This is a genomic window from Leclercia pneumoniae (assembly GCF_017348915.1).
In the GTDB taxonomy this organism is placed as follows: Bacteria; Pseudomonadota; Gammaproteobacteria; order Enterobacterales; family Enterobacteriaceae; genus Enterobacter; species Enterobacter pneumoniae.
Genome location: NZ_CP071383.1, coordinates 4,011,672 through 4,127,014 on the forward strand (window position 1 = coordinate 4,011,672; position 115,343 = coordinate 4,127,014).

The window sequence follows — 115,343 nt, forward strand, 5'->3', positions numbered from 1 at the left end:
CCTTATCAGCCACCCTGCCGGCGCAGATATTCGGCGCGCTCTCCTTACTCCACTTCACTATCCACGCTTTTTCTAATCAGGTTAATCGTATGTTTAAGAAGAAAAAATCCGAAGAGATCGAACAGCCCGTTATCTCCCGTCCCGCCCCCGTTGAAGTTCGTGAAAAAGAGCCGACCGCGACGGAGAAACAGGCCACAACGGTTATCGCCAGCGACGTCTGCTTTGAGGGAAATATCGTGGCCGGCGGCCACGTCTATATTCACGGCACGCTGAAAGGCAATGTTGATGCCAAAGAGAACCTGATCAAGGTGATGCGTGGCGGTGTGATTGAAGGGAATATTAGCTGCCGTGAGCTGATCATTGACGGCAGCGTGAATGGCCAGTGCACCTGCGACATCGTAGATATTTGCGAGAATGGCCATGTCACCGGCACCCTCACCTACCGCACGCTGGCGGTGAAAAAAGGCGGTACTTTCTCTGGGCAGGCGGAAGTGATGCCCCTGAAGATTGAGAAGACCAACGTGGTGGGATTGACGCCAGAGGTGGCTGAAAACGCGGTCGAGGCAAAATCGCAGGCAAAAAAAAGCCAGCACGCGGCTGGCTAAAATAATACTGGAAGCAATGTGAGCAATGTCGTGCTTTCAGGTTCCCGTAGTGGTCTTCCTGAATGCAGAGCAATAATAATCATTCTCATTCGCACTTGTCCAATACTTTTTGCAAAAAAGGTGGGTTGACTCAAATTTTAAAGTCACTGATGTTAAAGAGGACATTAACCTACAGAGGATGAAGGAATGAGTGAGATAGTGATACGCCACATTGAAGCCAGCGATGCCGCCGCATTACGCGAGATCATGACGCATCCGGAGGTGTATCAAGATACGCTACAACTTCCTCACCCCTCTCTGGAGATGTGGCAAGAACGCGTGGCCGCCAGGCCGGGCAGGCGCCATCTCGTCGCCTGTCTGGAAGAGCGCGTGGTGGGGCATATGGCACTGGATGTAATGGAAAATCCACGCCGTAGTCATGTTGCAACCTTCGGCATCAGCGTCGCCGCGGATATGCAGGGACGGGGTGTGGGTCGCCGCCTGATGAGCGAGATGGTTAACCTGTGTGATAACTGGTTACGCATTGAACGTATTGAACTGACGGTGTTTGCCGATAATCCCGCCGCCGTCGCGCTCTATAAAAGTTTCGGTTTTGAAATCGAAGGGACCGGCAAGAAATTTGCCCTGCGCAACGGGGAGTATGTGGATGCGTATTATATGGCGCGGATGAAGTAAGCCTCCCCCCTCACCCCGGCCCTCTCCCCAAAGGGGCGAGGGGGAAAAGACCGCACCGGGCAAATACTCTCCCCATAGGTGCAGACCGCACCGGGCAATCCCCTCTCCCTTAGGGAGAGGGTTAGGGTGAGGGGAAAACATCAATACCCGGCCGTCAAATCATCCACCGAACGCGGATCCGATGCCCCATACAGCTCACCGTCCGGCCCGACCATGATGCTCTGAGTACTACCCATCGCCTCTTTCACCACCACTTTCTGCCCGCGCTGCTCCAGCAGTTTCAGGGTATCCGGGCTAAAGCCCTTCTCCACGCGCAGCTCGTCCGGTAGCCACTGGTGATGGAAACGCGGGGCGTTGGTCGCTTCGGCAACGTTCATCCCGAAATCGATACTGTTAACCACCATCTGCAGCACGGTGGTAATAATGCGGCTGCCGCCAGGGCTGCCGGTCACCAGCCAGGTCTTACCGTCTTTTACCACGATCGTCGGTGACATAGAGGAGAGCGGGCGTTTCTTCGGCCCCACCGCATTCGCATCACCGCCCACCAGACCATAGACGTTCGGCACGCCCGGTTTGGCCGAGAAGTCATCCATCTCGTTATTCAGCAGAATACCGCTGTTGCCCGCTACGATCCCGGTGCCGAAGGTGGTATTGAGCGTGTAGGTCACCGCCACCGCATTGCCCTCTTTATCCACCACCGAGAAGTGGGTGGTCTGGTTACTCTCATAAGGGGCGAGCTTGCCGGGGCGGATCTGGCTCGAAGGTTTAGCTTTATTGATATCGATCTGCTCCGCAATGGATTTGGCATAGGCTTTACTGGTTAGCGCCTGCCACGGCACCTTCACAAAATCGGGGTCGCCGAGATACTCCGAACGGTCAGCGTAGGCGTATTTCTCCGCCTCGGCCATTACCTGCATCGCATCCGCGCTGCCGAAGCCAAATTTGTGCATGTCGAAACTTTCGAGAATGTTGAGGATCTGCACGATATGGATCCCCCCGGACGAAGGCGGCGGCATTGAGAACACCTGATAGCCGCGATAATTGCCGCTGACCGGTTCGCGCTCAACGGCTTTGTACTCCGCTAAATCCGCTTTGGTGATAAGCCCGTTATGCTTCTGCATCTCGTCGGCAATCTGGTCGGCAATGGCTCCTTTGTAGAAGGCGTCCGGGCCGTTTTCCGCAATCAACTCCAGACTTTTAGCGAGATTCGTCTGCACCAGCTTGTCGCCCTTTTTCAGCGGCTCGCCCTCTTTCCAGAAAATGGCCTTGCTGTTTTCATGATTCGGAATCACTTCGCTGCCGTAGGTTTTGAGATCGTCCGCCAGGGCGTCATTCACCACAAAGCCATCACGCGCGAGCTTAATGGCAGGCTGTACCACTTTGTTTAGCGGCAAGGTGCCATATTTTTCCAGCGCCAGCGAAAAGCCCGCGACGGTGCCTGGCGTGCCGGTAGCAAGGTGTGAAGTGAGCGATTTTTTACTGTCCGGATTGCCCTGATCGTCCAGGAACATATCGCGCGTGGCCTGAGACGGCGCCATTTCACGGAAGTCGATGGCGGTCGTTTTCCCGTCTTTGGTGCGCAGCATCATAAAGCCGCCGCCCCCCAGATTCCCCGCCTGCGGGTGGGTCACCGCCAGCGCATAGCCCACGGCGACGGCCGCATCCACGGCGTTACCGCCCTGCTTCAGGATATCGACCCCCACCTGCGTTGCCAGCGCGTCTACCGAGGCGACCATTCCCTGCTTCGCGCGCACCGGATGGAAGACATCCTCCTCTACGCCGTAAGAGACGGGAGGCGCCGCGGGGGGATTGGCTGCCACGCTAAAGGTGCCGCCTGCCATCAGGGCAGCAATGGCTACCCAGCGTAAAAACGTTGGTTTTATCATTGTTGTTCTCCAGGTGAAGGGACCCATATTCCCGTTTAAGCCTGGTTCACAACTCCTAAAAAATCATCGTAGTGACGGAATAGAGGTAAACTTAGAGGAGACCTCAGAAGGGGGAAATCACAATGAAACGACTTCTTTTACTGACGACGTTATTGCCTTTTGCCGTGCTGGCACAGCCGATTAATACGCTGAATAACCCTAATCAGCCGGGTTATCAGAATCCGAGCCAGCAACGGATGCAGACCCAGATGATGAACCAACAGCAGCAACAGAAAGGGATGCTGAATCAGCAGTTGCAGACGCAGACGCGCATCCAGCAACAGCAGCTGCAAACGCAGATGAATAACAATACGCAGAGGATCCAGCAAAGCCAGCCGGGTGTGCAGGCGTTACCCAACACCAACGGCGGCATGCTCAACAGCACCACCAGTCAGAGCGGCATGCAGCAACAGCATATGTTGCCGCAGCAGCAGAATGGTACCCTGCTTAACCAGCCGTAAAGTTCGGGCCTATCTGGTCAATGGCATCGGTGCAGATGCAATCCACTCCCCAGCGCAGCAGCTCGGCTGCACGCTGGGGTTTGTTGACGGTATACACCAGGATATGCAGCCCCGCCTCTTTCAACGCCTTAACCCGTGCTTCATCCAACAGCTTGTGGTTTAAGTGAATCGACACGCATTGCAGGCGGGTCGTTAACTCGCGCCAGTCTTCACGCCATTCATCCAGCAGCACTCCGCGCGGCAGTTCCGGAACGGCGGCCTGGGCCGCCTCGAGCGCGTCAATATCAAACGACGATAGCAGCGGTGCGGTCATCCCTTCCCACAGTTGACGTGCGGCGAGGGCAATCACTTTTCCCGTGAGCGGCCCGGTGCCGGTCGTGGGTTTGATCTCAATATTGGCCATCATCCCGTGTTGACGACAACGGTCCGCCACCTCCGCTAACAGCGGCAGCGGTTCGCCTTTGAATTCACCGCTGTACCAGCTTCCGGCATCCACTTTCAGCAGGTCACGCCACGGCAACTCCCCTGCTACGCCCCAGCCGTTGCTGGTGCGCTCCAGGTTATCGTCGTGCAGCAGAAAGATTTCGCCATCTTCCGACAGCTTGGCGTCAAACTCGATCATCGTATGGCCGAAACGCGCGCCGGTGTCGATAGCCGCCAGGGTGTTTTCTGGAGCCAGTTTACCGCCGCCACGGTGGGCGACGATGTAGGGATAAGGCCAGTTACTCATAGTCGTTGTCCTGTTTCACCATCAAAGAGATGCAGGTGGTTTTCCGGCAGATGCAGCCATAGCGTGCTGCCTGCTTTAGGGCGTTCCTGATGGGCCAGACGCACCACCAGCTTTTGCTCGCCCCACCGTCCGTGCGCCAGGTTGTCTGCCCCCAGCATCTCGAGCGTGTCCATCACCAGCGGCACACCCCCGTCCGCCTGAGAGGTTAAACCGATATGTTCCGGGCGGATACCGAGCGTCATTTTACGCCCGGCGTAACCACGATAGTACCAGTTGATGGGCAATGCCATCCCGCTTTCCAGTTCAAAGTGGGTGCCCGCGCTGCTGATACGCCCTTCCAGCAGGTTCATCGCCGGGCTGCCGATAAAGCTCGCCACAAAGCGGGTGGCCGGCTTCTCGTACACTTCCACTGGCGTGCCAATCTGCTCGGCAATCCCTTTGTTCATTACCATGACCCGCTGGGCGAGGGTCATGGCCTCCACCTGATCGTGGGTCACGTATAACGAGGTAGTTTTCAGGCGGCGATGCAGCTGCTGTAGCTCGAGACGCATCTGCACACGCAGCTTGGCGTCAAGGTTAGAGAGGGGCTCATCGAACAGGAACACCGCCGGATCGCGCACGATGGCGCGCCCCATCGCTACGCGCTGACGCTGGCCGCCGGAGAGTTCACGCGGGCGACGCTTTAGCAGGCCGTCCAGCTCCAGAATGCGCGCCGCCTCTTTAACGCGCTCCTCAATATGGCCTTTGCCCATGCCCCGGATTTTCAGCCCCCAGGCCATGTTCTCTTCCACGCTCATGTGCGGATAGAGGGCGTAGTTCTGAAACACCATCGCAATGCCGCGATCTTTTGGCTCCATCTCGGTGACGCGCTGGCGGTCGATCCAGATATCCCCGGAGGTCACGCGCTCCAGCCCCGCCACCATCCGCAGCAGCGTCGATTTGCCGCAGCCGGACGGGCCGACCATGACGATAAACTCGCCGTCCGCTACGTCGAGCGTGAGCGGCTGAATGACCTGGGTTTTGCCATCCCAGCTTTTGGTTACTGCCTGAAGTTTTAAACCTGCCATGTTATTTCTCGCTATCGACCAGGCCGCGGACAAATGCACGCTGCATGGCTAAAACTATGACGACGGGTGGGATAAGGGTGAGCAGCATCGCCGCCATCACCTGGTTCCAGAGGGTGGTGCCTTCGCCGGTGGCGATCATGCCTTTGATGCCTGCCACGGCCGTGCCGAGGTTGACGTCCTGAATAATCAACAGCGGCCACAGGTACTGGTTCCAGCCGTAGATAAAGGTGATCACAAACAGCGCCGCGAGGTTGGTGCGTGAGAGCGGTAGCACGATGTCGCGGAAAAAGCGCATCGGCGAGGCACCGTCGATACGCGCCGCTTCAATCAGCTCGTCCGGCAGGGTCATAAAGAACTGACGGAACAGGAAGGTGGCGGTGGCCGAGGCCATCAGCGGCAGGGTTAAGCCCGCGTAGCTGTCGAGCATGCCGAGGTTAGCGATCACCTCCACCGTCGGGAAGATACGCACTTCTACCGGTAGCATCAGGGTGATGAAAATCATCCAGAAGAAGAGGTTACGCAGCGGAAAGCGGAACCAGACGATGGCGAAGGCCGAGAGCATCGAGACGGTGATTTTGCCCACCGTAATGCCAAACGCCATGATGAAGCTGTTGAGCATCATCAGCCAGAACGGCGCACTGTTGACGCCCACGCCCTGCGTCCAGATAGTCTTCATGTTTTCTAGCAGATGCGTGCCGGGGATCAGCGTCATTGGCGTATCAAACACCGCTTTGGTGTCCAGCGTGGCGGCCACAAAGGCCACGTACAGCGGGAACAGAATAACGACGATCCCCAGAATCAACATGGTATGGCTGAAAATCGTCAGCCCACGACGGTTCTCAATCATTGGTAGCGCACCTTACTTTCAACATAGCGGAACTGCACCACCGTCAGGAGGATGACGAGGAACATGAGCACGACGGACTGTGCAGCGGAGGCCGAGAGATCCAGGCCGGCGAAGCCTTCGCGATAGATCTTATAAATCAGGGTGGTGGTGGCCTGTACCGGGCCGCCTGCGGTGGCGGCGTCGATCACCGGGAAGGTGTCGAAGAAGGCGTAGACCAGATTGACCACCAGCAGGAAGAAACTCACCGGCGCGATTAGCGGCAGGGCAAGACGAAAGAAGCGGCGTACCGGGCCTGCACCATCAATGGCCGCGGCTTCTACCAGCGATCGCGGAATAGATTGCAGCGCGGCGAAGAAGAACAGGAAGTTGTAGCTGATCTGCTTCCACACCGAGGCGAAGACCACCAGGAACATCGCCTGACCGCTGTTCTGCGCATGGTTCCAGTCATAGCCGAGCTCTGCCAGGAAGTGGGTAATCAGCCCGCGCCCGGGATTAAACAGGAAGATCCACAGCACGGCGGCCACAGCAGGCGCCACGGCGTAGGGGAGTAGCATCAGGGTTTGATAGAGGCGGCTACCGCGCACCACGTAATCCACCAGCGCGGCGAAGAACAGCGAGACGAGCAGGCCGCTGACGGTAACCAGCGCGCTGAATTTCATCGTTGTCCAGAATGCGTCGAGGTAATAGCTGTCGTGCCAGAGGGCAGCGAAATTATCCAGGCCAACAAACTGGCTGGAGAGCCCGAACGGATCGACGCTTTGTACCGAGTACCAGAGCGCTTCGCCCGCAGGCCAGATAAAGAAGATAACGGTGATAACCAGCTGCGGCGCGACCAGCAGATAGGGTAGCCAGCGGGAGCGGAACACCGGACGGGATGAGGACATAGTTTAGCTCAGGTAGTTTTTCACCCCTCACCCTAACCCTCTCCCCAAAGGGGAGAGGGGACGATGACACCCTCTCCCCTTTGGGGAGAGGGCCGGGGTGAGGGGATGAGTTTTAATTAAGACTTCGTCGACTGTTCAAAGCGGCGCAGCAGCTGGTTCCCGCGCTCTACCGCAGAATCCAGCGCCTGCTGTGGCGTTTTCTTCCCGGTCCAGACGCTTTCCAGCTCTTCATCCACGATGGTACGGATCTGCGGCATGTTGCCCAGACGCAGACCTTTAGTGAACGGCAACGGCGGCTTGTTCAGCATCTGACGCGTGGCGATATCCGCCCCCGGGTTCTTCTCATAGAAGCCCTGCTCGCGGGTCAGGTCGTAGGCGGCTTTAGTGATCGGCAGGTAGCCGGTCTTCTGGTGCCATTCGGCCGCATTTTCTGGCTTCGCCAGGAAGTCGAGGAACTCGGCCACACCCTTGTAGGTGCCGTTATCTTTACCCTGCATGACCCACAGGCTCGCCCCGCCGATGATGGCGTTCTGCGGCGCGCCCTTCACGTCGGCGTCGTAAGGCATCATGCCCACGCCGTAGTTGAATTTGGCGTAGTGACGGATGTCCGCCAGCGAGCCGGAGGAGGCGGTAGTGATAGCGCAGTCACCGCTGTAGAACTTCTCGGTGGATTCGTCTTTACGACCGAAGTAGCTGAAGTCGCCCTTCTTGTTCAGATCGGCAAGCAGCGCGATGTGTTTTACCTGCTCTGGCTTGTTGAACTCCAGCACTGCGTCGGTGCCGTCGAAGCCGTTGTTTTTGGTCGCCACCGGCAGGCCGTGCCAGGCGCTGAAGTTTTCAATCTGGATCCAGCCCTGCCAGCCGCTGGCGTAGCCGCACTTCATCCCTGCGGCTTTCAGCTTCGCAGTGTACTCAGCGAGATCCTGCCAGGTTTTTGGCGGCTGCTCCGGGTCTAAACCGGCTTTCTTAAAGGCGTCTTTGTTGTAGTACAGCACCGGGGTTGAACTGTTGAACGGCTGAGACAGCAGGTGGCCGGTTTTGGAATCGGTGTAGTAACCGGAAACCGTCGGCACGAACTGGGATTCGTCGAAGTTGATGCCCGCGTCTTTAAACACTTCGTAGACCGGTTTGATGGCTTTCGAGGCCATCATGGTGGCGGTGCCCACTTCATACACCTGCAGCAGGGCCGGTGCGTTGCCGGTACGGAAGGCGGCGATGCCCGCGCTCAGGCTCTGCTCGTAGTTACCTTTGTACACCGGCACAATTTTGTAATCCGGGTGGGTGTCATTGAAACGCTGCGCCAGGGAGTCTACTTCTTTACCCAACTCCCCTTCCATAGAATGCCAGAATGGAATGGTAGTGACAGCCATTGCGTTCGTCGCAAAAGCCAGACCGATTGCCAGACCCAAAGCTGTGTGTCGTAACGATGTCATTGTCATCTCTCTTATTGTGCCGGATGCGCGATATCACGCGTTTTGTGCTCGCGAGGTAACATGACATGCTCGAATGACAGAAAAATAACTGTTTGTTTACAGATAGGTTACAACAAGACGTCAGGGGGATGATGGTTGTGTGAAGGGGATCGTTGCGGTTTGATGCCCTCACCCCAGCCCTCTCCCACAGGGAGAGGGAGCAAACACTAAAAAAGACAACGTGCGTTGCCTTTTTGCTTTTGCCTTGTGCGGTCTGGTGCCCTCACCCCGGCCCTCTCCCACGGGGAGAGGGAGCAAACACTAAAAAAGGCAACGTACGTTGCCTTTTTGCTTTTATCTTGTGCGGTCTGATGCCCTCACCCCGACCCTCTCCCACGGGGAGAGGGAGCAAACACTAAAAAAGGCAACGTACGTTGCCTTTTTGCTTTTGCCTTGGTCTGGTACTTACCCACGCGAAGAGAAGGCTTCGGGCTAACAACGTAGACGCTGGACAACCTCGTCAAGCGTCAAACGTCCTGCCGCTGCCTCAACGGTCATATCCACATAATCGGGATTGGCCTTTAACGAAATACCATTACGTTTGAGAAACAGCAGGGTAATAAACAAAGCCGTTCGCTTATTGCCGTCATTGAAGATGTGACCGCGAGAGATAGCCAGCAGGTGCATCGCCGCCAGCATCCAGACATCGGTAACGCCTTCGTATTCGTACTTATTCAGCACGCGATACAGCAGGGCTTCCGCCCGGCCTGGATCCGGCATTCCCGCAACGCCCGGCGTCACGCTAAGCAGCTTGTCGTGAAACAGCACTATCTCTTCCGCTGAGATAAATTGCAGCGTCATTTATCAGCCAGCTCCCTGATTTCGCTGCCATGAATACCCATGATGGCGTCAAACTCTGCGTCGAGCTTTGCCGTCTGATAACGCTCAAACTCTTCCACACTGATGATCACTGCAGACTTATGACCACGACGTGAAATAGTGACTGGCGTTCCTGCTGCCGCGGACTCGAGCGCGGAGGCAAGATTCTGCCGGGCTTCGCTATAGTTCATTGTACGCATAGAGCCTCCTTTTAAGTACAGGTTTATTGTACAGGTAAGGCGTACAAAAAAGGAGCCAGATGGCTCCTTTTTAAAAGATGAATCTCTCAACCGCCCAAATACGCACTCCGCACGGCTTCGTTCGCCAGCAGCGCGTCGCCGGTATCGGACAGCACCACGCGGCCGTTCTCCAGCACGTAGCCGCGGTCGGCGAGCTTCAGCGCCTGGTTGGCGTTCTGCTCGACGAGGAAGATGGTCATCCCCTCTTTGCGCAGCTGTTCGATGGTGTCGAAAATCTGCTGGATAATGATCGGCGCAAGGCCGAGCGAGGGTTCGTCAAGCAACAGCAAACGCGGCTGGCTCATCAGCGCGCGACCAATCGCCAGCATCTGCTGTTCGCCGCCGGACATGGTGCCGGCACGCTGCACGCGACGCTCCCACAGACGCGGGAAGAGTTCGTATACCCATTTGATGCGGGTCTGAAACTGGTCGCGGTGGGCGAAGAAACCGCCCATCGCCAGGTTCTCTTCCACCGTCATGCGCGAGAAGACGCGGCGCCCTTCCGGAACAATCGCCACCGCTTCGCGCATGATTTTGGCGGTCTGCCAGTCGGTGATCTCTTTGCCGTCGAACACAATCTGCCCGCTGCTGGCGCGCGGGTCGCCGCACAGGGTGCCGAGCAGCGTGGTTTTACCCGCGCCGTTGGCCCCAATCAGGGTGACGATTTCGCCCTGATTAATGTGCAGGCTGACATCGTGCAGCGCCTGGATCTTACCGTAGTGCGCATTGACCTTGTCGAACGTTAACATCGCTTTTTCCATCTTATGCCTCACCCAGGTATGCGCGGATCACGTCCGGGTTGTTGCGGATCTCTTCCGGCGTGCCGTTGGCCAGCGGTGTGCCCTGATTTACCACGTAGATACGGTCAGAAATGCCCATCACCAGCTTCATATCGTGTTCGATAAGCAGGATGGTGGTGTCGTGATGATCGCGCAGCTCAGCAATCAGCTCGTCCAGCTCTTTGGTCTCTTTCGGGTTGAGGCCAGCGGCCGGTTCGTCGAGCATCAGAATTTCCGGCTGGGTCACCATGCAGCGGACAATCTCCAGACGACGCTGATCCCCGTAGGCCAGGTTACTCGCCTGGCGGTTAGCGTGCTGCAGCAGACCGATACGATCCAGCCAGGTAGCGGCGCGGTCGAGCGCTTCTTCCTGCGCGCGGCGGAAGGCCGGGGTTTTCAGCAGGCCGGAGAAGAGGCCGGTTTTAAGCTGCTGATGTTGCGCCACCAATAGGTTTTCAATCACCGTCATTTCACGGAACAGGCGCACGTGCTGGAAGGTACGCACTACGCCCATGCGGGCAATCTGCTGGCCCGGCAGCCCTTCCAGGTGCTGCTCGCGCAGCATGATGGTGCCGCCCGTCGGCTTATAGAAGCCGGTCAGGCAGTTAAAGACCGTGGTCTTTCCTGCGCCGTTCGGGCCAATCAGGGAGACGATCTCTTTCTTATGCAGATCCAGATTCACATTGTTGACGGCCAGCAGGCCGCCAAAACGCATCATCAGACCGTTAACGGATAATAATGGCTGACTCATGCCTGCTCTCCTTTCACTTCCGCACGCTTAAGCTTCAACTGCGGACGGGTCATCGGCAGCAAGCCCTGCGGACGCCAGATCATCATCAGCACCATCAAACCACCCAGCATCAGCATGCTGTATTCGTTAAAGTCGCGCATCAGCTCGCGGGAGACCACCAGCAGGACGGCTGCAAGAATAACGGCGAACTGCGATCCCATCCCGCCCAGCACCACAATCGCCAGCACAAAGGCAGATTCGGCAAAGGTGAAGGATTCCGGGCTGACGAAGCCCTGACGCGCGGCAAACAGCGTTCCGGCAAAGCCGGCAAACGCGGCGCTGATGGTGAACGCGGTCAGCTTGATGCGGGTCGGGTTCAGACCCAGCGAGCGGCAGGCGATCTCATCTTCACGCAGCGCTTCCCACGCGCGGCCCAGCGGCATGCGCAGCAGACGGTTAATCACGAACAGCGTGATGACCACCAGCAGCAGTGCCACCAGATAGAGCCAAATCACACGGTCGGACGGATCGTACTTAATGCCAAAGAAGTTGCTGAAGGTGTCCCAGCCGCCTTCGCGGGCGGTGCGGCTGAACTCCAGGCCGAAGAAGGTCGGTTTCGGGATCTGGCTGATGCCGTTCGGGCCGCCGGTCACTTCGGTGTTGTTGAGCAGCAGGATACGGACGATTTCACCGAAGCCTAAGGTCACAATCGCCAGATAGTCGCCGCGCAGGCGCAAGACCGGGAAGCCAAGCAGGAACCCCGCAGCAGCCGAGACCAGCCCTGCCAGCGGCAGGCAGGTCCAGAAGCCGAGGCCGTAATAGTGGTTCAGCAGCGCAAAGGTGTAGGCGCCGATGGCGTAGAAACCGCCGTAGCCCAGCACCAGCAGGCCCGACAGACCTACCACCACGTTCAGGCCGAGGCCTAAAATCACGTAAATCATGGTCAGGGTGGCGATATCCACCGTCCCGCGCGACACCACGAACGGCCACGCTACCGCGGCCACCAGCAGCGCCACGAGGAACAGCTTCTGCTTAACGGTCGAGCCGTCGATTGCCGGCAGCACGAATTTCGGCCCTGAGACGTTTTTCAACGTCTTCTGGAAAATCGGGCGCAGCAGCTGGAAGAAGAAGACCACCGCCGTGCCGATAAATACCCACTGCCAGCGAATGTCAGCCGCGGAATCCACGACCAGTTTGGTGCCACTCAGCTCCAGCTGGACGCCCATAAAGACGCCCGCCAGCACGAAGAACATGGCGGCAGAGAGCAGCGCCATCGCGAAATGCATCGGTTTCATACTTTCTCTACCTCCGGACGGCCCAGAATACCGGTAGGCATCACCAGCAGCACCAGAATCAGCAGGGCGAACGACACCACGTCTTTATATTCTGTACTCAGGTACGCCGAAGAGAGCGCTTCCGCCACGCCGAGGATCAGGCCGCCAATCATCGCGCCCGGGATACTGCCGATACCGCCCAGTACCGCTGCGGTGAAGGCCTTCATCCCGGCCATAAAGCCGATGTAAGGGTTGATTACGCCGTAGAACTGGCCGAGCAGGACACCTGCCACGGCAGCCATCGCCGCGCCGATCACGAAGGTCAGCGCGATGACGCGGTCGGTGTTGATGCCAAGCAGGCTCGCCATTTTCAAATCTTCCGCGCAGGCGCGGCAGGCGCGTCCCATGCGGGAGTAGCGGATAAAAATAGTCAGGGCGAGCATCGCCAGGAAGGTCACGATCCAGATCACCAGCTGCATGGTGGTGATAGAGGCAGAGAAGTTCTCGCTGGCCCCCACAATCCACTGGCCGTTGAACAGGCTTGGCAACGCCACATCGCGCGAACCTTCGGTCAGGCTGACGTAGTTTTGCAGGAAAATGGACATCCCGATGGCGGAGATCAGCGCAATCAGGCGTTTGGAGCTGCGCACCGGCCGGTAGGCGACGCGCTCAATGCTCCAGCCGTAGGCGCTGGCGATCACAATCGCGCCGACAAACCCGGCGGCGACCAGCAGCCAGCTGCTGTCGATGCCCATCATCATTAGCGCGGCGATGATCATAAAGGAGACGTAACTACCAATCATGTACACCTCGCCGTGGGCGAAGTTGATCATGCCGATAATGCCGTAAACCATGGTGTAGCCGATAGCGATCAGCGCGTAGGTGCTTCCCAGCGTGACGCCGTTAAACATCTGCTGCAGGAAATAGAGAAACTGCTCGGACATATGCAAACCTTTTTATACCCGCCCGGAGAGCCGGGCGGTGGGATAATTATTTGGCGGCCGAAGACGAACCATCGGCGTGCCACTTAAAGACACCAAACTCAAATCCCTTCAGATCGCCTTTCTCATCCCAGTTCAGCGGCCCAATCACGGTGTTCGCCCCGTGTGCTTTTAAATCTTTCACCAGATCCAGCGGCTCTTTGCTGCCGGTACGCTCCAGCGCCGTGGCCAGAGACTGCACGGCGGCATAGGTGATCCAGACATACGGACCACTTGGATCTTTTTTCTGCGCCTTGAGCGCATCCACGATAGCTTTGTTTGCCGGATCCTGGTCATAGCGTTTTGGCATCGTGACCAGCATACCTTCGCCCGCATCGCCCGCGATGTTAGAGAGGGAGGCGTTGCCCACCCCCTCTGGCCCCATAAACTGGGTTTTCAGACCGGTAGCGCGCGCCTGGCGCAGCATCTGACCCATTTCCGGGTAGTAGCCGCCGTAATAGACGAAGTCGATGTTCTCTTTTTGCAGGCGGGCAATCAGCGCGGAGAAGTCTTTCTCACCGGCGGTAATGCCATCGAAGAAGACCACGTTCGCATTGCCTTTTTTCAGGCCGTCCTGCACGGAGCGCGCCAGCCCTTCTCCATACTGCTGCTTATCGTGAATGATGGCGATGCGCTTTGGCTTAACGGTCTCGAGAATGTATTTGGCGGCGGTCGGCCCCTGAGAGGAGTCGAGCCCGGCGGTACGCATAATGTGCTCATAGCCGCGCTGGGTCAGCTCCGGGTTGGTGGCGCCCGGGGTGATCATCAGAATGCCTTCATCTTCGTAGATATCAGACGCCGGCTGAGTTGAAGAGGAGCAGAGGTGACCAATCACGTACTGGATACCATCGTTAACCACTTTGTTGGCTACGGCGACGGCCTGTTTAGGGTCGCAGGCATCGTCATACTCGACGGCAACCAGTTTGTCGCCTTTGATACCGCCTTTAGCGTTGATATCCTGGATAGCCTGACGCGCGCCGTTAAACTCCATATCACCCCACTGGGCAACAGGACCGGACAGCGCGCCTACCACGGCAACTTTAATCTCTTCCGCTATCGCTGCCTGCGAAATTGCCAGTGCAACCATCCCCGCGATTAATGCTTTCGCGTTCCTTTTCATCTGTGAATCCCCATTCGTGACGTAATGTTTATATTTTGTTTTATTATGGTTAAAAAGCATTCTGTACTTTTAATGAACAACGCTATTTTTACCAGTGCCTTTAATGGTTTAGCGCAGTTTTTTGGCAAAAACCAGACTAAAATCTCTATTTTTCAGGCGATTAAGCAAAGATAATATTCTGAAATTAGTCGGAGATAAACAAATAAAAGTGGAGTTTGCAGCATAAAATAACGGTACAAAGCACGGAATAAAACGCTGCCTTACAGGGTAATATTCTGCTTATTTTTCGATCCCTGCGTTTTATCCCTACCCATGCGACTGCTAAAAAAGTAATCACCTGGATAATGGATTAAAAAAGAGGACGCCGGTCAGGATATAAATTGAGTACACTGCCCCTACTTTTTAAATGTGGACATGCTGCTAATGAAACTGACTATCATTCGTCTGGTGACCTTTAGCGACCAGGATCATATCGACCTGGGCAAAATCTGGCCGGAATACTCCCCCTCTTCTCTGAACGTTGATGACACCCATCGTATTTACGCTGCCCGTTTTAACGAACGTCTGCTGGCCGCCGTTCGCGTGACCCTGAGCGGTACGCAGGGCGCGCTGGACTCGCTGCGCGTGCGTGACGTGACCCGCCGTCGTGGCGTGGGGCAGTATTTGATTGAAGAGGTGATCCGCGATAACCCGAGCGTGACGTCATGGTGGATGGCGGATGTCGGTGTGGAGGACCGCGGCGTGATGGCGGCATTTATGCAGGCTTTAGGGTTTACGGCGCAGACCAATGGGTGGGAGAAGCGCTAGATTTTTGCGGTTAGGTATGTGCGGCCTGATGCCCTCACCCCGGCCCTCTCCCACAGGGAGAGGGAGAAAGGCGGTTCCGGCACTCCCTCTCAGCGAGCGGGAGAAAAGCCCCCATCAAACAGTCCCCTCTCCCCATGGGAGAGGGTTAGGGTGAGGGCATCAAACCGCACCAGTCTTACTTAGCGTCGGTCGCCGTACCGTTAGCATGCCAGTCAAACACGCCGAACTCGAAGCCCTTCAGGTCGCCCTTCTCATCCCATGACAGTGGCCCCATCACGGTTTCAACGGAGTTCGCTTTCAGCCAGGTAGCAATCTCAGCCGGATCGGCGGACTGGTTCAGACCCGCCTGCAGAGACTGCAGCGCCGCGTAGGTAGTCCAGACGAACGCGCCGCTTGGATCCTGTTTCTTCGCCTTGATCGCATCTACGATCGGTTTGTTCGCAGGCACCTGGTCGTAGTTCTTCGGCTTGGTCACCAGCAGACCTTCGGCAGACTCACCCGCAATGTTAGACAGGGAGACGTTCGCAACCCCTTCCGGACCCATAAACTGGGTTTTCAGACCGGCAGCGCGTGCCTGACGCAGGATCTGGCCCATCTCCGGGTGATAACCACCGTAGTAGACGAAATCGATATTCTCTTTCTTCAGACGCGCCACCAGCGTAGAGAAGTCTTTCTCACCGGCGGTAATACCGTCAAAGAAGACCACATTGGCGTTGGCTTTTTTCAGGTTATCCTGCACCGCGCGCGCCAGGCCTTCACCGTACTGCTGTTTGTCGTGAACGATAGCGATACGCTGTGGCTTCACTTTTTCCAGAATGTATTTCGCCGCGGTTGGCCCCTGGTCGGAGTCCAGACCGGTGGTACGCAGGGTCAGTTTGTAACCACGTGAAGTCAGCTCCGGTGCGGTAGCTGCCGGGGTAATCATCAGAATGCCTTCGTCTTCGTAGATATCAGACGCAGGCTGCGTGGATGAGGAGCACAGGTGGCCGATAACGTATTTAATCCCATCGTTTACCACTTTGTTCGCTACCGCGACCGCTTGTTTCGGGTCACAGGCGTCATCATATTTTACGATCTGCAGTTTTTCGCCTTTGATGCCGCCTTTGGCATTAATGTCTGCAACCGCCTGCTCTGCGCCCGTAAACTCCTGATCGCCGTACTGTGCTACCGGGCCGGACATGGCGCCCACAACCGCCACTTTGATATCTGCCTGGGCCATGGTGCTGAATGCCAGCGCGATACATCCTGCCAGTAACGCTTTACCCTTCATGTTCATCCTGAGAATCCCCATTGTTATGGTTTTTGCAATTGTTGTGATGTTGTTGTGCGGCACATTATTTTTCTTATCGGCATAAGAAAAGCATATGATAGTTATATTTTGGTGTGCTGCCGGTGCCAAAGCAGCATACTCTGCTAAAACATACCCCATTTTCATGGATATGGAATAGCTAATTTGAAATGAATATATGATAAACCCGGCAGTTTTTTCTGCCGGGTAAAAGGCTTTAACGTGTCAGCGCCGCAGAAATAATATCCAGCGCTTTACGGAACTGAGCTTCGGGAAGGGTAAGCGGATAAAGGAAACGAATCACGTTGCCATACACGCCGCAACTTAGCAGCAGTAGCCCCTCTTTCAGGGCGCGCTCCTGGACCTGCCGCGTAAATTCCGGCGAGGGCTGTCCGGTTTGCGGGTCGTTGAACTCCACCGCCACCATTGAGCCCTGAGCACGGATATCAGCGATATAAGGGCAACTCTCTTTGGCGTTGTTCAGCACTTCCACCAGATGATGGCCGAGATGCGCCGCACGAGCGCAGAGATCCTCTTCATCGATCACGTCCAGCACCGCATGGGCTGCAGCAATCGCCAGCGGATTACCCGCATAGGTGCCGCCCAGCCCGCCCGGCGCGGGGGCGTCCATCACCTCTGCGCGCCCCGAGACCGCCGAGAGCGGCATCCCGCCCGCCAGGCTTTTCGCCATGGTGATGAGATCCGCCTTCACGCGGTGATGTTCCATTGAGAAGAGTTTGCCGGTACGGGCAAAGCCCGTTTGGACTTCATCGGCAATCAGCAAAATGCCGTGGTTATCGCAGATGGCGCGCAGCCCCAGCATAAAATCTTCGGGGGCCACGTTGAACCCGCCTTCGCCCTGCACCGGTTCAATGATGATGGCTGCCACCTGATCCGGGGCGATGTCGGTTTTAAACAGGCGTTCCACGCTTTGCAGCGCCTCAGCGGTGCTTACCCCGTGCAGTTCGTTGGGAAATTGCGCATGGTAGACCGAGCCGGGGAAAGGACCGAATCCCAGTTTATAGGGTGCCACTTTGCCCGTGAGGGCCATGGTCATAAAGGTGCGGCCATGGAAGGCACCGCCAAAGGTGATTAGGCCTGGACGACGGGTCCAGGCGCGGGCAATCTTCACCGCATTTTCAACCGCTTCTGCGCCGGTTGAGAAGAAGGCGGTTTTGGCCGGCCCGTCGATCGGCACGCGGGCATTAATGCGCTCTGCGAGGGCGACATAGCCTTCGTACGGGACAATCTGGTAGGCGGTATGCGTAAAGGCGTGAAGCTGTTTTTCGATGGCGGCGATGACTTTTGGATGACGATGGCCAGTGTTCAGCACCGCGATCCCGGCGGCGAAGTCGATGTATTCGTTGCCTTCCACGTCCCACACCGTGGCGTTTTCGGCTTTATCGGCATAGAAGTTACACATCACCCCAATGCCGCGCGGCGTGGCCTGCAAGCGCCGGTCATTCAGTTCTTTGTTGTTCACCTTATCCCCCTGAGGATCGCATGCGTAGCGCATCAGTAAGTGTTTGCCAGGGGGTAAAATTTCGCCAGAGCGGGCGTTAAAAAAACAGAGCCCCCGGATTCACATCCAGGGGCTTTTATCCTTCATATTTCAAGCCGCAGGTGCGTTGGCTGCTCTCGTTCACCCGAATCACTTACTCATGTAAGCTCATCGGGATTCACTCATTTGCCGCCTTCCTGCAGCCTGAACTATTTCGGCTAAGCGGGGACTTCGCAGAAATTACGCTTCAATAGCGGCGCGAAGTTTTTTCATGGCGTTCTTTTCAAGCTGACGCACACGTTCAGCGGAGACGCCGTAGCGGTCGGCCAGCTCCTGCAGGGTGGACTTGTTCTCTTCGTCCAGCCAGCGGGCGCGGATAATATCCTGGCTACGCTCGTCGAGGCCTTCCATCGCAAAGCTCAGCTTGTTGGCGGCCTGATCTTCCCAGTTGTCCTCTTCAATGCCGTCAGCAAAGTTAGAGGTTTTATCCTGTAGATACAGAACCGGTGCCATCGGCTGGCTGTCGGACGCATCGTCGTCGGAAGACATGTCAAAGGTCATGTCCTGGGCGGCCATACGGGATTCCATCTCACGCACGTCTTTACTGGTTACACCCAGCTCGCGCGCCACCATTTCCACTTCATCCTGATTAAACCAGCCCAGACGCTGCTTGGTTTTACGCAGGTTAAAGAAGAGTTTGCGTTGCGCTTTCGTCGTGGCGACCTTCACGATACGCCAGTTACGCAGTACGTATTCGTGAATTTCCGCTTTGATCCAGTGCACGGCGAAGGAGACCAGTCGCACACCCACTTCCGGGTTAAAGCGACGTACAGCCTTCATCAGGCCAATGTTACCTTCCTGAATCAAGTCCGCCTGCGGCAGGCCGTAGCCCGAGTAATTACGAGCAACGTGAACAACAAAGCGCAGGTGAGACAGGATCAGCGTCTTAGCTGCTTCCAGATCGCCCTGGTAATGCAGCTTTTCAGCAAGCTCCTTTTCTTCCTCGGCCGTTAACATCGGCCAGGTGTTCGCAGCCCGGATGTAAGACTCCAGGTTACCAACAGGGGCTAAAGCTAAAGTTTGCATTTCTTTGGTCATTCATTCCTCTCAATATGATCTCTTCTGGTCCAGGTTATCCCCATCAGGCAATAACCATGCCAAAGCGTTTGAGCAACGAGAATAGCATCCACTCTTGTATCAGACAGTGATTTTATCCACAAGTTCCAGGTGCAACGGTGAATAAATTACGCACAAATTGTGACATGGAGATGATACTGCGGGGAAGAGACAACAGGGAGCTCTTTCCCTGCAGAGCGACAACTCGGTGCAGGGAAAGATTATATCACGCTTTTATTATTCCGGAGTAAAGCGACGTAAATGTTGGACGGTAGCAAGCCAGGCTGCGACCCACCCAATCATTGAGCAAACCAGCAGTAATAACAGGCACTCATCGAACCCTAAGCCACTGATATCAAACTTAGTTCCGAAAACCTGCGCCACTTCAGTAACGGCAGAAGAGAGCCGCATCACCAAAATTTCTGACAATATCAGTGAAAGAAATGCGCCGGTAAAACCGAGCAACGCCCCGCCGTAGAGGAATGGACGCAGGATAAAGCCATCCGTTGCGCCGATCAGCTTTTGCACGTTGATGGTATCGCGACGGGCAAAGATGCTCAGACGCACGCTGTTACCAATGACGAGGAACACCGCCGCGACCATCAGCACGCCAATCATTGCCGCCACGCGCCCCACCAGCCCGGTAAGCGCCGTCAGGCGCGCGAACCAGCTATCGTCCATGCGCACTTCATCGATACCGTTAATGCGGGAAACCCGGTCACGCAGCGTGTTCAACGAATCCGTGCCCTGGAAATCGATTTTCGGGATCACCACCGCCACGGCGGGTAACGGGTTCTCTTCCAGCATATCCAGCGCGCCGCCAAAGCCAGACCAGTTACGGAACTCCCCCAGCGCCTCTTCACGCGAAAGGTAGTTAACCTTCTCTACCCCCTGCTCGGCCTGGATCTGCCCCACAACCTGCGCCGCAGCGTTGTCGTCGAGCGCTTTATCAAGGTAGACGGTGATTTGCGGCGATGGGTAATACTGCGACGCCGCCTGGTTTACGTTTTTGTAGACCATGTAGCAGACGCTGGGCAGCGTCAGGGAGATGGCAATCACCATCACCGTGAGGAAGGTCGCCAGCGGCTTGCTCTTCAGATCCTGCAGTGCGCCCTGGAAGGCGTAGCGAACCTGCTCGTTAAAGACGTTAGTTTTTCGCGAGTTTGGTTTCGGGGCGGCTTTCGCACGTCTCGGTTGATTGCGATTGCCGTCACCTCCGCTATGCGGTTTGCGGAAACGGTCGAATTTGCTGCCAAACTGGCGGATCTGGTTGATTGCGTCGCGCTTATTCACCAAGGCCTCCGTGCAGGTGCCCGTCGCTGAGCGTCAGCATGCGGTACGAACGACGGGAGATAAGGCCCAAATCGTGCGTCGCCATCAATACCGTCACCCCAACGCGGTTAAACTCCTCAAACAGACGCAAAATCCCTTCGGAGAGGGCTTCGTCCAGGTTTCCGGTCGGTTCATCCGCCAGCAGAACGGCAGGTTTGTTCACCACCGCCCGGGCGATGCCCACGCGCTGCTGTTCACCGCCGGAAAGCTGAATCGGAAAGTTCTTCGCTTTGTCCAGCAGCCCAACCTTGTCCAGCGCCGCAGAGACGCGACGACGGATATCATCATAGCTGGCCCCGGCAATAATCAGCGGGATCGCCACGTTATCGAAAACGGTGCGATCCATCAGCAGATGGTGATCCTGGAAAATCATGCCGATCTGACGACGCAGAAACGGCACTTCACGGTTTTTCAGACGGCTAATATCGTGGCCGCTAAACCAGATTTTCCCGGCGCTTGGCCGTTCGATCCCACAGATCAGCTTGAGCAGGGTACTTTTCCCCGCGCCGGAATGGCCGGTCAGGAATGCCATCTCGCCCGGCTGCAGGTGGAAGGTAACCCCCTGCAGCGCTTGTCTCCCACCGAGATAGGCCTTGCTGACGTGTTCAAAGCGAATCATTGTTAATCCTCTCGGGCAAATAGTGCCTCAATAAAGTCGTCCGATTTAAACGGACGCAAATCCTCGATACGTTCGCCAACACCAATGTAGCGGATAGGAATACCGAACTGATCTGCCACGGAGAAAATTACCCCGCCTTTTGCGGTGCCGTCCAGTTTTGTCAGCGTAATACCGGTCAACCCTACCGCTTCATGGAACAATTTCGCCTGGCTAATGGCGTTTTGTCCGGTGCTGGCGTCAATGGTCAGCATAATTTCATGCGGTGCGTCTTCATCCAGCTTCTTCATGACGCGAACGATCTTCTTCAGCTCTTCCATCAGGTGCGATTTGTTCTGCAAGCGCCCGGCGGTATCGGCAATCAACACATCCACGTTACGCGCCTTCGCGGCCTGGATGGCGTCGAAGATCACGGAGGCGGAGTCTGCGCCAGTATGCTGAGCAATGACCGGAATGTTGTTGCGCTGGCCCCACACCTGCAGCTGCTCAACCGCGGCCGCACGGAAGGTATCGCCCGCCGCCAGCATCACCGATTTGCCCTGCTGCTCGAACTGACGCGCCAGCTTACCGATGGTGGTGGTTTTCCCTACGCCGTTAACGCCAACCATCAGAATAACAAAGGGCATTTTGCCTTCAATATTAAGCGGTTCGTCAACTTTTGCGAGGATTTCACCCATCTCGTCTTTCAGCAGACCGTACAGCGCTTCAGCATCGCGCAGCTGTTTGCGGTTTGCGCCTTCGGTGAGACTGGCGATGATTTTTCGCGTGGTCTCAACACCGACGTCGGCAATCAGCAGCTGTTCTTCCAGCTCTTCAAACAGATCATCGTCGATTTTTTTGCCGCGGAACAGGCTGATAAATCCGGAACCGAGGTTTTCTTTAGTTTTAAGCAAGCTGCGCTTCAGACGGGCGAAGAACCCCTCTTTCGTCGGTTTTTCTTGCTCCTGCACGGCCTCATCTTCTGGCTGCGCTTCAACTGGCACGACCATGACCGCTTCTTCAGCGGCCTCGGCTGCCAGCGCCTGGGCTTCCAGCTCTTCGTCGGTGAGTTCCGGCTCGCGTTCTGCTTCCTCTTCCACCGCGTCGACAATCTCGACAGTTTCCGCTTCGGCCTGCCACTCTTCAGCTGACACCGCTTCGGCTTTCACCTCTTCCGGCAGCGGCAGCGCTTCGTGTTCGATAACCGCCTGCGGGGTTGGCTCAACCTTCTTCTCGGTTACCGGCTCTGGTTGTTCGACAGGCTCAACGTCAGGAAGAGGCTCAGGCTCAACCGGCTGCGGTTTTTCGCTCTCCTGCACCTGCTCCGTGACCTCGACAACCTCTTCGGCAAAGGCCTCTGTCTCTTCTTTCGAATGAGCGTGCTCTTCCGCTGCGGGTTCAGCAATCGCTTCTACTGGCGTTTCAGGCTCGGGCTGCGCGTCAACAGCCTGTTGCTCTTCAACCTGCTGTTCGGTTTCCTGCTCTTTCTGCCCAAAGCCCAGCCAGGAAAAGAAGCCACGTTTTTTCTCTTTTGCCATTTGCGACTACACCCCTCGCGGTTAATTTCCGGCGCTATATACATGGAAGCTAAAAAAATGATGAAATAGTTTATCACTTAACTTAACGCACATCACCGCCTGCAAGCGCAGGCCCAATGAGTGACCCGAGCAAAGATATGAAGAAACCCAACCGTGCTGCGGCCGGTCAGATACGTATCATCGGCGGCCAGTGGCGAGGCCGTAAACTTCCGGTGCCGGATAGTCCCGGCCTGCGCCCCACCACCGACCGCGTGCGTGAGACGCTGTTTAACTGGCTGGCACCGTCGATGGCCGATGCCCGTTGCCTGGATTGCTTTGCCGGCAGCGGCGCGCTGGGGCTGGAAGCCCTCTCCCGCTATGCCTCCAGCGCCATTCTGCTGGAGATGGAGCGCGGCGTAGCGCAGCAGCTACAGCAAAACCTTGCAACCCTGAAGGCGAGCCATGCCAAAGTGGTGAATACCAACACGCTCACCTTCCTCGCGCAACCCGGCACGCCGCACGATGTGGTCTTTGTCGATCCGCCGTTTCGTAAAGGGTTGCTGGAAGAGACATTAGCATTACTGGAAAACAACGGCTGGCTAGCAGATAACGCGCTAATCTACGTAGAGAGTGAAGTGGAAAACGGCCTGCCGCCGGTGCCCGTACACTGGGATCTGCACCGGGAAAAAGTGGCCGGTCAGGTGGCTTATCGTCTTTATCACCGACAATCACAAGGAGAGACCGATGCCGGTTCTGATTAATCTGGGGCGTTTGCTGATGCTGGGGGTCTGGGCATTTTTGATCCTCAATCTGGTGCACCCTTTCCCGCGTCCAATGAACATCTTTGTTAACGTAGCGCTGATTTTCACTTCGTTTATGCACGCCCTGCAGATGGTGATGCTGAAAAACGGCCTGCCAAAAGATGGCCCACAAATGACTGCCTGGCAGCAAGTACGGGTCTTTATTTTCGGCGTGTTTGAACTGCTGATGTGGATGAAGAAGTTTAAGGCGCAGGTGAAGAAGTAAGGTGCGGCCTGATGCCCTCACCCTAACCCTCTCTCACAGGGAGAGGGGACATTGACTCCCTCTCCCCCTGGGAGAGGGCCGGGGTGAGGGGAAAAATTACTGCTCTGGTTCAAATCCTTCAAACCGCGCTCCTTTGTAACTCAACACCCCTTTCTCCCCCACCGTCAGTTGATGATACTGCTGCGCCTCCAGGCGGAAGGTCATCTCCAGCCCTCCGGTCTGCGGCCTGAAGCTCGCTTCATAGCGCACGGCGGTTCCGGCAGGCGTCACCTGCTGCTGGCGTGAACGGCGATCGTTAATGGGTTTCTCACGTTTATTGCTCACCACCACGCGCTTTTGCAGCAGTGGCGCAGCATCATTATCTGCCTTCTCGCGGCGCTGCTGCACGAAGCGAAACGAGGCGGCAATGACAATAATCGCCACCACGATAATGAAAAAAAGCGGCATCTTACTCATCAACGCATTCCATCAGATTAGACGGAATTGAGGATACCTTGCCTTCCCCGCATTGCCAAACGCCCGCCCGCGTCACTACACTAAATCAGAAACTGATTATTCAGCCGTAACAGATACAGGGAGTTAATATGCTTTGGTCATTTATCGCTGTCTGTTTTTCCGCATGGCTTTACGTCGATGCGTCTTACCGTGGCCCAGCCTGGCAGCGCTGGTTGTTTAAACCCGTCACGCTGCTGCTGTTATTACTCCTTGCCTGGCAGGCGCCTATGTTCAACGCCGTCAGCTATCTGGTGCTCGCCGGACTGTGCGCCTCGCTGGTGGGTGATGCGTTAACACTTCTTCCGCGCCAGCGGCTGCTCTATGCCGTAGGGGCGTTCTTCCTGTCGCATCTGCTCTATACCATCTATTTCGCCAGCCAGATGACGCTCTCCTTCTTCTGGCCGCTACCGCTGGCGCTGCTGGTTATTGGGGCGCTGTTGATTGCGGTGATCTGGACGCGGCTGGAGGAGATGCGCTGGCCCGTTTGCACCTTTATTGCCATGACGCTGGTGATGGTCTGGCTGGCGGGTGAACTGTGGTTCTTCCGTCCAACGGCCCCGGCAATGTCAGCCTTCTTCGGTGCGACCCTGCTGCTTATCGGGAATATCGTCTGGCTGGGCAGCCACTATCGTAGCCGTTTCCGGGCTGATAACGCGATTGCTGCCGCCTGCTACTTCGCCGGGCACTTCCTGATCGTGCGTTCGCTCTATATTTAAAAACGCTTGACTCTGGAGTCGACTCCAGAGTGTATGCTGCGGTTAATGAGAAAATTATCATTACCGGAGAGTGCCATGTCGACTCCAGAAACGTCAAAAAAAGTGCCACAATTCTCGGCACTTAAGCTTACGCCCGCCCAGCCCGAAGCGCCCTGCTGTTGCGATAGCGCCTGCAAAACAGAAGCGCTAACCCCGCAGACTGAAAGCGGAAAACGTTATAGCTGGGTCGTTAACGGCATGGATTGTGCCGCCTGCGCGCGCAAAGTCGAAAATGCGGTGAAACAGGTGCAGGGGGTTAATCACGTCCAGGTGCTGTTCGCCACGGAAAAGTTGCTGGTCAGCGCCGACAGCGATGTTACTTCCCGGGTTGAGGCCGCCGTCGTCAACGCCGGTTACTCCCTGCGCAGTGAATCCGCCCCGGTCGTACAAACCTCCTTTCTGCGGGAAAATCTGCCGCTTATCACGCTGATTGTGCTGATGGCGCTGAGCTGGACGCTGGAGCAGTTTAACCACCCTCTCGGTAACCTGGCCTTTATCGCTACCACGCTGGTGGGGTTATATCCCATTGCCCGTCAGGCGCTACGCCTGATGAAAAGCGGAAGCTGGTTTGCCATCGAAACCCTGATGAGCGTGGCGGCCATAGGTGCCCTGTTTATCGGCGCGACGGCAGAGGCCGCTATGGTGCTGCTGCTGTTTCTGGTGGGTGAACGCCTGGAAGGCTGGGCAGCGAGCCGGGCGCGCAAAGGGGTAAGCGCGTTGATGGCGCTCCGCCCTGAAACCGCCACTCAGGTCGTTAATCACGAACGTAAAACCGTGGCCATCAATTCGCTACGTCCGGGCGATGTTATCGAAGTGGCCGCAGGCGGGCGCCTGCCCGCCGATGGCGCCCTGCTAAATGCAATGGCAAGTTTCGATGAAAGCGCCCTGACCGGTGAGTCGATTCCGGTAGAACGCAAGACCGGAGAACGAGTTCCGGCGGGGGCAACCAGCGTGGATCGTCTGGTACAGCTTACCGTTCTCTCTGAACCTGGCGACAGCGCCATCGACCGCATTCTGAAGCTCATTGAGGAAGCCGAAGAGCGCCGCGCCCCGGTTGAGCGATTTATCGATCGCTTCAGCCGGATTTATACCCCGGCCATCATGCTGGTCGCCCTGCTGGTGGCCCTTATTCCGCCGCTGTTCTTTGGCGCGCCGTGGCAAGCGTGGATCTACAAGGGGTTAACGCTGCTGCTGATTGGCTGCCCCTGTGCACTGGTGATCTCCACGCCTGCGGCTATTACCTCTGGCCTTGCCGCTGCCGCGCGTCACGGGGCGCTGATTAAAGGCGGTGCCGCGCTGGAACAGCTGAGTCAGGTACAGCACGTCGCCTTCGATAAAACCGGCACGCTGACCGTCGGAAAGCCGCAGGTGACCGGTATCTATCCGCAGGAGAGCAGTGAGAACGAACTGCTTGCGCTGGCGGCGGCCGTTGAGCAAGGTTCCACGCACCCGCTGGCGCAGGCCATTGTTCGTGAAGCTCAATCCCGCGGGCTGACGATCCCGGCGGCAACCGCGCAGCGTGCGCTGCCAGGATCGGGCATTGAAGCCGAGGTCGAAGGTAAAAAGGTCGTGATTATCGCGGCGGGCGGCACCCCTGACGCACAGGCTCAGGCTTTAGAGGAGGCCGGGCAAACGGTTGTGGTTGTGCTGCAGGATGGCGTGACCAAAGGGGTTCTGGCGCTACGCGATACCCTGCGCGAGGATGCGAAACAGGCGGTCGCCGCACTGCATCAGATGGGCATTCAGGGCGTCATCCTCACCGGGGATAACCCACGCGCCGCCGCAGCCATCGCGGACGAACTGGGGCTGGCCTACAGGGCCGGATTACTGCCTGCCGATAAAGTGCGTGCCGTGGCGAAGCTGAAAGAAGATGCCCCACTGGCGATGGTGGGAGATGGCATTAATGATGCCCCGGCGATGAAAGCCGCGACGCTGGGCATCGCGATGGGTAGCGGCACCGACGTGGCGCTGGAGGCCGCCGATGCAGCCTTGACCCACAATCGCCTGACCGGGCTGGCGCAGATGATCGCCCTTGCGCGCGCCACCCGCGCCAATATTCGTCAGAACGTCGCTATCGCGCTGGGGCTGAAGGCTATTTTCCTGGTCACAACGCTGCTCGGGATAACCGGTCTGTGGCTGGCAGTGCTGGCAGATACGGGGGCGACGGTGCTGGTCACCGCGAACGCGTTACGGCTTTTGCGTCGTCGGTAAAACACCCAAATGGCGGCTGGGGTGGGTTTGCTGCCCCACCCCAGTCCTCCCCCACGATGCTGGGGGAAACGGCATCAATGCATCCCCAACACTCCCGGTAACCACAATGAGATGGCCGGGATATAGGTCACCATCCCCAGTACGATCACTAACATGGCGTAGAAGGGCAGCATGGCGCGGACCACGCTTTCGATCTTCTGTTTACTCACCGCGCTGGCAACGAACAGCACGGATCCTACCGGCGGCGTAATCAGCCCGATCCCGAGATTCACCATCATGATCATGCCGAAGTGCACCGGATCAATCCCCAGAGAGTTGGTGACCGGCAGCAGCACCGGCGTCAGGATCAGGATAATCGGCGCCATGTCCATGAGGGTGCCGATCAGCAGCAACATGATATTGAGGTACATCAAAATCACGTATTTGTTGTCCGAGAGCGCGGTAAAGAACTCGGTGATGCGCATCGGCAACTGCATGTAGGTCATCACCGCGCCAAATGCTGCGGCAAAGCCAATCAGGATCATCACAATGGTGACCGTCTTGACCGTGCGGCACATCAGCTTCGGCAGCTCGCTCCATTTATAATCGCGGTAGATAAACATGGTGACGAAGAAGGCCCAGAGACAGGCCACCGCCGCTGATTCGGTCGCGGTAAAGATCCCGGACAAAATCCCGCCGAGGATAATCACCACCGTCATCAGCCCCCACAGGGCATCGACAAAAATCTTCAGTGCCTGTTTAAAGGGGATTTTTTCCCCTTTTGGATAGCCGCGTTTATGGGCAAATCCGAGGCAGAGGATCATCAGACTTAATCCCAATAGCAACCCCGGCAAAACGCCTGCGATAAACAGGGTGGCGATAGAAACCGTGCCGCCAGCCGCCAGCGAATAGATCACCGAGTTATGGCTGGGCGGGATTAAAATCGCTTGCACTGACCCGCTGGCCGTGACTGCCGCCGCGTATTCTCGCGGATAGCCCTTCTTTTCCATCTCCGGGATCATCACGCTGCCGATAGAGGCGGTATCCGCTACCGACGACCCCGAGATGGCGCCGAAGAAGGTCGAGGCCACAATGTTTACCAACGACAATCCGCCGCGAATAAAGCCGACAAAAATATAGGCAAAGTTCACCAGCCGCCGCGCAATGCCCCCTTCCGCCATGATCGCCCCGGCGAGGATAAAGAACGGGATCGCCAGCAGGGTAAATTTGTTTACCCCGCTGGTGATCTGAATCATCAGCGCCTCCAGCGGCAAATCAATCCACAGCGCCCCGGCAACGGCGCTTAACCCTACGGCAAAGGCCACCGGCATCCCCAGTGCCAGCAAAATGGCGAGGGTGAATAACAAAACAAAAGCGTCCATCGTTCACCCCTTAACTGTGGTTACCGATCATCACGACCGGGCGGTTTTCCTGGGAGCCAAAGAACAGCCGCTCCAGCACAAAGAGAATCAACATTGCCGATCCCACCGGTAGCGGCAGGTAGCTTTCGCCGGAGGTCAGTAAAGGAAATTCCGCCACGGGCTGCTCCCACAGCTCCATGCACAGCAGGTAGCTGTACCAGAAGATGATGAGCGAAATCAGCAGCATCAGAAGATCCACCACCCTGGCGCAGAGCATTTTAAGCCCGTCGGGAAGGCGGTCGGTGAGCATGTTGACCGCGATGTGGGAACCGGCGCGGTAACCCACCGCCGCGCCGATAAAGGTGAACGTCACCATGCAGATAATGGCAATCGGCTCAGGCCAGGACTCACCGCGATTGAGCACATAGCGAGAGAAGATGCCGATTGGAATAACAATGGTCATGACCAGCAGCGACAGCCCGGCAATCGCCATCGCCAGCAGGTAGAGACGGTCCATCCACTTCAGGTAGATTTCGGACATACATACTCCGGTTTACTGAACGTCAGCGATGGCTTTCATCAGATCCTGGTGCTTGTCGCCGTACTGGGCGCGCACCGGCTCTGTCGCTTTCACAAAGACCGCTTTATCGATATCGTGGAACTGCACGCCGCCCGCTTTCATTTTCGCCAGCGCCTGATCGTTATATTCTTTCCACAACTTGCGCTGTTCCATCTGAGCTTCGCGGGCCAGGGTCAAAATCTTCTGCTGCTCGTCGGCGCTGAGCTTGTCCCACTTCACTTTCGAGTAGAGCAGCATTTCCGGGGTGATGAAGTGACCGCTCAGGGTGTAGTTCTTGGCGACCGGCATGTAGTTGTGGGCGATATAGGTGGGTGGGTTATTTTCTGCGCCGTCGATGACGCCGGTCTGCATACCGCTGTAAACCTCACTCACCCCCATCGCGACCGCGTTCGCGCCCATATCTTTCAGCGTGGCCAGCGCGACAGGGCTCCCCTGCACGCGAATCTTCAGCCCTTTCAGATCTTCAGGTTTCGCTACCGGGGCCTTGGTGATCAGGTTGCGGGTACCGGAGTCCATCCAGCCGAGGAAGACCAGACGCGATTTCGGATTAGCCGTGAGCTTATCGCCAATCTGCTTGCCGATATCGCCATCAATGACCTTGTGCATATGGTCTTCATCGCGGAAGACGTACGGCAGGGTAAAGACTTCGATATCCGGCAGGATGGCGGCAACCGGCGCCATAGAGACGCGAATCATATCAATGGCCCCCATTTGCGCCTGCTCAATCATCTGTTTTTCATCGCCCAGCACGCCTCCGGGGAAGACTTTAATCTCCAGCTTGCCGTCAGTTTGTTGTTTAAGTTTTTCGCCCATGTGCTGTACCGCCACCACGTTCGGGTAGCCCTCGGGATGCACATCGGCAGCTTTAATAGTTTGAGCAGAGACGGATGCAGCAACGGCAGACAGACACAGCGCGGCCAGCAACGGCTTGAGGGTCGTTTTCATCGAGTCAACTCCAGGGTAGTGAGGTAAGCGTTAAAACAGTGTTTTAGTTTTCCGCTTAAAAACTAGCCTACGCCCTGAAAAGCGAAGGTGAAGCGCCTCACAAAAAATGCTTAATTTTGAAACGATGGTTTGAAAATGTGATGGGCGTTCTGCCGGGAGGCAGTCACGCCCTGTCGGGCGAGAGGGCTACTGGCCTTTACGGATGAGGTAGCGGTACGGCAGCGCGCCGGTATCTTGTGCCACCAGCTGGTGTTCCATAAAGGTGCAAAAGCCAGGAATATCGCGGGTTGTCGCCGGGTCGTCAGCGATGATCAGCAACGTTTCGCCGGTCTGCATGTTACGCACGGTTTTGCGCACCATCATTACCGGCTCCGGACAACGCAGGCCCTGGGCATCAAGGGTGTGGTCTGGGGTAGAAAACAGATCGGTCATCTTCATCTCGTTCACAGAAAAACGGCAGTAGTTTACGCCGCGTTTCAGGCAAAGCAAACCAGTTAACGATTGCGTGAAAATTAGCCATTGCAAACGCCTGTCAAAGCAGTATCATGCGGCGGCTTTATTGGGTTCCCTCACCCCAAATATTAATCAAAAAGGTACAATATGAACTCCTTTACACAATCGCAGCGCGTCAAAGCGTTGTTCTGGCTTTCGCTTTTTCATTTGCTGGTGATTACCTCCAGTAACTACCTGGTGCAGCTCCCCATCTCCATTTTTGGTTTCCACACCACCTGGGGCGCATTCAGTTTTCCGTTTATCTTCCTGGCAACCGACCTTACCGTGCGGATCTTTGGCGCGCCGCTGGCCCGTCGCATTATTTTCGCGGTGATGCTGCCTGCGCTGTTTATCTCATATGTGATCTCCTCCCTGTTTTATATGGGAAGCTGGCAGGGCTTTGGCGCGCTGGCGCACTTTAACCTGTTTGTGGCGCGTATCGCCGCCGCCAGCTTTATGGCCTATGCGCTGGGGCAGATCCTCGATGTGCACGTCTTTAACCGCCTGCGGCAGAGTCGTCGCTGGTGGCTGGCTCCCACCGCCTCCACGCTGTTTGGCAATGTGAGCGATACGCTGGCCTTCTTCTTTATCGCCTTCTGGCGTAGCCCGGATGCGTTTATGGCGCAGCACTGGATGGAAATCGCGCTGGTGGATTACGCCTTTAAGGTGCTTATCAGCCTGGTATTCTTCCTGCCGATGTATGGTGTATTGCTGAATATGTGTATGAAAAAGCTGGCAGATAAATCTGAAATCTCGGCATTGCAGGCAGGGTAAAGGTTCCCCAGAGCAGTTGTGATAAGATGGAAGAATGAGCCGTTATGGCCGTTTATCGAAAGGAAGAAGTTAATGCGCAATCTGGTTAAATATGTCGGGATTGGCCTGCTGGTAATGGGGCTTGCAGCTTGTGACAACAGCGATACCAAATCTGCCGCTCAGGCCGCGTCTGCTGAAAGCAACGCAACGAGCCAGCCGATCAGCCTGATGGATGGCAAACTCAGTTTCTCTCTGCCGGCGGACATGACCGATCAGAGCGGTAAACTGGGCACCCAAAGCAACAATATGCACGTTTATTCCGACGCGACGGGGCAAAAAGCCGTGATCGTGATTGTCGGCGACGACACCTCAGAAGATCTGGGCGTGCTGGCGAAGCGCCTTGAAGATCAACAGCGTACCCGTGACCCGCAGCTGCAGGTGGTGACCAACAAGTCCATTGAACTGAAAGGCCATAAGCTGCAGCAGCTGGATAGCATTATCTCGGCCAAAGGCCAGACCGCGTACTCATCCGTGGTGCTCGGCAAGGTCGATAACAAACTGCTGACTCTGCAGATTACGCTGCCTGCCGACGATCAGCAGAAAGCGCAAACTGCCGCTGAAAATATTATTAACACTCTCGTGATTCAGTAATCCATCACGTTGAAGTGGCCTCCGGCGCTGGCGTCGGGGGCCTTTTTTTTAGCCGCCAGGTCAATAACAACGCCACCGTGACCAGCCCCGCCGCCGCAAGATAAATCACTGGCACCCCTGCCCATGCCATCACCAGTCCGGCCAGCGGCCCGGTGATCCCGAGCGACATATCCATAAACACCGTATAGGTCGCCAGCGCTGCGCCCTGATTTTGCTGCGGCACGGCCTTTACCGCCACCACGCCCAGCGCCGGGAAGACCAGCGAAAAACCAGCCCCCGCCAGGAAAACGCCAATTTTCGCGACCCACGGCTCGTTAGCGATCCCGGTCAGCAGCAGGCCGATAATTTCCACGGCAAAGCAGATCATCGCCACGTTCAGCCCGCCCAGGCGGTTAATGCCGTTGGGGAACAACAGACGGGTGCCGACAAACGCACAGCTAAACAGCGTTAAGGCAAAGGCGGCACCGTCCCAGCCTTTAGCATCGTAAAACAGGGTGATAAACGTGGCGATGACGCCAAACCCTGCCGAGGCCAGCGCCAGCGCCATGCCGTAAAGCCAGACGCGTCCCAGCACCGCCCGAAACGGCATCGGTTTCCCTTTGCTGGCTTTCACCTTCGGGCGCGGCAGCGCGAAGAGAATGGCGAGTAACGCCACTCCCATAATCGTGAGTGCCAGCCCCTGCAGGCCAATATAGCGATAGCAGAGCACGCCAAGCGGCGCACCTATCGCCATCGCGCCGTAAGTGACAATCCCGTTCCATGAAATCACCCGGCCAATGTGCGGCGCGCCGACGACGCCAACGCCCCACAGCGTTGAGCCGGTTCCCGCCAGGCTCTGGCCGATACCCAGAATCACGCGCCCCAGGCAGAGCAGCGCCAGGCTTGCCATCGGCCAGGCGTGGGTCCAGTCGGCCAGCAGGTAGCTCACGCCGCTGAGAAAACAGCCGCACAATCCCAATACCACAATGCTCTTTGGCCCGAAAAGATCGGCGTAGCGGCCCGCGTGCGGGCGGCTCATCAGGGTGGCAAAGTATTGCAAGCTGATCACCAGCCCCGCCCAGAATGCGCTAAAGCCCATGGTTTCATGGACATAACCTGGCAGTACCGCAAGCGGCAGGCCGATGGTGAGGTAGCTGGCAAAGTTAAAAATAACGACAGAGACAATACGCAGATTGAGGCGCAATCCGCTCAGCGCCAGTTCGGCGGCAGGTTCGGGCATGGATATCACCAGGATTTTTACAACAGTGTTTCACTATTACCACGTCAGGGGCAGAAAATCAGCAGCGACTTTTCAGAATATCAGCGTCTAACGAAGCGTCTGCCGCGCACTACACTCTATATGCATACAACAAAAGGAATCGTCATGACGCCCACGCCTCCCGATAAAGCAGGACTTCACATTTTACTCAAGCTGGCCTGCCTGGTGGTGATACTGGCCGGGATCCACGCCGCGGCGGATATCCTTGTCCAGCTCTTGCTGGCGCTCTTCTTCGCAATTGTCCTTAACCCTCTGGTGACCTGGTTTTTACGGCGCGGGGTCAGTCGCCCAATCGCCATTACCATTGTGGTGGTGGTAATGCTGATTGTCCTTATCGCCCTCTTCGGCGTACTGGCGGCCTCGATGAATGAATTTGTCGCAATGCTGCCAAAATACAACCGGGAATTGACGCGCAAACTGGTGGATTTACAGCAGATGATGCCTTTTCTTAACCTGCACATTTCGCCAGAACGCATGCTGCAGCGAATGGATTCCGAGAAGGTGATGACCTTCGCCACCGCATTTATGACCCAACTTTCCGGGGCGATGGCGAGCATTGTGCTGCTGGTGATGACGGTCGTCTTTATGCTTTTCGAGGTGCGCCACGTCCCCTATAAAATGCGCTTTGCCCTACATAATCCGCAGATCCACATCGCCGGCCTGCACCGCGCCCTGAAGGGGGTGTCGCACTATCTGGCGCTGAAAACGTTACTGAGTCTGTGGACGGGAGCCATCGTCTGGCTGGGGCTCGCGCTACTGGATGTCCAGTTTGCACTGATGTGGGGTGTGCTGGCCTTTCTGCTTAACTATGTTCCCAATATTGGCGCTGTCCTCTCCGCCGGGCCGCCCATGATCCAGGCCTTTTTGTTCAATGGTTTTTACGAATGCATGATGGTCGGTGCACTTTTCCTGGTGGTACACATGGTGCTGGGAAATATTGTCGAACCCCGCATGATGGGCCACCGTCTGGGGATGTCGACGATGGTGGTCTTCTTGTCGTTATTAGTCTGGGGCTGGCTGCTGGGGCCGGTCGGCATGTTGCTTTCCGTACCGCTCACCAGCGTCTGTAAGATCTGGATGGAGACGACTCAGGGCGGCAGCAAGCTGGCAATCTTGCTGGGCCCAGGCAGACCAAAAAGCCGGCTACCCGGATGACAAAATGTTCGAAATCCTACCAAACAGAGTAGGTAATGACTCCAACTTATTGATAGTGTTTTATGTTCAGATAATGCCCGATGACTTTGTCATGCAGCTCCACCGATTTTGAGAACGACAGCGACTTCCGTCCCAGCCGTGCCAGGTGCTGCCTCAGATTCAGGTTATGCCGCTCAATTCGCTGCGTATATCGCTTGCTGATTACGTGCAGCTTTCCCTTCAGGCGGGATTCATACAGCGGCCAGCCATCCGTCATCCATATCACCACGTCAAAGGGTGACAGCAGGCTCATAAGACGCCCCAGCGTCGCCATAGTGCGTTCACCGAATACGTGCGCAACAACCGTCTTCCGGAGCCTGTCATACGCGTAAAACAGCCAGCGCTGGAGCGATTTAGCCCCGACATAGCCCCACTGTTCGTCCATTTCCGCGCAGACGATGACGTCACTGCCCGGCTGTATGCGCGAGGTTACCGACTGCGGCCTGAGTTTTTTAAGTGACGTAAAATCGTGTTGAGGCCAACGCCCATAATGCGGGCGGTTGCCCGGCATCCAACGCCATTCATGGCCATATCAATGATTTTCTGGTGCGTACCGGGTTGAGAAGCGGTGTAAGTGAACTGCAGTTGCCATGTTTTACGGCAGTGAGAGCAGAGATAGCGCTGATGTCCGGCGGTGCTTTTGCCGTTACGCACCACCCCGTCAGTAGCTGAACAGGAGGGACAGCTGATAGAAACAGAAGCCACTGGAGCACCTCAAAAACACCATCATACACTAAATCAGTAAGTTGGCAGCATCACCAACAGAGTAGGTTAAATACCTTAACAGCACCTGTAGTATATGTGCCGCTTTTAACAAAGCGGCATTTTTCATTCTCTGCGTCTTTTCCCCTTCAGGGTGGCTGAATAACGCCCGCAAAAGTCCGGAATTAATGCTTATTTAAAGCAAATTAAAAGTGCAAAATTCAATGGCCGATTTTTTCTTGATCGCGGATATTACTTTTAACCCTCATCAGGAAATAATAGCCAGACTAAAGGGTTACGTAGATAACCGTAGTCTCTTTAACATGTTTTAAATATGTGAGTGTTATTGGCTTAAATCGTTATTACTGATATGGAGTTGTTGATGAAAAAAATTATTAAATGGGTTGCTGCTATTACTATTATGGGTGCGCTGGCAGGCTGTGCGCGTACCGCGCCTATCGTAGAGGTGAACTCTGTTGTGAGCGCCGGTCATACCGCTGCGCAGGTGAAGAACGCCATTCTGAAAGCAGGTCTCCAGCGTGAATGGATCATGACCGAAGCCGGTCCAGGCGTCATTAAAGGCCGTCTGCAGGCCCGCGACCACTCCGCAGATATTAAAGTAACCTATTCCGCATCAAGCTACTCTATTCATTATGAAAACAGCATGAACCTGAAGGCTGCGGACGGTAAAATTCATAAGAATTATAACCGCTGGGTACGTAACCTCGACAAAGATATTCAGCTGAATCTCTCTGCCGGTGCAGCACTGTAATTTTTATTAAAGTCGGGCTGTCATGGCCCGATAATATCTTTTTGCCAGTAAAAGGTTACGCAATCCATGTACGAAAAGGACTCCCTCAGCGCGCTTGATGCCATCACGGAAGCGCAACGTATCGCCTTTGCGCCAATGCTGTTTCAAACTGCCCTTTGTCTGCGTAACTCGGGTGTACTTTCCTGGCTGGATAAACAAGGTAAACGCGGCTCTCATCTCGATGAAATAGTGGCAAATAGCACCCTGAATGAATATGCGGTAAGCGTATTACTGGATATGGGATTAAGCGGACGCATCGTCACCCATCATGATGGAGTCTATTATCTCGCCAAAGTCGGCCATTTTTTGCTGCATGATAAAATGACCCGCGTAAATATGGATTTCACGCAGGACGTCTGTTATCAGGGGTTATTTAATCTTTCAGACTCCCTCGAACAGGGTAAACCGTCCGGGTTATCGGTATTCGGTGAATGGCCAACCATCTATCCGGCATTATCTCAGCTGCCCGATCAGGCGAAAGCGAGCTGGTTCGCGTTCGATCACTACTACTCAGACGCCGCGTTTGACGCCGCGCTACCGCATATATTCGCAAGCAAGCCGACAAAATTGTACGATGTAGGCGGCAATACTGGAAAATGGGCATTGCGCTGCTGCGGTTATGATGAAAATGTGGCGGTCACGCTGCTCGATCTGCCCCAGCAAATCGCGCTGGCGCAGGAAAATGTCGCAAAAGCAGGCTTTTCTCATCGCATTGGCTTCCATGCTGTCGATATGCTTAGCGATGCGCCATTGCCAGGGGAAGCCGATATCTGGTGGATGAGCCAGTTCCTCGACTGCTTCTCACCCGACCAGATTGTCACCATGCTGGGCAACGTCGCGAACGTGATGAAGCCAGGCGCCAGACTGTGCATTATGGAGCTGTTCTGGGATGCGCAAAAATTTGAAGCCGCATCGTTTAGCCTGAACGCCACATCGCTCTATTTTACCTGCATGGCAAACGGCAACAGCCGCTTCTATAGCGCTGAAAAATTTTACCACTACCTGGAGACCGCCGGTTTCCACGTAGAGCAACGTCTGGATAATCTTGGTTTGGGTCACACCTTACTGATTTGTCAGAAAAATGAACATTAAACAGCCCCGGCTGTTCTGACGTTTGTATCGTCATTTGATTACAGGTTTATCGCGGACGCGCGTAGATGAAATTTGCACTTACTCTTCTTGACTGGCAGGCCAGAGCGCCAGGTCTTTGCGATGCCGCACAGTGGCAGGCATGGTCACAGGGGTCGATTATTCTCGACCCCGCCGCGCCGCTACCCAGACTCACCGACCTGCCGATGATGACCGCCCGTCGTCTTAACTCCGGCAGCAAGCTGGCCGTTGATTGTGGGCTGGCGATGCTGCGTAAACATGCTATCGATGCCGTTGTCTATACCAGCCGCCACGGCGAGCTGGAGCGCAATTACCGTATCCTGCATGCACTGGCGACGGACCAGGCGGTCTCCCCCACTGATTTCGCCATGTCGGTGCATAATTCCGCGGTGGGCAACCTGACCATCGCTGCCCGTCAGCCTATTGTCTCCTCGTCGATCTCTGCCGGGCAGGATACGTTCCAGCAGGGTTTATGCGAAGTGCTGAGCCTGCTGCAGGCCGGTTATTCCCGGGTTCTGCTGGTGGATTTTGACGGCGCACTGCCCGAGTTTTATCATCCGGCACTGCCTGCGCAGATGCCGACCTGGCCCTACGCGCTGGCGCTGGTCTTTGAGGCGGGTGAAACCCTCCACTGCGCAACCCGCAGCGGCAGCACCGGCGACGAGCCGCCTCTCCCGCAAAGCCTGCTGTTCCTGCAAGGTTACCTGCGCGAAGAGCGCGCGTTTGTGGTTCCCGGAGAACGCCTGCTATGGGAATGGGCGCGCGCATGACCCGGCTGGTGGCAAAAATAAACTGGGCGTGGCGCCTGGTAATGACCGGTTTCTGCTTCACGCTTTTTGGCGTAGGGGGGTTACTGCTGTCGCTGGTGTGGTTCAACCTGCTACTCGTGGTTCAGCGCGATCGCGCCCGTCGTCGCCGTCTGGCGCGCCGCAGCATCGCCGCCAGTTTCCGCTTCTTTTTAACCGTAGCCCGCACCCTTGGCGTGCTGGATTATCGCATCGATAACCTTGAGGCTTTGCGTAATGAGCGTGGCTGCCTGGTCGTGGCTAACCACCCGACGCTGATCGATTACGTTATCCTCGCCTCGGTGATGCCCGAAACGGACTGTCTGGTGAAGAGCGCATTACTGCGCAATCCCTTCGTCAGCGGCGTGATCCGCGCAGCGGATTACCTGGTTAACAGCGAAGCCGAAACACTGTTAAGTGCCAGCCAGCAGCGGCTGAATCAGGGCGATACCCTATTAATCTTCCCGGAAGGCACGCGCACGCGCTTCGGGGAAGCCATCACGCTGCAGCGTGGTGCGGCGAACATCGCCGTACGTTGCGGCAGTGATATGCGGGTGGTGCTTATCCACTGCAGCGAGCATCTGCTCGATAAAAAAAGCCGGTGGTATGACGTACCGCCGCATAAGCCCTTTTTCACGGTTGATGTCCGTGAACGGGTAAACGCCCATGATTTTTACGATGCGGCCCAACAAGAACCGGCGCTGGCGGCACGCCAGTTAAACCGGCATCTGCAGCAACGTTTAACATCAGGTCTTCAATCTTTGGCAGGAATTAATGATGCAAGCGCTCTATCTTGAAATTAAAAATCTAATTATCTCCACCCTGAACCTGGATGAACTCTCCGCCGACGATATTGACACCGAGGCGGCCCTGTTCGGTGATGGTCTGGGTCTGGATTCCATCGACGCCCTTGAGCTTGGCCTGGCGGTCAAAAACCAGTACGGCGTGGTGTTATCAGCGGAAAGCGAAGAGATGCGTCAGCACTTCTTCTCCGTTGCCACGCTGGCATCCTTCATTCATGCTCAACGCGCCTGAGACAGCCCCCATGACTCAACAAGACACGATTTACCAGGAAGTCTCAGCACTTCTGATCAAACTGTTTGAAATTGAACCACAAGCGATCACCCCTGACGCGCGTCTGTATGAAGACCTGGAGCTGGACAGCATCGACGCCGTCGACATGATCGTTCACCTGCAGAAAAAGACCGGTAAAAAAATCAAACCGGAAACCTTCAAATCGGTACGCACCGTTCAGGATGTTGTGGACGCCGTCGCCCAACTGCTGCACGAAGAGTAAAACCGGGTGCGTGGCGCGATCCCGCTGATAACGGGACTAATGCTGCTCGCCTGGCCCTTCCTGATTGGCTTTGGCTTGACGCATAACAGCCTGCACTGGCTACTGCCGCTGATGGCGCTGGTGCTGATACTGCGTCTGCGCCAGGCGCGGCAAAACGCCGGGCCAATGCGCTACGTGGTGCAGAGCGTTGCGCTGGCCGGTATTGCCCTGTGTGCCGCCAGTTACTTGCTCAAAGCCCATCAATGGTTATTGCTCTATCCGGTGGTCGTGAATCTCGTGATGCTGGCCGTATTCGGCGGATCGTTATGGACCGCAATGCCGCTGGTAGAACGACTGGCGCGGCTACGCGAGCCGCTGCTGCCCCCGGAAGGGGTACGTTATACCCGTGTCGTCACCCGGGTCTGGTGCGGTTTTTTCATTTTTAACGGCAGCATCGCGCTGTTTACCGTACTGCGCGGCGATATGCAGCTATGGACGCTCTGGAATGGCATGATTGCTTATATTCTGATGGGCTCGCTCATGGCAACCGAGTGGCTGGTGCGTCAACGGGTAATAAAAAAAGAGAAGCATAATGAATGACCCCCTTCCGCTAAGTCAGTGGCTGGATGCCCCACGACCGGAAAATACACCTATTGCCTGGCTGGATGATCGCACCTGGACCCTGGGGGAGCTGCGCTATGACGTTGCGACGTTAACGCAGCAACTGCGCCAGCAGGAAGGTGAGCGCTGGGCGCTCTGCTTTGAAAACAGTTATCTCTTTATCGTCGCGTTACTGGCCGCACTGCACGCGGGTAAAACGCCGGTGATACCGGGGCACAGCCGTGTCTCACTGCTCGCCGAGCAACAGGCGTTGTTCAATGGCGTACTCAGCGATCAGAGCCTCGATTTCGCGGGTCGCCTGCTGGTCGTGACCTCGTCCGACCGCAGCCTGTCCGACTGGACACCGCTACCCGCCATTGCTGAGGGTAGCTACGTCGAGCTGTTCACATCCGGCTCTACCGGCGCGCCGCGTCAGGTTATTAAGCCCGTAGCAAGCCTCGATCGGGAGGCCAGAATGCTCGCCGCCCGTTTCGGCGAAAGGCTCAGCGGCTGTCGCGTGGTGGCATCCGTGGTGCCACAGCATCTGTATGGTCTGACGTTCCGTATCTTCTTGCCGATGACGCTGGGGCTGCCGCTGCATGCCGCCATGCTCTACTACGCAGAACAACTGGCTGCACTGCCTCCTACTCATCGCTATATCTTTATCAGTAGCCCTGCCTTCCTGAAACGGCTGGACACGGCGCTGACGCCGCCGCCGGTCGCGATGGTTCTCTCAGCGGGCGGCGTGCTGCCGTGGGAAGAGGTGAGTGAAACCCACCGCTGGCTGAACATCTGGCCTGACGAAATCTATGGCAGTACCGAAACCGGCATCATCGCCTGGCGCCATCGCGATGCCGACGCGCGCCCCTGGCTGCCCTTCCCGGGGGTGAAACTTATTCCGGAAGCGGAGGCGTGTCGCGTCACCTCGCCGTTAATTCCCGAGCCGGCGGGCCTGCTGCTGGATGACATTCTTCACTTTGACGATAACGGCCTGTTCCGTCTGGCGGGACGCCGTGGTCGGGTGGTCAAAATCGAAGAGAAACGCATCTCGCTGAATGAGGTCGAGCAGCGTCTGCTGGCACTGGAAGGTATCTGCGAAGCGGCCGCGTTGCCGGTCTCTCGCGGCGGACGCCAGGGCGTTGGGGTACTGCTGGTTCTTAACGACGAGGCTCGCCAGCGCTGGCAACAGCAGGGCAGCAAGACGCAGGAGTTTGCCTGGCGTCGGGCGCTATTGCCGTGGCTGGAACCTGTCGCCATCCCCCGCTACTGGCGCATCATCGATGAAATGCCCGTTAACAGCATGAACAAGCGTGTCTACGCGCAGTTACAGGAGTTATTTCATGAAAATCCATGAAATCGAGCGCCGCCAGGCACAGCCACAACATCTTGAGATTGTCCTGCACCTTGACCCGAGCCTGTTCTGGTTTCAGGGCCATTTTGCCGTGCAGCCGCTGCTGCCCGGCGTGGCCCAGCTCGACTGGGTGATGCACTACGCCATCACGCTGCTGGCGCCTGACTATCGTTTTCACAGTATTCAGAATGTCAAATTCCAGGCGCCGCTGCTGCCTGAAACCACCGTGACGCTCATCCTCGACTGGAACAGCGAGCGTCAGATGCTGAGCTTCAGCTACCAGCGCCACGACGGCGAAGCGCGCCACACCGCCAGCAGCGGGAAGATCCGTTTATGTCGGTAACCTTTCGTCCCTGTGTGCTGATCCCCTGCTATAACCACGGCGCGATGATGGCGAAGGTGCTGGCGCGCCTTGCACCCAACGGCCTGCCCTGCTTTGTGGTCGATGACGGCAGTGAGGAGAGTACCCGGCAGACGCTTGAAGCGCTGGCGGCGCAAAATAGCCATGTCACGCTGATTCGGCTGCCGGAGAACGCCGGCAAAGGCGCGGCGGTGATCCACGGGCTGGAAGCCTGCTCTCGTGCCGGGTTTACCCATGCAGTCCAGGTGGATGCCGACGGGCAGCATGCCATTGAAGATATTCCGGCGCTGCTGGCACTGGCAGCGCGTCACCCAACGGCGCTTATCTCCGGACAGCCCATCTATGACGAGTCGATTCCCCGATCGCGCCTGTATGGCCGCTGGATCACCCACGTCTGGGTCTGGATTGAAACGCTCTCTTTACAGCTAAAAGACAGCATGTGCGGGTTTCGCGTCTACCCGGTGGCTCCGACCCTGCAGCTGGCAGAGCGGGTTACGCTCGGCAAACGGATGGATTTTGATACCGAAGTGATGGTGCGCCTCTACTGGCAGGGGAATACCAGCTATTTCCTGCCGACCCGGGTGACCTATCCGCACGACGGTATCTCCCACTTCGATGCCCTGAAAGATAACGTCCGCATCTCGCTGATGCACACCCGGCTGTTTTTCGGCATGCTGCCGCGCATCCCCTCTCTGCTGTTCCGTCGGCGCGACGCGCACTGGGCGCAGCAGGAGGAGGTTAAAGGGCTGTGGGGCATGCGCCTGATGCTGCGCGTCTGGCAACTGCTGGGACGTACGGCCTTTACCGCCCTGCTGTGGCCGGTGATTGCCGTCTACTGGCTTACCGCCCGGCCAGCCCGACAGGCCTCGCAGGCGTGGATCCGCCGCGTAGAGCAGCAGCTGGCCGTACGTCATTTGCCAAAACCCGCCCGCCTGAACAGCTTTTTCCACTTTATGCGTTTCGGTAACGCCATGCTGGATAAAGTCGCCAGCTGGCGCGGTGAATTGACCTTACAAAAGGATGTGGTTTTCGCCCCCGGCGCGCGTGAAGCGCTGAACATGGATGCCCCGGAAGGCAAACTCCTGCTGGCATCCCATCTGGGTGATGTGGAAGCCTGCCGCGCGATGGCGCAGATGGAGGGCAGCAAAACCATTAACGCGCTGGTATTCAGCGACAATGCTCAGCGTTTTAAACAGATTATGGCGGAGATGGCGCCACAGGCCGGGCTAAACCTGATGCCGGTAACGGATATCGGGCCGGAAACCGCCATTGCCCTTAAAGAGAAGCTAGAACGCGGCGAATGGGTGGCGATCGTCGGCGATCGTATTGCGGTCAATCCCCAGCGCGGCGGCGACTGGCGCGTCGTCTGGAGCCAGTTTATGGGCCAGCCCGCGCCGTTTCCACAGGGACCCTTTATTCTCGCCTCGATCCTGCGTTGCCCGGTGGTGCTGATCTACGCCTTACGCCAGCACGACAAATTGCATATCCACTGTGAGCCGTTCGCCGATCCGTTGATTCTCCCCCGCGGAGAGCGCCAGCAGGCATTGCAGCAGACGGTCGATCGCTATGCGCAACGCCTTGAGCATTACGCGCTGCAATCACCGCTCGACTGGTTTAATTTTTTCGATTTCTGGCATCTGCCGGATGCCAAAGAGAAGGAGTAAAGGGTGCTGACCGATCCCCGCTTTACCGCTGAAGTAGAGATAACCATACCGTTTCACGATGTCGATATGATGGGCGTGGTCTGGCATGGCAACTATTTTCGCTATTTTGAGATTGCCCGCGAAGCGCTACTGAATCAGTTCGATTACGGCTATCGCCAGATGAAAGCCTCCGGCTATGTCTGGCCGGTGGTGGACACCCGGGTGAAATACCGCGATGCCGTTACCTTCGAGCAGCGGATTCGCGTGCGTGCCCAGATTGAAGAGTTTGAGAACCGTCTGCGCATCGCCTATCAGATTTTTGACGCGCAAACCGGCAAACGGACCACCACCGGCTACACCATTCAGGTGGCGGTAGAAGAGGCGAGCCGCGAAATGTGCTTCGTCAGCCCGGCCATTTTATTTGAACGTATGGGAGTCACGCCATGAAGTGGTTACCGCTGCTTGCCCTGCTGGTCAGTCCCCTCGTCAGTGCCGTTACGCTGGACGAACTGCAGCAGCGCTTTACCGAACAACCGGTGGTGCGCGCGCACTTCGATCAGACCCGCACCATCAAGGATCTGCCCCAGCCGCTGCGTTCGCAGGGGGAGATGCTGATCGCCCGCGATCACGGCCTGCTCTGGGATCAAAAAACCCCCTTCCCGATGATGCTTTTGCTGGACGACAAACGAATGGTGCAGGTAATTAACGGCCAGCCGCCGCAGACCGTCACTGCTGAAAATAACCCGCAGATGTTCCAGTTTAACCACCTGCTGCGCGCCCTGTTCCAGGCGGACCGCAAGGTACTGGAAGAGAACTTCCGCATCGCTTTCAACGATCTCGGCAACGGGCGCTGGTCGCTGGTGTTAACCCCAACGACGACCCCGCTGGACAAAATTTTCAGCACGCTGGATCTGGGCGGTGCCACCTTTCTGGAGTCGATTCGTCTGAACGATAAGCAGGGCGATCGTACCGATATCACCCTTTCTCAACATCAACTGACGCCTGCCAGCCTGACCGATGACGAACGCCAACGCTTTGCCGCACCGTAAATCCCTGCGCCCGGCGCTGGCCTGGGCCGCACTCTGCCTGGTGCTGCTGGTCATGCTGTTGTCGCTGCTGCCCGGCGCGCGGCTCAACAGCAGCGTGCTGGCGATGCTGCCCAAACAGACGCTGGGGGCGATCCCGCCGGCGCTGAATGACGGCTTCATGCAGCGCCTCGACCGCCAACTGGTGTGGCTGGTCAGCCCCGGCAAACAGCCCGATCCCAGGGCTGCACAGCAGTGGCTGAACCTGCTGCAGCGGTCATCGGCGCTGAACGAGGTAAAAGGACCCATGGACGCCGCCGGGCAGAAAGCCTGGGGGGCATTTTTCTGGCAGCACCGTAATGGGCTGATAGACAGCACCACCCGCGCCCGCCTGCAAAACGGCGGCGAGGCCCAGGCGCAGTGGATCCTCTCTCAGCTCTACTCAGCCTTTTCCGGCGTGAGCGGTAAAGAGCTGCAAAACGATCCGCTGATGCTGATGCGCGGCTCCCAGCTTGCGCTGGCGCAAAACAGCCAGAAGCTGCGCCTGATGGACGGCTGGCTAGTGACCAAAGACGCCGCCGGTAATTACTGGTATCTGCTGCATGGCGAGCTGGCCGGTTCGTCGTTTGATATGCAGCAGACCCACCAGCTAGTCACCACCCTGCATGACCTGGAAGAGAAGCTGAAAGGCCAGTATCCGCAGGCACAGTTACTCTCGCGCGGCGCGGTCTTTTACAGCGACTATGCCAGCCAGCAGGCCAAACGTGATGTCTCTACGCTCGGCGTGGCTACCCTCCTTGGGGTGATTCTGCTGATTGTGGCGGTGTTTCGCTCTCTGCGTCCGCTCTTGCTGTGCCTGCTCTCCATTGGCATCGGCGCGCTGGCAGGAACAGTGATCACGCTACTGCTCTTTGGCGAGCTGCATCTGATGACGCTGGTCATGAGTATGAGCATTATTGGTATCTCGGCGGATTACACCCTCTACTATCTGACCGAGCGGATGGTACACGGCGAGCATGACTCCCCCTGGCAGAGCCTGGCAAAAGTGCGTAACGCGCTGTTACTGGCGCTGCTGACCACCGTGGCGGCTTACCTGATCATGATGTTGGCCCCCTTCCCGGCCATTCGCCAGATGGCGGTGTTTGCCGCCGTGGGGCTGAGCGCCTCCTGCCTGACGGTGATTTTCTGGCATCCGTGGCTTTGCCGCGGCCTGCCGGTACGTCCGGTTCCGGCGATGGTGTTGATGCTGCGCTGGCTGGCCGCGTGGCGCCGCAATAAAAAACTCTCCGTAGGGCTGCCGGTCGCGCTGGCGCTGGTCTCCGTCGTCGGTATAGCGACGCTTCACGTGGATGACGACATCTCCCAGCTGCAGGCGTTGCCACAGCCGATTCTGGCGCAGGAGAAAAGCATCACCGCGTTGACCGGTCAGAGCGTGGATCAGAAATGGTTTGTGGTGCATGGCGCCACTGCACAGCAGACGCTGGAGCGTCTGGAAGCTTTTACGCCGGCGCTTGCGGCAGCGAAGACGGCGGGTGAGATTTCAGGCTACCGCACCCTTCCCCTCAACTCGCTGGCGCGACAGAAACGCGATCTCGCGCTGTTGCATCAGGCCGCCCCGGCTGTCACCAACGTGCTGAATGGGGCGGGGCTGGCCACGGTTAGCCCGGATTTGAGCGCCATGCCCGTGCGGGTGGTCGAGTGGCTTAACAGCCCGGCCAGCGAAGGCTGGCGCTTACTGTGGCTGACGCTGCCCAACGGTGAAAGCGGAGTGCTGGTGCCGGTGGATGGTGTGAAAGAGAGCGCCGCGCTGGACCAGCTCGCCAGCCAACATCCGGGCGTGGTGTGGGTCGACAGAAAAGCCAGTTTCGACACGCTTTTTGCGCTCTATCGCGCCGTGTTAACCGGGCTGCTGTTGGTGGCGCTGGGGGTGATTGTCTGCGGCGCGATGCTGCGTCTTGGCTGGCGTAAGGGATTGATAAGCCTGGTGCCGTCGCTACTCTCGCTCGGCTGCGGCCTGGCGGCGCTTTCCGCGACGGGCCACCCGGTGAACCTCTTCTCGTTACTGGCGCTGGTGCTGGTGCTGGGAATCGGGGTTAACTACACCCTTTTCTTCAGTAATCCGCGCGGCACGCCGCTGACCTCCATGCTGGCGATTGTGCTGGCGATGATGACGACATTACTTACCCTCGGGATGCTGGTCTTTAGCGCCACGCAGGCGATCAGCAGCTTTGGCATTGTGCTGGTGAGCGGGATCTTTACCGCCTTCCTGCTTGCCCCGCTGGCGATGCCAACGAAAAAAGAGAGAAAACGATGATAACCTGGTTATTCCGCGCCGCCGCACTGGCCGCCGCGCTGATGCTGGCGGGCTGTAGCCACTCCACAGACTCTGCCGGGGGTTCGCGCCCGCAGGCCTGGCTGCAACCCGGCACCAAAGTCACGCTGCCCGCGCCGGGCATTACACCTGCGGTAAGCGCCCAACAGCTGCTAACCGGTACGTTCAACGGCCAGAGCCAGTCGTTGCTGGTGATGCTAAACGCCGATGCCCATAAGGTTACCCTCGCCGGGCTTTCGTCGGTAGGTATTCGTCTGTTTCTCGCCACCTATGACGAAAACGGGATCCACACTGAGCAGTCCATCGTGGTGCCACAGTTACCGCCCGCCAGCCAGGTGCTGGCCGACGTGATGCTCAGCCACTGGCCGCTCAGCGCCTGGCAGCCACAATTGCCAAAGGGCTGGACGCTACAGGACAAAGGCGATCGCCGTGAGCTGCGCAATGCCAGCGGTAAGCTGGTGACGGAGATTGTCTACCTGCAACGTAAAGGTAAGCGCGAGCCAATCAGCATTGAGCAACACGTGTTCAAATACCACATCACCATTCAATATCTGGGTGACTGAGATGATCTACATATCTGCCGTTGGCATGGTCAACGCGCTGGGTAATAACCCCGACGAGATTGCGGCTAACCTGATCCGCGGCATCGCTCCCGGCATGCACACCCGCGCAGGATGGCTTCAGGGGCAGGATGCCATACTGGGCGGCGTGGAGGGCGAATTGCCCCCCATACCGGACGACTTTGCGCCGCACCGCACCCGTAATAATCAACTACTGCTGGCGGCGCTGGCGCAAATCCAGCCTGCCGTCGACGATGCTATTGCCCGCGTTGGTCGTGACCGCGTGGCGGTGATCCTCGGCACCAGCACATCCGGGCTGGACGAGGGCGATGAGCATGTGCGTCTGTCACTCAACGGTGAGGCCAGCCTTCGCTGGCAGTACTCGCAGCAGGAGTTGGGCGATCCTTCCCGCTTTCTCGCGAACTGGCTGGCGCTGGAAGGGCCCGCCTATACCCTCTCTACGGCCTGCTCCTCCAGCGCCAGAGCTATCATCAGCGGGCGTCGCCTGATCGAGTCCGGGCTGGTGGATGTCGCCATTGTCGGCGGGGCCGATACGCTAAGCCGCATGCCGGTGAATGGTTTTAACAGCCTGGAGTCGTTCTCGCCCACGCTGTGCGAGCCTTTTGGTCGCGATCGCCACGGCATCACCATTGGCGAAGCGGCTGGCCTGATGGTGCTCACCCGCGAGCCGCAGCCGGTGGCCCTGCTCGGGACGGGTGAATCGAGCGACGCGTACCATATTTCTGCGCCGCATCCGCAGGGCGAAGGCGCTATTCGCGCCATTCAGCAGGCGCTGAACGATGCCGGACTGACGACTGCAGACGTGGGCTACATCAACCTTCACGGTACCGCCACGCCGCTCAACGATCAGATTGAGTCGCAGGTGGTCCATGATCTCTTTTCCGACAGCGTGCCCTGCAGCTCAACGAAACATCTGACCGGGCACACCCTGGGCGCGGCGGGCATTACCGAAGCCGCCCTCACCTGGCTGATCCTTACCCGCGACCTGCCGCTGCCGGCGCAAGACTTTAGCCGCTACGCCCCCGATCCCACCTTACCGGCGTGCGGCCTGCTGCACTATGCGGTCGCGCTCGAGAAACCGGTGATTTTGTCCAACTCGTTCGCCTTTGGCGGCAACAATGCCAGCATCCTGCTGGGGAGAGTGTCATGAGTTATCTATTGCCGGTGGACTATCTGCCGCACGACGCGCCCATGCTGCTGCTTGAAACGGTGGAACAGGTCACCGACGAGTCTGCCGTCTGCCGCGTCACGGTAAATCACACAGGGGTACTGGCCCCGTTTCTTAATGCCGATGGTGCCTTACCGGGCTGGTATGCCCTGGAGCTAATGGCGCAGACCGTTGGCGTCTGGTCCGGCTGGCATCGTCAGCAGCAGGGGCAAAGCACCATTTCGCTCGGTATGGTACTGGGCGCCCGTGAGCTGGTGTGCGCCGCGGGCCTGTTTGCCGCCGGTCAAGAGCTGGCTGTCACGGTCAAACTGCTGATGCAGGATGAGCGGTTCGGCAGTTTTGAATGCACCATCACTGCGGGCGAGGCGTTGCTGGCCACGGGCCGGGTCAATACCTTTCAGCCTACACAGGAAGAGTTAACATCACTATTCAGTCAGGGAGCACGCACATGAGTCGTTCCGTTCTGGTCACCGGAGCCAGTAAAGGCATTGGGCGGGCTATCGCCCTGAAACTTGCCGCCGATGGGTTTACCGTTGGCGTGCATTACCACCGCGACGATGCTGGCGCGCAGCAGACGCTGGAAGCCATCCAGCAGGCGGGCGGCAGTGGCCGTGTTCTCTCCTTTGACGTGGGTAATCGCGAACAGTGTCGCGACGTACTGGAACGCGAGATCGACACCTTTGGTGCCTGGTACGGCGTGGTCAGCAACGCCGGGATCACTCGTGATGGCGCCTTCCCGGCGCTAAGCGAAGATGACTGGGACAGCGTGATCCACACTAACCTCGACAGTTTTTACAATGTTATTCACCCCTGCATTATGCCGATGATTGGTACCCGCCGCGGAGGGCGCATTATCACGCTATCGTCAGTTTCCGGCGTGATGGGCAACCGTGGCCAGGTCAACTACAGCGCGGCCAAGGCGGGGATTATCGGGGCCACAAAAGCCCTGGCCATTGAGCTGGCGAAACGAAAAATCACCGTCAACTGCATTGCCCCTGGGCTGATTGATACCGGGATGATCGAGATGGAAGAGACCGCACTCAAAGAGGCGATGTCCCTCATCCCCATGAAACGTATGGGCCAGGCGGATGAAGTTGCCGGGCTGGCCAGCTATTTGATGTCAGACATTGCGGGCTATGTTACCCGCCAGGTCATTTCCATTAACGGAGGGATGCTATGACGCGTCGCGTAGTGATTACAGGCATGGGCGGCGTCACCGCCTTTGGTGAGACCTGGCAGTCGGTCTCGGCTCGCCTGCAGGCCTATGAGAATGCGGTACGCAAAATGCCGGAGTGGCAGGTTTACGCGGGTCTGCACACCCTGCTTGGCGCCCCCATTGACGATTTCACGCTACCGGAGCACTACACCCGTAAACGTATTCGCGCCATGGGCCGCGTGTCGCTGATGTCGACCCGCGCCACCGAACTGGCGCTTGAGCAGGCAGGTCTGATTGGCGATGCGGTGCTGACCAACGGGGAGACCGGCATTGCCTATGGCTCCTCAACCGGCAGTACCGGTCCGGTGAGCGAGTTCGCCACCATGCTGACCGAAAAGCACACCAATAATATTACCGGCACCACCTACGTGCAGATGATGCCGCACACCACGGCGGTCAATACCGGGCTGTTCTTTGGCCTGCGCGGCCGCGTGATCCCTACCTCCAGCGCCTGCACCTCCGGCAGCCAGGCTATTGGCTACGCGTGGGAAGCGATTCGTCACGGTTACCAGACGGTGATGGTCGCAGGCGGCGCCGAAGAGCTGTGCCCCTCTGAGGCGGCGGTCTTCGACACCCTGTTCGCCACCAGCCAGCGCAACGACGCGCCCAAAACGACCCCCTCCCCCTTTGATGCCTCGCGCGACGGTCTGGTGATCGGCGAAGGGGCAGGTACGCTGATTCTGGAGGAGCTGGAGCACGCCAAAGCGCGCGGAGCGACGATTTACGGCGAGATCGTTGGCTTTGCCACCAACTGCGACGCCGCGCATATCACCCAGCCGCAGAAAGAGACGATGCAGATTTGCATGGAGCAGTCGCTGAAAATGGCAGGCTTAAGCCCGCTGGATATGGGGTATATCTCAGCCCACGGCACCGCGACCGATCGGGGAGATATGGCTGAAAGTCTGGCAACGGCTGCTATTTATGGGGATAACGTGCCGATTTCGTCGTTAAAAAGCTATTTTGGCCACACGCTGGGGGCCTGCGGCGCGCTGGAAGCCTGGATGAGTTTGCAGATGATGCGTGAAGGTTGGTTCGCGCCGACGCTCAATTTAAGAGAACCGGATGAGCAATGCGGCGCATTAGATTATATTATGGGTGAAGCCCGTCATATTGATTGCGAGTATTTGCAAAGCAATAATTTCGCCTTTGGCGGCATTAATACTTCTCTTATCATCAAACGCTGGGCTTAACCTATGTACCAGTTTTTACTGGGAAAGATTTCAACACTAAGCGCCGATCCTCTGGCATCAGCGCTGTCAGACCAGGCGCCGCAAGGCGCACGTCATGCAGCCTGGCTGGCGGGCAGGACGCTGCTCACCCGGGCATTATCCCCTGCCCCATTACCGGAGATTGTCTTTGGCGAACAGGGAAAGCCTGCGTTCGTCGATGCCAAACCCTTCTGGTTCAATCTGAGCCACAGCGGTGATGATATCGCCTTGCTGCTGAGTGACGAAGGCGAAGTGGGCTGTGATATCGAAGTGGTGCGCCCACGCGATAACTGGCAGGCACTGGCCAATGCCGTCTTTAGCGTGGCCGAACACCGGGAGCTAGAAGAGGAAGCGCCAGAGGCAAAACTGTCTGCTTTCTGGCGCATCTGGACGCGCAAAGAGGCGATTGTGAAGCAGCGCGGCGGCAGCGCCTGGCAGATTGTCAGCGTGGATAGCACCTACCATTCCGCCCTGAGCGTTAGCCACTTCCAGTACGGTGCACTCAGTCTCGCCGTCTGTACGCCTACCCCCTTCCCCCTGCATGATGGAGCGCTACAGGTCGTATAGCGCGCTTTATTTCAGGTTCGCTGGAAAGTCTGCCGGCAGCTCGCTGGCAGCACAGGCGATCACCGCATCGTTATTCGCCCCGCAGTCGCGAACAAAGGTGATAGTCGTGAACTCATCGATCACTTCCGTCGGATAGGCCGGGCCCGCTTCACGGTATTCGGCCATCAGCGGCAGGTGGTCGTTCTGGAAGCAGACGGTTTTTTCCGGGTTATTCATCACCCAACGCGGGAAGAAGATCGTGCCGTGGAACAGTTTATCCCCGAGGTTCACTATCAGGCTCACGTCAGTACCGGTCGGTTCAGTCCAGGAAATTTTATAAATACTCTCGCCGACGCGGACAATGTAAGCATGTTGGTCTTTAACCCAGCGATTCGCCACGATCCCGCTATGAATACGGTAGTCGAGGGTATGGTCGTTTTTGACATAAATCTCGTAGTTCCAGCCGTTATCATAGGTATAAACCAGATGTTTACCGACGAAACCGCTCAAATCAAATTTATCAAACTGGCTCATAATGATTCTCCTCTGTTTCAATGCGGTCATCTTACGCCTGCAAAAATTGGATGAATAACGCTATGATTTAATCGAATTCATTCAAAAATTAGATAGGTTATGCATAAAACGACCCTTGAACAGTGGGCCCTGCTTGAACGCGTGATTGCGTTAGGCAGCTTTGCGCGGGCCGCCGAAGAGACTCACCGCAGCCAGTCTTCCGTCAGCTATAATCTGGCACTCTTACAAGAGCGGCTGGGCGTGGCTCTGCTGGTACAGGAGGGCCGTCGGGCCGTGCTGACGCCCGAAGGCGAACTGTTGCTAAAACAGGTGAAACCGTTGCTGAAGGCCTTCACCTGGCTGGAAAATCACGCCACAACGCTACGAAACGGGATGCGCACCCGGCTGGATCTGGTGGTAGACAGTATCTTCCCTCGCCGCCATCTTTTTGCCATTCTGCGTCAGTTCCAGCAACGCTACCCGCAAACCCAGGTGCATCTGACCGAAATTCTCGAAAACGCCGGTGAGGCGATGGCCGAAAGCGAAGCCGACGTGATGGTCTTAACCCGTCGCCAGGATGTGACCGGGCGCGGCGAGTGGCTCATGAATATTGATTTTGTGGCCGTGGCGCATCGGGACCACCCACTGTTTGCCCTCGACGCGCCGCTCAATGATGAGATGCTGCGTCCGTGGCCTCTTATCCAGATAGCCGGACAGGATCACGCCGCCCCTGCGGGTGGTGAAGCCTGGACCTTCTCGACCATCGATGCCGCCATCGAAGCGGTGATGTACCAGGTGGGATATGGCTGGTTGCCAGAAGAGCGCATCCAGCCGCAGCTGGAAAGCGGCGTTTTGAAGGTACTCCCCCTGAGCCACGGCTTACGCCGCGCCACGCCGCTTCATCTGATCGTGAAACGCACCCTCACCCCGCTCGATGAACAGGTCGATACCTTACTGCGCCTCTTCAGCCAGCCGTCATAACGCTGAACTGCTACGCTTATGGGTCTGAACTTCAATCATGACAAGGAGCAGACCGTGAAAATTGATCTTACGGGGAAAGTGGCGCTGGTAACGGCTTCTACCGGTGGAATTGGCTTCGCCATTGCCAGAGGACTGGCCGAAAGCGGTGCCGAAGTGATCATCAATGGCCGCAGTACCGAATCAGTCAACAAGGGGATTCAGCAGTTACAGCAGGTGATCCCCGGCGTAACGGTACGTGCGGCGGTTGCCGATCTGAGCACCCAGGAAGGGGTAGAGGCGGTTCTGCGGACGGCATCGAACGTTGATATTCTGGTCAATAACGCCGGCATTTACGGCCCGCAGGATTTCTATGCAACCGACGATGAAACCTGGGATCGCTACTGGCAGACCAACGTGATGTCTGGCGTGCGTCTTTCACGCGCCCTGCTACCCGGCATGGTGCGCAAGGGCTGGGGCCGGGTGGTGTTTATCTCCTCCGAGTCCGCCTGCAATATTCCGGCAGATATGATCCATTACGGGGTGAGCAAAACGGCGCAGCTGTCGCTGGCGCGCGGGCTGGCGAAATTTGTGGCCGGTAGCGGCGTAACGGTCAACAGCGTGCTGCCAGGGCCGACGCTCTCTGACGGCTTTGCCGACATGATGAAAGATGAGATCGAGAAGACCGGCAAATCGCTCGAAACGCTGGCGAAAGAGTTTGTGATGGCCAACCGCCCCAGCTCCGTGATTCAGCGTGCCGCCACGGTAGAGGAAGTGGCGAACATGGTGGTGTATGTCTGCTCGCAGCAGGCTTCAGCCACCTCCGGCGCGGCGCTGCGCGTGGACGGCGGCGTAGTGGATGACATTATCTGATCCTGAGCGCAATCGGGCTGTAAAAAACGCCCGTCGGTTTAAGAAATAGTCGGTTAAAACAGGTAAACTGACGGGCAGAAACTTTTCTATCGCTAAGACGTAGTTATGACCAATATGATTGCCGACGAGACCACGGCAAAGTCCACCGTGCTCTCTGTCTTCGACTTTGATGGAACATTAACCCATCACGACAGCTTTATTCCCTTCCTGCGCTTTGCTTTTGGCAAACGCTATTTTGCGGGTCGCCTGGTGCGCATGGCGCTGCCCACGCTCCACTGTGTGCGCCGCAAACTGACCCGCGATGAACTGAAAGAGGTGTTAATCAAAACCTTCCTCACCGGGGTAGATGAACACTGGTTACGTCAGCAGGCGGAAGCATTTTGTGAAAAGTACTGGAAAAAGCTGATGCGTCCGCAGGGCGTGCTGGCGGTTGCCGCGGAAGTGAACGCTGGCGCTGAGGTGACGATCTGCTCTGCCTCTCCGGCGCTGGTATTGCAGCCGTGGGCCGACAAACTCGGTATCAAATTGATTGGCACCCAGCTGGAAGTGAAAGAGGGTAAGCTGACCGGGAAGATTACCGGCCACAATTGCCGCTGTGCACAGAAGGTCGCCAGACTGGAGAAGGTATATGGCGATCTCACCCAGTACCATCTGCGCGCCTGGGGCGATACCCGTGGCGATCACGAGCTGCTGGCTGCGGCGCAAGATCCGCACTGGCGGCATTTCCATCCGGCGCGCGCGCGCAGGAATTCGCCCATCAAAAATTAAGCTCCTTTCGGGCAGAGACGAAAACGGCAACCCAGAGGTTGCCGTTTTGCGTTTAACTTGCGTTCCGTTTCCCGGGGAACAACAGACTCGCCACAATACCGAGCGCCAGTACCCCCAGTACCACAAACAGGCTGGCGGTTGCCCCAATGCCATAGCCGTGATGCCAGAAATGGTCGGTGGCGTTAAGCCCCAGCTTAAAGGCCACGAAGAACAGCAGCAGCACTACCGCTTTTTCCAGGTGCACCAGATACTGCTTCAACGCTTCCAGCACAAAGTAGAGCGTACGCAGGCCGAGGATGGCAAACATCATGGCGCTGTAGATAATCAGCGGTTCGCGGCTTACGGCGATAATGGCCGGCACCGAATCGAACGCAAACATCACATCGGAAAGCTCAACAACTGCCACACAAAGCAGCAGCGGCGTGGCATAGCGCTTCGCCTTCTTCACGCGTCCGACCATCACCTCCTGGTTTTCCGGTTTTTCCAGTTCAGCATCCACCTCTTTCTGCGTCAGAAGAAACTTGTGGCTGCTGATCTTTGGCCAGACGGGATAGAAGCGTTTCACCAGACGGTAGGCCAGATGGTTGGAATAATCTTCCACTTCATCCTGCTCTTCGCCACGTTTAAGCATCATCACCGCCGTCCAGGCAACGATGAGCGCAAAAACCACCTCCACGTAGGGCCCCAGGCTCAACAGGCTGGTGCCGATTGCCACGAAGATCCCACGGAACACGATCGCCCCTAACACGCCCCAGTAGAGCACGCGGTGGCGATACTTATCCGGCACGCCGAACCAGGCGAAGATCGCCATCATCACAAACAGGTTATCGACCGAGAGAACCTCCTCGAGGGCATAACCGGTGAGGAACAGACTGGCCATTTCCGCGCCGTGGTGAACATAGAGAAAACCAGCGAAGGCCATCGCCATCATGACCCAGAAGATGGACCACATCGCGGCGCTTTTTAACGAGATCGGTTTGTCGTGACGGTGCATGAAGAGGTCGATAAACATCGCCCCGACAGCCATCACAACAAAGACAACAACGGTTTCCGTAGGGAAACCGAGATGAGCAGATGCCATATACAACCCTTTTTGAGAACCAGACACACCATGCAGCAAAGAAAAGGGCGGACCGTTAAATGGTCTCTTTACCCTTAATAAAATAAAAATCCCGCTCGGGGGCGGGAATTCACTACCCTGCATCATTCAAGCTGCGGACTAAAACGCTTATGCTGGCCTTAAAAGACTAGCTCCGGGGAGGAGCCGGGTAACAAAGCCAACGCAGCTGCAGCTTGAAGGATAACGGGTATATTTTATCTCACAACGGGGCGTCTGGCAGGTTTTACTTTTCCGCCAGCGCCTGCGCGCAGGCCCAGGCGCTGGCCCATGCCCACTGGAAATTGTAACCGCCCAGCCAGCCGGTAACGTCCATCACTTCGCCAATAAAGTAGAGGCCTGGCACATTACGGGCTTCCATTGTTCTGGAAGAGAGTTCATGGGTATCTACGCCGCCGAGGGTAACTTCTGCGGTGCGATAGCCTTCGGTGCCGTTAGGCTGCACTCGCCACTGCGTAAGGGTATCGACAAGCGTCTGTTGATCGCGGCTGTTGAGCTGTTTTAACGTGATATCAGGAATCTGGCCCAACAAGATCAGGCACTCCACCAGCCGTTTCGGCAAGTGAATGGCAAGGGTATTTTTGAGGCTCTGATTCGGATGCGCCGCACGCTGCTCATCGAGAAACGCCGCCAGGTCGCACTCCGGCAGCAGGTTCACCGTTACGAACTCACCGGGCAGCCAGTAGCTGGAAATTTGTAATACCGCCGGACCGGAAAGGCCACGGTGGGTAAAGAGCAGATTTTCACGAAAAACGGTGCCGTCTTCGGCGGTGATCACCGACGGCACCGAAACGCCAGAGAGGGTTTGCAACTGCTCGAGCAGCGGCTTATGGAGAGTAAACGGCACCAGCCCGGCGCGGGTCGGTAAAACTTTCAGGCCAAACTGCTCGGCGATTTTGTAACCAAATGGCGACGCCCCCAGCCCCGGCATCGACAGGCCGCCGCTGGCAATGACCAGACTCGCCGCCTGAACGGTTTCACCGTTCAGTTGCAGGGTGTAGCCCTGCTCATCGCGGGTTACTTCTAACACTTCGGTGCGTAAACGAAGAGTAACACCGCCTTTATTACACTCAGCGACGAGCATATCGACAATTTGCTGCGCAGAATCGTCGCAAAACAGTTGACCGAGCGTCTTTTCATGCCAGGCGATATTATGTTTACCCACAAGGTCGATAAAGTCCCATTGGGTGTAGCGCGCCAGGGCAGATTTGCAAAAATGACGGTTTTGGCTGAGATAGGCAGCAGGCTCAACATAAAGGTTAGTAAAATTGCAGCGCCCACCGCCTGACATCAGGATTTTACGCCCAGGTTTTTTGCCATTGTCCAGCAGCAAAATGCGACGCCCTGCCTGTCCGGCCATTGCCGCACAGAACATTCCCGCCGCACCGGCACCAATAATGATGGCATCAAACCTTTCCACGTCTTAATCCTCCAGATTCACAGGGCGCGAATTGTAAAGTTTCGTCGGTGGCCCTACCAGCGTTAATAACCTGATTTTTATTCATTTCGTTGAAATGTAATAAAATATTGTTTTAGTGCTACGCTTAATTCAGTCAGTAAATCAAAAAAAAGCTATATTTCACTTTGCCCGTTGCGCATTTGTCCTGGATAATGCGCCGCGTTCATGTCCCCAAGATGGCGTAACGTCCTATGCTACATTTGTTTGCTGGCCTGGATCTGCATACCGGGCTTTTATTATTGCTTGCTCTGGCATTTGTTTTGTTCTACGAAGCGATTAACGGCTTCCATGACACGGCGAACGCAGTGGCAACGGTTATCTATACACGTGCTATGCGCTCGCAGGTTGCGGTTGTCATGGCGGCGGTGGCTAACTTCTTTGGCGTTCTGCTTGGAGGTCTGAGTGTAGCTTACGCAATCGTGCATATGCTGCCAACGGATCTCCTGTTGAACGTCAGCTCCGGCCATGGCCTTGCCATGGTATTCTCCCTGCTGTTTGCCGCAATTATCTGGAACCTCGGTACCTGGTATTTTGGCCTGCCAGCCTCCAGTTCACATACCCTGATTGGCGCGATTATCGGTATTGGTTTAACCAATGCACTGATGACGGGCACCTCGGTGGTGGACGCGCTGAACATCCCCAAAGTCGTGGGTATTTTCGGCTCCCTGATTATCTCTCCTATAGTTGGTCTGGTGGTCGCAGGTGGCTTGATTTTCCTGCTGCGTCGTTACTGGAGCGGCACCAAAAAACGGGCCCGTATCCACCTGACGCCGGCCGAGCGTGAAAAGAAAGATGGCAAGAAAAAGCCACCATTCTGGACACGTATCGCCCTGATCATTTCTGCCATCGGCGTTGCGTTCTCTCACGGCGCTAACGACGGTCAAAAAGGCATTGGTCTGGTGATGCTGGTCCTGATTGGCGTGGCACCGGCGGGCTTTGTGGTGAATATGAACGCCACGGGCTACGAAATCACCCGTACGCGCGATGCGGTCAACAACGTGGAAACCTTCTTCCAGCAGCGTCCTGAGCTGCTCAAACAAGCGACCGGCGTGGATCAGTTAATCCCGTCTCCGGACGCGGGGGCAACTACGGCACCGGGTGAGTTCCACTGCCACCCGGCTAACGCAGTAAGCGCGCTGGAACGGGCGAAAGGCATGCTGACGGATGTCGAAAGCTACGACAAACTCTCTGTCGAGCAACGTAGCCAGCTGCGCCGCATTATGCTGTGCATCTCCGACGTGACCGACAAAGTGGGCAAGCTGCCTGACGTGAACGCTGACGACAAACGTCTGCTGAAGAAACTGAAAGGCGACATGCTGAACACTATCGAATACGCGCCAATCTGGATCATCATGGCGGTCGCGTTAGCGTTGGGCGTGGGTACGATGATTGGCTGGCGCCGCGTGGCGACCACCATCGGCGAGAAGATCGGTAAGAAAGGCATGACCTATGCGCAAGGGATGTCCGCGCAGATGACCGCCGCCGTTTCTATCGGTCTGGCGAGTTATACCGGTATGCCGGTCTCTACAACCCACGTACTCTCTTCGTCCGTGGCAGGTACCATGATCGTTGATGGCGGCGGTTTGCAGCGCAAAACCGTGACTAACATCCTGATGGCCTGGGTGTTTACCCTTCCGGCGTCTATCCTGCTCTCTGGCGGTCTGTACTGGATATCTCTGCAGTTCCTCTAATCGCAGGCAGAGACAAAAAAAGCGGGCCAGGAAACTGACCCGCTTTTTTTTGTTCAGTGCCAGATCATCAACGCAATCATACTCACCACCACCAGGCCACACAGCGCACTGGTTAAAATGAACTGACGACGCAGGCGCTCGCAGCGCCGGATAAACTCTTCATCATGATGATCGCGGTAACGCTGGTAGTAGATATACCCCACCAGACGCATCTGTTTGCTGGGCTGTCCATGCGAGGTGAAGAACCCTCCACCGTCCACATACTGATAAAGCAATGGATCGCAACCACGAAGAACGACCAGTAGCGCGCGTAGCGATGAGAAGTAGCGCGCCATATTTACGATGCAAACTACACATAACGCCCAAAATAATGCGACGGTGCTAATCATACCTCCTCCCCGGCGACACGCCCACGAAGCAACGCTTCGGGACTACCGCTCCCCGATACCCTGACAGACCGCTCAGTGAAAGAGTCACACGAAACCGGACGGGTTAACGTTTTAATATCCGACCGGCTTAATCAATAGTGTAGGAGATCCGTTAATTTTTTTGCCACAAGGTTAATCGTTATCAACACCAATGCTTGAAAAATTTGTTCAACTGGGCCGTAATGAGAGCAGGTAGACAGCGGCTGAATGCGCTGGTCATCGATCACTTAAGGAAGGAGTAACACTATGGCTTACAAACATATTCTTATCGCAGTCGATCTCTCCCCGGAGAGCAAAGTGCTGGTCGATAAAGCCGTATCCATGGCACGTCCGTATAATGCGAAAGTATCCCTGATTCACGTCGACGTTAACTACTCCGATCTCTATACCGGCCTCATCGATGTCAATCTTGGGGATATGCAGAAGCGTATTTCTGAAGAGACTCACCACGCCCTGAGCGAACTTTCAACGAATGCGGGTTACCCGATTACCGAGACCCTGAGCGGTAGCGGCGACCTCGGTCAGGTGCTGGTTGATGCGATTAAGAAATACGATATGGACCTGGTGGTTTGCGGTCATCATCAGGACTTCTGGAGCAAGCTGATGTCTTCCGCGCGCCAGCTGATCAATACCGTGCACGTGGATATGCTGATTGTTCCGCTGCGTGACGAAGAAGACGAGTAAATAAAACGTTTGCCCCTCTCCCACAGGAGAGGGAATGATCGAGCCCCTCTCCCCGTGGGGGAGGGGCTGGGGTAAGGGTATCAGACCGCACTATATGTCCGGCGTACCAGAATAAATATCAAACCGATGCCCTTTCGTGGTCACCGCGTTGGTGGTCGCCACATCCGCCAGCGGCGGTGCGTAGTCCGGACGTTTCACCACCACACGCTTTGTCGCCAGCAGCCGGGCAGGTGCCAGCAGCCCATCCGCATCCAGATCCGGTCCCACCAGCGACTGAAACACCCGCATCTCTTTCTTCACCAGCGCACTTTTCTGCTTATGCGGGAACATGGGGTCGAGATAGACCACCTGCGGGCGTGGTGCGATGTCAGTCAGCGCCGTCAGGCTGGAGGCGTGGATCAATTGCAGGCGCTCTTGCAGCCATGGGCCAATCTCCGGGTCCGCATAGCCGCGCGCTAATCCGTCGTCCAGCAATGCTGCCACTACCGGGTTACGCTCCAGCATTCGCACTCGACAGCCCACCGAGGCCAGCACAAACGCATCGCGTCCTAGCCCTGCCGTGGCATCCACCACGTCCGGCAGATAACTGCCTTTGATGCCGACCGCTTTGGCAACCGCTTCGCCGCGACCGCCGCCAAACTTGCGCCGGTGCGCCATCGCCCCGCCGACAAAATCGACAAAAATGCCGCCGAGCTTCGGTTCGTCGCGCTTGCGCAGTTCCAGATGCGTTGTCGTCATTACCAGCGCCATCGGGTTTTCATCATCGTGCTCCAGCCCCCAGCGGGCGGCCAGAACAGATAAGGCGCCGTCTCCGGCGCCTGTTTCATCGAGCAAACAAATTTTCACTGCGGCAATTAACCCTTAATACCGTAATGCTCCAGCATCGCATCCAGCTGCGGCTCACGGCCACGGAAGCGTTTGAACAGCTCCATCGGCTCTTCGGAACCGCCACGGGTCAGGATGTTGTCGAGGAACGACTGCCCGGTTTCGCGGTTGAAAATCCCCTCTTCTTCGAAGCGGGAGTAAGCATCCGCCGCCAGCACGTCGGCCCACAGGTAGCTGTAGTAACCCGCTGCGTAGCCGCCCGCAAAGATGTGGCTGAACGCGTGCGGGAAGCGACCCCAGGTTGGCCCGGGAATAACGGCGACCTGCTTTTTAATCTCGGCCAGCGTTTCAAGGATTTTCGCCCCCTGCTCCGGGCTGAACTCGGCGTGCAGACGGAAATCGAACAGGCCGAACTCCAGCTGGCGCAGAATAAACATCGCCGCCTGATAGTTTTTCGCCGCCAGCATTTTATCCAGCAGTTCTTTCGGCAGCGGTTCGCCGGTCTCATAATGGCCGGAGATAAACGCCAGCGCGTCCGGCTCCCAGCACCAGTTTTCCATAAACTGGCTCGGCAGCTCGACCGCATCCCACGGCACACCGCTGATACCGGCGACACCCGCGGTTTCGATGCGGGTCAGCATGTGGTGCAGACCGTGACCGAACTCGTGGAACAGGGTGATCACTTCATCGTGGGTAAAGAGCGCCGGTTTGCCGCTCACCGGACGGTTGAAGTTACAGGTCAGGTAGGCAACCGGCTTCTGCAGAGTACCGTCCGCTTTACGCATCTGGCCCACGCAGTCATCCATCCACGCCCCGCCGCGCTTGTTTTCACGCGCATAGAGATCGAGGTAGAAGCTGCCGCGCAATTCATTTTTCTCGTCATACAGCTCGAAGAAACGCACATCCGGATGCCAGACGTCGATATCTTTGCGCTCTTTGGCGGTGATGCCGTAGATACGCTGCACCACTTCGAACAGGCCATTCACGGCTTTGTTTTCCGGGAAGTACGGGCGCAGCAGCTCATCGCTGATGCTGTAGAGGTGCTGTTTCTGTTTTTCGCTGTAGTAAGCAATGTCCCACGGCTGCAGTTCGTCCACGCCGAACTCCGCTTTCGCGAAGGCGCGCAGCTGGGCCAGCTCTTTCTCACCCTGCGGACGGGCGCGTTTGGCGAGATCGGTCAGGAAGTCCAGCACCTGCTGCGGGTTCTCCGCCATTTTGGTGGCGAGAGATTTGTCGGCATAGTTTTCAAAGCCCAGCAGCTGCGCCAGCTCGTGACGCAGGGCAAGGATTTCGGCCATCACCGGGCTGTTATCCCATTTACCGGCATTCGGCCCCTGATCGGACGCACGCGTGCTGTAGGCGCGGTACATCTCTTCACGCAGAGCCTGGTTGTCGCAGTAGGTCATCACTGGCAGGTAGCTCGGGATATCCAGCGTCAGCAGGAACCCTTCCTGCTCTTTCGCTTCGGCCTGGGCTTTTGCCGCGGCCAGCGCGCTTTCCGGCATCCCGGCCAGCTCCGCTTCGTCGGTAATCAGCTTCGTCCAGCCCATGGTGGCGTCGAGTACGTTGTTGCTGTACTGGTTACCCAGCTCGGACAGACGGGCGGCGATTTCGCCATAGCGTTGTTGTTTCTCTTTTGGCAGCCCGATACCGGACAGTTCAAAATCACGCAGGGCATTATCGACCGATTTTTTCTGGGCGGTATTCATGGCGGCGTAATGGTCGCCGTCGCGCAGGTCGCGGTAGGCTTTATACAGCCCCTCGTGCTGGCCGACCCAAGTGCTGTACTCGGAGAGCAGCGGCAGGGTTTGTTCATAGGCTTCGCGCAGTTCCGGGCTGTTTTTCACCGAGTTCAGGTGGCTCACCGGCGAGAAAATGCGCCCCAGCACGTCGTCCACCTCGGCCAGCGGCTGACACAGATTTTCCCAGGTGTACGGCCCGCCCTGCGCCACCACGCTCTCTACCGCTGCGCGGCAGTTGCCCAGCGCTTCGGTAACGGTAGGCACCACATGCTCAGGGAGAATTTTAGAAAATGGCGGCAGGGAAAAAGGCGTCAGTAATGGATTGGTCATAAACGCTGTCCTGTTAAATAGGGTAAGTGAAGCGCGCATCCGGCGCTGTGCATATGGGTCAGTAATGGGGGTAAGTGTAGAGGATTTCAATACCGGGCGTTGCGCTTTCGCGGCGGTGGCGACTTTTCTGTATACTGTGGCGATACGCTTTTTTTTACCTGATGGAACACCTTTACCCATGCTCAGTTATCGCCATAGCTTCCACGCGGGCAACCACGCCGACGTCCTTAAACACACTGTTCAGAGCTTGATCATTGAAGCGCTGAAAGAGAAAGATAAACCCTTTCTCTATCTGGACACCCATGCCGGCGCGGGCCGCTATCAACTGAGCGGCGAACATGCCGAGCGCACCGGTGAATATCTGGAAGGTATTGCCCGCATCTGGCAGCAGGACGACCTGCCTGCCGAGCTGGAGCCCTATATCGGCGTGGTTAATCATTTCAACCGCAACGGCCAGCTGCGCTACTACCCCGGTTCCCCGCTGATTGCCCGCCAGTTGCTGCGCGAGCAGGACAGCCTGCAGTTGACTGAGTTGCACCCGAGCGACTTCCCGCTGCTGCGTTCTGAATTCCAGAAAGACAACCGCGCCCGGGTAGATAAGGCTGATGGCTATCAGCAACTGAAGGCTAAACTGCCGCCGGTCTCCCGTCGCGGTCTGGTGCTGATCGACCCGCCGTACGAAATTAAAACCGATTATCAGGCGGTGGTAACCGGCATCAACGAAGGTTACAAACGCTTTGCCACCGGCACCTACGCCCTGTGGTATCCGGTGGTATTGCGCGCGCAAATCAAGCGCATGATCAAAGACCTCGAAGCGACCGGCATCCGCAAAATCCTGCAAATTGAGCTGGCCGTCCGTCCGGACAGCGATCAACGCGGTATGACTGCCTCCGGCATGATTGTCATTAACCCGCCGTGGAAGCTCGAAGCGCAGATGAATAACGTGCTGCCGTGGCTGCACAAAACCCTGGTGCCAGCGGGAACCGGCCACGCCACCGTCAGTTGGATCGTGCCGGAGTAATTGCAGGCATCGGTGGAAACTATTGATTTCAGGTATACAATCGCGCCAACCAGATATTAAGGATAAGACTCATGAGCAAGCATTATGACTACATCGCCATTGGCGGCGGCAGCGGCGGCATCGCCTCTATTAACCGTGCGGCCATGTATGGCCAGAAGTGTGCGCTGATTGAAGCCAAAGAGTTAGGCGGCACCTGCGTAAACGTGGGTTGTGTACCGAAGAAAGTGATGTGGCACGCGGCGCAGATCCGCGAAGCTATCCATATGTATGGCCCGGATTATGGCTTTGACACGACCCTTAACCACTTCGACTGGGATAAGTTGATCGCCAGCCGTACCGCTTACATCGACCGTATTCACACCTCGTACGATAACGTGCTGGGCAAGAACAACGTTGACGTGATCCGCGGTTTCGCCCGCTTTGTGGATGCAAAAACGATCGAAGTGAACGGCGAGACGATCACCGCCGATCATATCCTGATCGCCACCGGCGGTCGTCCGAGCCACCCGAACATTCCGGGCGTGGAGTACGGTATCGACTCTGACGGCTTCTTCGAACTGCCTGCTCTGCCTAAGCGCGTTGCCGTTGTCGGTGCGGGCTACATCGCCGTTGAGCTGGCTGGCGTAATTAACGGCCTGGGCGCAGAAGCGCACCTGTTCGTGCGTAAACATGCGCCGCTGCGCAGCTTCGACCCGCTGATCGTTGAGACCCTGGTCGAAGTGATGAACGCGGAAGGGCCAACCCTGCACACCAATGCCGTACCGAAAGCGGTAGTGAAAAATGCCGACGGTAGCCTGACGCTGGAGCTTGAAGATGGCCGTAGCCAGACCGTAGATTGCCTGATCTGGGCAATTGGTCGCGAACCCGCCAATGACAACTTCAACCTGGCGGTAACCGGCGTTAAAACTGATGAAAAAGGTTACATCGTTGTCGACAAATTCCAGAACACCAGCGTATCGGGCATCTACGCCGTTGGCGATAACACCGGCGCGGTTGAGCTGACGCCGGTTGCCGTTGCGGCGGGCCGTCGCCTCTCCGAGCGTCTGTTTAACAACAAGCCGGACGAGCATCTGGATTACAGCAATATCCCGACCGTGGTCTTCAGCCATCCGCCTATCGGCACCGTTGGCTTAACCGAGCCGCAGGCGCGCGAGCAGTATGGTAACGAGCAGGTCAAAGTCTACAAATCGTCGTTTACTGCCATGTACACGGCGGTCACCTCTCATCGCCAGCCTTGCCGTATGAAGCTGGTTTGTGTTGGTCCGGAAGAGAAAATCGTCGGCATTCACGGTATTGGCTTCGGCATGGACGAGATCCTGCAGGGCTTCGCGGTGGCGCTGAAGATGGGCGCAACCAAGAAAGACTTTGATAACACCGTTGCGATTCACCCGACGGCGGCGGAAGAGTTCGTTACCATGCGCTGATTGTTTGCGCAGGAGAGTGCTTTACCAAAACTGGCCGCGCAACGGCCAGTTTTTTTTTTGGCGTGATGAAATAAAAGACAACGCATCATCCTTGTGGGCTGCCACAGGGGATGGGGAGATCACGCCCCCTCCTTCGCCCCGTCTTCTCCACCTGCTGCCAGGTTGCTAACAGCGTTAATCCACTTTCCCTGCGGGTAAAGCGGGTGACGTTAGCGGCAAAGGCACGCCTCATGGACTTATGTACAAACGGTAACAAAATAGCCCGTTGTCGGCCAGGGAGTTGGCTAATCTTAAAAGGCGCTAAGCCGTGCCCTTCAGAAAATAATTTAAGACTGAGTAGAGAACATGCATCTGAAAATTACCGCGACGTTTATGTCGAAGATACACCTCGTCCTGGCCCTCGCCTGGACCATACTGACGATACCTACCCTGCTGTGGTGGAAAAACAGCATCCTGTGGGTGTCACTAATGAGTATCTACGCGATTGTGATTTCGCATCTCGCCGCGTACAGTGCCGCACATGCAGAAAAAGCAGCCAGTAAGGCGCTGGGCGAGAGCGCTAACGCGAACCAGAAAGCCAGTCACACCGCAGCCACGGTTCATGAGAATGCGCGACAACGAATGCTCTGATTTTTCATTCCCCGCTTAACGTCCTTAAAATACCTTTTAACGTTGTAAATTCATTGGGTTAATGTGTTTTTTGCGCGTCGTTAGCGGGGATGAAAGCGTGATCAACCGCACACTTCGCACCGCATTCACCGAAGCGAATGTCTACGCTTAAAAGACGACCGGGAAAAACCCGTATTTGTTACGACAAAACCGGAGGTCCACACCACCATGTTCAACCAGAAATTACAGGCAGCAGAGGTTATCGAGTTCGAGATTGCGGAAGAGATTCGCTACGAAACCGATCCCTGCGAGTTAAAACTGGATGAGATGATTGAGGCGGAGCCGGAACCGGAAATGATCGAGGGGTTGCCCGCATCTGATGCGCTGACCCCGGCCGATCGTTACCTTGAATTGTTTGAGCACGTTCAGTCGACGCGACTCTTTGCAGACAGCAAAACGTTCCCCGACTGCGCGCCAAAGATGGATCCGCTGGATATCCTTATCCGCTACCGTAAAGTCAGACGCCACCGGGACTTTAACTTGCGCCAGTTTGTGGAGAACCACTTCTGGCTGCCGGAAGACTACAGCAAAGAGTACATCTCTGACCCTGGTCTGTCCCTGAAAGAGCACATTGATAACCTGTGGCCGGTGCTGACGCGCGAGCCGCAGGATCATATCCCGTGGTCATCACTGCTGGTATTGCCGCAGGCCTATATCGTGCCCGGCGGCCGTTTCAGCGAAACCTACTACTGGGACTCCTATTTCTCCATGCTGGGGCTGGCCGAGAGCGGCCGCAACGATCTGCTGAAATGTATGGCGGATAACTTTGCGTGGTTGATTGAGCGCTACGGTCACATTCCGAACGGCAACCGTACCTACTACTTGAGCCGCTCCCAGCCGCCCGTCTTCGCCCTGATGGTCGAGCTGTTCGAAGAGGATGGCGTACGCGGCGCGAAGCGCTATCTGGACCATCTGAAGATGGAATACGCATTCTGGATGGACGGCGCCGAGTCGCTGCTGCTCAACCAGGCTTATCGTAGCGCAGTGCGTATGCCGGACGGCTCTCTGCTCAACCGCTACTGGGATGACCGTGACACTCCGCGCGATGAATCCTGGATCGAAGACGTGGAAACGGCCCGCCACTCTGGCCGTCCGCCGAACGAAGTTTATCGCGACTTGCGCGCCGGGGCGGCTTCGGGCTGGGACTACTCCTCCCGCTGGCTGCGCGATCCGTCACGGCTGGCGAGCATCCGCACGACGCAGTTTATCCCTATCGACCTGAACGCGTTCCTCTTCAAGCTGGAGAGCGCCATCGCCAACATTTCGGCGTCGAAAGGGGATAAAGAGACCGCAGAGATTTTCCATCAGAAGGCGAGCGATCGTCGCGCGGCGGTGAACCGTTATCTGTGGGATGAAGAGACGGGCTGCTATCGTGACTACGACTGGCGACGCGAGGAAATGGCCCTGTTCTCTGCAGCCAGCATCGTGCCGCTGTACGTAGGAATGTCGACGCATGAGCAGGCCGAACGTTTGTCCGATGCCGTAAAAGCGCGTCTGCTGACGCCAGGCGGCATCATGGCCACGGAGTATGAGACCGGCGAACAGTGGGATAAACCCAACGGCTGGGCCCCGCTGCAATGGATGGCGATCCAGGGGTTCAAACAGTATGGCAACGACTCGCTCGGCGATGAAATTGCCTGGAGCTGGCTGCAAACGGTGAACCACTATTACAAGGAGCACCACAAGCTGATCGAGAAGTACCACATCGCCAGCAGTACGCCTCGTGAAGGTGGCGGGGGGGAGTACCCGCTGCAGGATGGCTTTGGCTGGACAAACGGCGTGATTCGTCGCCTGATTGGGCTATATGGGGAGCCGTAGCTCCCCTCAGCGCGCTAGCGAATCACTTCATAAATTTCCGTCTGGATACCCTGCCACTTTTTGCTGCTGGCATCCGGCTGCGCCTGCGCCCGGCGGGTGGCCTGCTCAACTTCATAACGTTGACGCGCCACTACCGCCGGCACGGTGCAAAAAGCCTGCAGCCAGGTTTTGCGCGTGCTCGTGAGCTTCTCGCCGGATGACATGGCATGGCTCAGGGTAGTGATAAACCGCCGACAGGGCTTCTGCTCCGTCATTTGCAGGCGATAGCGCATCAACATCTCCAGTACGGCAACGTTACCCGCCGAGTGCGCCTGCTCAGTCCAGGAGACTTTCCAGTCCATTCCCCCTTTCAGAAAGAGCTGCACCACGCGGGCATCATTACGATCGATGGCCGAACGGAAGTTGTTCTCATCCCAGGTGATGCCCATCCGCGTCAGGGTGTCCCGCGATGAAGGGGTGTCACGCATATCTTCCGGCTGCTGGGTCTGAACGACCACTTCCGCGGCCCGGGGCTGCGAATCGCCAACGAAGAGCCAGACGCCCCCTGCCAGCATCGCCAGCACCATGACCCCTACAGCCCCCCAGAGCAGCCCGGAGATAAGCTGATCGCGCTGCTCCGGCGTGCGCTCTGCCCGTCGTTGCGGTTTATCGATATTCTCACCAATTTCATCGCTATCGCCGCCGGCCGCCTTGTTTTTCTGCTGCGCATGCTCCCAGAAGCGGTGCAGGTCGTTGGTCTCCACCGCCAGCAACGCTGCCGGATTAACCCGGGTACGCCCCTGCTCAAAGGCACGCTGCACCGGGCTGGCAATCTGGTCGTAGTAGCTGTCCATTAAGACAATCTGTGCCGGGGTCAAGGCCTCTCCGGCCAGCAGCGTATTACGGATCTGGCGTATATCGTCGAGGAAGGTTTGCAGCGTTTTTCGCGGCTCCACCAGCAGGGTGAGATGGTGCTGATCGCTGAAAAGCGCAGCGTAATAGCGGGAAAACTCCTTTTTATCCACGACCATCAGCGCCAGCTCGCTGAATTTCATGCCGCTCAGCACATCGTTGCGTTCGCCCTGTCGTAGCCAGCGTCGAACCTGATCGGCGCTGAACAGGGTTTTTAGGTGATTGTTCAGACGCGTAGGATCGGGCCAGGCTTTTAGCACCAGCGCTTTCAGCATCATCTCGACTGCGCGCACCTGTTTTTGCGCCTGCAGCTGTTGCGCCTCATCCGCCGGGGCAAGCTCGGTGCTGTAGGTCAGAAGGGGCTGTTGCTGGCGCACATGCTCAAGGGCCGTGACAAAACGCGTCGCCGCAATCAGCTGGTTGTCGCTGACATCCTGTCCACTCTCATACTGTGGTACACGCTGTTGCAGCAGGCGCAGCTGGAGCGTGAAGTTCGACATTTCAGCGTCGTTCAGGTGTAGCCGCTTCGCCACCGCCGCCCAACCGCCCAGGCCGAGGCGCGCGTTATCTAGCTGTTCCAGAAACCAGCGGGGATCCTTGCCTTCCGATACATGCACTTTCAGGAGCAGTAGGATCTCCACCGACGCCTGACGAATGATACCCAGACAGTGTTCAAACTGTTCCCGGACGTGATGCGTTTTGCTGAGGGTCATCATTTTCCTTTCCGTAAAATGAAAACAGATATGGGGTCGTCTCTATGCGACTTTTTTCTTTTATTTATACAGGCTTAACCATACCTGAGAATCTATGGTATTACAGTGACAGCCGTATAATCATTAACACAATTTATGGGATAAGCCTGATGCCGGTACTGCATACCCCGCGTTTAACCTGCTCGCCGCTGGGCGAAGCGGATTGGTCCTTTTTCCTGGCGCTTCAGCAAGACCCGGACGTGATGCGCTACGTTGCAGATAACCGCCCGGAAACGGCGATCCGGGAGGCCTTTGAATCCCGCCTGCCCGAGTGGACGCCTGGCAGCGCGCACTGGTTATGCTTGCTGGTTCGGGACACCCTCAGCCAGACGCCACTGGGCGTAACGGGATATCTGCATCATGAAGAGGATATTGCCGAGGTGGGATTCTTATTCGCCCCGCAGGCGCAGGGTCTGGGATATGGCTTTGAATCGTTAAAAGCGGTGTGTGATTTTGCCTTTAACGAGGGGGGAATTCGCCGGTTAACTGCCACCGTGACGGCCGGAAACCTGCCCTCCAGGCGGCTGCTGGAGAAGCAGGGTTTTGTGCTGGAAGGCGAGCTGCGAGAAAATTATCAGTTGGCTGGCCGGTGGCATAATGACTGGCTGTTTGGCCTGCTGAAAAAAGAGTATCAGCAGGCGTAACCGGCTTACAGGAACATACCGCCCGAGACTTCAATGCGCTGGGCGTTCATCCAGCCCAGCTCATCGCTGAGCAGCGCGGCGATAGCATCACCAATATCATCCGGCAGACCTACGCGCCCCAGCGCGGTTTGCGCGGCGATCTGCTGATTCAGCTCGGCATTATCACGTACCATGCCGCCACCGAAATCAGTTTCAATCGCCCCTGGCGCGATGATATTGGCGCTAATGCCGCGTTCCCCCAGCTCTTTCGCCTGATAGCGGGTTAACACCTCCATCGCCCCTTTCATCGCTGCATAGGTGCTGGACCCTGGTAGCGCAAAGCGTGCCAGCCCGGAAGAGACGTTCAAAATCCGTCCCCCGTCTCTCATCAGCGGCAGGAGACGCTGCGTCAGGAAAAACGGACCTTTTAAATGGATGTTCATGACGTTATCAAATTGCGCTTCGCTGGTTTCAACGTAGGGGGCATATAAACCCACCCCAGCATTGTTCAATAAATAGTCGAAGCTGTCGCGCTGCCAGTGCTGCCTGAGGGTCTCCCCGACCTGCTGAGCAAAATGTTCGAAGCCGGCAACTTCGCCGACGTTCAACTGTAACGCTGCGGCTTTCACCCCTTTTTGCTCAATTTCGCGAACAACATCGAGCGCTTCCTGTTGGCTGCTATTCCAGGTGAGGATAATTCCGACACCTTTCGCAGCCAGCTTCAGCGCCGCGTTTTTCCCCAATCCCCGGCTGCCGCCGGTCACAATGGCTATACGTTCACTCATAAGAAACCTCGTTTCGGCTGTTGTGGTCGTTGAGAAAGAGCTTATAAGGTGATAGAAAATCAATAAAGGTAGCCAGTAACGCTTTACTGTTTCGACTTGAACAACAATGAGCGCAACCTATGGATAAAATTCACGCAATGCAGCTCTTCATTCGTGTCGCGGAACTGGAGAGTTTTTCTCGCGCAGCGGACTCTTTAGGCCTGCCTAAAGGGAGCGTATCCCGGCAAATTCAGGCGCTGGAGAACGGGCTTGGCACGCAATTACTGCACCGGACCACCCGCCGCGTCAGCCTTACGCAGGACGGAATGGTCTATTACGAGCGGGCAAAAGATCTGCTGGCAAACCTCGACGAACTGGATGGTCTTTTTTTGCTCGACCCTGCCAGTATCAGCGGACGACTGCGGGTGGATATGCCGGTGGCCATTGCACGAAATTTAGTCATTCCGCGACTGCCCCAGTTTTTACAGCAGTATCCCGGTATCGAACTGGAGTTGAGCAGTAGTGACCGTCTGGTGGATGTGATTCGGGAAGGATTCGACTGCGTGGTGCGCGTCGGCACTCTGAAAGATTCTGGTCTTATTGCACGCCCGCTGGGCAAACTGTCAGTCATCAACTGCGCCAGCCCCGATTATCTGACGCGTTTTGGCTATCCGGAGACGCTGGACGATTTAGCCTCTCACGCGGTGGTGCATTATGCGCTCAATCTGGGGAGTCGCCCGCAGGGCTTTGAATATTATGACGGTGAGAGCACCCGCTGGGTTAAAACCGGCGGCATCCTGACGGTGAACAGTACCGAAACTTATCACGCCTCCGCTCTGGCGGGTCTGGGGATTATTCAGGTGCCACGCGTCGGGGCTCGCGACGCGCTGCGCGCCAAAAAGCTGCTGGAGATCCTGCCACAATATCGTCCGGGCCCGATGCCGGTTTCGCTAATTTATCCCCACCGCCGCAACCTCTCCCGCCGGGTTCGCCTGTTTATGGAGTGGCTAACAGAATTAATGAAGGCGTACGTAGACTAGACTGAATCTGTACCCGTGATACTTCACGCGGCCCAGGCATTGGCCTGTGATTCGCTCTCCCGAGCCTTAGCCGCCGGGGCCGTGGCAAGCAGCATGAATTATTTAGGGTATATAATTTCAGGAACATCCTGCGTACCGAAAAGGAAAACGTCACCGATGCCGGACAACAACCAGCAACGCCCTGTACAGGAACTGGATTACGAACCAGTCAAAAAAATGGACACCACCCCGCCTTCCGCGGCATCAGAAAACGCGGAAGTGACAAGCCACGATGTAAGCAGTGCGGGAAGCCTGGTCGAAAAAGCGAAGCTGCTGGTTCAGCTCGTACAGCAGCGCCCAATGATTGCCCACATCCTGCGAGCCACCGAGCGATTTAACGATCGGCTGGGTAATCAGTTTGGCGCCGCCATTACCTACTTCTCGTTTTTATCGATGATTCCCATCCTGATGGTCTCCTTTGCGGCAGCAGGCTTTGTGCTCGCGTCGCATCCGACCCTGCTGCAGGATATCTTCGGTAAAATCTTGATGAACGTTAGCGATCCGACGCTTGCCTCCACTCTGAAAAGCACCATTAATACTGCGATTCAGCAGCGCACCACGGTAGGGATTGTCGGGCTATTGATTGCCCTCTACTCGGGTATTAACTGGATGGGGAACTTGCGCGAGGCGATCCGCGCCCAGTCGCGTGACGTCTGGGAGCGCACGCCGCAGGATCAGGAGAAGATCTGGCTGAAATACTTCCGTGATTTTATCTCGCTGATTGGCCTGCTGGTGGCGCTGATTGTCACTCTCTCTATCACCTCGGTGGCCGGTTCGGCACAGCAGATGATTATCTCAGCGCTCTATCTTGATAATATCGAGTGGCTAAAACCCGCTTGGCGACTGATTGGATTAGCTATTTCAATCCTGGCGAACTATCTGCTCTTCTTCTGGATCTTCTGGCGCCTGCCACGCCATCGGCCCCGTCGTAAGGCGTTGATGCGGGGTACGCTGATTGCCGCTATCGGTTTTGAGATCATCAAAATCGTGATGACCTATACGCTGCCTTCGCTGGTGAAATCCCCCTCTGGCGCCGCCTTTGGTTCGGTGCTGGGGCTGATGGCATTCTTCTACTTCTTTGCGCGTCTGACCCTGTTCTGCGCAGCGTGGATCGCCACCGCCGAGTACAAAGATGACCGGCGAATGCCGGGCAAAACCCACCGCTAGTGACATCATCGGGCTGAATAAAAACGCAAAATTTCAGCCCGATCCATCATTTCAGCATATAAATCCAGCCTGTAACTTTTATTTAACCAAAAACCAGTTTTTTCCACCAAGTTTAAATTTATGTGAAGCATTTCATAGAAGCTATTTTAGCGGGCTGAACATTATCCCCTTTTTGCTGCTTTTTTGCCCTCCCGCCGGGTTTGTTACAGATTGAAATGTCGCTTTTGCTGTGCGTAATATGGCCGTTCGTTCGCCAAAAATAAGAAAAGTTTATGCAGGCCACAACCACAACTCTCGATTCACAACAGGAAAACGCCCCGGTTAACTCACGTAACAAAGTCGTTGTCGCCTCTCTGATTGGCACCGCCATCGAGTTTTTCGACTTCTACATTTACGCGACCGCTGCGGTTATCGTCTTTCCACATATCTTCTTCCCGCAGGGCGACCCGACCGCCGCGACGCTGCAGTCTCTGGCGACCTTTGCCATCGCCTTTGTGGCGCGGCCGATTGGTTCCGCGCTCTTTGGTCACTTTGGTGACCGTATTGGCCGCAAAGTCACGCTGGTTGCTTCGCTGCTGACCATGGGGATCTCTACCGTCGCCATCGGCCTGCTGCCCACTTACGAGACCATCGGCATTCTGGCGCCGGTGTTGCTGGCGCTGGCGCGTTTTGGTCAGGGTCTGGGTCTGGGCGGTGAATGGGGCGGCGCGGCGCTGCTGGCCACCGAGAACGCCCCCGCACGTAAACGTGCACTGTACGGCTCCTTCCCGCAGCTGGGTGCCCCGATTGGCTTCTTCTTTGCTAACGGGACCTTCCTGCTGCTCTCCTGGCTGCTGAATGATGAGCAGTTTATGAACTGGGGCTGGCGTATTCCGTTTATTTTCTCTGCCGTGCTGGTGCTGATTGGCCTGTATGTGCGCGTCTCGCTGCACGAGACGCCGGTATTCGCCAAAGTCGCAGCGGCCAAAAAGCAGGTTAAAGTGCCGATGGGTACGCTGCTGACCAAACATGTCCGCGTGACCGTGCTCGGCACCTTTATCATGCTGGCAACTTATACCCTGTTCTATATCATGACCGTCTACTCCATGACCTACAGCACCGCGCCTGCGCCGGTCGGCCTGGGGCTGCCGCGTAATGAAGTGCTGTGGATGTTGATGATGGCGGTGATTGGCTTTGGCGTGATGGTGCCTATCGCCGGCCTGCTGGCGGATAAATTTGGCCGCCGCGCGAGCATGATCACCATCACCTCGCTGATTATCCTGTTTGCGCTGTTCGTCTTCCCGCCGCTGCTGGGTTCCGGCAGCCCGGCGCTGGTGATGGCCTACCTGCTGATTGGCCTGAGCCTGATGGGGTTGACCTTTGGCCCGATGGGTGCGCTTCTGCCTGAGTTGTTCCCGACTGAAGTGCGTTATACCGGTGCCTCGTTCTCCTATAACGTCTCGTCGATTCTGGGGGCTTCCGTGGCGCCCTACATCGCCACCTGGTTACAGGCAAACTACGGACTGTTCTACGTGGGTGTCTACCTGGCCGCGATGGCAGCTCTGACGCTGATTGCCTTGCTGCTGACGCACGAAACGCGGCATCAGTCGCTGTAAACGTAAAACGGCAACCTGTGGGTTGCCGTTTTTTTTACGTCCTGCGCCTTACTTTTTCATCTGTGCCAGTATATTCCGACACTGATTCGCATCCCCTTCAGACGGTGAAATCAACGCCAGCAGCGCCGCCGCCGGCGTTACCAGTGTTGCCAGCGCCGCGGCCACCGCACCACGGGCAATCAACGGCCCGGCTTTCACCCCCGCATCCGGATTTTTAAAGGTTCCGCGTACGTACAGCGGCGAGCGCAGCGTAACGATACGGATGCCCTTACTTTCCGGATTGATGGTGAGGTCGAGCTGCTCAGAGGCCATGCTGGCGGTGCCCGTCACGTTGATGACCGCATTCTCCGTATCGAAGGCGAAGATCTGCGGTCGGGCAACGCCGTTGGCCAGATCGATATTGGCCGCCGCGCAGTTCACCCGCACTTCATCATCGCCAAAAATCTGACCAATGATAAAGTTGCCCACATTCAGGCCGAGGATCTCCATCAGGTTACGGCTGATCAGTCCATCGTTCATCAGTAGCTTCAGGTTACCGTTGCCGTTACCCAGCAGAGCAGCCACGGAATTACCGGTACCGCGGATCTCAGCATCACCGTTCATTTCACCGAGGGTTTTCTGCATTAATTCGACGTCAGGCATCAGCTCTTTTAACTTCAGCCGCCGCGCCTGAATATCTGCCCGCCCACGCATGGGGCTTTTATCCCCTTCCAGATGAATATTTGATGAGATGGTTCCGCCCGCCATGCCGAACTTCAGCGGCTGCAGGCGCAGGTCGGCATTTTTCAGCAGAATATGGGTAGAGAGATCGCTAATGGGCAGGCTACTGCCATGTTCAATACGGCGGCCTTTGAAACGCACATCGGCGTCCATCACGTCCCATTTATCTGTTTCAAAACGATCGTTTGGTAGCACCTTGCCGGCAGGCTGAGCGCTTTTCTCACCCTTTTTCTGCTCGGCGCGTTTCGCGCGCTCGGCACCCTTGCCCGAATCCACCCCGATCAGCGGGCCCAGGTCGGCGAGGCGCAGCTGCCGGGACTCCAGATCCCCTTCAAGCTTCGGCCGCGGCTTGCCGGTGGTGTAGGTTAGCGAGCCGTGGATATCACTGTCGCCGATGCGGCCATTAAAGTCGCGATAGTCATAGACCGACGACTTTTCGGTATCAATTTTCGCGACCAGATGACCGTCGGTTTCAAACGGTGGAGTATCGGGCAGCAGCACGCCAGTCAGCTCATAAAGCTCGCCCAGCGAATCCCCGGCAAATTTCAGCTGGAGATCAACACCACCCATTTTCATCGGGTCGTTTACCGTGCCAACGAAGGCCACCCGCGTATTGCCAGAGCGGAAATCAGCCTGTACCGGGAACGGCGTGCCTTCGCTTCGCAGGGCCAGCATACCGCCAATTTTACCCTTGCCGCTTAAAGGCTGGTCGTTGTAGCGCCCTTCCGCCTTCAGGCCAAAGACGTAATCACCGACCTTATCTTTTTTGCCTTTGTTCCCCGTCACTTCGCTAAAGGGCAACGGTTTACCCAGCGGATCGACAAAGATCTCAATATCTGCCTTCGTCACCGCATCGTTGATATCGATCCGTCCGCGATCGAAGAGGATATTATCCAGGCGGAAAGACCAGGAGGACGGTTTGGCGTTGGGATCTTTTTCTTCGTCACTCCCCGCCAGATCAAAGGTCCAGTTGTTCTTTTTTTCCGACAGACGGATCAGCCGGGCATCCGGCTGTTGCAACTTGATCCACGGTAGATAGACCGTTTTAGTGAACAGCGCCAGCGGCGCCAGCGTGGCCTCTACACGCGGCAGATGCACCATGGTAATTTCGGGGATATCCGGCGGGTTGCCGAGAATGATGTCGTTAGCATGGATGTGTGGCCATGGAACCCAGCTGCGCCAGCCGGTTTCCTCTTTCTGGCGCTCCCACACTACGCCCAAATCACCACGAATGGCGAATGGCCGGTTTAACTCAGTCGAGACTTTCTGGTTGATGGTCGGTTTGAGGCGATTCCAGTCAAACGTCGCAATAATGACGATTATCACCACAATCAACAACAAGAAGATCCCTAGCGACCAGGTGATTATCTTTGTTGTCTTGGTCATTCCGCACTCCCTTTTTCGCTTGTCTTTCTAGAATATAGCGCAGGCAACGGGAAAGCGGCGGCTGCGTCCGGTAATAGCGCGTCATTCACGCACTATTATGGGAAGCAGCCAAAACCTACAGAGTAAGGATGACGTTTTCGAGCGTGTCCATCGGGACGGGGCGAGAGAGGAAGTAACCCTGCGCAGCAGCGGCCGGAGAGCTTTGCACGTCTCGCCACTCTTCCAGCGTCTCGATGCCCTCGACAATGACCCCCTGGCAGTAGCGGTTCATCAGCTGAAGCAACAGGGTGAACAGGTTCCGCCCTTCCGGTGTTTGGCGCAGCATGATGAAGAGATCGCGCGCCACTTTGATGTAGTCATAGCGCACTTCGCTCAGAGCCGAGAAGTTGGCCATGCCGGTACCGAAGTCGTCCAGCCACAGCGGAGCAAACTCGCACATTGCAGCGAAGGTCGAATCTTGCGGTAAGCGTATATGCTCAACCAGCTCAAAGCGGATCCACGGCAGCGTAGCGATGAGCTGCTTTAACGTCTCATCCTGACGCACCGCCATCAGCGTAGGGCCATCGACGTTTACCGAGGCGAGGATCTTATGCTGCATGAAAAAGGGCTGCTTTTCCGCCAGCATGGTGAGCTGTTCTTCCAGCACATCCAGACGTTTGCGCACCGGAATTTCCGCAAAGTAGCGATCCGGCGCGATACGCTGATCGGGCGTTGACGGATGCGTCACGATGGTCAGGATCTCAACGGCCATCAGCGTGCCATCAATGCGATAGATGGGCTGACAGGTGTAAGCGCGCTCACATTGCAGCCAGTAGCGATGCTCCTGCAAGTTCTCAATACTTGCCTGAGGAACAACTAGCCGCTGGATATCCTGCTGTAACTTCATTTCAGATGTCCTGTTGAATGGGAGATGAGCTGACGGGACTCGTCAAAGGTTATCGGCGCAGGAGATAAGAACTTTAAGGCTGGTTGCAGGCGAAAATGAAATTCTGATGACAGAAACTGAAGCGGAACCTGTTCCAGTTCAAAAAAATAATGGAACGTCGTTTTAATATGGTTGACCACTAAACGGTGCCAGAGCACACTACCTCTAATTTCACTCTTCAGGTTCAAGATTATGTCCAAAAAGATTGCCGTCATTGGCGAATGCATGATTGAACTCTCCCAAAAAGACGCGGAAGTGAGCCGCGGCTTTGGTGGCGATACATTGAACACGTCGGTCTACATTGCCCGTCAGGTCTCCCCTGATGCGCTGTCAGTGAACTATGTCACGGCACTGGGTACCGATAATTTCAGCCAGCAGATGCTGGAGAGCTGGCAGGCGGAGAACGTCGATACCTCCCTGACTCAGCGCATGGAAAATCGTCTGCCTGGGCTTTACTACATCGAAACCGACAGCACTGGCGAGCGTACCTTCTACTACTGGCGCAATGAAGCGGCGGCGAAGTTCTGGCTGGAGAGCGATGACGCGGCGCGCATTTGCGAAGAGCTGGCTACGTTCGACTATCTCTATCTGAGCGGCATCAGCCTCGCCATCCTGAGCCAGGGTAGCCGTGATAAGCTGCTCTCTCTGCTGCGTGAATGCCGGGCTAATGGTGGCAAAGTAATCTTCGATAACAACTACCGTCCACGTTTGTGGGCCAGCCGCGAAGAGACGCAGCAGGTCTACTCCCAGATGCTGCAATGTACCGATATCGCTTTCTTAACCCTCGACGACGAAGATGCGTTGTGGGGCGAAAAGCCGGTGGATGAGGTGATTGCCCGGACGCAGGCGGCAGGCGTCTCTGAGGTGGTGATCAAGCGCGGTGCCGATTCCTGTCTGGTCGCGGTTGCCGGTCAGCCGGTTATCGACGTTCCGGCAGTGAAGCTGGCGAAGGAAAAAGTGATTGATACTACAGCCGCGGGCGATTCATTTAGCGCCGGTTATCTGGCCGTACGCCTGACAGGCGGCACGCCGGAAGCGGCAGCCCAGCGCGGCCACCTCACTGCCAGTACGGTGATTCAGTATCGCGGGGCGATTATTCCCCGTGAGGCGATGCCGCACTAAAAAACGGCTACCTGGGTTGTAATGCCGATCGGTTAAGCAATCCGGTATTTCTATGTCACTGAAGTGGAAAGGTTCCGTTCACTAAGGCATCTCTGCTTTTTGTCGGCCACTCTGCGGCCTGACCGGGGCACGGGTGTTGACTCCCCGCTGAAATCGGCGAACCGGAGACCGGATGACAAGGGCTGGACGCCATGGATGGCGGCCAGAGGCGAAGCGAGACAGGGATGTCGAGTTGAGCCGACCGCAGGCAGGAGGTCGGGAGGTGAGCGCAGTACGAAGCACCGATTTCGTTGCGGGGCCGCGGGGATTGACAAGGGGGACCCGGCGGTCCCCCTTGTCACGTTCACGGGTGGTGTAATGCCATATTCTGCTGAACATGAGGTGAACGGAACAATTCCACCGCACTTAACCGATCGGCATTACCACCGTTTATCTTTGCGCGAACGCCCACCTTACTGCGCCTGCGGAATATCCGTCACGTCCTGATGATCGCCAGAAACAACGGGAGCCGCACTCTGCGCAGGCACCATAATATTACTCCAGGTTTCTTGCAGCTCTTTCATGTTGTACTCAGGCTCGCCCTTCGGCTGCAGCAGAATCAGTGCCATATCCTGTGAAAGCTGCGAACGCAGATCCTGGTTCAGCATCTCCACCGTCAGGCCGCTCAGGAAGTCCTGGCGCAGTTTCTGATACTGCTCCGGCGCGATATCCACCACCTGGTTTTGCAGGGAGCGAATACGCTGACTGATCAGGATATCGGTATCTGTGCGCGCATAGGTGGCAAACAGCTTTTGCAGCTCAAGGCCCTTTTGCGCCACCAGCGCGTTAAACTCTTCTACCGGCAGCCCGTTGTCACGTACCTTCGCCAGCTCTTTCGCCACCACCGCCATATTCGCGTTCAGCTTATCGTTCGGCGACTCAACGTTAATGGCGCACTGTGCACGCTGGAACAGTACCCGGCAATCAAAGCCCAGACCGATATCTTTAGTGTTGTTCTTGCTAAGCGTCTGCTGAACATGCCAGAACAGCGCTTCACGGGCTAAATCTGCACGCCAGTAACGCAGCAGGGCTGCGGATTCCCGAATAGGCTGCCACGGGCCATCCCACATGATTGAGAGACGATCCTGACGCACTGTGTCGGTCATGATGCTGACAGGTTCGGCACGCAGCGGCGACAAGGTCGGCACTGGCGCCGGCGTATGGCGTTTACCTTTCAGTTCGCCGAAGGTTTTATTGATCTGCTCTACTACCGCACGGGCGTCGACGTTACCCACCACAATCAGGGTCATCGCATCCGGGGTGTACCAGTTCTGGTAGAAAGATTTAACCTGTTCAATATCAACCGGCTGCTTCAGCGGCTCCGCCGGATCGTGGCCGAGCAGCGTTGATCCCTTGAGGCGATAGCGCCACCAGCCCTCTTTGGTATCCGCCGGCCAGGTGGCAACCATGTCACTGTTGCTCAGCGCATAGTTAACGGTTTCAGGGGTAATGGAGACGTTGCCTGCGGTATCAGAGAGCCAGGTCAGCGCCTCTTTGAGCAAATCATTACGGTTGTTCGGCAAGCTGAGGTTAAACATGGTGTAGTCATAAGAGACCACGGCAGGCGGGAGTGGGCGTTTCGGGTCGATGCCCTGTTGCCACAGTGAACGCACCTGCACAGCCTGCAGGCTGCCGCTTTGGGTCAGCGCCAGCCGGGGGATAAAGTGGCTAAAGCCGGTCTGCTGCGTGCTTTCCGTCAGGGAGCCCGTATTTACCGAGAGGCGGATTTCAATCCGATCGCTGGGACGCTGAGGCGTCGAGAGGACCTGCCACTGGAAGCCGTTCGCCAGCGTCCCCTGTTGCCATGCAGGATCGGGCTGGAGCGCATCAGCGTGCACGTAACTGGCTGCTGCCATCATCAGCAAACCGCCGGTTAAGAGTCGAATTTTTGTGCCCTGCATGTGAACCCCTGATCAACATTCCTGGTTAAAAAGAGTGCTACACGCCCTGGAGCACTCTAAAGACGATATTCAAAACACTCCGATTAGACCGCGCGTTAAGCGAAACGTCACGGCATGAAGTGAAATATACCCGAAAAAAATCTTGTCGAATTATGACAGGTATGAGGGGCCATTATGCGCAGGAGCCCGCACTCCGACAAGGGAATGCGGGCCTGAGAGCAGATTTTAGGAGGATAAACCGTGCGTTTTGCCGTCTGGCGCACGATTATTGAGGGTATCGTCGAGCTTTTTATGATCCAGCTCTTTCACCCACTTCGCGACCACGATGGTCGCTACCCCGTTACCGACCAGGTTAGTCAGCGCACGAGCTTCAGACATAAAGCGGTCAATACCGAGGATCAGCGCCAGCCCCGCCACCGGCAGATGACCCACCGCTGAAATGGTTGCCGCCAGGACGATAAAGCCGCTGCCCGTCACCCCGGCCGCCCCTTTCGAAGAGAGCAGCAACACGACCAGCAGCGTGATTTGATGGAAAATATCCATGTGGCTGTTGGTCGCCTGAGCGATAAATACCGCGGCCATGGTCAGGTAAATCGAGGTGCCATCCAGGTTAAAAGAGTAGCCCGTCGGAATGACCAGCCCCACCACCGATTTGCGGCAGCCCAGCTTCTCCATTTTATCGAGCATACGTGGCAGCGCCGACTCGGATGAGGAGGTACCCAGCACGATGAGCAGCTCTTCGCGGATATAGCGGATGAACTTAAAGATATTGAAGCCGGTGGCCTTTGCAATACTCCCCAGCACCACCACTACAAACAGAATACAGGTGATATAGAAGCAGATAATCAGCTGGCCCAACTGTACCAGGGTGCCCACGCCATATTTACCGATGGTAAACGCCATCGCCCCGAAGGCCCCGATAGGTGCCAGACGCATAATCATATTGATAATGCCGAAGATGACCTGAGAGAAGCTTTCAATCACATTAAAAATCAGCTGCCCTTTGCTTCCCAGGCGATGCAACGCAAAGCCAAACATCACGGCAAACAGCAGTACCTGCAAAATGTTACCGCTGGCAAAAGCGCCAATGACGCTGCCGGGAATCACATCCAGAAGGAAGGCCACCACACCCTGATCTTTTGCCTGATCGGCGTAGACGGCGACCGCTTTGGCATCGAGCGTAGAGGGGTCTACGTTCATGCCGGCGCCGGGTTGCACCACGTTCACGATAATCAGGCCGATAATCAGCGCCAGGGTGCTGACCACCTCAAAATAGAGCAGCGCGACCGCGCCAGTGCGACCGACCGCCTTCATGCTTTCCATGCCCGCGATACCGGTCACCACGGTACAGAAGATAACCGGGGCGATAACCATCTTGATGAGCTTAACAAACGCATCGCCTAGCGGTTTCATCTGCGCGCCCAGTTCAGGGTAGTAATGGCCCAGCAGAATGCCGATAGCAATCGCAGTCAGCACCTGAAAGTAGAGACTTTTGAAGAGTGAGGTTTTCATATGATGTCCTTGGGAAGAAAAACCACAGGCACTATAGGGGTAATAATTACCTGCGGATTTAAAATACCACCCGGCTCTCAGGACAGATACAGACTCAGATCAGAAATGAAACACAAATGTTAAAAAGTTTGAGCTGGCTCGCACAAGCCAGCAACATTTTAATTCAACGCGGGGGTGTCATGGGGAGAAAGGTAATGCGCTTCAAAGAGATCGCGTGGAACGGCACGGGCGAAGAGATAACCCTGCCCATACTTCACGCCAGCCTCTGCCAGCCAGTCGCGCTGAGCCTCGGTTTCGACCCCTTCGGCAATCACGTCCAGCGTCAGGCTTTGCGCCATCTGAATAATGGCCTGCACCATACTGCTGTCGTCCGGTAAACCTTCCACAAAGGTCTTGTCGATCTTCAACACGTCCACCGGCAGCGTTTTCATATGCTGCAGCTGACGCAGCCCCGCATAGCCCATACCGAAATCATCAAGCGCGATACGTACCCCGGCATTGCGCAGCGGACGCAGAATCGCCACCGCTTCGTTCGGGTCGTCGATACGGCGACTTTCCGTTACCTCAAGAATCAGGGTATCAGGCTGGATTTGATAGCGATGAATCAACTCCAGCAGCTCTGAAACCATCGTCGGGTGCATCAATTGCAGCGCAGAGAGATTGACCGACAGCGGCAGGGTAATACCACGAGCCTGCCAGGCTGAGAGCAGCCGGCAAGACTCCTCCAGCACCCAGTGGCCCACCGTCACCATCAGCCCACAGTTTTCAATACGTTCGATTAACCCTTCCGGCAGCTCCCAGGAGCCGTCCGGCTGCTGCATACGCAGTAGCGCTTCGGCGCTTTTTACCCGGCCCGTACTCAATTCAACCTGCGGCTGCAGCCAGATGGCAAACTGATGATTATCCAGCGCGTTAAGGATATCGCTCTCTTCCGTCAGGCGCTGCTGCGCCTTTTCCATCTCTTCGGGTTCGAAGAACTGGATTTGGTTTTTACCCTTGCGACGCGCAGCAAAGGCGGCGGAGAAGGCCCGGCTGTAAAGTTGCTCGGCGCTCTGATCGCCGTAATACATGGCAATGCCAATGCTGGCGCTGGGGCGCAGCTGGATGCTCTGAACCGGCAACCGCTCGTTAATGACAGTGAGCACTTGCTGACCTAATGTGATGGCATGCCATGGCTCCTTCACGCCATGGGCGATAATCACGAAGTCGTACCCCGTGACCTGAGAGAGCACCATCCGCGGGGAAAGGACGGATTTCATCTTTTCCACCAGCGTGAGCAGCAACATCTCTCGCTGACTCTCTTTCAATACCCCGGCGGTGTCCTGCAAGGTTTCACAGGCCACGACCATCAACGCCGTCGTCTGCTGGCGGGCGACCGTCTGCTCCAGCAGACCCATCAGGAACGCTTTGTTCGGTAAATCCGATACCGGGAAGCGGGTCGCATTGCAGTTCATCTCGTCATACTGACGCAAAATCCGCTGTTGATTAATGTTGTAGCTGCGGACCAGCATGCCGATCTCGTCGTCATGATGCAGGCGCGGCAACGGCAGCTGGTGACCCACCTGATACTCTCCCGGTAGATCATTGAGTTCCCGGGCCAGACGGCGTAGCGGATGCACAATCAGTCGGTTAATACACCAGGTCAATGCCACCGTCAGCATCAGCGTCAACAGTAAGTAAGCAGTCACTAACGTTGATAGCCAGCTCATCACAAATTTAAACATGCGATAAGAGTCTGACTGGAGCACCAGATAAGCCAGCGGCTGCGGATTTGCCGGGCGTTCCAGCGAATAAATGGGGAGCGAGATTTGCACCGGCAGTTCGACCATTCGCATTACCATCATCGGCACCGGACGCTCAGGGATAAAGCGCATACGCAGCGCCTGGAACTGATTAGGCAACACCACATCCGCCCGGCTGACGACGCCGGCCGGCTGGATCCCTTTAAGGATGGTTTCTGCTTCCGGGATATCCCCTTTCAGGATGGCCGCAGAGAGCGGTTCACGAACCGAACGGGCAATGCTTTCAAGTTGCGTAGCCGTGTTGTAGCGATTCTGCTGAATGGAATGAACCAACAGAATGAGGCAAAAGATGAAAACAAACACCATAGTGACGGCGGAAACCATCGCCATTTGTTTGATAGTTAATGAACGGCTGACACGCAAAATGACTCTCCAGAGAACACGACACGCGGGGTAATCAGATATGACCCCGCTGCCGCCTGAGTATACCCCATCGCAATCGATTTAAGAGAGGCTAACAAAACGATTAAGGTTATTCTGGTTACCATTCCGCATAAGGCATAAGCGGCTGCGGTGGTATGTCCATGTCACCCTGCCAGCCTGCGGCGGAGTAGCGTACATACATCAGCGCATGGCTTGGGGTGTAATCCTTCGCCTCCTGAATATCGACCCCCAGCCCAACAAACCAGTTGGAGGTGACACGACGTTCAATAATAGCCCGGGCGGTATAACCGGTACCGCTGCTGCTGCTTCCCTCTTCCGGCTCACTGCGATCGCCGTATCTGCCCGGTTCAACCGGGATCAGGCTCTGAATCGGGTAGCGCTTACCGTCATTGCTTTTCGAGTGTGACCAGGAGACCGAGCCACCCAGCTCCCAGGACCAGTTCTCGGTACGCTTACGCCAGTTGATGGGCAGCGCGAAGGAGACATACTGTTGTGGGCTGTAGTAGCCGCCCTGTCCCAGCGTGTACTCGCTCAGGTCTTTATCGTAATGCCAGAGCATATTGCTGAGGCCGACGGTCAGGCGCTCGTTATTGGCATTGATGAGTTTGTAGTAGTAGCCGGTCATCCAGCGCACGCGCCAGTTGTCCGCCACGTTCTCGCCGGTCAGGGAATCGGCATTCAGACTAGACCAGATCCCATTCGCCTCACCCTTGTCATAGCTAACGCTGACCCCGCCCCCGGTGGAACGTACACCGCCCCAGGTTTTATGGGTATTGGGATCAACCTGTCCGGCAAAGGCCAGCATGGAGCTGGAGACCGGGCGACGGTGCGCGTTAACCGTATAGCCCAGCGGACCGATATCGCTGCTATAGCTGATACCGCCAACAACATCGACGACCTCGAAGCCCATCGGTGTGGTACCGATGTCCATCGCCCAGGTGCTGTTTTCCCAGCCCACCGCAACGCTGGCGCCATCCGCCGTCTGGCTGGTGTGACCATAGCATGGCGTACTGGCACAGGTGCCCCACTTCGGATTAAAAGATCCATTGCTTGCGGTAGAGAACGAGCCCGCGTCCATATTGACCATGTCCGTACGGAAGAACATTCGGCCGTCGGAAAGCGGTGCGTCGACGTGCAGCATGGTGGTATGGGCTTTAAGGTCAGAGTAGCCCCCCGTACCGCTGGAGCCCCAGTACTCGTGCTGCAGGGTGACGTTAATATCCTGCTGACGATAGAGATCGCCCGCGTCGCTACGTACGCCGCGCTTCAGCCAGTCATCGCGCTCATCATTGCGCGTCAGGCGGGTGAAAGTGTCGTTATCCACCGGACGGGTCGGGGTGATCCCCGAGGCCACCATCGTATCTTTGTAAGTCTCAAGCGCCGCCTTTGGCTGACCGTTCGCCGCCTGGAAACGGGCCGCGTCACGCAGTACCAGCGCACTCTCCATCGACGGCGGCTGCGATTTCGCCTGCGGAATGAGGCGGCTAAAGGTCTGTTGCGCCGTGTCGGTATTACCCAGCCCTGCCTGGGCCAGCGCGATACGACGCTGCATATTGATAGAAGGGGGCTCGCCCTGCGGCGTGGCAGGCAGCGTCGCCAGCGTGGCCTGGGCTGCAGACTTGTCGCCCGCGGCGATGTGCGCTTCCGTCAGGCCAAGTATCGCATCGGCATTTTGCGGCTCGCGTTTTAGCACCGTTTCATAGGCTGCTTTTGCCGCCGCCGTATCGCCGCGCTGCTGTGCCCAGTCGGCCAGGATCAGATCAATACGCGTCGAGGGTGGCTGCTGACGTAGCAACTCTTCCGCCTCCCGCTCCTTACCACTGTCACGCAGGCGGTTCGCGGTCTCCAGCACCTGGTTGCCCTGCAGACGATCGCCCAGTTCGCGGATGTTATCGTTCCACTGACTCTGGGGCAGCGTATTCAGGTGTGCCAGCGCGGCACGATCCTGATCGTTGCCCGAGAGATAAAGTCCGTAGGCGTAAACCTGCTCCGGATCGCCCGGCTTCTGCGAGGCCAGGTTGCGCATCAGCGTATCGGCCTGGCTTCGCTGACCGCTGCTGTAAAGATCGCGTGACAGCCGGTAAGTGATCCAGACATTGCCCGGATCCATCGCCAGTCGGCGGCGCTGGATCTCCGCCGCCTGAGCATAATTACCCTGATTTTCGAGCTGCTCGGCCTGCTGGGCCAGCTTCTCGTTGCTCAGGCTGCGTTCAATATCATCGATACTGCGGCGCTGGCTGGCAGAGAGCGATTGTATAAACTGGGTCGCTTTTTCCGGTGATTCGGCGCGATGGAGGTTGGCCAGTCCACGCACCGCGTTGCTGTTGCCGCTGTCCATGCGCAGCGCCTGACGGTAGTAGCGCTCGGCGCTGGCACTGTCTTTACGCGCCATGGCCGCATCCCCCAGCCCTAATATGGCATAGCTGTCGGTATTATCCGTGTTGCGCGCTTGCTGGTAATAGCGTTCGGCCTGGCCTGGGTTATTGGCTTTCAGCGCCGCGTCGCCCTGCTGGATCAGCAGCCAGTAGCGGTTAACCTTGAGCAAACTGTCCCACTTGTCGCGGTTTTCACTTTGCGGATCGAGCGCGATCGCTTTCTCGAACTGCGCCACCGCCCTGGCACGCTCGCCTTTCTGGGAGTAAGCCTGTCCGAGAGCGCCTACCGCTTCACTGTCCGCATGATTCGCGCTGACCGCCTGCTGCAACTCTGACACAGCCCGCTCGCCCTGACCCGCCTCAACGGCGGCCAGCCCCTGCGCCTTCGCACGGAACGCCGGGTCGGAAAGCTGTTGCTGCTGCTGCGCCAGTTGGGTACGCGCTAACTCCACGCTATCCCCTTCACTGAACACCTGCAGATAATCCTGTAAGGCTTTTACGCTGGCATCACTGACCGGCGTGTCTTTAATTTGTTGATACCAGATAGACGACGCGGCGTTACGCCCGCTGTTGGAGTTCGCCATCTGACGCAGCACGGCGAAGCCCTCATCACGACGCCCACTCTGAAAAAGAAGCTGGGCCAGTGAGTTCTGTAGCTGGCTATCGCCGGGGCGGCTGGCATTGATGCTCTTAAGCTGGTTGATCGCCTCATTGCGACGGGCAGGCACCTTCGCCACCAGCGTCCAGTACTCGGTGGCGATATCGCCATCCGGCGGGCTGCCAGCAAACAGCTTGTCGTAGGCGGCAATCCCTTCGGCGGTATGGCCGGTAGTGGCCAGCAGACGGGCCTGCTGCAGCGCCTGACGTCCGTCAGGGCTGGAGAGAGACATGCTACTGCGCGACGATTTATAAGCTTCTGAGGTTGGCGCCATCGTCTTCAGGCGGTCCAGCTCTTTTTGCGCGCCGGCGGTGTCGCCCTGGCGCAGCAAATAGCGGAAGCGTGCGGCCATCACGTTCGGGTTGTTCGGGTCAATCAGTTCGAGGCGATCCAGCGACTGGCGAACCAGGTCTTCGCGCTGCGTGGACTCGCCCAGCCGTACCTGCTCAAGCAGCTGTTTTTGCTGTGGGGAGTTCACCGCCTGCGCGGCCGGCAGTAAGGCCAGACCGAGCGATAAACTGAGTAAACTTATTGTGAACTTGCGCATTCCTGGCCCCAGTCAGGTAGTAATTCACCTTTCACGGTGAAACGAAAACGATGCTGATCCCAGCCTTGTCCAAAGAGGGTCAGTACGTAGCTGTAATAAGCGTCATCGCCAGGAAAGTTGTCTGCTACACGCTGACGCTGCGCGGCTTGTGCATCGCGATTTTGCAAGAAAGGCAGCAGCGCAGCGGAGAAGCCCACCGGGCCCTGTCCGGTCGGTTTACCCGTGGCGACATCCACTTTTTCCGGCGGTATCCCTTTTTTAGCGGTAAGGGTTGCCATCGGTTTCAGCCGTGCCAACAACCGCGCTTTTTGCGGATCGCTGTCGTGCATCATGCCCACCCACAGCCAGACGCGAATAGCGTCATAGCTGCTGACGAGCGTTTTCTCTGGCTTGAGCTGCCAGCCGCCGTTTTTTTGATAACGTACCCAGTCGGGTGAAAATCCTTTCGGCGCAGTTTCCAGGAGCAGGCGCAGGTTGGTCTCCCGCAGCGTGCTCCAGGGCGCGCCAAAGCGAGTAAAGTATTGTGCCAGTTGAGGCGGCAGATAACTTGGGTTGAAGCGCCACAGATTCTGTTCCGCAAAACCCACTTTGCCCGGCAGCAGCATGTAGCCCAGACCCGGCACCTTCACCACCTCTTTACGAACGATGAGCTTTAATAGCGCCCGCCCGGTATCGGTGTAAGTTTGCTCCTTCCACAGACGACCGGCCTCCAGCAGCGACCAGGCAATCCAGATATCAGCGTCCGAGGCGGAGTTGGGGTCGAGCACCTGCCAGCTGTCGGGGGCTTTTTTACCCCATAGCCAGGCAGGAAGCTGCGTATTTAGCGCGCCCTTCGCCAGGTTATCCTGCGTCCAGCGCAGGATTTGGTCGAAGGTTTTACGGTCATTAGCGGCCAGGGCAAAGAACAGCGCGTAGCTTTGCCCCTCCGACGTGGTAATGCTACGGGCATCGCTGGGATCGATAACCCGTCCATCTTCGCTGATATAAGCCTGTTTGAACCGATCCCAGACCGGCCAGCTGCAGGCGGCCTGAAGATTCCACGCGGTCAGCATAAACAGCGCCAACAAACCGTAGCGAAACCCCTTCATCACGGTTTACTCATGATCCGGATCGAGACGACGACGGCTGAAGATGCGCAGCAGACGCCACAACACCCAGGCCAGCAGCACGACGCTTATCGCGGCGAAGATCGCCAGCAACACCGGATGGTTTGACAGGGCATACCAGACGCGCTCAAACCACGGCAGATGACCGACGTAGTAAATATCCCCCACGCGCAGGCTATTGACGCCAGACTCACGGATGATCGATACCGAGCCAAACATCGCCGCACGTTTGCCGCTGTCGTTCATGGCCTGGTTCAGCAGTTCATAGCCGCGCGGGCTGTCTGCCAGCAGGGCAATCACGCTGCGTTGGTCGTTATACGGCGACTGGAACCCCACAACAGCGGCCATTGGGCCGGTGGAAGAGACTTCCGCGCGGGCATTAGCCTGACGGTCACTCTCATCCGGCATAATGCTCGGTAAAGAACTTTCGCGCAGCGGGGTGTTCACCCAGGCTTCTGTCGCCTGCACCAGCAGATCAACCCGCTTGTCATCTTTTAACGCATCCGGAATCGCCCCAACCAGCAGGATATCGGCATCTTTACCCTGTAGCTGGCTGGCATCGCTGGTTAGCGTGAAGTTCAGCGCCGGGAACCCGGTTTGCGCACCGACGGAGCCCATGGCATCCAGCAGCGTCGTCAGTTGGCCTTCGTTCGGATCTTTCGGCGTTACCATGATCGATTCCGAGAGGTCAGCCATACGGCTGAACGGGAAGCTGGCGTTGGCGAATGCGCGCAGATCCGGCATGGCAAGGAAGTGGTAATACTTCGAGAAGTCGATGGTGGAGTCATCGCCAATGACCATATGGTTCTGTACTGGCTGGAAGGTAATACAGTTTTCAACCGTACCACCCGGCATCGGGTTCATGTACTGGAAATCAAAGCGCAGCTGGTTTACCGCACCCAGCTTCAGCGCCGGAATCGAAACATCCGTTTTACCGTCCAGCAGCCCTTGCAGAACCGGCAGACGCAGCAGAAGACGATTCGCATCCTGCGTACTGGTCAGCGCGAAGGATTGCAGGAACTGGTTGTTCAGGCTGATATCCATCCGCGAACTGTCTTTCACCGGCGGCGCGGTGTAGCGGTAGTTCAGATTCATGTCGATGCCGTTGCTGCGCAGCAGATAGAGATCCGGCGGCAGATTTAACGACAGGCTAATGGATGAGGGCTGCAAACCGGTGGCCTGCAGCTGCTCTTCATAGGTTTTCAGTTCGCCAAAGGTGACCGCACGATCGGTACGCACCCAGTTTGGCGCATCGTATGGCTTACGCGGCAGCAGCGGTTTCACATCGTTAATCACCACGCTATTACCACGGAACAGCACGTTGCCTTGCGCCAGCCCTTTCGCCGCCTGCAGCAGGTCTTTGTCATCACGACCCATTACCACCAGCAGCTTCACGTACGGGTTGTTCGGATGGCTCATCATCTCGATGGTCGGCGCTTTCACCTCAGTATGATCGCGCAGGAACGCCGGACGGCTAGCGTTCGTGGCGAAGACGATCGCGTTGGTGTCTGGCAGTTTGTCATAGATGACCGGGAAACTTTGGCCGCGCCAGCCGCTGCGAGAGCCGAACCAGGAGGCGACAATCGATGCCGCTTTTTGCTGTTCGATTTCCGGCGCACCGGCAAAGACCATCGGTAAGTTCAGCGGGCGATTGTCGCGCGGGTCAAAGAACGGCACCGGGAAGCGCGAAAGATCGTTAGCCACCGCCAGCGACTGATAGGTCAGATCCAGCGAGCTACTACGCCCCACGTCCATCCACAGCGTACTGCTGGCCGGGTTTTCACAGACGTCACGATAGTGGCCAACAAATTCCAGCCGCACGCGGTTGAAGTCACTGATAAACAGCGGGTTGATCGGCAACTGCGCCAGGGTTTTCTTGCCTAGCTGCTCTTTGGTCACCGGCAGGACGCCCATCAGTTCATCGTTCAGATAAACCTTCAGCTGTGACTGTACCGGCAACAGCGAGGGAGAGGGGGTGTATTCAAGGTTCAACAATGCTTTAGAAACGACTTCGTCGCTGCGCATGCCGAACTCGATACCGCCGTTCGGGTTAATACCGCGCAACACCATGCTACCCGGCGGTGGCGCGATCTGAGCAAAGGAGAGCTTCACATCGCGTGACGGTGCGCTGTCGGCGACAATCGGCGCATCGGCACCCTGCACGCCAGGCATGACCCGGCCTACTGGCGCGTCCGACGGCGGTAGCGTCTGGCCCGTTGTCGGTTGATTCGGGATCACCGCTTCCGTTTGCCCCGGCGCGGCGGTGGCTGCCGGCTCAGCGGGGGCTGCGACAACAGGTACCGTTGGCGCAGGAGTCGTCTCCGGTGCCGCCGAGACCATAAAGGAGGGGAGCGCACTCATCCCGACCGCCACTGCACTAATCCATGATAGTTTTCTTTTCATCGCATTATCATCGTTGTTGAGCCATAACCGGGTCTGCTTGCTGTACCGCCTCGCCACGCTCAGGACGGCGAGGAACAAACGACACAACCCAGGAAACCAGCGAAGTAATTGACCGGAAAATCACTTTCACGGACGATGGAGCAAATTCGGCAAGGTGGCGATAGCCACGGAAACCCAGTTTCAGAATATCCAGCAGGCTCTCCAGCGGTTTATCTTCCGGGAAGCTGTCCTGCCAGAGCGCCCAGGTATCGGCACGGGCGAAGGTACACTGCACAAAATCGATATGCTGCTTTTTCGTCAGCGGCATCAACTGCAGACCCACTTCGTTGCCCAGTACGCGCACCACCTGGGTTGGGAAAACATACTCTTGCTGGCCACGCTTAAGCAGAAGATTAGCCTTCTGCCCTTCCAGCACCTGCGCCTGGCCGTGGATCTTGATGCCCAGGCCGCCGTCAGAGAAGTCGTGTACGGTACAGGAGAAGAGGTGACCGTCTTCCCGGGCGATAGCAGCCGGCATGGCGATTTCGACGCGATGGGCGCGACGCACTTGCTTACTTTCCACCGAAACCGCCACCGCGCCGCCGAGAATGATCAGGTTGTAGAAGACCCACGCCATACTCACAAACACGGTCAGCACTTCGTTCTCAGGCCCGGTGTAATAGCGCCAGACACCGGCGATGATACCGACAATGTTAAGCAGCACCAGGAAGATGTAAGGCCGGGAGATCACCCAGTCCACATACTCCTCTTCCACCAGCCCGCCTTTCGCCGTAACGTTGAATTTCCCTTTATGCGGGTTGATCAGTGCCACCATGGTTGGCGGGGCGATATACCAGGCGAGTACGGTTTCGTAGATTTCACTCCAGAACGAGTGGCGATACTTGCCCTGAATGCGCGAGTTGGTCAGGCTGGCGTGAATCATGTGCGGCAGTACAAACAGCGCGATCATGATCGCCGGGGCGTAAATGATGTAGGCATGCAGCAGCAGGAAGGCCAGCGGCGCCGTCAGGAAGATAAGGCGCGGGATCCCGGATAAGAAGTGGAACATGGCGTTTAAATAGCAAAGACGCTGCCCCCACTTAAGCCCTTTGCCAAACAACGGGTTATCAAGACGGAAGATCTGTACCATGCCGCGCGCCCAGCGAATACGCTGACCGATATGCGCAGAGAGCGACTCTGTCGCCAGCCCGGCAGCCTGCGGAATACGCATATAGGCGGAGGTGTAACCCCGACGGTGCAAGCGCAGGGAGGTGTGCGCATCTTCGGTTACCGTTTCTACCGCGATGCCGCCAATTTCATCCAGCGGTTTACGGCGAATTACCGCACACGAGCCGCAGAAGAAGGTGGCATCCCACATGTCGTTACCGTCTTGCACCAGCCCGTAAAACAGCGTGCCCTCATTCGGCGTCTTGCGGAACCGGCCAAGGTTGCGCTCGAACGGATCGGGTGAGAAGAAGTGGTGCGGCGTCTGCATCATCGCCAGTTTGGTATCCTTCAGGAACCAGCCCATGGTCATCTGCAGGAATGAGCGTGTGGGGACATGGTCGCAGTCGAAAATCGAAACAAATTCGCCTTTGGCATACTTAAGCGCGTTATTGATGTTGCCCGCTTTCGCATGTTCGTGGGTGGTACGGGCGATATAATTCACCCCTACGCTGTCGGCAAACTGTTTGAACTCTTCGCGCCCGCCATCATCCAGGATCCAGATCTGGAGCTTGTCTTTCGGCCAGTCGATACCCAGCGATGCGTAAATGGTGTTTTTCACCACGCTCAAATCTTCGTTATAGGTCGGCACAAAGATATCGACGCTCGGCCAGACGCGGGTATCTTTTGGCAGCGGTACCGGCTGACGGTTTAGTGGCCAGATTACCTGGAAATAGCCCAGCACCAGTACCACCCAGGCATAGGTTTCAGCAAACAGCAGGATCAGGCCGCACACCAGACTGACCGGGTCGTTCCAGTTGAGGGTGGAGGTGTAACGCCACCAGATGTAACGGCAGGAGACGGTCAGCGACAGCACAATCAGCATTAACGCAGAGAAGCGCCCAGGAATGCGGCGCACCAGCAACGCTACGCCCCATAGCAGTATCAGGAAGATAAACTGCGCCATCGGGTTAAAGGGCTGGGTAATGCAAACCAGCGCCAAAATCAGCGAGAAGAAGACCACCACACCGAGAATAAAGCGACGCAGCCGCGGGTGCAGATGTCCCAGCTCCTTTTGGGAATCAAGATGGCTGGTATTGTTATGCAGGCGAGTGGGTAGATGGTCCAGCCACTGGTGATAACGCCCGCGCAGGGTTTTAAAGCGCGACATGCTGCCCCAGCGCGACGACGCTTTCTCTTTGCGTCCCGAGGTCGCCAGCAACCAGATGGCCTGAAGGGCATAACGCGCCGGGTCCAGCGGACGCGGACGGTCAGGGTCGATATGCGGATACAGTTCATTATGCCGGGCACGAATACGCTGCCAGCGCGGGTGTTCAAGGGGAATAAAGAGCCAGGCCAAAATCATCCACAAACAGCCCAGAGCAGCACTGAAGGGAGAGGCGCCGTGCAGACGGTAATTACGGTAACGCTCGCTCAGACGCGCTCGTACCGGCGGAATAAGCAGTAAGGCGCCCAGGCGATTCATGGGGTGCTCCCGGTGGCGATTTTGTCACCGTTAAAGTTCAGCAGACACCAGTTCGCCAGGATCATCATCTCTTCGGCGGCCAGCGAGTCGCTACGGTATTCCCCGAGCGGCTGCTTCGACGCCATGCACTCAACCATCGCTTCATCGCGATGCAGCACCATCGGCAGCAGACGACGCTGGCTCTGCAGCCACACCTGGTAGAGATCGTCCTGCAGCTGGCTGCCGATGCGCAGGTCGTTGATCAGAATACGTGCGCCGACTGGCAAAGATTGCTGGTGCAGGCGGATATGGCAGTTAGTGTCTGGCTTGACGATAGCCAGCGTGTGATCGCAAAGCTCCACCAGCGCGCGCGTCAGCGGCGAGTGGCCATGAGGCAAGTCGATCAAAATCCATTGATAATGGCTACGCGCTTTTAAAGTCTGTAATGCAGTGGTGAACTGCCCCAGCGTCTCATACAGGCTATATTCATTTTCCCGTTCGCTGTCGGTCAGTTGACCGAAAGGCAGCACGTCCAGCTGCGACGTGTAGCGTTGCCCGGCATCACGCCAGTCCGTACCATCCAGCAGTGCTCTACCCCAACCGCCGGTATGGCTGAAATCGACATTAAACGACATGCGCAACAAATTATCGGCGCAGGCGTCTACCACCAGCACCGATTCACCTAATAACTGTAATGACCAGCCAAGCGCCGCCGTAATTGATGTGGTACCCACACCACCGCGCACGCCTTGCAATCCAACTATGGCCATTCACGGCTCCCTTATTTTTGTTGAGCAAATTCGGCCAATAACGGCCAGCGTCGAATCGCTGCAGCCAATTGTTCACGTTGCGAAATATCGGTGTAGTCAATTTCTGGCAATGAAAAAGCCTGGCTGAGTGCCAGAAAGTCATTTTGAAAGGTGTATCCGAGGCCGGAGTCCAGCGTCGTATTTACGGGTTCATTGTTAGACATTCACGTCTCATCCCATTGAGGAAATTCTAATGCTCAGATGTAGCCAGGCGTCCTGCCAGAGAAATTTCATTTACATGCTAAATCTGAGGTTCTTTAATTTCAATGTTAGGTTTATTTCTTCGCTTTCGCTAGTAAACTGAATACAGACAAATTAGTGGCAAAGAGGGACATCGTGAACCCCATTTTTTCTATTGGCATCCAGTCATTATGGGATGAATTGCGGCATATGCCAGCAGGCGGTGTCTGGTGGATCAACACCGATCGCGACGAAGACGCAATACATCTCCTTAATCAAACAGTTTCTGCTCAGGATGCGCGCGCCAAAGTCGCGGTTATTACGATGGGCGACGATCCTAAATCGATTGTCAGGCTGGAGGAAAATGGCGGCCCGGATACGGTTCGTCTATTTTCCATGCCGGAAACAGAGAAGGGTCTCTACTTTTTGCCGCGTGACATCCAGTGCAACCTCGATCCCGATCACTATTTAATTGTCCTTAAATGTACAAATAACGCCTGGTTAAATATTCCGGTTGATAAATTGCGCGGCTGGCTGGAAAAAATGAATAAATGGGCGCGCTTTTACAATTGTACCCTTTTGGTTCTGAGTCCGGGTACGAATAATGACAAGCAATTCTCATTATTAATGGGGGAATACCGTTCGCTGTTCGGCCTTGCCTGTCTGCGCTATCAAACCGACATTCATCTTTACGATGTTGCGTTCTGGTGCAATGAAAAAGGGGTCAGTGCTCGTCAGCAATTAACGCTTTCCCGTCAGGGTAATGCCTGGCACCTTACGCAGCAGGAAGAGGCGGTAGTGCAGCCTCGCAGCGATGAGAAACGGATCCTCAGTAACGTCTCGGTACTGGAAGGCGCACCGCCGCTGTCAGAACACTGGTCGTTATTTGAGAACAACGAAGCGTTATTCAACGAAGCCCGCTCCACCCAGGCGGCAACCATCATCTTTTCGCTGACTCAGAACAACCAAATTGATGCCATTGCGCGGCAGATCCACACGCTACGCCGCCAACGTGGTAGCGCTCTGAAAATCGTAGTGCGTGAAAATCTCACCAGCCTGCGCGCCACCGATGAGCGCCTTCTGCTGGGCTGCGGTGCGAATATGGTTATTCCGTGGAATGCCCCGCTCTCCCGTTGCCTGACGCTTATCGAAAGTATTCAGGGCCAGCAGTTCAGCCGCCACGTGCCGGAAGATATTTCAACACTGCTCTCCATGACCCAGCCTATGAAGCTATGCGGCTTCCAGAAATGGGATACCTTCTGCGACGCGGTAGGCAATATGATGAGCAACACGCTGCTGCCTGCTGATAATAAAGGGGTGATGGTGGCGCTGCGTCCGGTTCCAGGCATTCGCGTCGAGCAGGCGCTGACGTTGTGCCGTCCAAATCGTACCGGGGATATCATGACCATCGGTGATAACCGGCTGGTCCTGTTCTTATCATTCTGCCGGATAAACGATCTTGATACCGCCCTGAACCATATCTTCCCGCTGCCTACCGGCGATATCTTCTCTAACCGGGTGGTCTGGTTTGAAGATAACCAGATCGCCGCGGAGATTATGCAGATGCGCGCCGTTAAACCTGAACAGTGGAACAAACCGCTGCCGCTGGAGACCGATATCAAACCGATCCTTAACGCCACGCACGATGGTCATGCCTGGCGGCGCATTCCGCATCCGCTACGCTTACTGGATGATGCCGTGGAGAACCCATCATGATGAACGTCAGCGATATCATCCAGCTCGTGGTGCTCTGTGCGCTCATCTTCTTCCCGCTAGGGTATTACACGCGCCATTATTCACGACGGATCCGTGATGCAGCGCGAATTGTTTTTAGTAAGCCTCGCTATGTTAAACCCGCCGGTACGCTGAACAGAGCGTCGCAACAGGGCAAACCGAAAAAATGACAAATTCTTCTTATACGACTTCGGCGCCTTCGCCGCTCTGGCAGTACTGGCGCGGCCTTTCTGGCTGGAACTTTTACTTTTTGGTGAAGTTCGCTCTGCTATGGGCGGGATACCTGAATTTCCATCCCCTGCCGAACCTGGTCTTTATGGCCTTCCTGCTGATGCCGATCCCGAAGTATCGTCTGCATCGCCTGCGCCACTGGGTGGCGATCCCCATCGGCTTCGCCCTCTTCTGGCATGACACCTGGCTGCCGGGTCCACAGAGTATTATGAGCCAGGGTTCTCAGGTTGCAGGCTTTAGCGCTGACTATATGCTCGACCTGGTGACACGTTTTATTAACCTGCAGATGATTGGCGCGCTGTTTGTGCTGTTTATCGCATGGCTGTTCTTGTCACAGTGGATCCGCGTTACGGTGTTTGTTGTCGCCATCATGATCTGGCTGAACGTGCTGACCATTGCCGGCCCAGCCCTTACCCTGTGGCCAGGCGGCCAACCCACTACCACCGTCACCACCGACGGCGCTTCGGTAGCCCCAACGGTAGCGGCAGCAGGTAACACCGCCGTGGTGGGTGATATACCGGCTCAGACGGCACCGCCGACGACGGCCAATCTTAATGCCTGGCTGTCTACGTTCTATAATGCCGAAGAAAAACGCCAGACCAAATTCCCGGACGCACTGCCAGCCGATGCCCAGCCGTTTGAACTGCTGGTTATCAATATCTGCTCCCTGTCGTGGGCAGATGTGGAAGCCGCAGGGCTAATGTCGCATCCGTTGTGGTCGCACTTTGATATCCAGTTCAAGGATTTCAACTCCGCCACCTCTTACAGCGGCCCGGCGGCCATTCGTCTGCTGCGTGCCAGCTGCGGTCAGCCGTCGCATAAAAATCTCTACCAGCCAGCCGGTAACCAGTGCTATCTGTTCGATAATCTGGAGAAACTGGGCTTCACGCAGCACCTGATGCTGGGTCACAACGGCGTGTTCGGTGGATTCCTGAAAGAAGTGCAGGAAAACGGCGGCATGCACGCGCCGCTGATGGATCAGAAAGGGCTGCCGGTGACCTTGCTGGGCTTCGACGGTTCGCCAGTGTATGACGACACCGCGGTGCTTGAGCGCTGGATGCAGACCATTGAGAAAGACCAGAACCCGCGCAGTGCGACTTTCTATAACACCCTGCCGCTGCATGATGGGAACCACTTCCCTGGTGTGAGCAAAGTGGCGGATTACAAGCTGCGTGCCCAGAAATTGTTTGACGAACTGGATGCCTTCTTCACCCAACTGGAGAAGTCCGGGCGCAAAGTGATGGTGGTAGTGGTACCCGAGCACGGCGGTGCGCTGAAGGGCGATAAGATGCAGGTTTCTGGCCTGCGCGATATCCCGAGCCCCTCAATTACTAACGTGCCGGCCGGGGTGAAATTCTTCGGTATGAAAGCCCCACATCAGGGTGGAGCGATTGAGATCACCCAGCCTACAAGCTACCTGGCCATCTCTGAACTGGTAGCCCGCGCGGTGGACGGCAAAATCTTCGTTGAAGATAACGTTAACTGGGATCAGTACATCAAGGATCTGCCGCAAACGGCAAAAGTGTCTGAAAACGCCAATGCGGTGGTCATTCAGTATCAGAACAAGCCGTATGTCCGTCTGAATGCCGGCGACTGGGTGCCTTACCCGCAGTAATCTACGGCTTCCCCTCTCTTACGAGAGAGGGGAAGTGCATTGCCTTACTACTCCGCGCTACGAAGCGAGATTTCGCCGCCCATCCAGGGTTTGATCACCCCATCCTGTTCAAGCAGCAGTGCCCCCTGTGCATCGATACCGCGGGAGGTGCCAAACACCTCTTTATCGCCAATAATCAATTTCACCGGTCGATTAATAAAGTTATCCAGCTTTTCCCAGCGCGCCAGGAACGGTGTCAAACCATCCTGTTCAAAGCTGAGCAGCGATGTCCGCAACTCTTTGATCATCTGCACCGCCAGGGTATTGCGATCAATATTTACCCCCGCCTCATGCAGGTTGATCCAGCCCTGATTTACCACATCGCTCTGTACCGTACGCATAATCATGTTAATACCAGCGCCAATCACGATGTGGGCCGCATCGCCGGTTTTGGCGGTCATTTCCACCAAAATACCTGCCAGTTTGCGATCGTTCAGGTAGAGATCGTTTGGCCATTTAACACGCACTTTATCTGCGCCCAGCGACTGCAGAACCTCGGCCATCACGATACCGATGACCAGACTTAGTCCCATGGCGGCAGCCGGTCCTTGCTCCAGACGCCAGTACATAGAGAGATAGAGATTAGCGCCAAAGGGTGAAAACCATTTACGCCCGCGACGACCGCGGCCCGCCTGCTGGTATTCGGCCACACAGCTATCGCCAGAGTTCAGCTCGCCAATTCTGTCCAGCAGATATTGGTTAGTGGAGTCGATGACCGGCAGCACGGCAACCTTCCCCTCCTCTAACTGACCCTGGATGAGATTCTGATCCAGTAACTGGATGGGCTCCGGCAGGCTATAGCCTTTCCCCGGGACAGTGAAGACATCCACGCCCCAGTCGCGTAAGGTCTGAACATGCTTGTTAATCGCCGCCCGGCTCATACCCAGGCGCTCGCCAAGTTGCTCGCCAGAGTGAAAATCGCCATCGGCCAGAATAGAGATTAACGTCAAGGGAATCGTATTGTCTTTCACGCGATCGTCTCCACCGCATTTACTTCGCCGTGGGCGCCAATGAAGCGAACTTCAGGCTCCAGCCAGACGTTAAATTTTTCGCCAACGCGCAGACGAACCTGATGTGCCAGTTGCACAACATCGTCGCTGGTCGCTCTGTTTTCGTTGATCAATACCAGTGCCTGCTGGCGATGGACTGCGGCTCCGCCGTAAGTGGTACCCTTAAGCTGACATTGATCGATCAGCCAGCCCGCGGCCAGCTTCACGCTACCATCCGCCTGGGGATAGTGCGGTGCAGCGGGCCACTGTGCGAGCAGTGCGTTTGCCACCTCAGCGGTGACCACCGGATTTTTGAAGAAGCTACCGGCATTGCCCTGCTGTTTAGGATCGGGAAGTTTGCTCATCCGCATATGACAAACCGCATCAAAAATTTGCCGCGGGGTGACGGTCGCAGGATCGAGACGGGTTAAGTCGCCGTAAGAGAGTACCGGCTGCCAGTGTTTCGTCAGCTGAAGTCCCACCGCCACGATCACAAACTTGTCCTGATACTCATGTTTGAAAATACTGTCACGGTAACCAAAGCGACACTGCTCTGCGGTTAAACGCAGCGCTTTCCCGGTCGCCAGTTCAATGCAGTCCACGTATTCGCAGACATGCTTAAGCTCGATGCCATAAGCACCGATATTCTGAATAGGAGATGAACCCGCACAGCCAGGGATCAGGGCCAGATTTTCCAGACCAGCCATGCCGTTATCAAGGGTAAATTGCACCAGATTGTGCCAGTTTTCGCCGGCGCCCACGTGCAGACGCCAACGCTCTGGCGTCTCTTCAACGTCAATCCCGGAAATGCGATTAATAATTACCGTGCCTGAATAATCTTCCAGGAACAGTACGTTACTGCCTTCGCCCAGAATGAGAACAGGTTGATTTTGTTGCGTTGCGTGCTTCCATGCCGCCAGCAGTTGTTGAGAGTCAGTGGCCTGCACGATCTGTAAGGCATTTCGGTCAATACCGAAGGTATTCCAGGGCTTAAGGGAGTGATTCATAGAGGCTATCCAGATGCAAAAACCGGGATAGTTTACCGTATATGCGATGGGTTAGGGGGATATCTTTGTGTGCAGGTTCGTAGATGCAAAAACGCAAAAAGCCCATCCTTCCGGATGGGCTCTTCACTTATTTGATGCCTGGCAGTTCCCTACTCTCGCATGGGGAGACCCCACACTACCATCGGCGCTACGGCGTTTCACTTCTGAGTTCGGCATGGGGTCAGGTGGGACCACCGCGCTAAAGCCGCCAGGCAAATTCTGTTAAATCTGTATCACAGCTGAAAATTGTCTCTGTCTCTTCGCCGAAACAGCTTCGGCGTTGTAAGGTTAAGCCTCACGGTTCATTAGTATCGGTTAGCTCAACGTATCGCTACGCTTACACACCCGACCTATCAACGTCGTAGTCTTCAACGTTCCTTCAGGACTCTCAGGGAGTCAGGGAGAACTCATCTCGGGGCAAGTTTCGTGCTTAGATGCTTTCAGCACTTATCTCTTCCGCATTTAGCTACCGGGCAGTGCCATTGGCATGACAACCCGAACACCAGTGATGCGTCCACTCCGGTCCTCTCGTACTAGGAGCAGCCCCCCTCAATTCTCCAGCGCCCACGGCAGATAGGGACCGAACTGTCTCACGACGTTCTAAACCCAGCTCGCGTACCACTTTAAATGGCGAACAGCCATACCCTTGGGACCTACTTCAGCCCCAGGATGTGATGAGCCGACATCGAGGTGCCAAACACCGCCGTCGATATGAACTCTTGGGCGGTATCAGCCTGTTATCCCCGGAGTACCTTTTATCCGTTGAGCGATGGCCCTTCCATTCAGAACCACCGGATCACTATGACCTGCTTTCGCACCTGCTCGAGCCGTCACTCTCGCAGTCAAGCTAGCTTATGCCATTGCACTAACCTCCTGATGTCCGACCAGGATTAGCTAACCTTCGTGCTCCTCCGTTACTCTTTAGGAGGAGACCGCCCCAGTCAAACTACCCACCAGACACTGTCCGCAACCCGGATTACGGGTCTACGTTAGAACACCAGCCATTAAAGGGTGGTATTTCAAGGATGGCTCCACGCAGACTGGCGTCCACGCTTCAAAGCCTCCCACCTATCCTACACATCAAGGACCAGTGTTCAGTGTCAAGCTATAGTAAAGGTTCACGGGGTCTTTCCGTCTTGCCGCGGGTACACTGCATCTTCACAGCGAGTTCAATTTCACTGAGTCTCGGGTGGAGACAGCCTGGCCATCATTACGCCATTCGTGCAGGTCGGAACTTACCCGACAAGGAATTTCGCTACCTTAGGACCGTTATAGTTACGGCCGCCGTTTACCGGGGCTTCGATCAAGAGCTTCGCGTTGCCGCTAACCCCATCAATTAACCTTCCGGCACCGGGCAGGCGTCACACCGTATACGTCCACTTTCGTGTTTGCACAGTGCTGTGTTTTTAATAAACAGTTGCAGCCAGCTGGTATCTTCGACTGATTTCAGCTCCACCCGCAGGGGCTTCACCTACACATCAGCGTGCCTTCTCCCGAAGTTACGGCACCATTTTGCCTAGTTCCTTCACCCGAGTTCTCTCAAGCGCCTTGGTATTCTCTACCTGACCACCTGTGTCGGTTTGGGGTACGATTTCGTGTTACCTGATGCTTAGAGGCTTTTCCTGGAAGCAGGGCATTTGTTACTTCAGCACCGTAGTGCCTCGTCATCACACCTCAGCGTTAAAAAGGAACCGGATTTACCTGGAACCTCCGCCTACATGCTTAAACCGGGACAACCGTCGCCCGGCTAACATAGCCTTCTCCGTCCCCCCTTCGCAGTAACACCAAGTACAGGAATATTAACCTGTTTCCCATCGACTACGCCTTTCGGCCTCGCCTTAGGGGTCGACTCACCCTGCCCCGATTAACGTTGGACAGGAACCCTTGGTCTTCCGGCGAGCGGGCTTTTCACCCGCTTTATCGTTACTTATGTCAGCATTCGCACTTCTGATACCTCCAGCATGCCTCACAGCACACCTTCAACGGCTTACAGAACGCTCCCCTACCCAACAACACCTAAGTGTCGCTGCCGCAGCTTCGGTGCATGGTTTAGCCCCGTTACATCTTCCGCGCAGGCCGACTCGACCAGTGAGCTATTACGCTTTCTTTAAATGATGGCTGCTTCTAAGCCAACATCCTGGCTGTCTGTGCCTTCCCACATCGTTTCCCACTTAACCATGACTTTGGGACCTTAGCTGGCGGTCTGGGTTGTTTCCCTCTTCACGACGGACGTTAGCACCCGCCGTGTGTCTCCCGTGATAACATTCTTCGGTATTCGTAGTTTGCATCGGGTTGGTAAGCCGGGATGGCCCCCTAGCCGAAACAGTGCTCTACCCCCGAAGATGAGTTCACGAGGCGCTACCTAAATAGCTTTCGGGGAGAACCAGCTATCTCCCGGTTTGATTGGCCTTTCACCCCCAGCCACAGGTCATCCGCTAATTTTTCAACATTAGTCGGTTCGGTCCTCCAGTTAGTGTTACCCAACCTTCAACCTGCCCATGGCTAGATCACCGGGTTTCGGGTCTATACCCTGCAACTTAACGCCCAGTTAAGACTCGGTTTCCCTTCGGCTCCCCTATACGGTTAACCTTGCTACAGAATATAAGTCGCTGACCCATTATACAAAAGGTACGCAGTCACACCACTAGGGTGCTCCCACTGCTTGTACGTACACGGTTTCAGGTTCTTTTTCACTCCCCTCGCCGGGGTTCTTTTCGCCTTTCCCTCACGGTACTGGTTCACTATCGGTCAGTCAGGAGTATTTAGCCTTGGAGGATGGTCCCCCCATATTCAGACAGGATACCACGTGTCCCGCCCTACTCTTCGAGTTCACAGCAAGTGTGTTTTCGTGTACGGGACTTTCACCCTGTACCGTGCGACTTTCCAGACGCTTCCACTAACACACAAGCTGATTCAGACTCTGGGCTGCTCCCCGTTCGCTCGCCGCTACTGGGGGAATCTCGGTTGATTTCTTTTCCTCGGGGTACTTAGATGTTTCAGTTCCCCCGGTTCGCCTCGTTAACCTATGTATTCAGTTAACGATAGTGCAACGAGTTGCACTGGGTTTCCCCATTCGGACATCGCCGGGTCAAAGGTTCATATCACCTCGCCGGCGCTTTTCGCAGATTAGCACGTCCTTCATCGCCTCTGACTGCCAGGGCATCCACCGTGTACGCTTAGTCGCTTAACCTCACAACCCGAAGATGTTTCACTTCTGATTGCGAAAATTTGAGAGACTCGAACACACATAACATGTGTGTCGTTTCAATTTTCAGCTTGATCCAGATTTTTAAAGAGCAAAACTTCGCAGCGCACCTTTTCAGGTACACTCTGAAGTTTTCTTGTTATCGCAGTAAAAGGATGGTGGAGCTATGCGGGATCGAACCGCAGACCTCCTGCGTGCAAGGCAGGCGCTCTCCCAGCTGAGCTATAACCCCATCGTAATACTTATCTCTGTTACCCTAATTCGTTTCCGGGCAAGGCATGGTGATGCGAAGCATACTTCAGTATGTGAGCATCGCCATAACGCAGCACGGAGGCGAATTTGGTAGGCCTGAGTGGACTTGAACCACCGACCTCACCCTTATCAGGGGTGCGCTCTAACCACCTGAGCTACAAGCCTGCAGAGATTTTTTACTGCTAATTTTCATCAGACAATCTGTGTGAGCACTACAAAGGCAGGTTCTTTAAGGTAAGGAGGTGATCCAACCGCAGGTTCCCCTACGGTTACCTTGTTACGACTTCACCCCAGTCATGAATCACAAAGTGGTAAGCGCCCTCCCGAAGGTTAAGCTACCTACTTCTTTTGCAACCCACTCCCATGGTGTGACGGGCGGTGTGTACAAGGCCCGGGAACGTATTCACCGTAGCATTCTGATCTACGATTACTAGCGATTCCGACTTCATGGAGTCGAGTTGCAGACTCCAATCCGGACTACGACGCACTTTATGAGGTCCGCTTGCTCTCGCGAGGTCGCTTCTCTTTGTATGCGCCATTGTAGCACGTGTGTAGCCCTACTCGTAAGGGCCATGATGACTTGACGTCATCCCCACCTTCCTCCAGTTTATCACTGGCAGTCTCCTTTGAGTTCCCGGCCGGACCGCTGGCAACAAAGGATAAGGGTTGCGCTCGTTGCGGGACTTAACCCAACATTTCACAACACGAGCTGACGACAGCCATGCAGCACCTGTCTCACGGTTCCCGAAGGCACCAAAGCATCTCTGCTAAGTTCCGTGGATGTCAAGAGTAGGTAAGGTTCTTCGCGTTGCATCGAATTAAACCACATGCTCCACCGCTTGTGCGGGCCCCCGTCAATTCATTTGAGTTTTAACCTTGCGGCCGTACTCCCCAGGCGGTCGACTTAACGCGTTAGCTCCGGAAGCCACTCCTCAAGGGAACAGCCTCCAAGTCGACATCGTTTACGGCGTGGACTACCAGGGTATCTAATCCTGTTTGCTCCCCACGCTTTCGCACCTGAGCGTCAGTCTTTGTCCAGGGGGCCGCCTTCGCCACCGGTATTCCTCCAGATCTCTACGCATTTCACCGCTACACCTGGAATTCTACCCCCCTCTACAAGACTCTAGCCTGCCAGTTTCGAATGCAGTTCCCAGGTTGAGCCCGGGGATTTCACATCCGACTTGACAGACCGCCTGCGTGCGCTTTACGCCCAGTAATTCCGATTAACGCTTGCACCCTCCGTATTACCGCGGCTGCTGGCACGGAGTTAGCCGGTGCTTCTTCTGCGAGTAACGTCAATCACCAAGGTTATTAACCTTAATGCCTTCCTCCTCGCTGAAAGTACTTTACAACCCGAAGGCCTTCTTCATACACGCGGCATGGCTGCATCAGGCTTGCGCCCATTGTGCAATATTCCCCACTGCTGCCTCCCGTAGGAGTCTGGACCGTGTCTCAGTTCCAGTGTGGCTGGTCATCCTCTCAGACCAGCTAGGGATCGTCGCCTAGGTGAGCCATTACCCCACCTACTAGCTAATCCCATCTGGGCACATCTGATGGCAAGAGGCCCGAAGGTCCCCCTCTTTGGTCTTGCGACGTTATGCGGTATTAGCTACCGTTTCCAGTAGTTATCCCCCTCCATCAGGCAGTTTCCCAGACATTACTCACCCGTCCGCCGCTCGTCACCCAGGAGCAAGCTCCCTGTGTTACCGCCCGACTTGCATGTGTTAGGCCTGCCGCCAGCGTTCAATCTGAGCCATGATCAAACTCTTCAATTTAAGTTTGATGCTCGTGAATTAAACTTCGTAATGAATTACGTGTTCACTCAGAGACTTGGTATTCATTTATTGTCCGAAGACATTAAGAATCCATGTCACTTTGAGTGCCCACACAGATTGTCTGATAAATTGTTAAAGAGCAGTGCCGCTTCGTTTTTCGCTGCGGCGCGGGGTGTGCATATTACGCTTTCCCGCTTCAGAGTCAAGCAATTATTTTGCTTTTCTCCGGGATTCTTCAACCGCCTCAGCGGGAGAACCCTTCTGACCCGGCGGCTTGCTTGCCGTTGTTCCGTGTCAGTGGAGGCGCATTATAGGGAGTTCTTCGGCGGTGACAAGCAGAAAATACAAAAAACTTTTCGTTCGCTCATTTTTCATTCTTAACGCTTATTTTAACCACTAATTGCCGTTTAATTGGGCAATTTCGCGGGCAAAACCGGTCACTTGCTGCCAGTCGGTATACACCACCTCTTTACGCGTATCCGTTTCACCGCCGGTCATCTTCATAATAAGACGAATCATAAAACGGTCGTACCAGCGATAGCGCGGGTAACGCAAGGCCCCGGCAAAGACAGCACACAGCTGCGGCTGCCAGGGAGAGTTCAGCAGGAACTTACGTGTATAGCTATTCGTTTGTGGAGTACGCTTCTCAGGCTTGCGAGCCACAAGATTCACGGAATAGAACGCACCAGGCATACTGCTTAACGTCGCCGCGTGCTTTTTCACAAAGCGATCGAGTGCCGGGTGGAAGTGCCCGTAGCGGATAGACGCTCCGATAACCACGCGGTCATACGCCTGCCAGGTAATCTCCTGGGTTCGGTTGAGATTCATCACGTCAGCATCCACGCCCTGCTCTTGTAATTCTGAAGCCAGATAATGCGCAATCTCGCGCGTCTGACCATCACGGGTAGAGAAAAGAATTAACGTTTTCAAAAAATGGCTCCCTTACTCGCGCCAGAAAGTTGGGGTAAATAGCACCAACAGCGTAAAGACTTCAAGACGACCAAACAACATGTTGGCAATCAGGATCCACTTCGCCACCGGATTCATGCTGGCAAAGTTATCTGCCACGACGCCGAGTCCTGGTCCCAGGTTGTTCAGCGTTGCCACCACTGAGGCAAACGCCGAGAAGTCATCCACGCCGGTGGCGATAATGGCCAGCATGCTGACAATAAAGACCAGCGCATAGGCAGAGAAGAAGCCCCACACCGCTTCGAGGATACGCTCTGGCAGCGCGCGGTTACCGAGCTTGATGCTGTAAACCGCGTTCGGGTGGACCAGGCGCTTCAGTTCACGGTTCCCCTGCTTGAACAGCAAAAGAATGCGGATCACTTTCAGGCCACCGCCCGTTGAGCCGGCGCAGCCACCGATAAAGGCAGAACAGAGCAGCAGCACCGGCAAGAATAGCGGCCAGCGTGCAATGCTGTCGGTGGTGAACCCGGCCGTGGTCGCCATCGACACCACCTGGAAGAATGCCTGGTTAAGCGTCGTTAGCGCCGAGTTATAAACGTTGTGCAGCCACAATACCGAGGTGCAGATCGCCACCAGCGTCAGTTGCACGCCAATAAACATGCGAAATTCCGGGTCACGCCAGTAGACCTTCAGACTGCGTCCGCTCAGTAAAGAGAAGTGCAGGCCATAGTTACAGCCGGAGATCAGCAGGAAGATAGCGATAATCGTGTTGATAGTCGGGCTATCGAAATAGCCGACGCTGGCGTCATGTGTAGAGAAGCCACCAATGGCGATAGTCGCAAAGCTGTGGCCAATGGCATCAAACGCGGGCATGCCGGCAAACCACAAGGCCAGCGCGCAGGCAACAGTCAGTAAAACGTAGATAAGCCACAAGGTTTTTGCCGTTTCGGCAATACGCGGGCGCATCTTGTTATCTTTCAGCGGACCGGGCATCTCCGCCCGGTAAAGCTGCATCCCCCCCACGCCCAGAATAGGCAGTATTGCTACCGCTAACACGATGATTCCCATCCCGCCGAACCATTGCAGCATCTGGCGATAGAAGAGGATGGCATGGGGTAACGAGTCCAGCCCTACCAGCGTGGTGGCACCGGTGGTGGTCAACCCGGAGAATGATTCAAAGAACGCATCGGTAATGGTGAGGTTCGGCTGTTCAGAAAAGATAAAGGGCAGCGCACCTACGCTACCCAGCACGGTCCAGAACAGCACCACTATCAGGAACCCTTCACGGGATTTCAGTTCACCTTTTTCACGACGGTTCGGCCACCAGAGAACGGAGCCAATCACCAGCGCGGCAAAAAAGGTCTGGGTAAAGGCGCGGCCTGCACCATCCCGGTAGATAAGCGCCACCAGTCCGGGCAGGATCATCGTCCCGGAAAAGAGTATGACCAGCAATCCAACGATTCGGGTTATGGCGCGAAAATGCATTTCTGCCGCTTCCTTAGGTATTCAATAAGTAAGGTGGGGATTATTCTTCAATCGGCAGTAATTGCAACGAACCACGACTAAAATCAGCCAGCTTTGCTGAAAATGTCGCCAGTTCCGCCTGAGGAAGCGCTACACGCAACTGTACTGTCGCCTGGTATTCACTCTGCACTATGATGCCCTGAGAGAGCCTCAGCAGCGATTCGATGCCGGATAGCTGGGCGTAATCACACAATAAAGTATATTCGGTCAGCGGCGTTTTGCGGGTCGTTGCGAGTTGATTCAGCGCTTGCTGCACGCCACCCCCGTAGGCTTTAACCAGACCACCGGTACCTAAAAGCACGCCGCCGTAGTAACGCACCACGACGGCGGTGATTTCGCCGATGCCGCTGCCCATCAACTGCGAGAGCATCGGTTTGCCGGCTGTCCCTGCCGGTTCACCATCATCAGAGAACCCCAACTGCTGCGAGTCGTCTGGCGGCCCCGCAACCCATGCCACACAGTGGTGACGCGCGTCGGGATGCTCAGCTCTGACCGACTCAACAAAGGCTTTTGCCGCCTCTACGCCATTGGTATGGGCCAACAGCGTAATGAAACGGCTTTTTTTGATCTCTTCTACGAAGGTGACCGGCGACGCCGGTATCAGCCAGCTCTCCATCACGCCAGCTTCAGATCTCGCGTCATGTTTTCGGTACCGTTTTCGTGGATCACCACGTTATCTTCGATACGAATACCGCCAAACGGCTTCAGCGCTTCGATTTTCTGCCAGTTGAAATGCTTGCTGAACTGCCCTTCACGCCATGGCGCCAGCAGCGAATCAATAAAGTAGATACCCGGCTCGATGGTTAGCACCATGCGCGGCTGCATAATTCGGGTGCAGCGCAGGTAAGGATATTTCGATGGCGCAGCCAGATGGGTACCGGTGTCATCCTGCATAAAGCCAGCAACATCATGGACCTGCAGACCCAGCGGGTGGCCGATGCCGTGCGGCATAAATGGCCCGGTGAGGTCGTTTTCAACCATCGCCTCTTCGCTGATGTCATTCACAATCTGATGTTTACGCAGCAACTTCGCAATGCGTTGATGGAACTGGATGTGAATGTCCACGTAATTAACGCCCGCTTTCATCGTGCCGATCAACGCCAGTTGCTCATCGTTAACGTCTTTAATCAGCTGCGCAAAGTCGGTATCACCGTTCGCGGCCCACGTACGGGTAAGATCCGCGGCGTAACCGTTATATTCTGCTCCGGCATCCAGCAGGAAGCTGCGGATTTCAGACGGCGCGCGGTGATCCAGTTTGGTGTAGTGCAGCACAGAGGCATGTTCGTTAAGCGCCACGATGTTGCTGTAAGGCACATCGATATCACGGTGGCCAGTAGCCGTAAGGTAAGCCAGGTTGATATCAAACTCGCTCATACCGGAAAGGAAGGCTTCGTGCGCCGCGCGATGGCCATTAACCGCTGTTTTCTGCGCTTCACGCATGCAGGCCAGCTCATAGTCAGTTTTATATGAGCGGTAATAATGCAGGTAATCCAGCACCCCTTTCGGGTTGATCTTGTCTGCTGCGATATCCAGTCCCAGCGCGCGTTCAGCCACCGGGCCGATATAAGCAATATTGCCACGTCCTGCAGGTAACTGGCTGCCAATGCCGTCCGCTTTCGGCAGCGCGATCACCTCGACCTCTTCAGTCCAGAAGGAGGTGGGCAGCGGCTCTACGTTGTGCCAGTAATCAACCGGCAGGTAGAACCACAGTTTCGGTTTGTTGACGCCATCAACCAATAGCCAGCAATTTGGAACCTGAGTTACCGGCACCCAGGCTTTAAACTGCGGGTTAACCTTGAACGGGTAAGCGTGGTCGTCGAGAAAGACATTTATCAGCTCGCCAGAGTGGATGAGCAGTGCATCCAGCTTAAAACGAGCCAGTACGTCGCGGGTACGTTCCTGTAGGGTTTCGATATGATTTTTATACAGCGTGGCCAGTGAATCCATCATTCATCCTTTCGTTTTTTTGACCCATGTTCTCGCATCTTAGCACACCTCTGGATGGCGGGGTGATCTCCGCTGAGCGTGATCGAACCTACAATTATTTAATGACTAATTTGCATTTTATTAACACAAATCCCACACTCCGCTTCATCTGGTATGACCAGATCCCCTTGGTGGATTCAGGAGACCGACATGCTCTACAAAGGCGATACCCTGTACGTAGACTGGCTGGATGATGGCATTGCCGAACTGGTGTTCGACGCCCCCGGCTCAGTGAATAAGCTCGATACCGCAACGGTAGCCAGTCTGGGCCGCGCGCTGGACGTGCTGGAAAAACAAACCGATTTAAAAGGTCTGCTGCTGCGTTCTGAAAAGGCCGCGTTTATTGTCGGCGCAGATATCACCGAATTTCTCTCCCTGTTTCAGGTGCCGCAAGAGCAGCTGAGTCAGTGGCTGCATTTTGCCAACAGCGTCTTTAACCGTCTGGAAGATCTGCCTGTCCCCACGATTTCGGCCATCAATGGCTATGCACTGGGCGGCGGCTGCGAATGCGTGCTGGCAACCGATTATCGCCTGGCGACACCCGACCTGCGCATTGGCCTGCCGGAAACCAAGCTGGGGATCATGCCGGGCTTTGGCGGTTCGGTACGTTTACCGCGTCTGCTGGGTGCCGATAGCGCCCTGGAAATTATCGCCGCCGGTAAAGACGTCAGTGCCGATCAGGCGCAGAAAATTGGCCTGGTTGACGGCGTGGTAAAACCCGAAAAACTGCGCGAGGGGGCGATTAGCATCCTGTGTCAGGCCATCAAGGGCGACCTTGACTGGCGAGCCAAACGCCAGCCGAAACTGGAGCCGTTAAAACTCAGCAAAATCGAAGCCACCATGAGCTTCACTATCGCCAAAGGGATGGTGATGCAGACGGCGGGCAAGCACTACCCGGCTCCTATTACCGCCGTGAAAACCATCGAGTCCGCTGCACGCCTGGGCCGTGAAGAGGCCCTGAAGCTGGAAAACCAGAGCTTTGTGCCGCTGGCGCATACCCATGAAGCCCGTGCGCTGGTCGGGATTTTCCTCAACGATCAGTTCGTTAAAGGCAAGGCTAAACAGCTGACCAAACACGTTGAGACGCCAAAACAGGCGGCGGTACTCGGCGCAGGCATTATGGGCGGTGGCATCGCTTATCAGTCCGCCTGGAAAGGCGTACCGGTAGTAATGAAAGACATTAATGATAAATCCCTGACGCTGGGGATGACCGAAGCCGCCAAGCTGCTGAATAAACAGCTCGAGCGCGGCAAAATCGACGGGCTAAAACTCTCCGGCGTAATTTCAACCATCCATCCCACGCTGGAATATAGCGGCTTCGACCGTGTAGACGTGGTCGTTGAAGCGGTCGTCGAAAACCCGAAAGTCAAAAAAGCGGTGCTGGCCGAAACCGAAGAGAAAGTTCGCCCGGATACCGTGCTGGCCTCCAATACCTCGACGATCCCCATTAGTGAACTGGCCAGCGTGCTGAAGCGCCCGGAGAATTTCTGTGGGATGCACTTCTTTAACCCGGTGCACCGTATGCCGCTGGTCGAAGTGATTCGCGGGGAGAAGACCTCTGACGAGACCATCGCCAAAGTGGTGGCCTGGGCCAGCAAAATGGGCAAAACCCCGATCGTAGTGAATGACTGCCCTGGCTTCTTTGTTAACCGCGTTCTGTTCCCTTACTTTGCCGGTTTTAGTCAGCTGCTGCGCGACGGTGCGGATTTCCGCAAGGTCGATAAAGTCATGGAAAAACAGTTTGGCTGGCCTATGGGCCCGGCTTACCTGCTAGACGTGGTGGGCATCGATACCGCACATCATGCGCAGGCCGTGATGGCAGCGGGCTTCCCGCAACGTATGCAGAAAGATTACCGCGACGCGATTGACGCGCTGTTTGATGCCAATCGCTTTGGTCAGAAAAACGGCCTGGGCTTCTGGCGCTATAAAGAAGACAGCAAGGGCAAACCGAAGAAAGAAGAAGATGCCGCTGTAGATAGCCTGCTGGCTGATGTTAGCCAGCCGAAGCGTGATTTTAGCGACGAAGAGATTATCGCGCGAATGATGATCCCGATGGTCAACGAAGTGGTGCGCTGCCTCGAAGAGGGCATCATCGCCAGCCCGGCAGAGGCAGATATGGCGCTGGTCTATGGCCTGGGCTTCCCTCCCTTCCACGGCGGGGCATTCCGCTGGCTGGATACCATTGGTAGCGCGAAATATCTCGATATGGCGCAGCAGTATCAGCACCTCGGTGCGCTGTATGAGGTGCCGGAAGGTCTACGCACCAAAGCACGCCATAACGAACCCTACTATCCCCCGGTTGAGCCTGCCCGTCCGGTTGGCGAACTGAAAACGGCTTAAGGAGTCACAATGGAACAGGTTGTCATTGTCGATGCAGTCCGTACCCCGATGGGCCGTTCGAAAGGCGGTGCATTTCGTAACGTGCGCGCGGAAGATCTCTCCGCGCATCTGATGCGTAGCCTGCTGGCGCGCAACCCGGCGCTGGAAGCCGCCTCCCTCGACGATATCTACTGGGGCTGTGTGCAGCAGACGCTGGAGCAGGGTTTTAATATTGCGCGTAACGCCGCCCTGCTGGCCGAAATTCCCCACTCCGTACCGGCGGTAACCGTAAACCGCCTGTGTGGCTCGTCAATGCAGGCCCTGCATGACGCGGCACGCATGATTATGACTGGCGATGCCCAGGCGTGCATGATTGGCGGCGTAGAACACATGGGCCACGTGCCGATGAGCCACGGTGTTGATTTTCACCCCGGCATGAGTCGTAACGTGGCAAAAGCGGCGGGCATGATGGGCCTGACGGCTGAAATGCTGGCGCGCCTTCATGGCATTAGTCGGGAAATGCAGGATACCTTCGCCGCACGCTCCCACGCCCGCGCCTGGGCTGCGACGCAATCCGGCGCATTCAAGAACGAGATTGTGCCGACATGCGGTCACGATGCCGACGGCGTGCTGAAACAGTTTTTCCACGATGAAGTGATCCGCCCGGAAACCACCGTTGAGGCACTTTCCACGCTGCGTCCGGCGTTTGACCCGGTGACAGGTACCGTGACGGCTGGCACGTCCTCTGCCCTCTCTGACGGCGCTGCCGCCATGCTGGTGATGAGCGAAAGCCGCGCCCGCGAACTGGGCCTGAAACCCCGCGCGCGTATCCGCTCAATGGCGGTGGTAGGTTGCGACCCGTCAATTATGGGTTACGGCCCGGTACCGGCCTCAAAACTGGCGTTGAAAAAAGCCGGGTTGTCGGCCAGCGATATTGACCTGTTTGAGATGAACGAAGCCTTCGCCGCCCAGATCCTGCCGTGCATTAAAGATCTGGGGTTGATGGAGCAGATTGACGAGAAGATCAACCTCAATGGCGGCGCGATCGCGCTCGGTCACCCGCTGGGTTGTTCCGGCGCCCGTATCAGCACCACGCTGTTGAACCTGATGGAACGCAAAGATGCACAGTTTGGTCTGGCTACCATGTGTATCGGCTTAGGTCAGGGGATCGCAACTGTGTTTGAGAGGGTGTAATCAGAAGATAACTCCCCTGGTTCATTCGCGCTGCATCACGGCGGCAACGGAGCGAATCCCCGGTCATCTCGTTAACGCTATGACCGGGGTAAGCGAAGATAGCCAACAAAAAGGCAGCGTGAATGATGAGGGGGCAAGGTTTAGTTGCCGTTTTCCCGCCTGTCAGGGGCGGGTTTTTTTATTTAGATAAACGCAAAGGCATCGCCGAACAGGCGATCTTCACGCGCACCGCGCTCATTACAGAACAGGTCACGGGCAATCTTCGCCATCTCGAAACGGCCAGCAATATAGATATCATGCTCCGCAAGCGTGGTGTAATCCTGCAGCACGGCGGTCAGTACGGTGCCGTTACGACCCCGCCAGCCCTCTTCCGGCTGCTCGACTACGGGCTCAACGCGAAGGCCTGGATGATTAACGCTTAACGCTTCCAGCTCGGAGAGATCGTACAGATGTTTTTCTTCGCGGCCGCCCCAGTAGATGGTGATGTCGCGGTCAGGGTTACGCGCTAACGCCGTCAGCAGAATAGAGCGCACGTAAGAGAAACCAGTGCCGCCGGCAATCAGAATCAGCGGACGCTCTTCGTCATCACGCAGCCAGGCTTCACCGTGAGGAATATCAATCTCAATCTCGCTCTCTTTCAGAATGCGATCCATGACGGCCATCGCATACAGATTGAGCTCAGACGCGCCGATGTGCAGCTCGATAAACTCCTGCTCAGCTGGCGTCGAGGCCATTGAGAAGGGGCGCTTATCCCGCTCATCCATCACGACCATCAAATACTGGCCAGCGCGGAACGAGAAAGGCGCTTCTGGTACTAAACGGACGCGATATACAGTGTCGGTTATCGCGTCTACCGAGTTCACTTTACAGCTTAAGATTGTCATTCGCTCTCTCTGTCGGGAAGTCTATAGGGCTTAACGGTCGGATTCGTGGGAACCGTTATTCATTATGGCCAGTTCATCCCAGATCGCGTCGATTCGCGCAGTCACCTCAGGATCCTTTTTAATCGGTCGACCCCATTCACGCTGGGTTTCGCCGGGCCATTTATTTGTGGCATCCAGTCCCATTTTTGAGCCAAGGCCGGAAACCGGCGAGGCAAAGTCCAGGTAATCAATTGGCGTGTTTTCCACTAACACGGTATCGCGCGCCGGATCCATACGGGTCGTAATGGCCCAGATCACGTCATTCCAGTCGCGGGCGTTGACGTCATCATCGCAGACGATCACAAACTTGGTATACATAAACTGGCGCAGGAAAGACCATACGCCCATCATCACCCGTTTAGCGTGACCCGCATACTGCTTCTTAATGGTTACTACGGCCAGGCGATACGAGCAGCCTTCAGGCGGTAGATAAAAATCGACAATTTCCGGGAACTGCTTTTGCAGGATCGGCACAAAGACTTCGTTTAATGCCACTCCCAGTACCGCCGGTTCATCCGGTGGGCGGCCGGTATAGGTCGAGTGATAAATCGCATCTTCACGCTGGGTAATGTGCGTAACGGTAAATACCGGGAAATGATCGATTTCGTTGTAATAACCCGTATGGTCCCCGTAGGGCCCTTCAGGGGCCATCTCCCCCGGCTCGATGTAACCTTCCAGCACAATTTCAGCGCTGGCGGGGACTTCGAGATCGTTGGAAATACACTTTACCACTTCGGTTTTGGTACCGCGCAACAGG

The 115,343-nt window shown here is 56.3% G+C and carries 100 protein-coding genes, 2 tRNA genes, 3 rRNA genes and 2 pseudogenes (2 of these 107 cut by a window edge); 49 read left to right on the forward strand and 58 right to left on the reverse strand.

From position 1 onward, the window contains the following. Positions 1-605, forward strand: partial view of a bactofilin family protein gene (locus JZ655_RS19510; protein WP_040078251.1) — the 3' portion only. The gene continues 67 nt to the left of window position 1, outside the view; 605 of the gene's 672 nt are visible here — the last part of the coding sequence; its start codon lies beyond the left edge, outside the window; it ends in the stop codon at positions 603-605. A gap of 186 nt (positions 606-791) precedes the next feature. Continuing rightward, positions 792-1,280, forward strand: a complete 489-nt coding sequence (gene yhhY / locus JZ655_RS19515; protein ID WP_046886781.1) for an N-acetyltransferase — start codon at positions 792-794, stop codon at positions 1,278-1,280. Positions 1,281-1,420: 140 nt separating this feature from the next. Here the strand turns inward: yhhY and ggt are convergent, their stop codons facing one another. Continuing rightward, positions 1,421-3,166, reverse strand: coding sequence for a gamma-glutamyltransferase (ggt, locus tag JZ655_RS19520; protein ID WP_207292539.1), 1,746 nt, complete (start codon positions 3,164-3,166; stop codon positions 1,421-1,423). A 122-nt stretch (positions 3,167-3,288) separates the two neighbouring features. Here ggt and JZ655_RS19525 point away from each other — a divergent pair, with 122 nt between their 5' ends. Further along, positions 3,289-3,666, forward strand: a complete 378-nt coding sequence (locus tag JZ655_RS19525; RefSeq protein WP_046886783.1) for a DUF2756 family protein — start codon at positions 3,289-3,291, stop codon at positions 3,664-3,666. On the opposite strand, the gene ugpQ is transcribed toward JZ655_RS19525, so the two are convergent. The 12 genes from ugpQ to livK all read right to left on the reverse strand — a co-directional run bounded on the left by ugpQ (position 3,653) and on the right by livK (position 14,607). Then, a complete protein-coding gene (gene ugpQ / locus JZ655_RS19530; RefSeq protein ID WP_207292540.1) occupies positions 3,653-4,396 on the reverse strand; it encodes a glycerophosphodiester phosphodiesterase in 744 nt (247 codons plus the stop codon). The two genes, JZ655_RS19525 and ugpQ, sit on opposite strands and share 14 nt — an antisense overlap. Further along, on the reverse strand, positions 4,393-5,463 hold the full coding sequence (locus JZ655_RS19535; protein ID WP_040078246.1) for a sn-glycerol-3-phosphate import ATP-binding protein UgpC: 1,071 nt from the start codon (positions 5,461-5,463) through the stop codon (positions 4,393-4,395). The genes ugpQ and JZ655_RS19535 overlap by 4 nt, the downstream gene beginning before the upstream one ends. A 1-nt stretch (position 5,464) precedes the next feature. Continuing rightward, positions 5,465-6,310: a sn-glycerol-3-phosphate ABC transporter permease UgpE gene (ugpE, locus tag JZ655_RS19540; RefSeq protein ID WP_207292541.1), complete on the reverse strand. Its 846-nt coding sequence runs from the start codon at positions 6,308-6,310 to the stop codon at positions 5,465-5,467. Then, on the reverse strand, positions 6,307-7,194 hold the full coding sequence (ugpA, locus tag JZ655_RS19545) for a sn-glycerol-3-phosphate ABC transporter permease UgpA (protein WP_040078244.1): 888 nt from the start codon (positions 7,192-7,194) through the stop codon (positions 6,307-6,309). Before ugpA ends, ugpE begins: the two co-directional genes overlap by 4 nt. 116 nt (positions 7,195-7,310) lie before the next feature. Then, complete coding sequence (ugpB, locus tag JZ655_RS19550) at positions 7,311-8,627, reverse strand: sn-glycerol-3-phosphate ABC transporter substrate-binding protein UgpB (protein ID WP_040078243.1); 1,317 nt, start codon at positions 8,625-8,627, stop codon at positions 7,311-7,313. A gap of 471 nt (positions 8,628-9,098) precedes the next feature. Continuing rightward, the gene (locus JZ655_RS19555) at positions 9,099-9,467 is read right to left on the reverse strand and encodes a type II toxin-antitoxin system death-on-curing family toxin (RefSeq protein ID WP_040078242.1); all 369 of its coding nucleotides are present in this window, start codon (positions 9,465-9,467) and stop codon (positions 9,099-9,101) included. Then, complete coding sequence (locus JZ655_RS19560) at positions 9,464-9,685, reverse strand: type II toxin-antitoxin system Phd/YefM family antitoxin (protein WP_207292542.1); 222 nt, start codon at positions 9,683-9,685, stop codon at positions 9,464-9,466. Before JZ655_RS19560 ends, JZ655_RS19555 begins: the two co-directional genes overlap by 4 nt. Positions 9,686-9,771: 86 nt before the next feature. Then, positions 9,772-10,485, reverse strand: a complete 714-nt coding sequence (gene livF / locus JZ655_RS19565; RefSeq protein ID WP_046886786.1) for a high-affinity branched-chain amino acid ABC transporter ATP-binding protein LivF — start codon at positions 10,483-10,485, stop codon at positions 9,772-9,774. 1 nt (position 10,486) lies between these two features. Continuing rightward, on the reverse strand, positions 10,487-11,254 hold the full coding sequence (gene livG / locus JZ655_RS19570; protein WP_046886787.1) for a high-affinity branched-chain amino acid ABC transporter ATP-binding protein LivG: 768 nt from the start codon (positions 11,252-11,254) through the stop codon (positions 10,487-10,489). Beyond that, on the reverse strand, positions 11,251-12,528 hold the full coding sequence (locus JZ655_RS19575; protein ID WP_207292543.1) for a high-affinity branched-chain amino acid ABC transporter permease LivM: 1,278 nt from the start codon (positions 12,526-12,528) through the stop codon (positions 11,251-11,253). Before JZ655_RS19575 ends, livG begins: the two co-directional genes overlap by 4 nt. Beyond that, complete coding sequence (gene livH, locus JZ655_RS19580) at positions 12,525-13,451, reverse strand: high-affinity branched-chain amino acid ABC transporter permease LivH (RefSeq protein ID WP_040078237.1); 927 nt, start codon at positions 13,449-13,451, stop codon at positions 12,525-12,527. Before livH ends, JZ655_RS19575 begins: the two co-directional genes overlap by 4 nt. 46 nt (positions 13,452-13,497) lie before the next feature. Continuing rightward, a complete protein-coding gene (livK, locus tag JZ655_RS19585; protein WP_040078235.1) occupies positions 13,498-14,607 on the reverse strand; it encodes a high-affinity branched-chain amino acid ABC transporter substrate-binding protein LivK in 1,110 nt (369 codons plus the stop codon). A gap of 423 nt (positions 14,608-15,030) precedes the next feature. Between livK and panM the strand changes: the two genes are divergently transcribed. Next, positions 15,031-15,414 (forward strand): aspartate 1-decarboxylase autocleavage activator PanM, encoded by a 384-nt coding sequence (panM, locus tag JZ655_RS19590; RefSeq protein WP_040078652.1) that lies wholly within the window; start codon positions 15,031-15,033, stop codon positions 15,412-15,414. 175 nt (positions 15,415-15,589) lie between these two features. On the opposite strand, the gene livJ is transcribed toward panM, so the two are convergent. The 6 genes from livJ to ftsY form a co-directional block, all read right to left on the reverse strand. Then, a complete protein-coding gene (gene livJ, locus JZ655_RS19595) occupies positions 15,590-16,690 on the reverse strand; it encodes a branched chain amino acid ABC transporter substrate-binding protein LivJ (protein WP_072039552.1) in 1,101 nt (366 codons plus the stop codon). A 229-nt stretch (positions 16,691-16,919) separates the two neighbouring features. After that, entirely contained in the window at positions 16,920-18,185 is a 1,266-nt protein-coding gene (locus JZ655_RS19600) for a 4-aminobutyrate--2-oxoglutarate transaminase (protein ID WP_207292544.1), read from the reverse strand. Positions 18,186-18,443: 258 nt separating this feature from the next. Continuing rightward, on the reverse strand, positions 18,444-19,301 hold the full coding sequence (gene rpoH, locus JZ655_RS19605; protein ID WP_207292545.1) for an RNA polymerase sigma factor RpoH: 858 nt from the start codon (positions 19,299-19,301) through the stop codon (positions 18,444-18,446). A gap of 255 nt (positions 19,302-19,556) precedes the next feature. Beyond that, complete coding sequence (gene ftsX, locus JZ655_RS19610; RefSeq protein WP_207292546.1) at positions 19,557-20,612, reverse strand: permease-like cell division protein FtsX; 1,056 nt, start codon at positions 20,610-20,612, stop codon at positions 19,557-19,559. Further along, a complete protein-coding gene (ftsE, locus tag JZ655_RS19615; RefSeq protein WP_040078229.1) occupies positions 20,605-21,270 on the reverse strand; it encodes a cell division ATP-binding protein FtsE in 666 nt (221 codons plus the stop codon). The genes ftsX and ftsE overlap by 8 nt, the downstream gene beginning before the upstream one ends. 2 nt (positions 21,271-21,272) lie before the next feature. Beyond that, entirely contained in the window at positions 21,273-22,784 is a 1,512-nt protein-coding gene (gene ftsY / locus JZ655_RS19620; protein ID WP_040078228.1) for a signal recognition particle-docking protein FtsY, read from the reverse strand. Positions 22,785-22,921: 137 nt separating this feature from the next. Here ftsY and rsmD point away from each other — a divergent pair, with 137 nt between their 5' ends. Together rsmD and JZ655_RS19630 are read left to right on the forward strand one after the other, a co-directional pair. Continuing rightward, positions 22,922-23,524, forward strand: a complete 603-nt coding sequence (gene rsmD, locus JZ655_RS19625; protein WP_046886836.1) for a 16S rRNA (guanine(966)-N(2))-methyltransferase — start codon at positions 22,922-22,924, stop codon at positions 23,522-23,524. After that, the gene (locus JZ655_RS19630; RefSeq protein WP_207292547.1) at positions 23,508-23,789 is read left to right on the forward strand and encodes a DUF1145 family protein; all 282 of its coding nucleotides are present in this window, start codon (positions 23,508-23,510) and stop codon (positions 23,787-23,789) included. The genes rsmD and JZ655_RS19630 overlap by 17 nt, the downstream gene beginning before the upstream one ends. A 96-nt stretch (positions 23,790-23,885) precedes the next feature. On the opposite strand, the gene JZ655_RS19635 is transcribed toward JZ655_RS19630, so the two are convergent. Continuing rightward, on the reverse strand, positions 23,886-24,245 hold the full coding sequence (locus JZ655_RS19635) for a DUF2500 domain-containing protein (RefSeq protein WP_207292548.1): 360 nt from the start codon (positions 24,243-24,245) through the stop codon (positions 23,886-23,888). Positions 24,246-24,373: 128 nt separating this feature from the next. Between JZ655_RS19635 and JZ655_RS19640 the strand changes: the two genes are divergently transcribed. After that, the gene (locus JZ655_RS19640; protein WP_207292549.1) at positions 24,374-25,000 is read left to right on the forward strand and encodes a lysoplasmalogenase; all 627 of its coding nucleotides are present in this window, start codon (positions 24,374-24,376) and stop codon (positions 24,998-25,000) included. 75 nt (positions 25,001-25,075) lie between these two features. Continuing rightward, positions 25,076-27,250, forward strand: coding sequence for a Zn(II)/Cd(II)/Pb(II) translocating P-type ATPase ZntA (gene zntA, locus JZ655_RS19645; protein WP_207292550.1), 2,175 nt, complete (start codon positions 25,076-25,078; stop codon positions 27,248-27,250). 74 nt (positions 27,251-27,324) lie between these two features. Here the strand turns inward: zntA and JZ655_RS19650 are convergent, their stop codons facing one another. The 4 genes from JZ655_RS19650 to tusA all read right to left on the reverse strand — a co-directional run bounded on the left by JZ655_RS19650 (position 27,325) and on the right by tusA (position 30,547). Beyond that, the gene (locus tag JZ655_RS19650; RefSeq protein WP_046886794.1) at positions 27,325-28,611 is read right to left on the reverse strand and encodes a TRAP transporter large permease; all 1,287 of its coding nucleotides are present in this window, start codon (positions 28,609-28,611) and stop codon (positions 27,325-27,327) included. Positions 28,612-28,621: 10 nt separating this feature from the next. Further along, complete coding sequence (locus tag JZ655_RS19655; protein ID WP_207292551.1) at positions 28,622-29,131, reverse strand: TRAP transporter small permease; 510 nt, start codon at positions 29,129-29,131, stop codon at positions 28,622-28,624. A gap of 12 nt (positions 29,132-29,143) precedes the next feature. After that, positions 29,144-30,115, reverse strand: a complete 972-nt coding sequence (locus tag JZ655_RS19660; RefSeq protein WP_046886796.1) for a TRAP transporter substrate-binding protein — start codon at positions 30,113-30,115, stop codon at positions 29,144-29,146. 186 nt (positions 30,116-30,301) lie between these two features. Continuing rightward, on the reverse strand, positions 30,302-30,547 hold the full coding sequence (tusA, locus tag JZ655_RS19665; protein WP_046886797.1) for a sulfurtransferase TusA: 246 nt from the start codon (positions 30,545-30,547) through the stop codon (positions 30,302-30,304). A 168-nt stretch (positions 30,548-30,715) separates the two neighbouring features. Between tusA and JZ655_RS19670 the strand changes: the two genes are divergently transcribed. Both JZ655_RS19670 and JZ655_RS19675 read left to right on the forward strand, forming a co-directional pair. Then, entirely contained in the window at positions 30,716-31,381 is a 666-nt protein-coding gene (locus tag JZ655_RS19670; RefSeq protein ID WP_040078217.1) for a 7-cyano-7-deazaguanine/7-aminomethyl-7-deazaguanine transporter, read from the forward strand. 72 nt (positions 31,382-31,453) lie between these two features. Then, complete coding sequence (locus tag JZ655_RS19675; RefSeq protein ID WP_046886799.1) at positions 31,454-32,011, forward strand: DcrB family lipoprotein; 558 nt, start codon at positions 31,454-31,456, stop codon at positions 32,009-32,011. Positions 32,012-32,015: 4 nt separating this feature from the next. Here the strand turns inward: JZ655_RS19675 and JZ655_RS19680 are convergent. Further along, a pseudogene (locus tag JZ655_RS19680) lies at positions 32,016-33,264 on the reverse strand (MFS transporter). A 110-nt stretch (positions 33,265-33,374) separates the two neighbouring features. Between JZ655_RS19680 and JZ655_RS19685 the strand changes: the two are divergent. Next, positions 33,375-34,424 carry an AI-2E family transporter gene (locus JZ655_RS19685; protein ID WP_046886801.1) on the forward strand — a complete coding sequence of 350 codons (1,050 nt, stop codon included), beginning with the start codon at positions 33,375-33,377 and terminating at the stop codon, positions 34,422-34,424. A gap of 46 nt (positions 34,425-34,470) precedes the next feature. On the opposite strand, the gene JZ655_RS19690 is transcribed toward JZ655_RS19685, so the two are convergent. Then, a protein-coding gene (locus JZ655_RS19690; protein WP_242637262.1) for an IS1-like element IS1A family transposase occupies positions 34,471-35,168 on the reverse strand; the annotation gives its coding sequence in 2 pieces (ribosomal slippage) (positions 34,471-34,919 and positions 34,919-35,168; 699 coding nt in all). Between the two features lie 379 nt (positions 35,169-35,547). On the opposite strand from JZ655_RS19690, the gene JZ655_RS19695 reads away from it, so the two are divergent. From JZ655_RS19695 to acpT, 19 genes are all read left to right on the forward strand, one after another. Continuing rightward, on the forward strand, positions 35,548-35,937 hold the full coding sequence (locus JZ655_RS19695; RefSeq protein ID WP_207292552.1) for an LptM family lipoprotein: 390 nt from the start codon (positions 35,548-35,550) through the stop codon (positions 35,935-35,937). Between the two features lie 66 nt (positions 35,938-36,003). Continuing rightward, the gene (locus tag JZ655_RS19700; protein ID WP_207292553.1) at positions 36,004-37,068 is read left to right on the forward strand and encodes a methyltransferase; all 1,065 of its coding nucleotides are present in this window, start codon (positions 36,004-36,006) and stop codon (positions 37,066-37,068) included. A gap of 65 nt (positions 37,069-37,133) precedes the next feature. Beyond that, the gene (locus tag JZ655_RS19705) at positions 37,134-37,856 is read left to right on the forward strand and encodes a beta-ketoacyl synthase chain length factor (RefSeq protein WP_207292554.1); all 723 of its coding nucleotides are present in this window, start codon (positions 37,134-37,136) and stop codon (positions 37,854-37,856) included. Beyond that, positions 37,853-38,668, forward strand: a complete 816-nt coding sequence (locus JZ655_RS19710; protein WP_411815393.1) for a lysophospholipid acyltransferase family protein — start codon at positions 37,853-37,855, stop codon at positions 38,666-38,668. Before JZ655_RS19705 ends, JZ655_RS19710 begins: the two co-directional genes overlap by 4 nt. Then, positions 38,649-38,906, forward strand: coding sequence for a phosphopantetheine-binding protein (locus JZ655_RS19715; RefSeq protein WP_207293885.1), 258 nt, complete (start codon positions 38,649-38,651; stop codon positions 38,904-38,906). The genes JZ655_RS19710 and JZ655_RS19715 overlap by 20 nt, the downstream gene beginning before the upstream one ends. 10 nt (positions 38,907-38,916) lie before the next feature. Beyond that, positions 38,917-39,168, forward strand: a complete 252-nt coding sequence (locus JZ655_RS19720) for an acyl carrier protein (RefSeq protein ID WP_207292556.1) — start codon at positions 38,917-38,919, stop codon at positions 39,166-39,168. Positions 39,169-39,207: 39 nt separating this feature from the next. After that, positions 39,208-39,747: a COG4648 family protein gene (locus JZ655_RS19725; RefSeq protein ID WP_207293886.1), complete on the forward strand. Its 540-nt coding sequence runs from the start codon at positions 39,208-39,210 to the stop codon at positions 39,745-39,747. After that, positions 39,740-41,101, forward strand: a complete 1,362-nt coding sequence (locus tag JZ655_RS19730) for a class I adenylate-forming enzyme family protein (RefSeq protein ID WP_207292557.1) — start codon at positions 39,740-39,742, stop codon at positions 41,099-41,101. The genes JZ655_RS19725 and JZ655_RS19730 overlap by 8 nt, the downstream gene beginning before the upstream one ends. Beyond that, positions 41,088-41,441, forward strand: a complete 354-nt coding sequence (locus JZ655_RS19735; RefSeq protein ID WP_207292558.1) for an ApeI family dehydratase — start codon at positions 41,088-41,090, stop codon at positions 41,439-41,441. The genes JZ655_RS19730 and JZ655_RS19735 overlap by 14 nt, the downstream gene beginning before the upstream one ends. Beyond that, complete coding sequence (locus tag JZ655_RS19740; RefSeq protein WP_207292559.1) at positions 41,432-43,123, forward strand: glycosyltransferase family 2 protein; 1,692 nt, start codon at positions 41,432-41,434, stop codon at positions 43,121-43,123. The genes JZ655_RS19735 and JZ655_RS19740 overlap by 10 nt, the downstream gene beginning before the upstream one ends. A gap of 3 nt (positions 43,124-43,126) precedes the next feature. Continuing rightward, on the forward strand, positions 43,127-43,549 hold the full coding sequence (locus JZ655_RS19745; protein WP_207292560.1) for an acyl-CoA thioesterase: 423 nt from the start codon (positions 43,127-43,129) through the stop codon (positions 43,547-43,549). Continuing rightward, positions 43,546-44,151, forward strand: a complete 606-nt coding sequence (locus tag JZ655_RS19750; protein WP_207292561.1) for a LolA family protein — start codon at positions 43,546-43,548, stop codon at positions 44,149-44,151. The genes JZ655_RS19745 and JZ655_RS19750 overlap by 4 nt, the downstream gene beginning before the upstream one ends. Continuing rightward, positions 44,120-46,441 (forward strand): MMPL family transporter, encoded by a 2,322-nt coding sequence (locus JZ655_RS19755; RefSeq protein ID WP_207292562.1) that lies wholly within the window; start codon positions 44,120-44,122, stop codon positions 46,439-46,441. Before JZ655_RS19750 ends, JZ655_RS19755 begins: the two co-directional genes overlap by 32 nt. After that, complete coding sequence (locus JZ655_RS19760; protein WP_207292563.1) at positions 46,438-47,022, forward strand: DUF3261 domain-containing protein; 585 nt, start codon at positions 46,438-46,440, stop codon at positions 47,020-47,022. The genes JZ655_RS19755 and JZ655_RS19760 overlap by 4 nt, the downstream gene beginning before the upstream one ends. Position 47,023: 1 nt before the next feature. Continuing rightward, positions 47,024-48,190: a beta-ketoacyl-[acyl-carrier-protein] synthase family protein gene (locus JZ655_RS19765; protein ID WP_207292564.1), complete on the forward strand. Its 1,167-nt coding sequence runs from the start codon at positions 47,024-47,026 to the stop codon at positions 48,188-48,190. After that, positions 48,187-48,660: a hotdog family protein gene (locus tag JZ655_RS19770; RefSeq protein WP_207292565.1), complete on the forward strand. Its 474-nt coding sequence runs from the start codon at positions 48,187-48,189 to the stop codon at positions 48,658-48,660. Before JZ655_RS19765 ends, JZ655_RS19770 begins: the two co-directional genes overlap by 4 nt. Further along, positions 48,657-49,388 carry a 3-ketoacyl-ACP reductase FabG2 gene (locus JZ655_RS19775; RefSeq protein ID WP_207292566.1) on the forward strand — a complete coding sequence of 244 codons (732 nt, stop codon included), beginning with the start codon at positions 48,657-48,659 and terminating at the stop codon, positions 49,386-49,388. Before JZ655_RS19770 ends, JZ655_RS19775 begins: the two co-directional genes overlap by 4 nt. Then, positions 49,385-50,614: a beta-ketoacyl-ACP synthase gene (locus JZ655_RS19780; RefSeq protein WP_207292567.1), complete on the forward strand. Its 1,230-nt coding sequence runs from the start codon at positions 49,385-49,387 to the stop codon at positions 50,612-50,614. The genes JZ655_RS19775 and JZ655_RS19780 overlap by 4 nt, the downstream gene beginning before the upstream one ends. A gap of 3 nt (positions 50,615-50,617) precedes the next feature. Further along, complete coding sequence (acpT, locus tag JZ655_RS19785) at positions 50,618-51,199, forward strand: 4'-phosphopantetheinyl transferase AcpT (protein ID WP_207292568.1); 582 nt, start codon at positions 50,618-50,620, stop codon at positions 51,197-51,199. A gap of 6 nt (positions 51,200-51,205) precedes the next feature. Here the strand turns inward: acpT and JZ655_RS19790 are convergent, their stop codons facing one another. Beyond that, positions 51,206-51,715 (reverse strand): phenolic acid decarboxylase, encoded by a 510-nt coding sequence (locus tag JZ655_RS19790; RefSeq protein ID WP_207293887.1) that lies wholly within the window; start codon positions 51,713-51,715, stop codon positions 51,206-51,208. A 96-nt stretch (positions 51,716-51,811) separates the two neighbouring features. On the opposite strand from JZ655_RS19790, the gene JZ655_RS19795 reads away from it, so the two are divergent. The 3 genes from JZ655_RS19795 (at position 51,812) to JZ655_RS19805 (ending at position 54,289) form a co-directional block, all read left to right on the forward strand. Further along, complete coding sequence (locus JZ655_RS19795) at positions 51,812-52,672, forward strand: LysR family transcriptional regulator (protein WP_207292569.1); 861 nt, start codon at positions 51,812-51,814, stop codon at positions 52,670-52,672. A gap of 54 nt (positions 52,673-52,726) precedes the next feature. Further along, positions 52,727-53,521: an SDR family NAD(P)-dependent oxidoreductase gene (locus JZ655_RS19800; RefSeq protein WP_046886837.1), complete on the forward strand. Its 795-nt coding sequence runs from the start codon at positions 52,727-52,729 to the stop codon at positions 53,519-53,521. Positions 53,522-53,626: 105 nt separating this feature from the next. After that, complete coding sequence (locus JZ655_RS19805; protein WP_080346650.1) at positions 53,627-54,289, forward strand: HAD family hydrolase; 663 nt, start codon at positions 53,627-53,629, stop codon at positions 54,287-54,289. 52 nt (positions 54,290-54,341) lie between these two features. On the opposite strand, the gene JZ655_RS19810 is transcribed toward JZ655_RS19805, so the two are convergent. Next, a complete protein-coding gene (locus JZ655_RS19810; RefSeq protein WP_040078198.1) occupies positions 54,342-55,370 on the reverse strand; it encodes a TerC/Alx family metal homeostasis membrane protein in 1,029 nt (342 codons plus the stop codon). 262 nt (positions 55,371-55,632) lie between these two features. Then, complete coding sequence (locus tag JZ655_RS19815) at positions 55,633-56,826, reverse strand: BaiN/RdsA family NAD(P)/FAD-dependent oxidoreductase (protein ID WP_046886810.1); 1,194 nt, start codon at positions 56,824-56,826, stop codon at positions 55,633-55,635. Between the two features lie 230 nt (positions 56,827-57,056). Here JZ655_RS19815 and pitA point away from each other — a divergent pair, with 230 nt between their 5' ends. Further along, complete coding sequence (pitA, locus tag JZ655_RS19820; RefSeq protein ID WP_040078196.1) at positions 57,057-58,556, forward strand: inorganic phosphate transporter PitA; 1,500 nt, start codon at positions 57,057-57,059, stop codon at positions 58,554-58,556. A gap of 53 nt (positions 58,557-58,609) precedes the next feature. On the opposite strand, the gene uspB is transcribed toward pitA, so the two are convergent. Continuing rightward, positions 58,610-58,945: a universal stress protein UspB gene (uspB, locus tag JZ655_RS19825; RefSeq protein ID WP_003861224.1), complete on the reverse strand. Its 336-nt coding sequence runs from the start codon at positions 58,943-58,945 to the stop codon at positions 58,610-58,612. 285 nt (positions 58,946-59,230) lie between these two features. Between uspB and uspA the strand changes: the two genes are divergently transcribed. Continuing rightward, positions 59,231-59,668, forward strand: a complete 438-nt coding sequence (uspA, locus tag JZ655_RS19830; RefSeq protein ID WP_003861223.1) for a universal stress protein UspA — start codon at positions 59,231-59,233, stop codon at positions 59,666-59,668. Positions 59,669-59,758: 90 nt separating this feature from the next. On the opposite strand, the gene rsmJ is transcribed toward uspA, so the two are convergent. Together rsmJ and prlC are read right to left on the reverse strand one after the other, a co-directional pair. Continuing rightward, positions 59,759-60,514, reverse strand: coding sequence for a 16S rRNA (guanine(1516)-N(2))-methyltransferase RsmJ (gene rsmJ / locus JZ655_RS19835; RefSeq protein WP_207292570.1), 756 nt, complete (start codon positions 60,512-60,514; stop codon positions 59,759-59,761). Between the two features lie 8 nt (positions 60,515-60,522). Further along, on the reverse strand, positions 60,523-62,565 hold the full coding sequence (gene prlC / locus JZ655_RS19840) for an oligopeptidase A (protein WP_207292571.1): 2,043 nt from the start codon (positions 62,563-62,565) through the stop codon (positions 60,523-60,525). Positions 62,566-62,743: 178 nt separating this feature from the next. On the opposite strand from prlC, the gene JZ655_RS19845 reads away from it, so the two are divergent. The 4 genes and pseudogenes from JZ655_RS19845 (at position 62,744) to JZ655_RS19860 (ending at position 67,497) form a co-directional block, all read left to right on the forward strand. Beyond that, positions 62,744-63,586: a 23S rRNA (adenine(2030)-N(6))-methyltransferase RlmJ gene (locus tag JZ655_RS19845; protein ID WP_040078190.1), complete on the forward strand. Its 843-nt coding sequence runs from the start codon at positions 62,744-62,746 to the stop codon at positions 63,584-63,586. Positions 63,587-63,657: 71 nt separating this feature from the next. Next, the gene (gene gorA, locus JZ655_RS19850) at positions 63,658-65,010 is read left to right on the forward strand and encodes a glutathione-disulfide reductase (protein ID WP_207292572.1); all 1,353 of its coding nucleotides are present in this window, start codon (positions 63,658-63,660) and stop codon (positions 65,008-65,010) included. 351 nt (positions 65,011-65,361) lie between these two features. Continuing rightward, a pseudogene (locus JZ655_RS19855) lies at positions 65,362-65,556 on the forward strand (monooxygenase); the annotation flags it as partial. Positions 65,557-65,847: 291 nt separating this feature from the next. After that, positions 65,848-67,497 carry an alpha,alpha-trehalase gene (locus JZ655_RS19860; RefSeq protein ID WP_040078186.1) on the forward strand — a complete coding sequence of 550 codons (1,650 nt, stop codon included), beginning with the start codon at positions 65,848-65,850 and terminating at the stop codon, positions 67,495-67,497. Positions 67,498-67,511: 14 nt separating this feature from the next. Here JZ655_RS19860 and JZ655_RS19865 read toward each other — a convergent pair whose 3' ends face one another. Next, entirely contained in the window at positions 67,512-69,101 is a 1,590-nt protein-coding gene (locus JZ655_RS19865; RefSeq protein WP_046886814.1) for an STY4199 family HEPN domain-containing protein, read from the reverse strand. A 149-nt stretch (positions 69,102-69,250) separates the two neighbouring features. Here JZ655_RS19865 and JZ655_RS19870 point away from each other — a divergent pair, with 149 nt between their 5' ends. After that, complete coding sequence (locus JZ655_RS19870) at positions 69,251-69,784, forward strand: GNAT family N-acetyltransferase (protein WP_046886815.1); 534 nt, start codon at positions 69,251-69,253, stop codon at positions 69,782-69,784. Positions 69,785-69,789: 5 nt separating this feature from the next. Here JZ655_RS19870 and JZ655_RS19875 read toward each other — a convergent pair whose 3' ends face one another. Next, complete coding sequence (locus tag JZ655_RS19875) at positions 69,790-70,548, reverse strand: SDR family NAD(P)-dependent oxidoreductase (protein WP_207292573.1); 759 nt, start codon at positions 70,546-70,548, stop codon at positions 69,790-69,792. Positions 70,549-70,667: 119 nt separating this feature from the next. Between JZ655_RS19875 and JZ655_RS19880 the strand changes: the two genes are divergently transcribed. The 3 genes from JZ655_RS19880 to JZ655_RS19890 all read left to right on the forward strand — a co-directional run bounded on the left by JZ655_RS19880 (position 70,668) and on the right by JZ655_RS19890 (position 74,368). Beyond that, positions 70,668-71,567 (forward strand): LysR family transcriptional regulator, encoded by a 900-nt coding sequence (locus JZ655_RS19880; RefSeq protein WP_040078179.1) that lies wholly within the window; start codon positions 70,668-70,670, stop codon positions 71,565-71,567. A gap of 156 nt (positions 71,568-71,723) precedes the next feature. Beyond that, positions 71,724-72,773: an inner membrane protein YhjD gene (gene yhjD, locus JZ655_RS19885; RefSeq protein WP_046886817.1), complete on the forward strand. Its 1,050-nt coding sequence runs from the start codon at positions 71,724-71,726 to the stop codon at positions 72,771-72,773. A gap of 272 nt (positions 72,774-73,045) precedes the next feature. After that, positions 73,046-74,368, forward strand: coding sequence for an MFS transporter (locus JZ655_RS19890; RefSeq protein ID WP_046886818.1), 1,323 nt, complete (start codon positions 73,046-73,048; stop codon positions 74,366-74,368). A gap of 48 nt (positions 74,369-74,416) precedes the next feature. On the opposite strand, the gene JZ655_RS19895 is transcribed toward JZ655_RS19890, so the two are convergent. Together JZ655_RS19895 and pdeH are read right to left on the reverse strand one after the other, a co-directional pair. After that, the gene (locus JZ655_RS19895) at positions 74,417-76,474 is read right to left on the reverse strand and encodes an AsmA family protein (protein ID WP_207292574.1); all 2,058 of its coding nucleotides are present in this window, start codon (positions 76,472-76,474) and stop codon (positions 74,417-74,419) included. A 115-nt stretch (positions 76,475-76,589) separates the two neighbouring features. Continuing rightward, positions 76,590-77,360 carry a cyclic-guanylate-specific phosphodiesterase gene (pdeH, locus tag JZ655_RS19900; RefSeq protein WP_207292575.1) on the reverse strand — a complete coding sequence of 257 codons (771 nt, stop codon included), beginning with the start codon at positions 77,358-77,360 and terminating at the stop codon, positions 76,590-76,592. 231 nt (positions 77,361-77,591) lie between these two features. Here pdeH and kdgK point away from each other — a divergent pair, with 231 nt between their 5' ends. After that, positions 77,592-78,521, forward strand: coding sequence for a 2-dehydro-3-deoxygluconokinase (kdgK, locus tag JZ655_RS19905; RefSeq protein ID WP_207292576.1), 930 nt, complete (start codon positions 77,592-77,594; stop codon positions 78,519-78,521). A gap of 452 nt (positions 78,522-78,973) precedes the next feature. On the opposite strand, the gene JZ655_RS19910 is transcribed toward kdgK, so the two are convergent. The 9 genes from JZ655_RS19910 to bcsR form a co-directional block, all read right to left on the reverse strand. Then, positions 78,974-80,461: a M16 family metallopeptidase gene (locus JZ655_RS19910; RefSeq protein ID WP_040078172.1), complete on the reverse strand. Its 1,488-nt coding sequence runs from the start codon at positions 80,459-80,461 to the stop codon at positions 78,974-78,976. A 225-nt stretch (positions 80,462-80,686) separates the two neighbouring features. After that, complete coding sequence (gene dctA / locus JZ655_RS19915) at positions 80,687-81,973, reverse strand: C4-dicarboxylate transporter DctC (RefSeq protein ID WP_046886823.1); 1,287 nt, start codon at positions 81,971-81,973, stop codon at positions 80,687-80,689. Positions 81,974-82,131: 158 nt separating this feature from the next. Further along, the gene (hmsP, locus tag JZ655_RS19920; RefSeq protein ID WP_207292577.1) at positions 82,132-84,138 is read right to left on the reverse strand and encodes a biofilm formation regulator HmsP; all 2,007 of its coding nucleotides are present in this window, start codon (positions 84,136-84,138) and stop codon (positions 82,132-82,134) included. A gap of 118 nt (positions 84,139-84,256) precedes the next feature. Continuing rightward, positions 84,257-87,739 carry a cellulose synthase complex outer membrane protein BcsC gene (gene bcsC / locus JZ655_RS19925; protein ID WP_207292578.1) on the reverse strand — a complete coding sequence of 1,161 codons (3,483 nt, stop codon included), beginning with the start codon at positions 87,737-87,739 and terminating at the stop codon, positions 84,257-84,259. Beyond that, positions 87,721-88,827 carry a cellulose synthase complex periplasmic endoglucanase BcsZ gene (gene bcsZ, locus JZ655_RS19930; RefSeq protein WP_207293888.1) on the reverse strand — a complete coding sequence of 369 codons (1,107 nt, stop codon included), beginning with the start codon at positions 88,825-88,827 and terminating at the stop codon, positions 87,721-87,723. The genes bcsC and bcsZ overlap by 19 nt, the downstream gene beginning before the upstream one ends. 6 nt (positions 88,828-88,833) lie before the next feature. After that, positions 88,834-91,248 carry a cellulose biosynthesis cyclic di-GMP-binding regulatory protein BcsB gene (gene bcsB, locus JZ655_RS19935; RefSeq protein WP_207292579.1) on the reverse strand — a complete coding sequence of 805 codons (2,415 nt, stop codon included), beginning with the start codon at positions 91,246-91,248 and terminating at the stop codon, positions 88,834-88,836. Positions 91,249-91,255: 7 nt separating this feature from the next. Continuing rightward, the gene (gene bcsA / locus JZ655_RS19940; RefSeq protein WP_207292580.1) at positions 91,256-93,877 is read right to left on the reverse strand and encodes a UDP-forming cellulose synthase catalytic subunit; all 2,622 of its coding nucleotides are present in this window, start codon (positions 93,875-93,877) and stop codon (positions 91,256-91,258) included. Beyond that, positions 93,874-94,626: a cellulose biosynthesis protein BcsQ gene (bcsQ, locus tag JZ655_RS19945; RefSeq protein WP_046886828.1), complete on the reverse strand. Its 753-nt coding sequence runs from the start codon at positions 94,624-94,626 to the stop codon at positions 93,874-93,876. The genes bcsA and bcsQ overlap by 4 nt, the downstream gene beginning before the upstream one ends. 11 nt (positions 94,627-94,637) lie before the next feature. After that, on the reverse strand, positions 94,638-94,829 hold the full coding sequence (gene bcsR / locus JZ655_RS19950; protein ID WP_040078162.1) for a cellulose biosynthesis protein BcsR: 192 nt from the start codon (positions 94,827-94,829) through the stop codon (positions 94,638-94,640). 172 nt (positions 94,830-95,001) lie between these two features. Here bcsR and bcsE point away from each other — a divergent pair, with 172 nt between their 5' ends. The 3 genes from bcsE to bcsG are packed head-to-tail and all read left to right on the forward strand — an operon-like array spanning position 95,002 to position 98,425. Continuing rightward, a complete protein-coding gene (bcsE, locus tag JZ655_RS19955) occupies positions 95,002-96,561 on the forward strand; it encodes a cellulose biosynthesis c-di-GMP-binding protein BcsE (protein WP_207292581.1) in 1,560 nt (519 codons plus the stop codon). Beyond that, a complete protein-coding gene (bcsF, locus tag JZ655_RS19960) occupies positions 96,558-96,749 on the forward strand; it encodes a cellulose biosynthesis protein BcsF (protein WP_040078159.1) in 192 nt (63 codons plus the stop codon). Before bcsE ends, bcsF begins: the two co-directional genes overlap by 4 nt. After that, on the forward strand, positions 96,746-98,425 hold the full coding sequence (bcsG, locus tag JZ655_RS19965) for a cellulose biosynthesis protein BcsG (protein ID WP_046886830.1): 1,680 nt from the start codon (positions 96,746-96,748) through the stop codon (positions 98,423-98,425). The genes bcsF and bcsG overlap by 4 nt, the downstream gene beginning before the upstream one ends. A 47-nt stretch (positions 98,426-98,472) precedes the next feature. Here bcsG and birA read toward each other — a convergent pair whose 3' ends face one another. The 11 genes from birA to pepQ all read right to left on the reverse strand — a co-directional run bounded on the left by birA (position 98,473) and on the right by pepQ (position 110,111). Beyond that, entirely contained in the window at positions 98,473-99,435 is a 963-nt protein-coding gene (gene birA / locus JZ655_RS19970; protein WP_207292582.1) for a bifunctional biotin--[acetyl-CoA-carboxylase] ligase/biotin operon repressor BirA, read from the reverse strand. Further along, positions 99,432-100,460 (reverse strand): UDP-N-acetylmuramate dehydrogenase, encoded by a 1,029-nt coding sequence (murB, locus tag JZ655_RS19975; RefSeq protein WP_207292583.1) that lies wholly within the window; start codon positions 100,458-100,460, stop codon positions 99,432-99,434. The genes birA and murB overlap by 4 nt, the downstream gene beginning before the upstream one ends. A gap of 136 nt (positions 100,461-100,596) precedes the next feature. Beyond that, positions 100,597-100,712: ribosomal RNA gene (rrf, locus tag JZ655_RS19980) — 5S ribosomal RNA — on the reverse strand. Positions 100,713-100,783: 71 nt separating this feature from the next. Further along, positions 100,784-103,689 (reverse strand): 23S ribosomal RNA (locus JZ655_RS19985). Between the two features lie 171 nt (positions 103,690-103,860). Next, positions 103,861-103,936: transfer RNA gene (locus tag JZ655_RS19990), tRNA-Ala, on the reverse strand. A gap of 108 nt (positions 103,937-104,044) precedes the next feature. Continuing rightward, a tRNA-Ile gene (locus JZ655_RS19995) sits at positions 104,045-104,121 on the reverse strand. A 70-nt stretch (positions 104,122-104,191) separates the two neighbouring features. Continuing rightward, positions 104,192-105,731, reverse strand: a 16S ribosomal RNA gene (locus tag JZ655_RS20000). Together the 16S, 23S and 5S rRNA genes with 2 tRNA genes alongside form the textbook arrangement of a ribosomal RNA operon. Positions 105,732-106,127: 396 nt before the next feature. After that, positions 106,128-106,661 carry a menaquinone-dependent protoporphyrinogen IX dehydrogenase gene (hemG, locus tag JZ655_RS20005; protein ID WP_207292584.1) on the reverse strand — a complete coding sequence of 178 codons (534 nt, stop codon included), beginning with the start codon at positions 106,659-106,661 and terminating at the stop codon, positions 106,128-106,130. 12 nt (positions 106,662-106,673) lie between these two features. After that, entirely contained in the window at positions 106,674-108,125 is a 1,452-nt protein-coding gene (gene trkH, locus JZ655_RS20010) for a Trk system potassium transporter TrkH (protein WP_046886556.1), read from the reverse strand. Positions 108,126-108,165: 40 nt separating this feature from the next. Continuing rightward, entirely contained in the window at positions 108,166-108,780 is a 615-nt protein-coding gene (locus tag JZ655_RS20015) for an IMPACT family protein (protein WP_207293889.1), read from the reverse strand. Then, a complete protein-coding gene (gene pepQ / locus JZ655_RS20020; protein ID WP_046886554.1) occupies positions 108,780-110,111 on the reverse strand; it encodes a Xaa-Pro dipeptidase in 1,332 nt (443 codons plus the stop codon). Before pepQ ends, JZ655_RS20015 begins: the two co-directional genes overlap by 1 nt. Positions 110,112-110,300: 189 nt before the next feature. On the opposite strand from pepQ, the gene fadB reads away from it, so the two are divergent. Further along, the gene (fadB, locus tag JZ655_RS20025) at positions 110,301-112,490 is read left to right on the forward strand and encodes a fatty acid oxidation complex subunit alpha FadB (RefSeq protein WP_207292585.1); all 2,190 of its coding nucleotides are present in this window, start codon (positions 110,301-110,303) and stop codon (positions 112,488-112,490) included. A 9-nt stretch (positions 112,491-112,499) separates the two neighbouring features. After that, on the forward strand, positions 112,500-113,663 hold the full coding sequence (fadA, locus tag JZ655_RS20030) for an acetyl-CoA C-acyltransferase FadA (RefSeq protein WP_207292586.1): 1,164 nt from the start codon (positions 112,500-112,502) through the stop codon (positions 113,661-113,663). 182 nt (positions 113,664-113,845) lie between these two features. On the opposite strand, the gene fre is transcribed toward fadA, so the two are convergent. Both fre and ubiD read right to left on the reverse strand, forming a co-directional pair. Further along, entirely contained in the window at positions 113,846-114,547 is a 702-nt protein-coding gene (gene fre / locus JZ655_RS20035) for an NAD(P)H-flavin reductase (RefSeq protein ID WP_046886552.1), read from the reverse strand. A 30-nt stretch (positions 114,548-114,577) separates the two neighbouring features. Further along, a protein-coding gene (gene ubiD, locus JZ655_RS20040) for a 4-hydroxy-3-polyprenylbenzoate decarboxylase (RefSeq protein ID WP_154298922.1) crosses the window boundary here: on the reverse strand, positions 114,578-115,343 show its 3' portion. 737 nt of this gene lie beyond the right edge of the window; only the last 766 of its 1,503 coding nucleotides appear in the window; its start codon lies beyond the right edge, outside the window — the gene reads right to left on this strand; the stop codon is at positions 114,578-114,580.

Bases quoted from the DNA above. Each gene is read 5' to 3' on its own strand.
- yhhY (WP_046886781.1), top strand. From the start codon at position 792: ATGAGTGAGATAGTGATACGCCACATTGAAGCCAGCGATGCCGCCGCA.
- ggt (WP_207292539.1), bottom strand. From the start codon at position 3,166: ATGATAAAACCAACGTTTTTACGCTGGGTAGCCATTGCTGCCCTGATG.
- JZ655_RS19525 (WP_046886783.1), top strand. From the start codon at position 3,289: ATGAAACGACTTCTTTTACTGACGACGTTATTGCCTTTTGCCGTGCTG.
- ugpQ (WP_207292540.1), bottom strand. From the start codon at position 4,396: ATGAGTAACTGGCCTTATCCCTACATCGTCGCCCACCGTGGCGGCGGT.
- JZ655_RS19535 (WP_040078246.1), bottom strand. From the start codon at position 5,463: ATGGCAGGTTTAAAACTTCAGGCAGTAACCAAAAGCTGGGATGGCAAA.
- ugpE (WP_207292541.1), bottom strand. From the start codon at position 6,310: ATGATTGAGAACCGTCGTGGGCTGACGATTTTCAGCCATACCATGTTG.
- ugpA (WP_040078244.1), bottom strand. From the start codon at position 7,194: ATGTCCTCATCCCGTCCGGTGTTCCGCTCCCGCTGGCTACCCTATCTG.
- ugpB (WP_040078243.1), bottom strand. From the start codon at position 8,627: ATGACATCGTTACGACACACAGCTTTGGGTCTGGCAATCGGTCTGGCT.
- JZ655_RS19555 (WP_040078242.1), bottom strand. From the start codon at position 9,467: ATGACGCTGCAATTTATCTCAGCGGAAGAGATAGTGCTGTTTCACGAC.
- JZ655_RS19560 (WP_207292542.1), bottom strand. From the start codon at position 9,685: ATGCGTACAATGAACTATAGCGAAGCCCGGCAGAATCTTGCCTCCGCG.
- livF (WP_046886786.1), bottom strand. From the start codon at position 10,485: ATGGAAAAAGCGATGTTAACGTTCGACAAGGTCAATGCGCACTACGGT.
- livG (WP_046886787.1), bottom strand. From the start codon at position 11,254: ATGAGTCAGCCATTATTATCCGTTAACGGTCTGATGATGCGTTTTGGC.
- JZ655_RS19575 (WP_207292543.1), bottom strand. From the start codon at position 12,528: ATGAAACCGATGCATTTCGCGATGGCGCTGCTCTCTGCCGCCATGTTC.
- livH (WP_040078237.1), bottom strand. From the start codon at position 13,451: ATGTCCGAGCAGTTTCTCTATTTCCTGCAGCAGATGTTTAACGGCGTC.
- livK (WP_040078235.1), bottom strand. From the start codon at position 14,607: ATGAAAAGGAACGCGAAAGCATTAATCGCGGGGATGGTTGCACTGGCA.
- panM (WP_040078652.1), top strand. From the start codon at position 15,031: ATGAAACTGACTATCATTCGTCTGGTGACCTTTAGCGACCAGGATCAT.
- livJ (WP_072039552.1), bottom strand. From the start codon at position 16,690: ATGAACATGAAGGGTAAAGCGTTACTGGCAGGATGTATCGCGCTGGCA.
- rpoH (WP_207292545.1), bottom strand. From the start codon at position 19,301: ATGACCAAAGAAATGCAAACTTTAGCTTTAGCCCCTGTTGGTAACCTG.
- ftsE (WP_040078229.1), bottom strand. From the start codon at position 21,270: ATGATTCGCTTTGAACACGTCAGCAAGGCCTATCTCGGTGGGAGACAA.
- ftsY (WP_040078228.1), bottom strand. From the start codon at position 22,784: ATGGCAAAAGAGAAAAAACGTGGCTTCTTTTCCTGGCTGGGCTTTGGG.
- rsmD (WP_046886836.1), top strand. From the start codon at position 22,922: ATGAAGAAACCCAACCGTGCTGCGGCCGGTCAGATACGTATCATCGGC.
- JZ655_RS19630 (WP_207292547.1), top strand. From the start codon at position 23,508: ATGCCGGTTCTGATTAATCTGGGGCGTTTGCTGATGCTGGGGGTCTGG.
- JZ655_RS19635 (WP_207292548.1), bottom strand. From the start codon at position 24,245: ATGAGTAAGATGCCGCTTTTTTTCATTATCGTGGTGGCGATTATTGTC.
- JZ655_RS19640 (WP_207292549.1), top strand. From the start codon at position 24,374: ATGCTTTGGTCATTTATCGCTGTCTGTTTTTCCGCATGGCTTTACGTC.
- zntA (WP_207292550.1), top strand. From the start codon at position 25,076: ATGTCGACTCCAGAAACGTCAAAAAAAGTGCCACAATTCTCGGCACTT.
- JZ655_RS19650 (WP_046886794.1), bottom strand. From the start codon at position 28,611: ATGGACGCTTTTGTTTTGTTATTCACCCTCGCCATTTTGCTGGCACTG.
- JZ655_RS19655 (WP_207292551.1), bottom strand. From the start codon at position 29,131: ATGTCCGAAATCTACCTGAAGTGGATGGACCGTCTCTACCTGCTGGCG.
- JZ655_RS19660 (WP_046886796.1), bottom strand. From the start codon at position 30,115: ATGAAAACGACCCTCAAGCCGTTGCTGGCCGCGCTGTGTCTGTCTGCC.
- tusA (WP_046886797.1), bottom strand. From the start codon at position 30,547: ATGACCGATCTGTTTTCTACCCCAGACCACACCCTTGATGCCCAGGGC.
- JZ655_RS19670 (WP_040078217.1), top strand. From the start codon at position 30,716: ATGAACTCCTTTACACAATCGCAGCGCGTCAAAGCGTTGTTCTGGCTT.
- JZ655_RS19675 (WP_046886799.1), top strand. From the start codon at position 31,454: ATGCGCAATCTGGTTAAATATGTCGGGATTGGCCTGCTGGTAATGGGG.
- JZ655_RS19685 (WP_046886801.1), top strand. From the start codon at position 33,375: ATGACGCCCACGCCTCCCGATAAAGCAGGACTTCACATTTTACTCAAG.
- JZ655_RS19695 (WP_207292552.1), top strand. From the start codon at position 35,548: ATGAAAAAAATTATTAAATGGGTTGCTGCTATTACTATTATGGGTGCG.
- JZ655_RS19700 (WP_207292553.1), top strand. From the start codon at position 36,004: ATGTACGAAAAGGACTCCCTCAGCGCGCTTGATGCCATCACGGAAGCG.
- JZ655_RS19705 (WP_207292554.1), top strand. From the start codon at position 37,134: ATGAAATTTGCACTTACTCTTCTTGACTGGCAGGCCAGAGCGCCAGGT.
- JZ655_RS19710 (WP_411815393.1), top strand. From the start codon at position 37,853: ATGACCCGGCTGGTGGCAAAAATAAACTGGGCGTGGCGCCTGGTAATG.
- JZ655_RS19715 (WP_207293885.1), top strand. From the start codon at position 38,649: ATGCAAGCGCTCTATCTTGAAATTAAAAATCTAATTATCTCCACCCTG.
- JZ655_RS19720 (WP_207292556.1), top strand. From the start codon at position 38,917: ATGACTCAACAAGACACGATTTACCAGGAAGTCTCAGCACTTCTGATC.
- JZ655_RS19725 (WP_207293886.1), top strand. From the start codon at position 39,208: ATGCTGCTCGCCTGGCCCTTCCTGATTGGCTTTGGCTTGACGCATAAC.
- JZ655_RS19730 (WP_207292557.1), top strand. From the start codon at position 39,740: ATGAATGACCCCCTTCCGCTAAGTCAGTGGCTGGATGCCCCACGACCG.
- JZ655_RS19735 (WP_207292558.1), top strand. From the start codon at position 41,088: ATGAAAATCCATGAAATCGAGCGCCGCCAGGCACAGCCACAACATCTT.
- JZ655_RS19740 (WP_207292559.1), top strand. From the start codon at position 41,432: ATGTCGGTAACCTTTCGTCCCTGTGTGCTGATCCCCTGCTATAACCAC.
- JZ655_RS19750 (WP_207292561.1), top strand. From the start codon at position 43,546: ATGAAGTGGTTACCGCTGCTTGCCCTGCTGGTCAGTCCCCTCGTCAGT.
- JZ655_RS19755 (WP_207292562.1), top strand. From the start codon at position 44,120: ATGACGAACGCCAACGCTTTGCCGCACCGTAAATCCCTGCGCCCGGCG.
- JZ655_RS19760 (WP_207292563.1), top strand. From the start codon at position 46,438: ATGATAACCTGGTTATTCCGCGCCGCCGCACTGGCCGCCGCGCTGATG.
- JZ655_RS19765 (WP_207292564.1), top strand. From the start codon at position 47,024: ATGATCTACATATCTGCCGTTGGCATGGTCAACGCGCTGGGTAATAAC.
- JZ655_RS19770 (WP_207292565.1), top strand. From the start codon at position 48,187: ATGAGTTATCTATTGCCGGTGGACTATCTGCCGCACGACGCGCCCATG.
- JZ655_RS19775 (WP_207292566.1), top strand. From the start codon at position 48,657: ATGAGTCGTTCCGTTCTGGTCACCGGAGCCAGTAAAGGCATTGGGCGG.
- JZ655_RS19780 (WP_207292567.1), top strand. From the start codon at position 49,385: ATGACGCGTCGCGTAGTGATTACAGGCATGGGCGGCGTCACCGCCTTT.
- acpT (WP_207292568.1), top strand. From the start codon at position 50,618: ATGTACCAGTTTTTACTGGGAAAGATTTCAACACTAAGCGCCGATCCT.
- JZ655_RS19795 (WP_207292569.1), top strand. From the start codon at position 51,812: ATGCATAAAACGACCCTTGAACAGTGGGCCCTGCTTGAACGCGTGATT.
- JZ655_RS19805 (WP_080346650.1), top strand. From the start codon at position 53,627: ATGACCAATATGATTGCCGACGAGACCACGGCAAAGTCCACCGTGCTC.
- JZ655_RS19810 (WP_040078198.1), bottom strand. From the start codon at position 55,370: ATGGCATCTGCTCATCTCGGTTTCCCTACGGAAACCGTTGTTGTCTTT.
- pitA (WP_040078196.1), top strand. From the start codon at position 57,057: ATGCTACATTTGTTTGCTGGCCTGGATCTGCATACCGGGCTTTTATTA.
- uspB (WP_003861224.1), bottom strand. From the start codon at position 58,945: ATGATTAGCACCGTCGCATTATTTTGGGCGTTATGTGTAGTTTGCATC.
- uspA (WP_003861223.1), top strand. From the start codon at position 59,231: ATGGCTTACAAACATATTCTTATCGCAGTCGATCTCTCCCCGGAGAGC.
- prlC (WP_207292571.1), bottom strand. From the start codon at position 62,565: ATGACCAATCCATTACTGACGCCTTTTTCCCTGCCGCCATTTTCTAAA.
- JZ655_RS19845 (WP_040078190.1), top strand. From the start codon at position 62,744: ATGCTCAGTTATCGCCATAGCTTCCACGCGGGCAACCACGCCGACGTC.
- gorA (WP_207292572.1), top strand. From the start codon at position 63,658: ATGAGCAAGCATTATGACTACATCGCCATTGGCGGCGGCAGCGGCGGC.
- JZ655_RS19860 (WP_040078186.1), top strand. From the start codon at position 65,848: ATGTTCAACCAGAAATTACAGGCAGCAGAGGTTATCGAGTTCGAGATT.
- JZ655_RS19865 (WP_046886814.1), bottom strand. From the start codon at position 69,101: ATGACCCTCAGCAAAACGCATCACGTCCGGGAACAGTTTGAACACTGT.
- JZ655_RS19870 (WP_046886815.1), top strand. From the start codon at position 69,251: ATGCCGGTACTGCATACCCCGCGTTTAACCTGCTCGCCGCTGGGCGAA.
- JZ655_RS19875 (WP_207292573.1), bottom strand. From the start codon at position 70,548: ATGAGTGAACGTATAGCCATTGTGACCGGCGGCAGCCGGGGATTGGGG.
- JZ655_RS19880 (WP_040078179.1), top strand. From the start codon at position 70,668: ATGGATAAAATTCACGCAATGCAGCTCTTCATTCGTGTCGCGGAACTG.
- yhjD (WP_046886817.1), top strand. From the start codon at position 71,724: ATGCCGGACAACAACCAGCAACGCCCTGTACAGGAACTGGATTACGAA.
- JZ655_RS19890 (WP_046886818.1), top strand. From the start codon at position 73,046: ATGCAGGCCACAACCACAACTCTCGATTCACAACAGGAAAACGCCCCG.
- JZ655_RS19895 (WP_207292574.1), bottom strand. From the start codon at position 76,474: ATGACCAAGACAACAAAGATAATCACCTGGTCGCTAGGGATCTTCTTG.
- pdeH (WP_207292575.1), bottom strand. From the start codon at position 77,360: ATGAAGTTACAGCAGGATATCCAGCGGCTAGTTGTTCCTCAGGCAAGT.
- kdgK (WP_207292576.1), top strand. From the start codon at position 77,592: ATGTCCAAAAAGATTGCCGTCATTGGCGAATGCATGATTGAACTCTCC.
- JZ655_RS19910 (WP_040078172.1), bottom strand. From the start codon at position 80,461: ATGCAGGGCACAAAAATTCGACTCTTAACCGGCGGTTTGCTGATGATG.
- dctA (WP_046886823.1), bottom strand. From the start codon at position 81,973: ATGAAAACCTCACTCTTCAAAAGTCTCTACTTTCAGGTGCTGACTGCG.
- bcsC (WP_207292578.1), bottom strand. From the start codon at position 87,739: ATGCGCAAGTTCACAATAAGTTTACTCAGTTTATCGCTCGGTCTGGCC.
- bcsZ (WP_207293888.1), bottom strand. From the start codon at position 88,827: ATGAAGGGGTTTCGCTACGGTTTGTTGGCGCTGTTTATGCTGACCGCG.
- bcsB (WP_207292579.1), bottom strand. From the start codon at position 91,248: ATGAAAAGAAAACTATCATGGATTAGTGCAGTGGCGGTCGGGATGAGT.
- bcsA (WP_207292580.1), bottom strand. From the start codon at position 93,877: ATGAATCGCCTGGGCGCCTTACTGCTTATTCCGCCGGTACGAGCGCGT.
- bcsQ (WP_046886828.1), bottom strand. From the start codon at position 94,626: ATGGCCATAGTTGGATTGCAAGGCGTGCGCGGTGGTGTGGGTACCACA.
- bcsR (WP_040078162.1), bottom strand. From the start codon at position 94,829: ATGTCTAACAATGAACCCGTAAATACGACGCTGGACTCCGGCCTCGGA.
- bcsF (WP_040078159.1), top strand. From the start codon at position 96,558: ATGATGAACGTCAGCGATATCATCCAGCTCGTGGTGCTCTGTGCGCTC.
- bcsG (WP_046886830.1), top strand. From the start codon at position 96,746: ATGACAAATTCTTCTTATACGACTTCGGCGCCTTCGCCGCTCTGGCAG.
- murB (WP_207292583.1), bottom strand. From the start codon at position 100,460: ATGAATCACTCCCTTAAGCCCTGGAATACCTTCGGTATTGACCGAAAT.
- trkH (WP_046886556.1), bottom strand. From the start codon at position 108,125: ATGCATTTTCGCGCCATAACCCGAATCGTTGGATTGCTGGTCATACTC.
- JZ655_RS20015 (WP_207293889.1), bottom strand. From the start codon at position 108,780: ATGGAGAGCTGGCTGATACCGGCGTCGCCGGTCACCTTCGTAGAAGAG.
- pepQ (WP_046886554.1), bottom strand. From the start codon at position 110,111: ATGGATTCACTGGCCACGCTGTATAAAAATCATATCGAAACCCTACAG.
- fadB (WP_207292585.1), top strand. From the start codon at position 110,301: ATGCTCTACAAAGGCGATACCCTGTACGTAGACTGGCTGGATGATGGC.
- fadA (WP_207292586.1), top strand. From the start codon at position 112,500: ATGGAACAGGTTGTCATTGTCGATGCAGTCCGTACCCCGATGGGCCGT.
- fre (WP_046886552.1), bottom strand. From the start codon at position 114,547: ATGACAATCTTAAGCTGTAAAGTGAACTCGGTAGACGCGATAACCGAC.